Source organism: Methylobacterium hispanicum (genome assembly GCF_022179285.1).
Classification (GTDB): domain Bacteria; phylum Pseudomonadota; class Alphaproteobacteria; order Rhizobiales; family Beijerinckiaceae; genus Methylobacterium; species Methylobacterium hispanicum.
Map to the genome: position 1 here is coordinate 1 of NZ_BPQO01000001.1, position 111,739 is coordinate 111,739.

The following is a 111,739-nucleotide window of genomic DNA, read 5'->3' on the forward strand; positions in this document are numbered from 1 at the left end:
CACCGCGTCGAGGTAGCGCGCCTTGCGCACCTCCGGAAGGTCGGGCCGGCGCAGGAACTCGACCGAGGAGCGGATGATGGTCAGCAGGTTGTTGAAGTCGTGCGCCACCCCGCCCGTCAGCTGCCCCACAGCCTCCATCTTCTGCGACTGGCGCAACGCCTCCTCCGCCTGACGGAGCTGCTCCTGCTCGCGCAGGCGCTCGGTGACGTCGGTGCCGTACTGGAAGGCGCCGATCCGGCGCCCCTCCGCGTCGCGCAGGGCCGTGAAGGTCAGCTCGTAGCTCGCGCGCCGGACGTCGGGATCGCCGAAGGCCTCCACGACCGTGAAGTCCTCGCCCGCCAGCGCCCGCCCCCAAACCGCCCGGGTCGCCGCCCGGTGCGCGGGCCAGGGCTCCAGCAGGGCGAGGAGGTCGTCGCCGATGCGGGGCCGCACGCCGTACAGGCTCTCGAACTCGTCCGCGCAGGCCCGGTTGAGCGCGAGCACGCGGTACTCCGTGTCGAGCGCGGCGACGAGCGCGTCCGTGGTCTCGAACACGTCGGCCCAGAGCTTGCGCTGGGCGAGCGCCTCCGCGACGCGCCGCTCCAGCACGGCGTTCACCTCGCGCAGGCGCTCCTCGGCGCGCCGGCGGTCGTGGATGTCCTCGACGACGCCGTACCAGCGCAGGATCGCGCCGTCCGCGTCCCGGCGCGGGTAGGCGCGGGCGCGCATCCAGCGATAGGTGCCGCTGCGGGCGGCGCGGATCCGGTAGTCCACGTCCACCGGCTCGCCCGAGGCGAGGCAGGCGGCGAAGACCGCCTGGGTCGGCGCGATGTCGTCGGGATGGAGCGCCCGCGCCCAGCCGGCGCCCAGCGGCTCGCCCGGCGCCTGCCCCGTCAACTCGAGCCAGCGGTTGGAGTAGGAGGTGATGTTGCCCGCCGTATCGCAGGTCCAGGGCACCTGCGGGTTCAGCTCGACCGTGTGTCGGAAATGGTCCTCGCTCTCGCGCAAGGCGGCCTCGCCCAGCACCCGCGCCGTGGTCTCGGCGGTGACGCAGAGCAGGCCCGCGATCGCGCCCGCGTCGTCGCGCACGGGCGAGTAGGTGAAGGACCACCAGCTCCGCTCCGCGCGGCCGTCGCGCGAGAGGTCGAGCATCATGTCGGTCAGCACCTGGCTCTCGCCCGCGAGCGTGGCCGCGACCAGGGGCTCGATCGCGTCCCAGATGCTGGCCCAGACCTCCCGGAACGGGCGGCCGAGCGCGGTCGGCAGCCGGTAGCCGAGGAGCGGCCGGTAGGCGTCGTTGTAGAAGCAGAGCAGGTCCGGCCCCCAGGCGAGGAACATCGCCGTGGGGCATTCGAGCATCAGCGAGAGCGCGTTGCGCAGGGCCGGCGGCCAGGTCTCCGCCGGGCCGAGCGGGGTCCGCGCCCAGTCGCGGGCGCGGATCTCGTCCCCGGTGGTGCCGCCCCGGGGCAGGAAGGCGAAGGGATCGCTCACGCCGCCGGGCACCGCGGGCCCCGCGGCAGGGCCGTGGACCGGGCGACCGGCGCGGGAAGGGGAACGGGACGGGAGACGGGACGCGGACCGGACATGGATGGCATATCCGTTCTCCGCCGGCTCGGGACAAGCGGGCAGCCTGTCACAAGCGTGCGGCCTGCCCGGCGCGCGACCGACCGCTCAGAAGTTGGCACGCGCCTCGATGCTCGAATAATAGCCCGTGCCCTGGATCCGGTCGCGCACGTAGCCGACGGCGAGCGACATCTGCACCGGCCCGAAGCTCAGGCCGGACAGGTGGGCGCCGACGCGGTACTGCCGGAAGAAGTCGTCGCCGAGGAACAGCGCCTCGGGCCCGATATACACGCCGTCGGCGACCATGTAGCCGACCCGGAAGCGGGAATAGTAGGCGTTGAACTTGGTCGAGTAGGAGCCGTAGGCCGAGACCATGGTCCGGTCGGTCGGGTTGGCGTAGAAGTTGGCCGCCACCCGGAAGCCGACGCCGGTGCCGACCACCGGGTTGCCGGGATCGAGGATCGAGAGCTGGTTGCTGCGCACGTTGAAGCCGATGAAGCCGGCGAGCGCGGCGTCCCGCCAGACCCACTCGTAGCCGCCCATCAGCGAGCCTTCCTGCTGGTAGCCCGTCACCCGCGAGGCGACCTGCTGGCCCGGATAGGAGTAGGTGCCGGCGATGCCCTCGACGCGCACCCGCGCGCCGCTCACGGTCGGGGGCGCGCCGAGCGCCGCCGTGACCGTGACCGAGCCGAAGGCCGAGCTGTTCGAGGTGATGCTGGTCGAGCCGTCGACCGCGACCGCCCAGCTGTCGTCGACCGCCTGGGCCTGCGCGCCGGTGTACCAGTCCGCGCCGCCCGAGGAGACCGGCAGGTCGGCCGCGCGGGCCTGGGCGGCGGCGAGGACGGCGAGTCCCGCGAGACCGACCCTGAGACAAGTCCTGACGGATTGATCCCGGTGTGGAGAAACCACGGCCGCTCGCTCCCGGATACGCACACGCTAACGCACCGATTTCTCCGCGATGAGGGTTAACAAGCATTTCCCGCGGACTGAAAAATATCGCGCCGCGCGGCCCGGAATACCTGCCTCTCTGCCGGCTGATCAGTTTCGGGGTATGAAAGTTCGGAGGCGGCGTCCCGGGCGCGGGCCGCTCAGGCGGCGCGGGCCTCGGGCGCGCCGAGCAGCGCCGCGAGGTCTTCCTGCCGGAAGGGCTTGTCGAGCTGCAGGAAGCGGCGGGCCGCCGCCGGCAGGTGCCCGTGCGGGCTCGCCAGGATGACGCGGATGCCGGGATGCCGCTCCACCACGGTCGCGGCGAGCTGGAGGCCGGTCATCACCGGCATCGACTGGTCGGCGATCATCGCGTCGTAGGCGTCGCTCTCGGCGAGCAGCGCCAGCGCGTGCTCGCCCGAGGCCGCCTGCGTGACGCGGTGGCCGAGTTCGGCGAGCGCCTCGGCGACGCTCGCGCGCACGAGGCTGTCGCTCTCCACGAGCAGGACCCGCAGGGCGCTGGCCCAGGCGGGCGGCTCGGCGGGCGCGGCGCGCTCGGCCGCCCGCAGCCAGATCTCGGCCAGGAAGCCCTCCTCGCCGCCCCCGTCCGAGAGGAGGCGCCACGCGCCCCCGGCCTCGGCGACGAGCCGCGCGGCGGTCTCGATCCCCGCCAGCCCGGCCGCGCGCGGCACAGCGCCGGGCAGGCGCCGCCCGCTGGCCCGCAGGACGTGAACGTAGGGCCCCGCGCCCAGGCCGAGGCCGGCGGGGTCGTCCGTGCCCTCGTCCACCCGCTGCTCGGCCGCCCCGATCGCGAAGCCGTGCAGGCCGTGATCGCGGAGGTGGAAGGCGACGTTGAGGAGCGCGATCTCCAGGATGCGCTCGGCACAGAGCACCCGCGGCAGGTCCGCGGGGACGCGGTCGATCACCGGGGCGTCGCGCAGGACGTTGCCCTGCAGGAAGGGCAGGAAGGCCGCGACCGTCGCGGCGAGGTCGCTCTCGCCGACGCCCTCCTCCGACCCGCGCGCGAGGCTCAGCATGCGCCGGGTCAGGGCGGCCCCGCGCTGAGCCCCTGCCAGCGCCGTGTCGGCGAGCCGGGCGAGTTCCGGGTCGAGCCCGGGGCGGCGCCTGAGCACGCCGAGGTTGGTGAGCACCACGGTCAGCACGTCGTTGAAATCGTGGACGATGCCGTCGGTGACGCGGCGCAGGACATGGCTGCGGCGGCGCTCGTTCAGGCCAACCGGCGTGTCGGCAGCCGCCCCGAATTCGCGGCTGAGCGCGTGCACGCAGGCGCGCCCCGCCGCGTCGGTGCCGCGCAGGAAGCGCACCAGCACGCGCGCGCCGGCCCCGCCGGCGTCCGGCCGGGTGCGCAGCACCGCGTCGTGCGGGCCGTCGGCGGCGAGCGCCGCCCGCAGGGTCAGGTCGAGGAGGGCGTGGTCGGCGGGCTCGAACCGGGCCGCCAGATCGGTGAGGTCGGCCGCCCGGTCGGCGGGCGCCCCGGCCTCGTCCGGGTCCGACCAGATCACCTGCCGGGTCTCGGGATCGATCTCCCAGCAGGTCCAGCCCGACATCGCCTCGAAGGTGTGCAGCCGGCCGCGCACGCGGTCGAGCCCGGAATCGGCGCGGGCGAGCCGCGTGTCGGCGTTGCGGCCCCGGTCGTGCAGCGAGCCGGTCAGGGCCGCGATCTCGCGCACCGCCGAGGCGGGCGCCTCGCCCCCCGCGGACCCGTCCGCGAGGCGCTGCAGGGGGCGGGCGGCGCGGCCGCCGAGCATCCAGCCGAGGGCGGCGGCCGCGAGCACGAGGGCGAGGCCGAGGCCCAGCACGCGCCCGTCCGGCCCCGTGCCGGCCCGGCTCGCCGCCGACGCGTAGCCCGTCACCAGCCAGCCCGGGTTGGCGAGGTCCCGTCCGCCCCGTGTCGGCGCCGCGGCGTGCGGGCGCGGGTCGTCGGCGGCCGGCGGGGTGCCGGCGAGCGCGCGGCCGTCGGCGGCCGTCACCGTGAAGGCGAGGTCTGCGGGCAGCGCGAGGGCACGGCGCACGCGGGCCCCGATCTCGTCGAAGAGGGCCGGCGCCGCCCGGAGCTGGAGACGGTCGGACCGGCCGGGGGCGCCTAGCGCCAGCGCGACCGTGAACGCCGCGTCCGCCTCGGGCCCCGCCACGACGGCCTCGGCGTTGCGCGCCCGCGCGAACCACGGCTCGCGCGCCACGCTGGTGCCGAGGCGGCGCGGTTCGCCCGCGGCCCGCACCGTGCCGTCCGGGCCGATCAGGACCGCGTCGCGGTAGCGCGGGTTGAGGGCGAGCCAGTCCCGCACGAGGTCCGCGCGCGCCGCGTCGGCGAGATCGGGATCGTCGGGACGCAGCAGCAGCGCGACGTTGCGCGCGTCCGCGACCGCGCCGGTCAGCGCCTCGTCCACGGCCTCGGCGAAGCTGCGTGACGCCTCGGGAATCCCGCGCAGGCCCGGATCCGGATCGATGCGCGGCGCGGGGAGGCCGCCGCCCAGGCAGGCGAGCGCGAAGGCCGCCGCCGCGATGCCGGCGAGCTGGGCCGCGTTCAGGACCTTGAGCGGGATCCGGACGGAGTCCAGCATGCGGGGGCACCGGCACGGTTTGCTGAGGGAAGGCCCTCGGGCTTCCGTAGCTCCCACGAGGCGGCCAAGCCGCTTAAGGGCGGGTTAACACCATCGGCAGGGCGCGACAAAATACCTCTTCAGGTTGTGATTTTCTATTCTATTACTCGCAAAACGAGCATCCGACCGCGTTGCTGCACCGCACGGTCAGCGGGCGGGACAGGCCGGCATTAAAGTAGTTTTCACGACGCGCGGCTCATATCGCGAGATCAATCCTTTACGGCGGCGCCGAAAACACATCCCCCCTCCGGCCAAGCCAGCCCGACCATGCGCAGGGTGCACGGTACAGGATCGTACGCAGCTCGGCCCGCGTCTTCCGGAGGAGACAGAAAATATGTTCCCTGAGCGACAAAGCGACATAATCTGGTGATGAGGGGATTCCTGAACTTGGAGCGGCTGGCGTGATGTGGGCGGTGCGGTGGCTGGCCTGGATGGGGGTGACGGCGGCCGGCCTCGTCCTGCTGAGCCAGCCTGTCGGCACGCAGAACCAGCTCGCCATGAGCCTCGCCGCGATGGCGGCGATGATCGGGCTCTGGCTCTTCCTGGATGGGCCGCGCAGCCGCTTCGTCTTCCTGGCGATGGGGAGCCTGGTGGTGCTGCGCTACATCCTGTGGCGCGTCACCGACACCCTGCCCTCGCCGGGCGACCCGGTCAGCTTCGGCTTCGGGCTGCTGCTGCTGATCGGCGAATTGTACTGCGTCTTCATCCTCTTCGTGAGCCTGATCATCAATGCCGAGCCGCTCCGGCGCCGGCCGCCGCCGGCCGCGGCGGCCGCGGATCTGCCCGCCGTCGACGTCTTCGTGCCGAGCTACAACGAGGACGCCGCGATCCTGGCGATGACCCTCGCGGCCGCGCGGCAGATGAACTACCCGCCCGACAAGCTCACCGTCTGGCTGCTCGACGACGGCGGCACCGACCAGAAATGCGCCGACCCGACGCCCGAGAAGGCCGCCGCCGCCCGCGCCCGCCGGGCCGAATTGCAGGCGCTCTGCGCCGACCTCGGCTGCCGCTACCTGACCCGGGCGCGCAACGAGCACGCCAAGGCCGGCAACCTCAACAACGGGCTGGCCCACGCGCGGGGCGCGATCGTGGTGGTGCTCGACGCCGACCACGTGCCCTTCCGCTCGTTCCTGGCCGAGACGGTCGGCTACTTCGCCGAGGACCCGAAGCTGTTCCTCGTCCAGACCCCGCACGCCTTCCTCAACCCGGACCCGATCGAGCGGAACCTGCGCACCTTCGCGCGCATGCCCTCCGAGAACGAGATGTTCTACTCGGTGACGCAAGCCGGGCTCGACAAGTGGAACGGCTCATTCTTCTGCGGCTCGGCGGCGCTCCTGCGCCGCACGGCGCTCGACGAGGCCGGGGGCTTCTCCGGCATCACCATCACGGAGGATTGCGAGACCGCCTTCGAGCTGCATTCGCGCGGCTGGACCAGCGCCTACGTGGACACCCCGCTGATCGCGGGCCTGCAGCCCGACACGCTCGCCGACTTCATCGGCCAGCGCTCGCGCTGGTGCCAGGGCATGTTCCAGATCCTGCTCCTGAAGAACCCGGCCTTCCAGCGGGGTCTGAAGCCGATCCAGAAGATCGCCTACCTGTCGAGCATGACCTTCTGGTTCTTCCCCGTGCCGCGGCTGATCTTCATGTTCGCGCCGCTGTTGCACATCTTTTTCGACCTGAAGATCTTCGTGGCGAGCGTGGACGAATCGATCGCCTATACGGCGACCTACATCGTCATCAACCTGATGATGCAGAACTACGTCTACGGCAAGTTCCGCTGGCCCTTCGTCTCGGAGCTGTACGAGTACGTCCAGGGCCTCTACCTGTCGAAGGCGATCGTCTCGGTGATCTGGTCGCCGAGGAAGCCCACCTTCAACGTCACCAACAAGGGCGCGACGCTCGATCACGACCACCTCTCGTCGCTCGCCGGCCCCTTCTTCGCGGTCTACGCGCTGCTCGCGACCGGCTGCGCGGTGGCGGCCTACCGCTACCTGTTCGAGCCGGGGGTGACGAACCTGATGCTGGTCGTCGGCCTGTGGAACCTCTTCAACCTGCTGACCGCGGGCGCCGCCCTCGGGGTCTGCGCCGAGCGGCGGCAGCTGGAGCGCATGCCCTCGCTGCCGATCGATCGGCGCGGACACCTCACGCTCGGGGGCCGGGCCGTGGACGTGGCGGTGGAGCGCGTCTCGGCGGAGGGCTGCACCGTGCGGATGCCGGCGGCCGCGCTCGGCCCGGGGGCCGGCCACCGGCCGCTGCCCGGGACGCTGGCGGTCGTGCCGGTCGCGGGCGCGCGGGCCGCCGGCGCCCTGCCGGTGGTGCTCGGCCCGGTCGAGCGCGTTGGCGACGAGGCGGTCTGCCGCCTCGCCTTCGGCGCGCTGCGGACCCAGGACTACGTCGCGCTCTCCGGGCTGATGTACGGCGACGCCGCGGCCATGCGCCGCTTCCAGATGCGGCGGCGGCGGCACAAGGACCTCTTCACCGGCACGCTGCAATTCGTCTGGTGGGGCCTGACCGAGCCGGTCCGGGCCCTGCGCTACGCGCTCGCGGGCGAGCCGGCCTCCGCTGCCGACACGGCGCCGGCCGCGGCCCGGGTCGCGGCGCCCGCCTACGACGCGCCGGAGCCCGCCGCCCCGGGAGCGCGGCCGGTGCCCCCGAGCCCGGCCCCCGCCCCGGTCCCGGCCGCCCGCCCCGTCGAAACCGCCCGGCTGCCCGCCGAGGCCGAGAGCGACTGGGTCCGCCTGATGCTCGACTTCGAGAACGACCGCGCGCTCGCCGGGCAGGACCGGCGCCGCACCGGGACGGCGTGAGCGCGCGATGAGGTCCCGCACCCGACATTCGGCCGGTGGCTTGGTCGGCGCGCTCGCACGGGCCGCGGTGCTGATCGCGGCGCTGGCGGCGTCCGCAGGGCTCGCCGCCGGGCCCACCGCCGCCCAGAGCTTCCTCGGCGCCGGCCCGGCCGAGCGCCTGACGGTGCCGCCGACCGGCGACGCCCTGCGTCCGCCGCCGCCGCCGCCCGCCGCGCCGGCCCGGCCCGCCGCGCCCGAGGCCGAGCGCCGGATCTCCCCGCAGGCGGCGATCGCGCCGGCCCGGCGCTTCCCGGCCGGCACGCGGGGCTACCGCCTGTCGGGCGAGGAGGCCTCGCTCGCCTTCCCGGTCTACCTCACCGAGGCCCAGGCCCGGGGGAGCGCGCGGCTGCGCGTCTCCTACATCTCGTCGATCTCGGTCGCGCCCGAATCCTCGGAACTCGTGGGCAGCGTCAACGGCCAGCGGGTCGGCTGGACCCGGATCCAGGCGCCGGGCGCCGTGAAGGTGGTCGAGTTCGTCCTGCCCGAGGGCCTGCTGAAGGCGGGCTACAACGCCGTCACCCTGGCGGCGAGCCAGCGCCACCGTGTCGATTGCTCGATCGAGGCCACCTACGAGCTCTGGACTCAGATCGATCCCTCCCGCTCCGGCCTCGTGGTGCCGCCCGCGGGCGACCTCGACCTGAAGACGCTGGCAGCGCTGGAGCCCGACGAGAGCGGGGCGCTGCCCGTGGGCGTCATCCTCGCCGAGAAGCCGAGCCTGGAGCGCCTGGAGCGGATGATCGGCGCCGTACAGGCAGTGGCCCTGGTCGGGCGCCTCGCGCGGCCCGCCGTCACGTTCGGCGCCCCGCTCAATGGGCGCACCGGCGTGAACCTCCTGGTCGGCACGGCGGCCGAGATCCGCGGCTACGAGGGCATCGAGGAGGTCGGACCGATCACCGGGCCGCGCCTCGCCCTGCTGCCGCAGCGGGGGAGCCGGGCGCCGGTCCTCGTGGTCACGGGCCCCGGCGGGGCGGACGTGCGCCAGGCCATCGCCACGCTCGCGGCATCGGGCCAAGCATCGGGCCAAACATCCGGCCAAGCATCGGGCCAGGGCGAAGAGGGCCCCGCCGGGACGCCGGCCGGCACGGACCTCACCACCCTCACCCGCGGCTATCCGATCCGCGGCGGCGAGGATCTGACGCTCGAGCGGCTGGGGGTGGCGACCCGCGAGTTCAGCGGCCGCCAGCTCCGGGTCGCCTTCGAGGTGCGCTTCCCGGCCGATTTCGTGCCGGCCGACTACGGCAAGGTGATGCTGCATCTGGCCGGCGGCTACGCGGCGGGGCTGGAACCGAGCGCCCAGATCGTGGTGGACATCAACGGCCGCAACGCGGCGAGCGTGGCGCTGCCCTACAGTCGCGGCGAGGTCTTCGACGACAGCGCCATCCCGCTCCCCCTGAGCCTGTGGCGGCCGGGCCTGAACCGGGTCGAGATCAGCGCCCAGCTGCCGGCGCTGGCGGACCGGGCCTGCGACACGCTGGCGCCCGCCATGAAGCGGGCCCGCTTCCTCTTCCTCGACCGGACGCGCCTCGTCGTGCCCGCCCTCGCCCGCGCGGTGCGCCAGCCCGATCTCGCCGCCGTGAAGGCCGGCGCCGTGCCCTTCCTGGCGCCGGGCGCCCGCCCGCGCCTCGTCCTGCCGACGCCCGACCGCGACTCGGCGGACGCCGCCGCGACGCTCGTGGCCCGGCTCGCCATCGCGGCGGGCCGCGTCATCGACTTCGAGCTCGCCACCGACGAGCGGGCGGGCGGAGGGGCCGCAGGCGGCGGCGCGAGCCTCGTTGTCGCCCCGGTGCGCGCGCTCAACCCGGTGACGCTCCAGGCGGTCGGCCTCGATCCGGACCAGGTCCGGCGGATCTGGGAGGGCCGGGCCGAGACCGTGGCCACGCCCGGCCCCTTCGGGACCGAGGGCGTGCTCACCCTCGACCGGCTGCGCCGCAACCTGCCGATGCGCTGCGCCCTGCCGCCCTCCGCGACGCCCCTGCGCGTTGCCTCGGCGGCGCAACCCCCGGCGCCGCCCGCGCCCCAGCGTCCCGCCGGCCCCGCCGCCGCGCCGGCCGGGGGGGCGTCCGCCGCCCCCGCGGCGGTCCCGCCCGCCCCCGCCAGCGAGGCCGAGCTCATCGCCCGCTGGGACGAGTCCGTCCGCGGGACGAGCGTGCTGCCGGCCGTTCTGGCCGGGGCCTGGGACGGGCTCGTCCGGCACGCGGCTCAGGCGCGCGAGACGGTCTCCGGCTGGACCGACGGCGCGCCCAGCGAGGCCGTCCCGCTCAATCCCCGCGCCTCGCTGATCGTGGCGGAGGGCGGCGCCCGCTTCGACGAGACCACCGTGCTGGTCACCGCCCCGAACCCCTCGATGCTCAAGGCCTCGGTCTCCTGCCTGGTCGATCCCGTGGTCTGGACGCGCCTCGTCGGCCAGGCGGCCTTCCTGGACGCCTCCGACGGCAACCTCAGCATCGTCGAGCCCAGGAGCGTCGGGCTGATCGAGACGCAGCCGCGCAGCCTCGCCAACCTCCGGCTGGTCTCGGCCGCGTGGCTCTCGCTCAATCCCGGGATCTACGTCGGCATGACGCTGCTGATGGCCCTCTGCCTCGGCCTCGCCACGACGGCCCTGGTGCGCCAGCTCGGCCGGAGGAACACGTGAGCCTCGCCACGCGCGCGCGCGCCGCCCTCCTCGCGGCTCTCCTCCTCGCGGCGCTCCCGGCGGGCGCCCCCGCGCGGGCTCAGGACGCCCAGCAGGGCGAGGCCGTCACCGTGCCGCCCGCCACCGCCGTGCCGGGCGCCCCCCAGCCCGCGGCCCCGAGCCGCCCTGCGTCGGGTCCGGCGCTGGCCGGCAGCCTCGGCGACGATCCCGGCTGGCGCGCCTACCGGGCCCGATTCGTGACCGAGCGCGGCCGCATCGTCGACACCGCCAACGGGCTGATCAGCCACAGCGAGGGCCAGGGCTACGGCCTGCTGCTCGCCGTGGCGGCGGGCGACCGCGCCGCCTTCGAGCGGATCTGGGGCTGGACCCGCGCCAACCTGATGGTGCGCACCGACGAGCTGATCGCCTGGCGCTGGACCCCCGACCAGCGCCCCGCTGTCTCCGACATGAACAACGCCACCGACGGCGACATCCTCGTCGCCTGGGCGCTCACCGAGGCGGCGGAGGCCTGGGGCGAGCCGTCCTACCGCACGGCCGCGCGCCGCATCGCCGTCGAGTTCGGCCGCAAGACCATCCTGTTCAAGGACCCGCACGGGCCGCTGCTTCTGCCGGCCGTCTCCGGCTTCTCCGCGCGCGAGCGCGCGGACGGGCCCCTCGTCAACCTGTCCTACTGGGTCTTCCCCGCCCTGCAGCGGCTCGCGATCGTGGCGCCGGAATACGACTGGGCGGCGCTGATCCGCAGCGGCGTCGCGGTGCTGCGCGGGTCGCGCTTCGGTCCCGCGAGCCTGCCGACCGAGTGGATCTCGGCCAAGGAGGAGAGCCTGCGCCCGGCCGACGGCTTCCCACCGCTGTTCTCGTACAACGCGGTGCGCGTGCCGCTCTACCTCGCCTGGGCCGGCGTCGGGCGCCCGGAGGACTACGCGCCGTTCCAGGCGCTCTGGGGCGGCATCGACCGCGAGCGCCTGCCGATCGTCGACACCCGGGACGGCCGGCCCGTGGAGTGGCTGAGCGAACCGGGCTACACGGCGCTGCCGGCCCTCGTCGCCTGCGCGCGCGACGGCACGCCCATCCCCGAATCCCTGCGCACGGTGCAGGACAACCAGAACTACTATCCGACGACCCTCCACCTGCTCGCGCTGACCGCGGCCCGGATGCGCTACCCGTCATGCCTCAGATCGTGACCCCGCGGGCCGGCCTCGCCCTCGCGCTCCTGCTCGCCGGGGCGGCGCCCGCCGCCGCCCAGGGAGGCTCCTCCGGCAGCAGCTCCGGCAATCCCGCCGACAATCCGGCCGGCGGGGCGGCGGCCCCGCGGGTGGTCTACGGCGACGGCGCCCGCGCGCCCGCGATCCTGGTCGATCCCGAGACCTCGACGACCCCCGGCATGGTCGACGAGAGCGCGCTGCGCTACTACGCCTCGCAGAAGCAGACCGCCCGCATGAAGGCGGAGATCGCCCGGCTGCGGCGGCTCTACCCGGGCTGGAGCGAGCCCGCCGACCTCGACAGCCTCCAGCCGAGCCCGCCCGAGGAGGCCCCGCTCTGGGACCTCTTCACCGCGGGCCGCTTCCAGGATCTGCGCGCCGCGATCGACGCGCGCCGCTCGGTCGATCCGGCCTGGCAGCCCTCGGAGGAACTGGCGCGCAAGCTGCGCCGGGCCGAGTTCCGCAGCAGCGTCCGGGCGGCGGGGAAGAACCCGGAGGCGGTCGTGGCCCTCTACCGCGCCGACCCGAGCGCCCTCGACCCCGCCGACGTCGAGAGCATCTGGACGATCGCGGACGCGCTGGCCGCGACCGGCGCCGCCGAGGACGCGTTCAACCTCTACAAGTCCGTGCTCGACGGCAGCGGCGACGCCGGCGCGCGCCTCGCCACGATCCAGAAGGCCATGGCCCACATCAAGATGGACCAGGCCGAACGCCTGATCGCCATGGGTCGCCAGGACCCGGGTCGCCAGGACCCGGGGCGTCAGGATCCGGGGCGTCAGGGCGCCGAGGGCGGTTCCGAGTTCGACGCGATCCGCCTCGACATCACCCGGGCGCGCATCGCGGCCTTCCTGCACGACGAGCCGGCCCAGACCCCTTCGGTGGCCGACCTCACCGCCTTCCAAGCCTATGCCCGCAAGAGCGGCGACCCGAGCCAGACGGGGCTGCTCGGCTGGTACGCCTACAAGCGCCGCCAGTTCCGCGAGGCGCTCGAATGGTTCAAGCAGGCCATCGCCCGCGGGGGCGACGCGATGGTGGCGCACGGCCTCGCCCACACCCTGCGGGAACTCAACATGATGCGCGAGGCCGAGGAGGTCGCCTACGCGTGGCGCGACCGCTTCGTCGGCAACGAGCTGCTGTTCATCGACATCCTCGAGCGCAAGCTGACGCTCGCCAACCCGCCCTTCATCGAGCCCGCCCGGATCGAGCGCTACGCGAAGGTGGTGAACGCGACCGCCTCCGGCGAGGGCGCGCAGGGGCTGGCGTGGTACGCCTACAATTCCTGCCAGTTCGACGCGGCGCTGGAGTGGTTTCAGCGCGCCGTCGCGTGGCTGCCGGGCGAGAGCACGGTGTTCGGCTACGCGCTCACCCTGCAGCGGCTGAAGCGGCAGCGGCCCTATCTGGAGGTGGTCAACCGCTACGACGGGCTGTTCCCGAAGGTGGTCGAGATGCTGTTCCGCGAGGATACGGGCGGACCGCCCCTGCCCTGCGCGAACCAGCCGCCGCCGGCCCCGGCCGGTCGGGGCGCCGCGCGGCCGGAGCCGCCGAGGCCCGACCCGCAGGCCTCCTACGGCCGCGTGCCGCGGCCCGACGCGGGCGGACGGGGCGAGGCGGTGCCGCCGGCCGTGCAGCGCAACGAGTTCCCGCTCGCCGTGCCCCTCGACAACCCGCTGCGCTATCCGCCGGCCTCGGTGCAGCGCGCGCTCGCCGAGGCGCCCGCGCCCGGAACCTACGCCCGTGAGCCGGCCACGCAGAGCCCGCCCCTGGTGGCGCGCCGCGTGCCGGGCGCGGGCACGATGCCCTACGAGCGCTACGGCTACACCCTGCTGCGCGGCTACAACGGCCTCGACAAGCCGGAGACCCTGGGCCCGCCGCCGCAGGGCACCCTCTGGCAGGACCAGCAGGCCGAGCGCGGCCGCAACGCCGCCGAGGGCGACCGCTTCTCGGTGCCGGGCCGCGCCGCCTCCGAGCGCTCGGCCGCGAACGACAAGGGCTATCCGTGAGACCAGGCCTCCGCGCGCTCGCCCTCGCGGCCGCCCTCGCCCTCGCGGCCGCCGCGGCCTGGCCCGCCGCGGCCCAGCCCGCGCCGGTCCTGCGCCTGCCCGGCGCCGGCCCGGTCGAGGCGGTGATCGAGACGCGCCTGCGCGACGGCTTCGACCAGCGCATCCGGTACGAAGGCGGCGATGGGCGCAACCACGCCGAGATCGCGCTGCGCAACGAGACCGGCGACCTCCTGCTGGCCTTCCCGCCCCGGCTCGCCAAGCCGAGCGAGTTCGGCATCGCGGGCGAGATCGCGGTGCGCTTCCCCGGCCAGGTCCTGCGCGTGCAGGCCGCGCCGCGCCGGAACGTCTACGGCCCGGTCGGCATCGCGCTCGGGGCCGACTGCCTCTACGCGTGGCAATGGTTCGAGCGGCCGGCCGTCGGCGCCCGCGCGGCGGGCAACGGGCTGTTCGGCCCGCTCTCCGCCGCGACCGCGGGGCGGCGCGCGCTCTCGCTGCGGATCCGCCTCTGCCGCACGGCCGAGGCCAGCCTGGCCGACCTCGTCGCCGCCGTCGAGCACATGACCATCGCGCTGCCGGGCGCCACGGGCCTCGCCGGCCCGGCCCCGCTCGCCGCCCGGCCGCCGGCGGCCCGCACCCACCGGCGCAAGCCCCGCCCCGCGCAGGCGGCGCGGCCCGCACCGGCCCGGCCGGCGCCCGAGGCGCGGCCGCAGCCCGAGCCGCGCCAGGAAGCCGCCCCCGCGCCGGCCCCGCCGCCCGCCGCCCGCCAGCAATCCGCGCCGCTGGTGCCGCCGCCCCCGCAGCCGACGCCCGGCGATGCCGGCCGCCGCTACCTCGCCCCGACCGCGCCCGAGACCCAGGCCCCGGCCGCCCAGCCCGCGCCCGGCCAGCCCGCACCGGCCCCGGGCACGCAGCGCTACATCACCGAACCGCCGCGCTCGCCCGAGATGCCGAGCCCCGCCCCCGGCCGCGGCACGGGCGAGAGCCTGTCGCGCGACCTCCCCTCGGAAGCCTACCGCCCGCCCCCGGAGCGCGGGGGACGCTGAGGCCGCCGGTCACGCCGCTCCCGCGACCGGCGCCGCGATCCCGAAGGTCTCGCAGACCGTGCGCCCGGCCGCGAGGCCGGCCTCCCACTCCGCCTCCCGGGCGAGCTTGGCCTCGGCGTCGCCGATGCGGGCGCGCACCGTGGCGGGCGAGAGCGCGACCAGCCCGTCGTCGTCGCCGATGACGAGGTCGCCCGGCGCGACGAGCCGCCCCCCGACGACGACCGCCGCGTTGACCGCCCCGCGCTCGGCGGAGGAGGGCCCGCGCGGCGTGACCGCCCGGGTGAAGACGGCGAGGTCGGGCCAGCCCGCCAGGATCGCGACGTCGCGGATCGCCCCGTCGCAGACGAGGCCCGCGCCGCCCCGGCGCCGCAGGTGGCCGCCGACGATCTCGCCGATCATCGCCGTCTCGGCGCGGCCGCCGGCCGCGATCACCAGCACGTCGCCCGGGCCGATCCGCTCGACGGCGTGCAGCACCGCGCCGAAATCCGGCGGCTCGCACAGCGCCGTCACCGCGCGGCCGAACAGGCGCGGCTGGCGCCCCGGCGGATTGAGCGGCCGGATCGCCGGGTCGATCTGGTCGGCCCCGCGGGCGAGGTCGGCGGCCACCGCGGCCGGCACCGCGCGCCAGCGCGCGAGCTCGTCCTCGCTCAGGGTGTCGGCGGGTGGGGCGTGAATCGTGACGGGCATCGGATCTCCGCTTCGTCGAAGGCCAAGCTGCTGTAAGAGGGCGCACGGCCGGGCCTCGGGCGCCGGCCTCACGGCACGACGCGGGCGGACCATACCATGACAGGCTCGGCCAACTCCCTGGACGCGGCCCTCGGACGGATCGGGACGGGCCGGTTCCAGGCCCGGCTCCTCGGGATCTTCGGCCTCGTCTGGGCGGCCGACGCGATGCAGGTGCTGGCCATCGGCTTCGCGGCGCCGACGCTCGCGGCCTCCTTCGGCATCGCCGTGCCGCAGGCGATCCAGGTCGGCACTGCCTTCTTCCTCGGCATGATGCTGGGCGCCTGGGGCTTCGGGCGCCTCGCCGACCGGGTCGGGCGGCGGGCGGTCCTGATCGGCACGGTGCTGGCGGACGCCGTCTTCGGCCTCGCCTCGGCGCTGGCGCCCGACTTCACGAGCCTGCTGGTGCTGCGCTTCCTCACCGGCGCCGCCGTCGGCGGGACCCTGCCGGTGGACTACGCCGCGATGGCCGAGTTCCTGCCGGTCGCCCGCCGCGGGCGCTGGCTCGTGCTGCTCGAGGCGTTCTGGGCGCTCGGCACGCTGGCGCTGGCGCTGGCGAGCTGGGCGGCGGCCGCGTGGGGCGGACCGGACGGTTGGCGCTGGATCTTCGCGGCCACCGCCCTGCCGGCGCTCGTCGGCGTCGCCCTGCGCTTCTGGGTGCCGGAATCGCCCTATTTCCTCTGGCGCCGGGGCCGGCTCGACGAGGCCGACCGGGTGCTCGCCCGGATGGCGGCGGCGAACGGGCGCTCGCACCAGGCGGGCACGCTCCGGCGCGAATCCGAGGCCGGCCCGCGCCCCCGGCTCCTCGCCCCGCCCCTGCGGCGGCCGTTCCTGCTGATCCTGACCGTGTGGCTCCTGGTCTCGATGGCCTATTACGGGCTGTTCGTCTGGCTGCCCGCCCAGCTCGCGGCCTCGGGGCTCGGCTTCCTGCACGCCCAGGGCTTCCTCGTTCTGGTGGCGCTCGCCCAGCTGCCCGGCTACGCGCTCGCGGCCTACGGAGTCGAGCGCTGGGGGCGGCGGCGCACGCTGATCGGCTTCCTGCTGGCGGCGGCCGCCGGCTGCTCGCTCTACGTCGCGACCCGCGATCCCCTGGTGATCTCGGGCGCGACCCTGCTGATGAGCTTCGCCATGCTCGGCGCCTGGGGCGCGCTCTACGCCTTCACGCCGGAACTCTTCCCCACCGCCGCCCGCGCCACCGGCATGGGTGCCGCCGGGGCGCTGGCGCGCGTCGGCGGGCTGCTCGCGCCCTCGGCGCTCGGGCTCGTGGTGGCGGTGAGCTTCGCGGCGGCGATCGGGCTGTTCGCGGTGCTCCTCGCGCTCGCCGCCCTCGCGGTCGCGGGGATCCGCGAGGAGACGCGCGGGCGGGTGCTGGACTGAGACCTACTCGTCCGCCTTCGCCTTGGCCGGCTTGCTCGCCGCCTTGGCCTGCTGCGCGGGCTTCGGAGCGGGCTTGGCGGCGGCCTTGTGCGCCGGCTTCGCCTTGGCGGCCGGGATCACGGGCGCCTCGGCCGCCGTGGAGGTGTAGGCGGTCGCGCTCTGGGGGATGCCGGATTGCGGCTTGCGCGCGGCGGCCTTGGGCGCCGCCTTGGCGGCCAGGGAAGCGGGCTTCGCCGCCGGCTTGGCCGGCGCGTTCGCCCTGGCCTCGGCGGCCCGCTCCTTCGCCTGCGCGAGCTTGGCCGCCCGAGCCTCCTTCGCGGCCTCGCGCTTGGCCTTGGCGGCCTCGAGCTTGGCGGCGCGGGCCTCCGCCGCGGCGGTCTTGGCCGCGTTCTCCTGCTCGGCCAGCAGGGTCTGTCCCTCGGCCGGGCTGCGGCCGATCCAGACCGCGACCGGCTGCAGCGGCGCGCGCGGCGGCAGCGCGCGATTGCGGACCGCCGCGGTGCTGAAGGCCGCCAGCGCGGCGGCCGGCGAGGCGGCGGCGGTCTGGCCCATGAACTGCGCGATCGCGCCCTCGGCCCCGTTGCCCGCGATGGCGCCCGGTCCCTCGTCGATCGCGGGGGCCTTGCGGCCGCCGCAGATGAAGGGCCGCATGTCGGGCGGCGCGGCGCTCGCCGAGGCCGGCAGCGCGTCGAGGCTCTGGCTGGTCCAGCCGGGCGACTGGGTGAAGGCGTAGTCGAACAGGTCGGCCGTCTTCAGGTCGCGCTCGCGCGCGCTCGGCTGGCCCATCACCACGGCGATGATCCGGCGCCCGTTGCGGGTCGCGCTCGCCACCACGTTGAAGCCGCCCGAGCAGATGAAGCCGGTCTTCATCCCGTCGGCGCCCGCGTAGCGGCCGAGCAGGCCGTTGTGGTTGGCCATCACGGCCTTGCCGAACTGGATCGCCGGGATCGCGAACAGGTCGCGGTTCTGCGGGAAGTCGCGCATCAGCGCGCGGGCGAGCACCGCCATGTCGCGGGCCGAGGTCCATTGCCGGGCGTCGGGCAGGCCGTTCGGGTTGTACCAGCGGCTCTCGTGCATGCCGATGCGCCGCGAGGTCTCGTTCATCATGTCCGCGAACCCCTCGACGGAGCCGCCGAGGCTCTCGCCGATCGCCCAGGACACGTCGTTGGCCGACTTGACCATGATGATCTTGAGGGCGTTGTCGAGGGTGAGCTGGGTGCCCGGCCGGAAGCCCATCTTCGAGGGCGGCTCGGCGGCGGCCGCCGGCGAGATGGTCACGAGCGTGTCGAGGGAGGCGCGGCCCTGCCGCACGAGGTCGAGGGCGACGTAGGCCGTCATCAGCTTGGTGATGGAGGCCGGGTACCACGGGTCGGTCGCGGCCTGCCCGTAGATCACCTTGCCGGTCTCGGCGTCGACCAGCAGGATCGGCGCCGTGGCGGCTTCGGCCGCGCCGACGAGGACCGCGAGCGCCGCGACCGCCCCTGCGAGACGCTTCAGAATTCGATTCGACATCCGGCCTGACTTCGGTGTGGAACGCCGCGGCTGTGCCCGAGACCCGCCGCCCCTTCGCACCGCCGAACGCCTCGGCGGAGGTAGGACGTGTCGGTCGTCCGGCGAGCCCGGTCGAACGGATCTGCACCCCGGAAGCCTTCAACGCGGCTACCGTGGCGAGAGCATGGCGCCCCCGCGATGGCGGATCCAGCCCGGGTCGCCTATCTGGCTGGCTTGTGCACCGCGCAAAGGTCGCGGCGGGGCCTCACGGCGGGACGATGGCGTACGCGGTCAAGGAACTCTTCCACACCCTGCAGGGCGAGGGCGCGCAGGCCGGCCGCGCGGCCGTGTTCTGCCGGTTCGCCGGCTGCAACCTCTGGTCGGGCCGGGAGGAGGACCGCGCGAGCGCCGCCTGCCGCTTCTGCGACACGGACTTCGTCGGCATGGACGGGCCGGGCGGCGGGCGCTTCGCCGAAGCCGATTCGCTGGCCGAGGCCATCGGCCGGACCTGGGAGGGCGGCGCGCACGCGCGCTACGTGGTCTTCACCGGCGGCGAGCCGCTGCTGCAGCTCGACGCCCCGCTGATCGACGCGGTCCACGCCCGCGGCTTCGAGATCGCGGTCGAGACCAACGGCACGCTTCAGGCCCCCGAGGGCATCGACTGGATCTGCGTCAGCCCGAAGGGGGCGAACCCGCTGGTCCAGCGCGGCGGCCACGAGTTGAAGCTCGTCTTCCCCCAGGCCGGGATCGATCCGGCCGCGCTCGCCGACCTGCCCTTCCGCCACCGCTTCCTGCAGCCGATGGACGGCCCGGCCCAGGCCGAGAACACCCGCGCGGCGGTGGAATACTGCCGCCGCGACGCCCGCTGGCGCCTGTCGCTCCAGACGCACAAGATCCTCGACATTCCCTGAGGCGCGCTCAGCGCGGCCCGCCGCCCCGGCGCATGGCGATCTCCTGGCCCTCCTGGCGCACAGCGCCCGAGGGCGCCTCGGCCGCGTTGGGGATCGGATGCATGCCCTCGTTGGCCGTCCGGGAGGTGGGCCGGCCCGCGGCCGGGTCACCGGCCGCCCGCTTCATCGCGAGCGCCCGCCGGGCATTCGCCACGAGGCCGCCGCGCGTGGCCTGCACGCGCCGCCGCTCGTGCTCCTTGTTGGCGCGCTTCACCGCGGCGGCGAGCAGCGCCGCCTTCTCGCGGCTGCCCGCGTCGTCGCTCGCGGGCCGCGTTCCGGACGGGGCGGCCCGGCCCCGGATCTCGCGGCGCTGGCGCTGGGCGATGCCGCGGGCCCGGTCGCGCCGCTCGCGCAGGCGCCGCAGCAGGTCGAGGAGATCCCCGTCCCCGATGGACTGGATGCGCGGATGGTGGGTCTGGCCGACGAGCTCGGCCTCGTCGGCGGTGAGCAGGCGTGCTTCCCGGCGGCTGGAGACGGACATGGGCGATCCTCCCTGAAGGCTTCGCGTGGCTCTCCGGGCGACCACGGGCCGCCCGACGATGCTAACGCAAAGCCCCACGGGAAGCGCCGTTCCATGCCTTGTCCCTGGGCGTGCGCTCGCTCACACCGGGATCAGGACCGAAGGATGATCATCGAGGCCGCCCCGCGGGGACGGCCCGGTCAGGCGGCGCGTCGTCGCGCCACCGCGGCGTAGGTATCGACGACCGGAACCGGCGCGAGCGCGCCGGTCGCCCGCAGGATGCCCTGGGCACCGGCAAGGGCATCGGGGCGCAGCTCCAGCCCGAGGAAGCGCGGGCGCTCGAACGGGCCCGGCATGGCGAGATCAGCCGCCACCGCCCCGTCGAAGCCGAAGCGGGCGTAGTAGGGCGCGTCGCCGACGAGCAGCACCGCGCCGTGGCCGAGCGCCTCCGCCCGGCCGAGCGCCGCCTGCATCAGCACGCTGCCGAGCCCCTGGCGCTGGATCGCCGGATCGACGGCCAGCGGGCCAAGCAGCAGCGCGGGGCAGCCGCCCGCATCGACGTTCCACAGGCGCACGGTGCCGACGAGCCGGCCGGCGCGCGTCGCCGTGAAGGCGAGGCCGCGCGCGGGGAGACGTCCTTCGCGCAGGCGCTCGGAGGTCTTGGCGAAGCGGTTCGGGCCGAAGCAGGCGTCGAGCAGGCGCTCGCGCGGCGCGACGTCGGCGGCGTGCTCGGTGCGGATCTCGATCATGACCGATCATCCCCGGGGATCGATGAAGGGGGCGTGGACACGAGGCCGCCCGGACCGCGGAGCGCGGCCGGACGGGGATCTGCAAGGCTTTGCAGCGTGGGGTTCGAGACCCCCTGAGCGCGGAGCACGTTCCGCGCTCCGAGCGCCGGGTCAGATCACGATCTGGCGCAGGGGCGGGAAGCCGTTGAAGGCCACCGCCGCGTAGGTCGTGGTGTAGGCGCCCGCGCCCTCGATCAGCACCTTGTCGCCGATCGAGAGGGAGACCGGCAGCGGGTAGTGCTGCTTCTCGTAGAGAACGTCGACCGAGTCGCAGGTCGGCCCGGCGATGACGCAGGGGCTCATGCGGTCGGCGTCGTGCTCCGTGCGGATCGCGTAGCGGATCGACTCGTCCATCGTCTCGGCGAGGCCACCGAACTTGCCGATGTCGAGATAGACCCAGCGCACCTCGTCCTCGGCCTGCGACTTCTTCGAGACCAGCACCACCTCCGCCTCGATCAGGCCGGCGTTGCCGACCATGCCGCGGCCCGGCTCGATGATCGTCTCGGGGATCCGGTTGCCGAAATGCTTGGTGAGCGCGCGGAAGATCGCGTCGCCGTAGCTCTCCACGCCCGGAACCGCCTTGAGGTACTTGGTCGGGAAGCCGCCGCCGAGGTTGACCATCGACAGGCCGATGCCCCGGGTGGCGCAGTCCTGGAAGATCGCCGAGGCCGAGGCCAGCGCCCCGTCCCAGGCCTCGGTGTTGGCCTGCTGCGAGCCGACGTGGAACGACACGCCGTAGGCGTGGAGGCCCTGGCGGTGGGCGTGCTCCAGCACGTCGACCGCCATCTCGGGCACGCAGCCGAACTTGCGCGAGAGCGGCCAGTCGGCGCCCGCGCCGTCGCAGAGGATGCGGCAGAAGACCTGGATCTCGGCCGTCTCGACGGCGGCGGCCTGCGCCGCGCGCGCGATCTTGTCGGCCTCGACCTCGCAGTCGATCGCGAACAGGCGGATGCCGAGCTTCAGCGCGCGGACGACGTCGCGCTCCTTCTTGATGGTGTTGCCGAAGGAGATGCGGTCGGGCGAGGCGCCGGCGGCCAGCGCCATCTCGATCTCGGCGACGGAGGCCGTGTCGAAGCAGGAGCCCATCTCGGCGAGCAGGCGCAGCACTTCCGGGGCCGGGTTCGCCTTCACGGCGTAGAACACCCGGGTGTCGGGCAGCGCACGGGCGAACGCCGTGTAGTTGTCGCGCACCACGTCGAGGTCGAGCACCATCACCGGGCCCTCGTCCTGGCCGAGGTCGCGGCGCACGCGCAGGAAGTCGCGGATACGGTCGGTCATGAGCGTTCCCCAGCAGATATCGGCTGCGCCCGGCCTGTGCGGGCGCATGATGTCGATCGTGACGGCCGTGTGGGGCCGTCGGCGTCAGGGGGCGATGCGTCGCGGCACCCGCACGCGTTGGAGACGCGCGGATGAACGCGGGCGCGGGAAGCACCCGGAAGCTGCCGTGGATTGGTAGGGGGAAACCCCAACCGCACGCCGGGCAAGGATAAACAAGCCTCTTCGGTGCCGGCCTTTGGAGGGCCGACGAGACCAAAAAAGCCCGTTCGTCGTTGCTTTAAGCTGCGTCCCCCGTGGAGAGCGGGGTTCGCCGGTTTCGCCTCCGGCTGTCGGTTGTTGTCGGGGTCTGGTGTCGCCACCCGGATGCCGGCCGTAGGGATCCACCCTTGCGACCATCGATCCTTTAAGACCCCTGGCGGCTGTCCGGCAGTTGACCGGATGCCCACCAACCGACACGCGGCCACAGGCACGTGCGAAATTGGGCAAGCGCGATATACGGCCGACGGCACTCCGCCACAAGGCGCAAGGCTGTGTTTTCCGGGTGGAATCCACCGACGAACCCGCCTGTTGCAGAAACGCCGCGGCACCGTCGCGCGGGCTTCCCAAACAGGCGCCGTGCGGGCATGTCGTTCCGTCAGGGACGACGTCCCGGATCGGCCAAGCGGTCCGGCCGGGACGGGCACGCACCCGGAGCTTGAGCGCCACCATGGTCCGCCCGACGATGCCGCCCGCCCGCCCTACCCCGGAATCCCCCCGGTGAGCGCAGTCCGCGCACGCACGGCGTCGCACCCGCCCGCGCCCGCGGAGACCGCCGTGCCGCACATCGTCCTGCGCCCCGCGCGGCGCGCCGACCTCGACGCCCTCGTGGCGCTCGAGCACGCCGCCTTCGCGACCGACCGGGCCGAGCGCAGGGCGATCCGCCACGCGATCGACTCGGCCACCATGAGCGTCATTGCGGCGCTCGCCGTCGAGGATGGAGAGGAAATTCTGGTCGGGGCCGCGGTTCTGGAGCGGCGGCGCTCCAGCCGGATCGCGCGGCTCTCCTCGATCGCGGTCGCGCCCTCGCGCGGGGGGCTGGGCATCGGCGGTCGGCTCCTCGACGCCGCGGAGGCCGAGGCTCGCGCCCACGGCTGCGACCGCCTGCGCCTGGAGGTCCGGGCCGACAACGGCGCCGGCATCCGGCTCTACGAGCGGCGGGACTACGCGCGCTTCGCGGTACGGCCGGACTACTACGAGGACGGGATGGAGGCCTGGCGCTACGAGAAGGCGCTGGGGGAGGCGTAGGACGCGGCAGAGGCGCGGATCATTCTTTCTCCGGCACCTGTTTCGAGTGGGACCGATGCGTCCGCGCCGCTCTCCCTCCCCCTCTGCGGGGGAGGGCTTTGCGTGGAGCGGAAGGGCGCTCGGTCCAGGGACCGTGCGACGCACGAGGAGAATGGCTTCCCCTCGCGACGATCCGGCTCTGTCTCAGTCGCAGCTCTCCTTGGTCACCGTCTTACGGTCGCCGTACTCGTTCGTCTTGGTGACGGTCTTCGAGGCGCAGCCGTCGCTGGTCTCGCGGGTCTCGACGGTCTTGCGCTCGACGGCGGGCCTGTCGACCACGACCGTGTCGGGGGCGTCGCGACGGATCACCGTGGTCTCGGCGCTGGCGGCCTGCGGGAGAAGGCCCGCCAGGACGAGGGCGGCGGGGACGAGAAGGCGCATGGGTCGTGCTCCGTGAGAATCCGAATGCCCAGGAACGGTAAGCCTCGCCTTGCGGTTCCGGAGGCCGCAGCCCCGCAACCCGGGGATGCGGAGGGATGGACGACGAGCCGGTGGGGCCGCGTGATCGGTGGGATCGTGACCGGGACAGCGGGAGCCGGGACGGGAGCGGTCGGGGAAGCTTTGACGATTAGGGAATCCTTGGCGGCTCGCGCGCTAGCAGGGCATCAGTCCCGTCCCCGGGCGGTCCGGGAGCCGAGCAGGGCTGCCCGATGGCCGTGATCGTCGCCTTCGTCCTGAACGCCGGCCTGAGCTTCGGGCTCGGGCTGCTGCTGGCGATGCTGCTCGGGCCGGCCGATTTCGGGCGCTTCGCGCTGGCCACGGCCGGCGCCATCGTTCTGAACACCCTGCTGCTGGAATGGCTGCGCCTGTCGGCGACGCGGTTCTACTCGGACCGGGTGCGGCTCGACGCGCCCTGGATCCGGCACAGCCTCGACCGGGCCTACGGGCTGATCGGCCTCGCCCTGATGGCGGCGGCGGCGGTCGCGCTGGCGGTGGGCTACCGCGAGGGGCCGGACGGACGGGCCGCGATGCTCGCCGGCACGATGGTGGCCGCCGTCGGCAACGGGGTGTTCGACTACCACGCCGCGCTCGCCCGCGCCCGCTTCGACGGGCGTCTCTACCTCGGCCTGATGGCGGCCAAGAACGTGCTGGCCTTCGTCGGGATGGCGGGGGCCGCATGGCTCCTCGTCCACCCCGCCTGGGTGCTGGCGGCGGCGGGCATCGGCCCGATCCTCTCGGTGCTGATGCTCTACGGGCCCCTGCGCGATCCGGCATCGAGCCCGGTCGGGGCGCGGATCCGCACGACCTGGCGGCAGTTCCTGGCCTACGGCCTGCCCCTGATCGCCGCGACCGCGGTCTACCAGCTCCTGCCCTTCCTCAACCGCGGCGTGATCGCGGCCCATGGCGGCTTCGCGGAGGCCGGCTACTTCGCGCTCGCCGCGGACGTGGCCGGCCGCAGCATCACGACGCTCGGCACCGCGCTCGACCTCCTGCTGTTCCAGTTCGCGGTGCGGGCCGAGGAGCAGCACGGGCGGGCGGCGGCGGAGGCGCAGGTGGCGCGCAACGCCGCCGTCGTGGTCGCCCTGCTCATGCCCTGCGCGGTCGGATTCTGGGCCGTGCTGCCGGCGATCCAGGGCCTCGTCGTGCCGGAGGCCTATCGGGGGCCCTTCGGCTTCTACGCCGGCCTGCTGCTGCCGGGCCTGTTCTGCCTCGCGATCATGTTCTACGCCCTCAACCCGGTCTTCCAGATCCGCCGCCGGACGCTTCCCGTGATCGCAGCGGCCGGCGCCGGGCTCGCCGTCAACGGGGTCGGCCTCCTCGTCCTGCCGGGTCTCGCCGGGCCGGCCGGCGTGCCGCTCGCCCAGACGGCGGGCCTCTGTACCGGCTGCGCCTGGCTCGGCTGGCGGGCGCTCACCGGCCCCGACCGGCTGCGCCTGCCCTGGGGGACGCTGGCGGGCGCCGCGGCCGCGAGCCTCGCCATGGGGGCGGCGCTGGCGCCCTTGCGCCACCTCGAACCGGCCCGGGCACTGGCGCTCCAGCTGCCGATCGGCATCGCGCTCTACGGCGGCCTCGTCTGGATCTTCGACATCGCCGGCCTGCGGCGGATGGTGGAGGGGGCGCTGCGCCGCGCCCCGGCGGTGCCGGCGGAGTGAGACCGTTCGTTTCCGGTTGAATGGTTCGGCCGTGGAGCATGGATCGCGCCGCGCCCCCTCTCCCTACAGGAGAGGGGACCCGCGCCTCATCGTGAGCGGGTTCGCAGAACCGAACGGTTCAACCGAGTCCCGTATGAAACCCCTTCCTCCTCCGCGACACAGCCAGTGCTTGAATCGCCGGTATGCTCCCGCATGATCCTGTCCTAAGAACGCTTCAAGAAAGCCGGCCCGAGGCCGGCGCGTCAGGGCAGGAAACGATGGGTTCATACGAGCCTCGCGACGAGGACGAGGCGACCGGCATGGTGCGCGAGGCCGCCGCGCGCGGCGCGCGGCTGCGGCTCGTCGGCGGCGACACCAAGGCGCGCCTCGGCCGCCCGCCCCAGGACGAGGCCACGCTCTCGGCCCGGGGGTTGTCCGGCATCACGCTCTACGAGCCCGCCGAGATGGTGGTGGCGGCCCGCGCCGGCACGCCGCTCGCCGAGGTGCAGGCGCTGCTGGCCGCCCGCAACCAGATGCTGCCCTTCGAGCCGATGGACCACCGGGCGCTGCTGGGCTCGACCGGCAAGCCGAGCTTCGGGGCGGTGGCGGCGATCAACAATTCCGGGCCCCGCCGCATCAACGCGGGCGCGGCGCGCGACAGCCTGATCGGCGTGCGCTTCGTCAACGGGCGCGGCGAGGCGATCAAGTCCGGCGGGCGGGTGATGAAGAACGTCACCGGCCTCGACCTCGTGAAGCTGATGGCGGGCTCCTACGGCACGCTCGGCCTCCTCACCGAGGTCACCTTCAAGGTACTGCCGGTCCCCGAGCGCGTCGCGACGCTGGTCTTCCCCGGCCTCGACGACGCCCGCGCGGTCGAGGCGCTGGCCGCAGCCCTCGGCTCGCCCTTCGAGCTGACCGGCGCCGCCCACCTGCCGGCCGGGATCGAGGGCGGGCAGGCCCGCACGCTGATGCGCCTCGAAGGCTTCTCGGACGCGATCGATTACCGGCTCGGCGAATTGCGCCGCCTCCTGAAGCGCTTCGGCGCGCCGGAGGTGGTGGAGGCCGCCGACCTCTGGGCCCGGATCCGCGACGTCGCCCCCTTCGCGGGCACGGGCGCGGCCGTCTGGCGCCTCTCCACCGCGCCCACCCGCGGGCCGGCGCTCACCGCCCAGATCGCCCGGACGCTGCCGGCCCGCTGGTACTACGACTGGGGCGGCGGGCTCGTCTGGCTGGAGACCTCCGTCGAGGGCGATGCCGGCGCCGCCGCGATCCGCGCGGCGGTCCAGGCGCAGGGCGGTCACGCCACGCTGGTGCGGGCGCCCGACGCGGTGCGCGCCGCCGTGCCGGTGTTCGAGCCGCTCGCCGAGCCCCTGATGCGCGTGACACAGGGGATCAAGGCCGCCCACGACCCGGCCGGAATGTTCAACCCGGGCCGGATGTATCCGGGCGTCTGAAGGATTTGGCCGCCCCTGACGGGCGAGGCTGAGGAACAGGACCGTGCAAACCAGTTTCAATCCCGCCCAGCTGGCCGACCCGGCGATGGCGGCCTCGGAAAAGATCCTGCGCACCTGCGTGCATTGCGGCTTCTGCACCGCGACCTGCCCGACCTACCTGCTCCTGGGCGACGAGCTCGATTCCCCGCGCGGGCGGATCTACCTGATCAAGGACATGCTGGAGGGCGGCAAGGCGGCCTCGGCCGAGGTGGTCAAGCACGTCGACCGCTGCCTCTCCTGCCTCTCCTGCATGACGACCTGCCCATCGGGGGTGCACTACATGCACCTCGTCGATCATGCCCGCTCGCATATCGAGAAGACCTACCGGCGCCCGAGCGACGACCGCCTGATGCGGGCGCTGCTGGCCTTCGTGCTGCCGCACCGGGGACGATTCCGGCTGGCGCTGACCGCGGCCCGGCTCGGCCAGCCCTTCCGCGGCCTCGTGGCGCGCCTGCCCCGCGTCGGCAACCGGCTCGCCGCGATGCTCGACCTCGCCCCCGCCGCGCTGCCGCGCGCCAACCCGACCAACCGCGTCGGCAGCTTCCCGGCCCCGAGCACGGGCGCGCCCCGTCGCCGGGTGGCGATGCTGCGCGGCTGCGCCCAGAGCGTGCTGCGCCCGGACTTCAACGAGGCGGCGATCCGCCTGCTCAACCGCCACGGCGTCGAGGTGGTGCACGCCACCGAGGGCTGCTGCGGGGCGTTGACCCACCACATGGGCAAGGACCACGCCTCGCACGCCCAGGCGAAGCAGACGATCGACGCCTGGACCGCCGAGATCGAGCGCGGCGGCCTCGACGCGATCCTGGTCACGGCGTCCGGCTGCGGCACCACGATCAAGGATTACGGCTTCATGTTCCGGGACGACCCGGCCTACGCCGAGAAGGCGGCCCGGATCTCGGGCCTCGCCAAGGACGTCACCGAGTACGTGGCGGCCTTGGGCCTGATGGAGCCGGTGGTCGAGACCGACCTCGTGGTGGCCTACCACTCGGCCTGCTCGATGCAGCACGGCCAGGGCATCCGCACCGAGCCGAAGGCGCTCCTGAAGCGGGCGGGCTTCACCGTGAAGGACGTGCCCGAGGGCCACATCTGCTGCGGGTCGGCGGGCACCTACAACATCCTGCAGCCCGAGATCGCGGCCAAGCTGCGCGACCGCAAGGTCGCCAACATCGAGCGCACCCGCCCCGACCTCATCGCCACCGGCAACATCGGCTGCGCCACCCAGATCGGAAAGGGCACCGACATCCCGATCGTCCACACGGTCGAGCTGCTCGACTGGGCGACCGGCGGCCCGAAGCCCGCGGCGCTCGAGCGGGTGCGGCGCGAGACGCTGGTCGCGGCGGAGTAGCGGATAAGCCGTTCAGAGCAGCTGGTAGCTCACCGGGATCCAGCGGTAGCCCGTCCCTGCGCGGACCACGTAGCCGAGCGAGGGGAAGCTGGTGTGGTAGCCCGCCACCAGCAGCGCCTCGCGGGCGGCCATGTCGTAGATCCGCTCCCGCGTCCGAGCGCCCTCGGCCTTGTCCATGTCGAACAGGGCGTGCCAGCCGGGCCGGGCGAGCGAGACCACCTCGTGGTGGGCGCAATCGCCCCAGACCAGCAGGCGCTTGCCCCCGCTCTCGACATGGTAGGCGAGGTGGCCGGGCGTGTGGCCCGGCGCCGCCAGAGCGCGGATGCCCGGCACGATCTCGGCGCCGTCCGCGACGAGGCGGGCGCGCTCCACGTGCGGCAGGAGGTGGCTGCGGAAGACCTGCGCCGAGCGGTAGGCATTGTCCTCCGGTGGGCCCCCGAGCCGCTCCGGCGCCCGCCAGAAGTCGAACTCCGCCCCGCCGACGACCAGGGAGGCTCGGGGGAAGGCGGCTTGCCCCGCCTCCATCAGGCCGCCGATATGGTCGGTGTGGCAATGCGTCAGGACCACGTGGGTGATCGCATCCGGCTCGATGCCGACGGCGCGCAGCCGTGCCGCGAGCCGCCCGCCCGCGGGTCGCGGCACGAAGCCGACCGCGCCGTTGCCGGTGTCGAACAGTACGCGCTCTCGCCCCGTCTCGACGAGGACGGGCGTGAAGCCCGGCTGGAAGCGGTTCGGCGGCAGGCGGTTCTCGCGCATGAGTTCTTCGACCTCGGCGCGCGGGCGATCCTCCCCGACGATCGGCCAGGGCCCGTCGATCAGGCCGGCCGCGTCGAGGAGCATCGTCACCGTGAAGCCGCCGAGGGCGAACCGGTAGTGCGCCGCAGATTCGAGCCCGAGCGGAGGCGTCTCCGCGATGGCGCGGGTCGAAGCGCCCAGAAGCGCGAGGGGCGCGGCCGCCGCGAGGTGCCGCCGGGTCAGGTCCGTCATCGTCCGATATCCTCCCGCCGCGCGACCGGCTAGGATCGGGCCGCACCGCTCCGGGCGATGAGAGCGGAATCGGGAGGCGTGCGCTTGTACGAACCTGCTGCGCCCCCCGGGGCGGCACTCGGCCCGTTCTGGCATGTGGCGGGTGCCCACACCTTCTTCGCCGGGCCGCTGCGCTACAACGCGGCGCACCAGCACGGCGCGCCCGTCTATCTCGCCGGGCTCTACGGCCCCTTCCGCATCCGGGTGCAGGGCCAGGACTGGATCCGTTGCCGGACGGCCCTCGTTCCGGCGGGTCTCCTGCACGAACTCGACGTGGACGGCGCGCCGCTGGGCGTCCTCTACCTCGAGCCCGGCGCGACCGGCCCGGAGGCGCTCGTCCCGTTGCTCCGCGGAACGACGGAATCCGGCGGCGCCCTCCTGGGCACGGCCGGGGAGGTCGCTCCGCTGCGCGCCCTGTGGGAAGCGCGGGACGCCGCCCGCTGGGCCGGGGACGCGCTCAGCGATCTCACCGCCTTCTCCGGGCGGCGCGGCGCGAGGCCCCGCGATGCCCGCATCTTGCGCGTCGTCGCGAGCCTGACCCTGCGCCCCGATCCGGGCCGGTCGGCCGCGCAGCTCGCCCGCGCGGTCGGCCTCTCGGATTCGCGCCTGCAACACCTGTTCACGCGGGAGGTCGGCGTGCCCTTCCGGCGCTACCGGGCCTGGGCCCGGATGCGCCGGGCGATCGAGGCCGTGGTCGCGGGCGCGAACTTCACGGCGGCGGCGCACGCGGCGGGCTTTGCCGACCAAGCGCATTTCGCCCATGATTTCCGGCGGACCTTCGGAGCCCCGGCCTCCAACAGCCTGCTCGACCTAAGACGCTGAGGCGACGACGTGATGCGGCGAGCCGGCGTCCGGAGAGGATCGATGTCCACCACCGCGTTCCGTGTCGCGCACCGCCTCGCGCTCGTCCTTCCGGCGCTCTCCCTCGCGGCGGCGGTCGCCCCGTCGCCCGCGGCCGCTCAAGCGCCCGCGCCCGTGAAGATCGGCCTCTCCGCGCCGCTCACCGGGCCGGACGCCGCCTTCGGGCAGGGCCTGCGCCTGGGAGCCGAGCAGGCGGTGGCCGAGATCAACCGGGCGGGCGGGACGGGCGGGCGCCGGCTGGTCCTCGTGGTCGCCGACGACGCGGGCGACCAGCGCCAGGGCGCCGTGGTCGCCCGCAAGTTCCTGGGCGAGGGCGTGCGGCTGGTGGTCGGGCCGCTCGAATCCTCGGTCGTGGCCGCGGTGGCGCCCCTCTACGAGGCGGGCGGAGCCGTGCTGCTGACGCCCGGCGCGAGCTACCCGGCGCTGACCGCGCAGGGCCTGTGGAACCTGTTCCGCCTCGCGCCCGGCGACGCCCAGCAGGGTGCGGCGGCGGGTGCGTGGCTCGCGGAGCGCGAGGGTCCGGTGGCGATCGTGCACGACCGCTCGACCTTCGGCCGCGGTCTCGCCGACGCGGTGTCGCGCACCCTGCGCGCCCGCGGCAGGCCCGAGGCGCTGTTCGAGAGCCTGCCCCGCGGCAGCCGCGAGGCGGGCGACCTCGTCGGGCGGCTGAAGGCCGCGGGCGTGCGGGCGGTATATTTCGGCGGCTTCGGCGCCGAGGCGGCGGTGCTGGCCCGGGCGATGCGGGAGGCCGGGCTCGACGCGACCCTCGTGGGCAGCGACGGCCTCCTCGACCGCGACTTCGCCGCCGCGGGTCCGGCCGCCGAGGGCACGGTGATGACGGTCCTGGCCGACCGCCGGGCGCCGGAGCCGCGCGGCAAGGCGCCCCCGCGCGGGCCGGAGGCCACGCTCGTCGCGGGCTCGGCCTACATGGCGGTCGAGGTGCTGGCCCAGGGGCTGGCCCGCGCCCGCAGCCCGGATGGGCGCCGGGTCGCCGAGGCGCTGCGCGCCGGCCCGGTCCGCACGAGCCTCGGCGAGGTCACCTTCGACGGGCGGGGCGATCCCGGCAGAGACGCCGTCGTCCTGCGGGTCTGGCGCCGGACGCCGGACGGGCGCGTGGACTACGCGGGCAACGAGCCCTGAGGTGCCGGGCGCGATTCCTGTCGAGGAAGGCGTAGCTTGCGCCCGCATGCCTTGCCGCAGGACGCGGCTGCGATTACATCCGGGCGCGTCTGCCGACGTTGCGGGCCGGCCTGCCGAGGATCGGAACCGCAACGGCGACGTTCCAACCGATCGAGCCAGAAGACGCATGCATGCCGGAACGCCTGTTTCCAGACGGTCCGACTGGAGAAGGTGAATGGCAAAAGAAGAGTTGATGCAGTTCGACGGTCTCGTCCTCGAGATCCTGCCCGATGCGCGGTACCGGGTCCAGCTCGACCAGGGCCACGAGATCGTGGCCTACACCGCCGGCAAGATGAAGAAGAACCGCATCAAGACGCTGGCGGGCGACCGCGTGACCGTCGAGATGTCGCCCTACGACCTCGAGAAGGGCCGCCTCGTGTTCCGCCACAAGGACGAGCGCTCCTCCGGCCCCCGCCCGCCCATGCGCGGCGGCCAGTTCCGCCGTCGCTGAGCCGGCGCTGAGCACGCCAGCCGCGGCCGGCTCCCGGGCGGGCCGCGCCTATCTGCTTCTCCTGTTCACGATGCTGGTCTGGGCCGGCAACGTGGTGGCGGCCCGCTGGGCCCCGGGGCAGGTCTCCCCCCAGGCCCTCACCACCCTACGCTGGTTCTTCCCCGCCGTGATCCTCGCGGTGCTCGCGCGGCGCCACGTCCTGGCCGACCGCGAGAGCCTGTGCCGATACTGGCCGCGCATCCTCGTGATGGGCGCGGTCGGCTACACGTTCTATTCCAGCCTGTTCTACGCTGCGGGCGCCCATACGGGCGCGGTCAACATCGCCCTGCTGCAGGGGGCGATACCGATCCTGGTGCTCGTGCTGAACTTCCTCGCCTACCGGCAGCCCGTCTCCTGGGGCCAGGGTCTCGGCGTGGGGGTGACGCTGGTGGGCGTGGCGGTGGCCGCCTCGCACGGCGACCTCGACACCTTGCGCAACCTCGCCTTCAACCGCGGCGACCTGCTGATGCTGGCGGCCTGCCTGCTCTACGCGGGCTATACCGTCTCGCTGGCGAGGCGCCCCGGGATGTCGGGGCTCGCCTTCTTCGCGGCGCTGGCCGCGGCGGCCTTCGTGACGTCCCTGCCGCCCCTCGCCGCCGAGTGGGCCGCGGGCCGCCTCGTCCAGCCGACGCCGACGGGCTGGCTGATCGTCGCCTACGTGGCGCTCGGGCCCTCGCTCACCTCGCAGCTCAGCTTCCTGACGGCGGTCGAGCTGATCGGTCCGAACCGGGCCGGCCTCTTCATCAACCTCGTGCCGATCTTCGGTGCCGGGCTCGCGGTGCTGATCCTCGCCGAGCCCTTCGACGGCGCCGACGCGCTGGCCCTCGCGCTGGTGCTCGGCGGCATCGCCTGCGCGGAGCGGCTGCGCCCGCGGACCGCGCCGCCGGTGCTGCCGCCCGCGGAGATCGTCACGCCCCGGCCGCGCGGCGGCCGGGGCTGACCGACCGCGTCGGCCTACTCGCAGACGCGCACGCGGCGGAAGTAGACGTCGCCGTAGGCGTCGATGTAGCGCCGCCGCTCGAAGTGGCAGACCGGGCCGATCACCTCCTCCTCGACGTAGACCGGCCGCGGGGCGCGGTAGACCGGCTTGCCGGGGTAGTAGGGGTCGGCCGTCGCGGCGCCGAGCGCACCGCCGACCGCGAGACCACCGAGCACGCCCAGAGCCGCGGCCCCGCCGGGACCGATGCCGTCGCGGGCCTGGGCGGCCGGCGCGGCGACGAGACCCCCGACGACGAGGGCGATTGCGAGACTGCGAACCATCTTGGCTTGTCCTCTGGACCGGCCGCACTGATTCTTCGACGGGCGTCCGGCTTCTCCGCGAGAACAGCCCTGCTTTTGGGGCAATTCTTCGGCGGCGGTCGGCGCGGTCCGGCTCAGAGCCGCGCCAGACGCAGGGCGAGAGGCCAGCGCACGCGCCTGCGCACCGCCGGATCGCCCCAGGCAGCGGCCAGATCCCGCGCGAAGGCCGGGAGCGGACTCGCGCCGAGGGCCGCCTCCGCCCCGCGCAGCGCCGACCACGTGCCCGCGTAGCCGACGAGGTCGGCGAGGCTCCACTCGGCCTCGATCGCCAAGTCGGCCACGGTCGCCCGGTCGGGCAGTTCGGCGAAGGGGAACGGCAGGGTGCGGTAGCCCGCCTCGACATGGGCGCGCTCCGCCGGCCAGTAGGGGCCGACCACCCGCGTGTAGAAATGTCGCAGCACCTCCTCCGCCGCCCCATCGAGGTGGAGCACGCCGTAGGCGATCAGCGCCAGCACGGCGCCGGGCCGGGCGACGCGCCGGGCCTCGGCGTAGAAAGCCGGCAGATCGAACCAGTGGGCGGCCTGGGCGGCCGTGATCAGGTCGGCGCAGGCCGCCGGAAGCCCGCTCGCCTCGGCAGGCGCCACCCGGAACTCGATCCGCGGGTGCGGCCGGGCCTCGGCGATCTGCGCGGCGCTCGCGTCCGTCGCCACGACCCGGTCGAAGGAGCCGGCCAGCAGCCGGGCGAGCTGCCCGTTGCCGCAGCCGCAATCGAGGGCGAGGCCGCGCCCCGGGGCCAGCGCCGCGAGCGCTTCCGCCAGGGCCGCCGGGTAGGTCGGGCGATGGGTCGCGTAGCCGGTGGCGGCCGCCGAGAAGTGGTCCTTGAAGGATGCGCCTGCCATCGTCGCCTCGTCCCGTGGATCCCGATCGTACCGCGCTTGACGCGGCAAGCCGATCCGGCCTGAAACGGGCGGATCATCGGCAACCCGGAAGACCCATGACCCGACGCCTCGCCCTCGCCGCGCTCGCGCTCCTGCCGCTGACGGCAGCGCCCCTCGCGGCGGCGGAACCCGACCCGACGGTGCTCGCCGCCGTGAAGGCGCAGGACAAGCCGCTGCGCGAGACGCTGGCGGGGCTCGTCAACGTCGATACCGGCACAGGCCAGGTGCCGGGCCTCAACACGGTCGAGGCGACCCTGCGCGCGCGCCTGGAGGCTCTCGGCGCGACCGTCGAGGCGCGGCCCGCGCCCGCCTTCGGCGGCAACACCCTGATCGGCCGGATCAAGGGATCGGGGCAGGCCAAGCTGATGCTGCTCGTGCACTACGACACGGTCTACGGCGAGGGCGAGGCCGGAAAGCGCCCCTACACGGAGCGGGACGGGCGCGCCTACGGCCCGGGCGTGGCCGACGCCAAGGCCGGCATCGCCATGATCCTGCACACGCTGGCCACCCTGCAGCAGATGAAGTTCACCGGGTTCGGCGAGATCACCGTGGTGTTCAACCCGGACGAGGAGCGCGGCTCGCGCGGCTCGCGGGACGTGATCCGCGAGGTCGCCGCCGGACAGGACGCGGTGCTCTCCTTCGAGCCGACCTTCGCGGACGAGGCGGTCGATGCCGCCACGATCGCCACGAAGGGCATCAACTACGCGAGCCTCACCGTGAAGGGCCGCTCGGCCCATGCGGGCGGCGCGCCGGAATCCGGCCGCAACGCCGTCACCGAACTCGCCCATCAGATCCTGCAGCTGCAGGATCTCGGCGACAAGCCGAAGGGCACAAGCCTGAACTGGACCGTGGTCTCGGGCGGCACCAAGCCGAACATCATCCCCGACCAGGCCAAGGCCGAGGGCGACATGCGCTACTTCGAGGCCTCCGAGTACGATCGCGTCCTGACCCAGGCCCGCAAGATCACCGAGACGCATCGCGTCCCCGACACGCAGGTGACGTTCGAGCTGGCCAAGGGCCGCCCGCCGCTGCCCGTGAATCCGGCGACGCGCAAGCTGGGCGAGGCGGCGCAGGCGATCTACCGCGAGGTCGGCGGCGACCTGAAGCTCGTCGAGATCGGCGGCGGCACGGACGCGGCCTACGCCTTCCAGCCCGGCAGCCCGGAGAAGCCCGTGGTGCTCGAATCCCTCGGCGTGGTCGGTGGGCGCTACCACAGCCCCGACGAGTTCGCCGTGCTCGACAGCCTGACGCCGCGCCTCTACCTCGCCACGCGCCTCGTCATGCAGCTCTCCGGCAAGGACGCCCGCTGAGGCGGCGGGCTGGCGGAGCGCCGGGGCCGTCCCACATCCCGGGGCCCGGACGCGGAGCCCCGCCATGACCCAAGACCTTCTCGCCCACACGGACGCGGTGCTGTTCGACGCCTACGGCACCCTGTTCGACGTGCACGCGGCGGTGCAGCGCCACGCCGCGGCGGTCGGGCCCGACGCCGGCCATCTCTCCGAGGTGTGGCGGAACAAGCAGCTCGAGTACAGCTGGGTACTCGGGCTGGCCGGGCGCTACCGCAGCTTCTGGGACCTCACCGAGGCGGCCCTCGACCACGCGCTCGCCCTGCACCCGGCGGTGGACCGGGCCTTGCGTGAGAAGCTCCTCGACGCCTACCGCGACCTCGACGCCTATCCTGAGGTGGCGAGCGTGCTGGAGCGACTGCGCGCTCGGGGCCTGCGGACGGCGATCTTCTCGAACGGCGACGCCCCGATGCTGGCGCGCGCCGTCGCCTCGGCCGGCTTGGGCGACCATCTCGACGCCGTGCTCTCGGTCGATGCCGCGGGGGTCTTCAAGACGGCGCCGGCCGCCTACGCCCGGGCGCTGGAACAGGCCGGGGCGGAGAAGAGGCGCGTCCTGTTCTGCTCCTCGAACCGCTGGGACATCGCGGGCGCGACCGCCTTCGGGCTGCGCTGCGCCTGGATCAACCGGAAGGGTCTGCCCGACGAGTACGCGGATCTGCAGCCGGCGGCGGTGCTGGCGGACCTCCGTGGGCTCCTGTCGGAGCGTTGATCCGATCCCGGGCAATCCGCGTCACGGCAGGCGGAAGACGCGCCTGCCGACGCGCGCCCAACACGATTGTGCACGTTCCGTTGGCGGATTTTTAAACATCCGGGCGCTGAACTCGTCCCGCACCAGCGGGAGAGTTTTGAGCGTGCGCACCACCCTGTCCTTCGGGCCGATCCGTCACGGGGCGCGCGCCGCGCTCGTCGGGGCCCTCCTCATCGCCGCGGCAGTGCCGGGCGAGGCCCGCGACGGCCGCAACGGCGGCCTCGCGGCCGGCGTCGCCGGCGGCGTCGTCGCCGGGGCGCTGCTCGGCGGCGCCGCCAACCAGCCCCCGCCGCCCCCGCCGGTCGAGGAGTACCGCCCGCGCCGCGTCGTCGTCGAGGAGCCCGAGGAGGTCGTCGTCCGCCGCCCACGCGGCCCCGTCTGCCACTACGAGCGCCGCAAGGTGTGGCTCAACGAGGAAGACTTCACGTACAAGCGCGTCGAGGTCTGCGAGTAGCGCGACGCCGTCCCCTCCCCCTCCGCGGGGGAGGGAGACCACGCGCGTCACTTCACCACGATCCAGTCCTCCACCACGAGGGCGTCGAGACCCGTGGTGTAGAACATCAGGATGGCGTCCTCCGCCGTGTGGAGGATCGGCTTGCCCATCACGTTGAAGCTGGTGTTGAGCAGGATCGGCACGCCGGTGATCTCGGCGAAGGCCGCGATCAGCCCGGCATAGGCGGGGTTGCGCTCCGCCGTCACGCTCTGGAGCCGGCCCGTCCCGTCGGCGTGGACCACCGCCGGCACCCGGTCGCGCACATCTTCGCGCCAGACCAGCGTGCGCTCCATGTAGGGGCTGTCGGCGTAGTCCTCGAACCAGTCCGGCCCGGCCTCGGCCAGGATCGAGGGCGCGAAGGGCCGGAAGGCCTCGCGGTACTTCACCTTCGCGTTCAGCGCGTCCTTGGCGCCGGCCGGCCGCGGGTCGGCCAGGATCGAGCGGTTGCCGAGCGCGCGGGGGCCGAACTCCGCCCGGCCCTGCACCCAGCCGACGAGCCCGCCCGCGGCCAGGACGCGGGCCGCCTCCCGGGTGACGCCGGGCAGGCCGAGGCGGCGGGCACGGGGCTCCTGCTCGGCCAAGCGCTCCATCGGCTCGGTCGAGACGCCGGAACCCAGATAGGGCGTGAGCGGGCGCGCCTGCGCCTCCGGGCCGGTCCAGTCCGGATGGTCGGCCGCGAAGGCGAGCCAGGCCGCGCCCACCGCGTTGCCGTCGTCGCCCGGCGCGGACGGGACGTGGAGGTTGCGGAAGGCCGAGCGCCCGAGCACGCGCCCGTTGTAGGAGGAGTTCAACCCGCAGCCGCCCGCGATGACGAGGTTGTCGTGCGGCGCGAGCGCGGAGGCCTCCGCCACCAGCACGTCCATCAGTTCGCAGAAGATCTCCTGGCCGGAGCGGGCGAGGTCGGCCCAGCCCCCCTCCCCCACATCGGCCGGACGGCGGGCCCGGATCTCCGCCGCGACCGCCTGCACGGTGGCGTCGTCGGCGAATTTCAGGCGCCCGTTCTCGACCGCGTAGAGGCGGCGCAATTCGTCCATCAGGTCCGGGTCGGGGCGGCCGTAGGGGGCGAGCCCCATGATCTTCCACTCCTCGCCCTTCACTTGGTCGAAGCCGGCCAGATCCGTGACGAGGCCATACAGGAAGCCGACCGAGCCGCGCCCGCGCTGGCGCCGCACCTCGGCGATCCGGCCGTCCCTCAGGCTGTAGATCGCCGCCGCCCCGGTCTCGCCCATGCCGTCGACGACGACGGCCGTGGCGTCGCGGAACGGGCTGCCCCAGAGGGCGTAGGCGGCATGCGCCAGGTGATGGGGATAGCGCGCCTGCGCGACGATCTCGGCCCGCGCCGCGGCGCCCGTGCCGCGGCTCTCCTGGTTGAGGGCGAGCAGGGTGCCGTAGCCCGCCCGGGCCTGTGCCAGCGCGAGGTCCGCGATGAAGATGCGCTCGGCCCGCTCGGGCACGAAGGAGCGGTTGAGCGTCGTCGGATGGGCGGCGAGCGCCATCAGGTCGAAGGCACCGCTCGCCTGCTGCCCGCGCAGGAAGTCGGAGAACTGCTCGCCCCAGCTCGACGCCACCACGATCTCGGAGCCGCGGGGCACGTATCGTTCGAGCAGGCCGATCATCCGGCCGGCGGGATCCGGCTCGCAGTTCGGCGCGCGCTTGTACTGCAGGACGCGCTCGGTCCCCTCGGCGAACAGCACGCTCCCGTCCGGCCCGACGAGGGCCACGGCGGGATCGTGGAAGGTGGTGGCGAGGCCGAGATAGTAGCGCATGGCCCTCCGGTTATTCCGCCCCGGCCCGCGCCGCAACGCGCGCCCGCGCCGGCGCCAGCCCGAGCAGGACCGCGCCGACGAGGCCGGAGAGGAGCGAGCCGGCGAGCACGCCGAGCTTGGTCTCGGTGGCGTGGGCGGCGTCCGCGAAGGCGAGGCCGCCGATGAACAGGCTCATGGTGAAGCCGATGCCGCAGAGGATCGCGACGCCGTAGACCTGCGCCCAGCTCGCGCCGGCCGGCCGCTGGGCGAGGCCCGCCGCGACGGCGAGCCGGACGCTCGCGAAGACGCCGATCTGCTTGCCCAGGAACAGGCCGAGCGCCACGCCGAGGGTCACCGGGTGCAGGAGGGCGTCCGGGGCGAGCCCGCCGAGGTTCACGCCCGCGTTGGCGAAGCCGAAGATCGGCACGATCGCGTAGGTGACCCAGGGCATCAGCGCGTGCTCCAGGCGGTGGAGCGGCGAGGTCGGGTCCTCGGGGCGCCCCGGGCTCGGGCGGATCGGGACGGTCAGCGCCAGGAGAACGCCCGCAACCGTGGCATGCACCCCCGAGCGCAGCACGAGGAACCAGAGCACGGCGCCGAGGACGAGATAGGGGGCGAGCCGCGTCACGCCGAGGCGGTTCAGGGCGATGAGGGCCGCGAGGGTCAGGCCCGCCCCCGCCAGCATCGGCAGGTCGAGGCCCCCCGTGTAGAACAGCGCGATGATGATGACGGCGCCGAGGTCGTCCACGATGGCGACCGCGCTCAGGAAGACCTTGAGCGAGACCGGCGCGCGCGATCCCAACAGCGCCAGCACGCCGAGCGCGAAGGCGATGTCGGTGGCGGCCGGGATCGCCCAGCCGCGGGCGGTGGGCTGACCGGCGTTGAAGGCGAGGTAGACCAGCGCCGGCACAACCATGCCGCCGAGCGCGGCGAGCCCCGGCAGGATCCGGTCGGGCCAGGTGCGCAGGCGCCCGTCGAGGGCCTCGCGCTTGATCTCCAGCCCGACGAGCAGGAAGAAGATCACCATCAGGCCGTCGTTGATCCAGTGCAGCAGGCTCAACGGTCCGAGATGGACGTGGAGGGCGTGCTCGTAGGCCGGCCCGAGGGCCGAGTTCGCCACCACCAGGGCGAGGGCTGCCGCGGCCATCAGGACGAGGCCGCCGCCCGCCTCGCTGGTGAGCGCCGTGCGGATCGCGGAGAGGGGTCGGGCCTGTCTCATGGCCCCCGGTTGCCCCGAATGGCGGCGCAGTTCAATCCCGCGTGATCGCCTCGGGCCGCCGAAACCCGGCCCGCGCCGCGAGCGAAGACCTGCGGCGGCCGCGCCCGGCCGCACCCGGAGCCCCCATGCTCACGACCCTCGGCCTCGCGACCCTCGCCGGCCTGCTCTCGACGCTCTCGCCCTGCGTGCTGCCGCTGGTGCCGATCGTGCTGGCGGCCGCCGCCTCCGAGCACCGGATGGGGCCGCTGGCGCTCGCGGCCGGGCTGGCGCTCGCCTTCACGGGGATCGGGCTGTTCGTGGCCACGGTGGGCTTCGCGATCGGGCTCGACGGCGACGTGTTCCGCAGCCTCGGGGCGGTCCTGCTCGTCGGCCTCGGCCTCGTGCTGATGCTGCCGCCGCTGCAGGCCCGGCTCAGCGCGGCGCTGGGGCCCGCGGGCGCCTGGGCCGGCCGGCGGCTCGGCGCGGTCGCGGGTCGGGGCTTGGGCGGCCAGTTCGGCGTCGGCCTGCTGCTGGGCGCGGCCTGGAGCCCCTGCGTCGGGCCGACCCTCGGAGCGGCCTCGCTGCTGGCGGCGCGGGGCGAGAATCTCGGCGCGGTGGCGCTCACCATGCTGGGCTTCGGGCTCGGCGCGGCCGCGCCCCTCCTGCTGCTCGGCCTCCTCTCACGGGAGGCGCTGGCGCGCCGCCGCGGCGGGCTCGCGGCCTTCGGACAGGGCGCGAAGGCCGCGCTCGGCGCCCTGCTGGCGGTGCTGGGGCTCCTCGTGCTGAGCGGGCTCGACAAGCGGGCGGAGGCGTGGGCGGTCGCGGCCTCGCCCGACTGGCTCACCGCGCTGACGGTCCGGTACTGAGCCCAGGCTTCGGCGCGCTCCCGCGAACGTGAACGGCCACGGCGTGGCCGCCCGCGAAGGCCCGTGACAGATGCGCTCCGGTCACCGCAACCGGAATCCTTAACCCATCATGGCACCGCGCGAACCGATCCTCACCCTCGTGCCGATCGCAGACCTGCGCCCGACGCAGATGACCGTGGGCTACCGCGAGGTCGAGGAGAAGCGCCGCCGCTGGCGCCAGCACGATTCCGAGAAGAAGGAGAAGTTCCTCGGCTCGCACATGATCCCGACGCTGCTCGGCCCGAAGAAGCGCCACTACCTCATCGACCACCACCACCTCGCCCGCGCGCTCCAGCTGGAGGGCGTCGAGGCGGTGCTGGTCACGGTCGTGGCCGAACTGCACAAGCTCGACAAGGACGCCTTCTGGACCGTGTGCGACCACAAGTCCTGGGCTCACCCCTACGACGCCGAGGGCGTCCGGCAGGATTTCAAGGCGATCCCGAAGGCGGTCGCGGACCTCGCCGACGACCCGTTCCGCAGTCTCGCGGGCGAGCTGCGCCGGGCCGGCGGCTTCGCCAAGGACACCACGCCCTTCAGCGAGTTCCTCTGGGCCGATTTCCTGCGCCGGACCATGAAGGCCAAGCAGGTCGAGGGCGACTTCCCCTCGGCGCTGGAGCGGGCGCTGCAGCTCGCCAAGTCGGAGGATGCCGGCTACCTACCGGGCTGGTGCGGGCCGGTCACGGCCTGACGGCCCCGGCCGGCGGGCGGGGCGCCCGAAAAATGCCCCGCCGCGGCACCACGCTACGGCAAGCTTGCGCCGGCAAGGTGTCCGCCGCGCGCACGCTCTCGACGCCTGCCCGCTCGACCCGCTAGACGGAGCCTCGATGCCGATCACGCCGCGCCTCGTTCTCGCCGCCGCCCTCAGCTTCCTGGCCGGCGGCCCGCTCCAGGCGCAGGACCGGGGGACGCTGACCCCGAAACCGCTGCCGCCGCTCGCCAACCCGGACGATCCCGCGACCCCCGCCAAGGCCCTGTTCGGCCGCGCCACCGGGCCCACCGGGGGGCCGGCGCACGCCTACGGCTCCTACGCCAAGGGCTGCTTCTCGGGCGGCGAGGCGCTCTCGGTGGACGGGGCGACCTGGCAGGTGATGCGACTCTCGCGCAACCGGATGTGGGGCACCCCGCCGCTCGTCGATTTCCTGGAGCGGCTGGCGGGCCAGGCCCCGCGGGTCGGCTGGCCGGGGCTCCTCGTCGGCGACATGTCGCAGCCGCGCGGCGGGCCGATGCTGACGGGCCACGCCTCGCACCAGCTCGGCCTCGACGCCGACATCTGGCTCACCCCGATGCCCGACCGCCGCCTCACACGGGCCGAGCGCGAGGAGATGTCGGCGACGAACGTGGTGCGCGCCGACCGGCTCGACATCGACCCGCAGGTCTGGACCCAGCAGCACCACCGCATCATCCGGCTCGCCGCCGAGCAGCCCGAGGTGGCGCGCATCTTCGTGAATCCGGCGATCAAGCGGGCGCTCTGCCGCGAGGCCGGTGGTAGCCGCTGGCTCTCGAAGGTGCGCCCGATGTACGGGCACAACTACCATTTCCACATCCGCCTCGCCTGCCCGGCCGGCCAGGGGGCCTGCGACGACCAGGCGCCGCCCCCGCCCGGCGACGGCTGCGGCGAGGAGCTGGCCTACTGGTTCAGCGACGCGGTGCTGAACCCCAAGCCCCCGAAGGTGAAGCCGAAGCCGCGGCCCCCGATGACGCTGGCCGCGCTCCCCGCCGCCTGCCGGGCGGTGCTGAAGGCGCCCTGAGCCGGACCGATCGCGCAGCCACCGGAGACCGACCTTGACCGAATCGACCACCGGGCCGACGCCCCGCCGGCCCGACCACGACATCGATCCGCTCTTCCTGGCGCGCCGCTCGCCGCGCCACTTCACCGGCGAGGCGGTGCCGGAAGCCGAGCTGATGCGGATGATCGAGGCGGCGCGCTGGGCGCCCTCCTCCTACAATTCGCAGCCCTGGCGCTTCCTCTACGCGCTGCGCGACGACGCCAACTGGGCGACTTTCCTGGGCCTCCTCGTGCCGGCCAACCAGAAATGGGCCCAGGATACCGGCGCGCTCCTGTTCCTGGTCTCGAACAGCCGCATGAAGGTCGGGGACGAGCTCAAGCCCTCGTGGAGCCACTCGCTCGACGCGGGCGCGGCCTCGCTCGCCTTCCAGCTCCAGGCGGTCCGCCAGGGCTGGCACGCCCACGGCATGGGGGGCTTCGACCATGCGCGGGCACCCGAGGCGCTGAACTTGCCCGAGCACCACCGGATCGAGGCGGCCTACGCGGTGGGCCGCATGGTCGCCTGGGACGACCTTACGGAGGAGCAGCGGACCCGCGAGACCCCGAACGGCCGCCGCCCGATCGGCGACTTCACCCATGCGGGGCCCTTCCCGAAGGCGGGGTGAACCGCGCTGCGACGCGGCAAGTCTTTGGTCCGTGAACGGAAAGTCGTGTCGGGCGCTTGCAAGCGCTCGGCGAGTCGGGGCAGGATTCAAGGCCAGACGGGCGCTCCGGAGCCGGAATCCATGACCAACGAAGGACCCGACCACGCCGCCGGGCTGCAGGCGGTGGCCGACCGCTACGGCGTCGGCCTCGACGCCGTGCGCCACCTGATGCACGCGCTGGAGCGCGGGCAGGGCAACATGGCACAGTTCGACCATCCGGACCTCGGCGGCATGGGCCAGTGGTCGGCGGGCGGCATGATCATGGTCGGCGACATGTTCAACACCGACCTCAAGGCGCGGGTCTCCGGCCTCTGCACCGAGCTCGCCGCGGCGCTGCCGCCGGGCGGCTGGTCGGCGGGCGGCGCGCCCGAGAGCCAGCGCGGCGGCGGCACGTGGTGGCCGGCCGACCTCGGTCACCCCGCGAGCACCGGCTCGCAGAACGGGCTGCGCTACGCCTACTTTCCGGAGAGCCGGCGCCTCGCGATCGAGTCGGGCGCGGGCGTCGCGCTCTACGACACGGGCGACCACCACATCTCCGGCGTCTCGCAGGCGAACGGCGCCCTCAGCTTCTCCGGCCCGCAGGGCGCAGTCGCTGTCGAGCACCTGCGCCGGATCGGCGCCGAGGCCGCGCGCCAGCCCGCGGCCGAGATGGCGTCCGCCCCGTCCGCGGCGCCGCAGGCTCATGCTCCGAGCCCCGCGGGCCCGCTGTCCGGCGACGTGCTCGGCACGATCGAGCGGCTGGCCGAGCTGCACGGCCGCGGCGTTCTGACCGATCAGGAATTCGCGGATAAGAAGGCGGAGCTGCTCGCCCGCCTCTGATCGGGGCGCCATATCGGATCCGCGGCCGGCCCGGCCGCCGGCCCCGGCACCTCACTTGGCCCTGACCCGCGACCTGCTCGACATCCGCCGGATCTACCACGAGGCCGCCGTGCCGGATCACCGGCGCGGCGCCGAGATCCTGGCGCGCTTTCCGGACGCCGAGCGCATCCTCGTCCCCTCCCACTGGAACATCCCGGAGCTGCACGGCAACGCCGGCTCAGTGGAGGACTGGGTGCGCCTCAAGCGCTCGACGCTGGTGCTCGGGGTGAAGAAGGGGCTCACCATGCGCCCGAACGGGCGCAGCGCCCACTTCATAGCGCCCTCGACCTCGAACGGCTGCGCCATGGCCTGTGCCTACTGCTACGTGCCGCGCCGCAAGGGCTTCTCCAACCCGATCTCGCTCTTCGTGAACACGGAGGCCGCCTGCGCGGCGATCGCGCGGCACGCTCGGAAGCAGGGCCGGCTCCCGGAGCCCGACCAGATCGATCCGGCCCACTGGGTCTACGATATCGGTGAGAACGGCGACCTCTCGGTCGATGCGGCCCTGACCGAGGGCGTGCGCGACTTCGTGGCGCTGTTCCGAGATTTACCCAACGCCAAGGCCTCCTTCGCCACAAAGGCGGTGAACCGCGACCTGCTGGGCTACGATCCGCAGGGCAAGACCCGCATCCGCTTCTCGCTGATGCCGGACAAGATCGCCCGGGTGGTGGACGTGCGCACCGCGCCGATCCCGGAGCGGATCGCGGCGATCGACGACTTCGTGGCCGCCGGCTACGAGGTCCACGCCAACTTCTCGCCGGTGATCCTCTACGAGGGCTGGGAGGCCGACTGGCGGACGCTGTTCGAGCAGATCGCGGACGGCCTCTCGGCCCGCGCCCGCGCGCAGCTCCGGTGCGAGATCATCATGCTGACGCACAATGCGGGGCTGCATCAGGTCAATCTCGGCTGGCACCCGAAGGCGGAAGCGCTGCTCTGGCGGCCCGACATCCAGGAGACGAAGGTCTCGGAAGGGGGCGGCGAAAACGTGCGCTACCGGGCCGGCTGGAAGGGCCGTTGGCTCGCCCGCTTCAAGGCGCTCCTGGCCGAGACCCTGCCGGACTGCACCGTGCGCTACGCGTTCTGAACCGCGGCTCGGGCGGCCGCGTTGGCGCGGGGATCGGACGGGAGAGCACCAGTGACGGACCACGCAGCCCATATCGCCGAGGCGGTCGCGATCGCGCGCCGGAACGTGGATGAGGGCGGCTCGCCCTACGGCGCGGTGATCGTGCGGGAGGGCGCCGTGCTCGCCCGCGCGGCCAACACGGTCCACCGCACGAACGACCCGAGCGACCACGCCGAGATGGTGGCCCTGCGCGAGGCGAGCCGCCTGCTCGGCAGCCGCGACCTCTCGGATTGCGTGATGTACGCGAGCGGCCAGCCCTGCCCGATGTGCCACGCGGCGATGCGGCTCGCGGGCTTTCGCGCGGGCTACTTCGCCTACGCGGCCGAGGAGGCCGAGACCTACGGGGCGGGCTCGGCGACGATCTACGCGGAGCTGTGCCGCCCGCTCGCCGAACAGCCGATGCGGCTGGAGCATCGGAGGCCGGAGGGGGAGAGCCCCTACCCGGCCTGGGCGGCGAAGAAGCGGGGGTGAACCGCGCCGCGCCCCCTCTCCCATAGGGAGAGGTCTGCTTTCGCAGAAAGCCGGGGTGAGGGGTATGACGTCTCAGGACGGCGCTCGGCATCGACGCGCGTTCAGGGCGCCGCCTACTCTGGGAGTGTCATACCCCTCACCCTATCCCTCTCCCTATGGGAGAGGGGACCCGCGCCCTACCGTCGCCCGCCCGCGGCCCGCAGGCCGCGCGCCGGTGACGCCGCGCCGTCCTCCTCGAACAGCTCGGCGAGCTTCTCGGTCATCGCGCCGCCGAGCTCTTCCGCGTCGATGATCGTCACGGCGCGGCGGTAGTAGCGCGTCACGTCGTGGCCGATGCCGATGGCGAGCAGCTCGACGGGCGAGCGCGTCTCGATGTCCTCGATCATCCAGCGCAGGTGCCGCTCGAGGTAGTTGCCGGCATTGACCGACAGGGTCGAATCGTCGACCGGCGCGCCGTCCGAGATCACCATCAGGATCTTGCGCTGTTCGGGGCGGCCGAGCAGGCGCTTGTGCGCCCAGTCCAGCGCCTCGCCGTCGATGTTCTCCTTCAGAAGCCCCTCGCGCATCATCAGCCCGAGGTTCTTGCGCGCGCGGCGCCAGGGGGCGTCCGCCGATTTGTAGACGATGTGGCGCAGGTCGTTGAGGCGGCCCGGGTTCGGCGGCTTGCCGGCGGCGAGCCACGCCTCGCGGCTCTGGCCGCCCTTCCAGGCGCGGGTGGTGAACCCCAAGATCTCGACCTTGACGCCGCAGCGCTCCAGCGTGCGGGCCAGGATGTCGGCGCAGGTCGCCGCCACCGTGATCGGCCGGCCGCGCATCGAGCCCGAATTGTCGAGGAGCAGCGTGACGACGGTGTCGCGGAAATTCGTGTCCTTCTCCTGCTTGAAGGAGAGAGGCTGGAACGGGTCGATCACCACGCGGACGAGGCGAGCCGGATCGAGCTGGCCCTCCTCCAGGTCGAAGTCCCAGGCGCGGTTCTGCTGGGCGAGCAGCCGCCGCTGCAGACGGTTGGCGAGGCGCCCGACCACGCCCTGCAGGTGCGAGAGCTGCTTGTCGAGATAGGTGCGCAGCCGCGCCAGCTCGTCCGGATCGCAGAGATCCTCGGCGTGGATGACCTCGTCGAAGCGGGCGTTGAAGACCTTGTACTCGGGCCCCCGCGGGGTGTTGTCGGCCCGCTGCGGCGGGCGCCAGGACTCGCCGGCCTCCTCGGAATCGGCCTCCTCGGCCTCGTCGGGCAATTCGCCCGAGGGCGCGTCGGCGGCCTCCTGCGAGCCCTCCTCGATCTCATCGGAGGCCTCCTCGGAGGTCTCGATCTCGGCGCGGTCGCCCTGGGACTGCTCCTCGGCCTCGCCCTCCTGCGGGCTCTGGTCGCTGTCCTGGGCCTCGCCCTCCTCGTCGGTCTCGTCGTCCTCCGGGTCGAAGGGCGTCTCGTCCGCCATGTCGAGGGAGGAGAGGAGGTCGCGCACCGAGCGCGCGAAGGCGCGCTGGTCCTCGATGGAACCCAGCAGCCCGTCGAGGTTGCGCCCGGCCTTGGCCTCGACGTGGTCCCTCCACAGATCGACGATGCGCTGCGCGGCGGCCGGCGGCGCCTGCCCCGTCAGGCGCTCGCGCACCATCAGCGCGACGGCGTCCTCCATCGGCGCGTCGGCCCGATCCGTAATGGTCTCGTACTTGCCGCCGCGATGGTAGCGGTCCTCCAGCATCGCCGAGATGTTCGAGGCGACGCCCGCCATCCGGCGCGCGCCGATCGCCTCGACGCGGGCCTGCTCGACCGCGTCGTAGACCGCGCGGGCCGGCGCGTTCTCGGGCGCGAGGCGGCGGTGGACGGCGACGTCGTGGCAGCCGAGGCGCAGCGCCATCGAGTCGGCGTTGCCGCGCAGCACCGCGACGTCGTGGGCGGAGAGCTTGCGGGGCGGCTCGGGCAGCCGCGCCTTGTCCCCCGTCAGCGCCGGCCGGTCGGTGGCGTAGGTCACCTCGATCTCGGAGCGGCGCGCGATGGCGCGCAGGCACCCCGCCACCGAGCGCTTCAGGGGCTCGGCCACGGGCTCGCGGCGCTCACCGGGCTTGCGGTTGGAGATGGACATGCGGGGCTACCGGTCGGCCTCGTACTCGAAGGGACGGTTCAGGATGTCGTCCCAGCTGTAGGGACACTCCGCGGGCAGGGTCTTGGGGGAACGCCGCATCTCGCGGGCGGCTCGCAACCGGGCAAGCCGGAAGCCGTCCTCGATCGCCTCGCCGACACGCGACTTGAGACCCGGGTTCCGGCGCAATTGCCGGTCGATCCGCACGCGCTGCTCGGCGATGGTCAGGGACCAGCTCCGGGTCCGACGCTCGGGCTGGTGGTCCCATCTGAGGGCGTGGGCCAGAAGCACGTCGATGGCGCTCTCGAGCTTGTCGTACTGCTCCGAACCCACGTCGCTCAGCTCCTCGGCGATGTTGTCGAGGTCGAGCGCTTCCACCCGGCCGGCGCGAAGCAGCGCCACCTGCTCCTGGACCCAGGTGTAGAGGTCGTCCGCGCAGCGCGTCCGGCCCTCGGCGCGCGGGGCCGGCGGGGCGTCCTCGCGGGTCGGGGCCGGCGGCGCCATCGCGTCCTCCATCGGGTCAGCTCAGCGCGACGTTCACCGCGCTTTCGGGCAAGTCCTTGCCGAAGGCGCGCTGGTAGAACTCCGCGACCAGCGTCCGTTCCAGCTCGTCGCACTTGTTCAGGAAGGTCACCCGGAAGGCGAAGCCGATGTCGCGGAAGATGTCGGCGTTCTCCGCCCAGGTGATCACCGTGCGGGGGCTCATCACGGTCGAGAGGTCGCCGTTCATGAAGGCGTTGCGGGTGAGGTCCGCCACGCGCACCATGCGGTTGACGATGTCGCGGCCCTGGTCGCCCTGATAGTGGGTCGCCTTCGAGAGCACGATGTCGACCTCGCGGTCGTGCGGCAGGTAGTTCAGCGTGGTGACGATCGACCAGCGGTCCATCTGGCCCTGGTTGATCTGCTGGGTGCCGTGATAGAGGCCCGACGTGTCGCCGAGGCCGACCGTGTTGGCGGTCGCGAAGAGCCGGAAGGCGGGGTGGGGGCGGATCACCCGCTTCTGGTCGAGGAGCGTCAGGCGGCCGGACACCTCCAGCACGCGCTGGATCACGAACATCACGTCGGGCCGGCCGGCATCGTACTCGTCGAAGACGAGCGCGACATTGTTCTGCAGCGCCCAGGGCAGGATGCCGTCTTGGAAGGCGGTGACCTGCTGGCCGTCCTGCAGCACGATCGCGTCCTTGCCGACGAGGTCGATGCGCGAGACGTGGCTGTCGAGGTTGATCCGGATGCAGGGCCAGTTCAGGCGAGCGGCGACCTGCTCGATATGGGTCGACTTGCCGGTGCCGTGATAGCCCGTGACCATCACGCGGCGGTTCTTGGCGAAGCCCGCCAGGATGGCGAGCGTGGTCTCGCGGTCGAAGATGTAGTCCGGGTCGAGATCCGGCACGTGCTCGTCGGCTTCCGAGAAGGCGGGCACCTTGAGGTCGAGGTCGATGCCGAACACCTCGCGGACCGAGACGTGGCGGTCGGGCATCGCGGCGGGCTTGTCGTCAGAGAGCATACGGGACCTCGTGGGGGCGGGCTCCGACGGCGGGTGCCGGATGACCTCGCGGATTCTCGGACCGGGCGGGCCGCGGACAAGCCGCGGTGCCGGCCTTCCTTAGCCGTCGTCGCGGCGGAGCGCCAAGGGGGCGGCGGCACGCGGGACGCGACGTCCGGGATCACCTCCATATAGGGAGCCCGCCGCCGTTGTCCGCCCGCACCGCGCGATAGCGACGCGCGGCGGGTGCATCCTTCGTGCCGATCCCGTCCCCGCCTGCTCCGGCCGAGGGCGCCCTAGCAGAGCCCGGCACCGCGCAGCACGTCGTGGGCGCGGATGATGTCGCGCAGGCGGTCCTCGAAGGAGCGGTCGCCGCCGTTGGCGTCCGGGTGGAAGCGCTTCACCAGCACCTTGTACTGCGCCTTGATGGCGGTGGCGTCGGCGGTCTCGTCGAGGCCCATCACGTCGAGGGCCTTGGCGACGGTGGCCGAGTGGCGCGGGCGCTGAGGCTCGGCCTTGCGGCGGGCCTCCCCGAGCCCTTCCGCCCGCAGGATGCCCAGCGGATCGACATAGGCCCAGTCGCGCTGCGGCTCCGATTTCGGCTTGGTCGCGCCGGTCTTGTTCACCCCCATCGCCCAGGTCGGCCGGTGCCCGATGATGGCGTCCTTCTGGTAGGCCTGCACCGCGGCGTCGTTCATGCCGTCGAAGTAGTTGTAGGTCGCGTTGTAGGCGCGCACGTGGTCCATGCAGAAGCGCCAGTACTGGCCCTCCGCCTTGCGGCCCTTGGGCGCGCGGTAGAGCCCCGGCCGGCCGCAGCCCGGGGTCTCGCAGACGGGCCCGGTCTCCTTCGCGTCGTCGCAGGAGGGCTTAATCCGGATGCTGTCGAACAGGCGCGAGTTGAGATCCATGACGGGGCGATTATGAGGGGGCGGACCGGAGACACAAGGCCGGCGGGCCTGATGCCGCATGCGGTGGATCGGGGTTGACGGACCGGCCGCCGGCGCCTCCGCCGGGAATCGAGGGTTTTCAGCCGATGGCGACGTTGCGGGACTGGATCGAGGAGACGCTTCGGACGCAGCTGGCGCCGACGCGGCTCGATGTGGTGGACGAGTCCCACCTGCACGCGGGCCATTCCGGATGGCGCGAGGGCGGCGAGACGCATTTCCGCCTCGACGTCGTCTCGGCGGCCTTCGAGGGCAAGAGTCGGGTGGAGCGTCACCGTCTGGTGAACGGGCTGATGGACGAGGCGTTCAAACGTGGGCTCCACGCCCTGGCACTGAAGGCGCGCACGCCCGGCGAGGCGGCCTGACCGGGCACCCGAGCCCCAACGGAGATATGGCGATCGTGGCCCTGGTCTGCACCCCTCAGATCGCCATCGCGGACGATGAGTTGGAGGAGAGCTTCGTGCGCGCCTCCGGCCCCGGCGGACAGAACGTCAACAAGGTCTCCACGGCGGTCCAGCTGCGCTTCGACGCGCGCCGCTCGCGCGCGCTGCCCGACGCGGTGGCGGTGCGGCTGATGCGGCTCGCCGGCCACCGGCTCACCCAGGACGGGGTGATCGTCATCAACGCACAGCGCTTCCGCAGCCAGGAGCGCAACCGCGAGGACGCCCGCGAGCGGCTCGCCGCGCTCGTCGCGGAGGCCGCGGTGCCGCCGACGCCGCGGCGGGCGACCCGGCCGACGCTCGCCTCGAAGAAGCGCCGCCTGGACGCCAAGAACCGCCGCGGCGCGGTCAAGCGCATGCGCGGCGGCCCCGGGGAGGATTGAGGCCGCCGCGCCTCAGGCGAGCGCCTTGGCCTTCGCGACGGGCTTGGAGCTCGGCGCGGCGTCGGGGGCCGGCGAGAAGCCCGAGACCAGCTCGCTGCCGGGCTTGGCGATCGTGAGGACGAGGGCGATGAGGGCGAGCAGCGCGGCCAGGGCCGCCGGGACCAGGAAGGCGGTCTCGCCGTAGCGCAGCTGCAGCACGCCGCCCATGATCGCCCCGAAGCTCAGGCCGCCCCAGAGCGGCGCTTGGATCCAGAACGACGAGGCGACCGATCCCATCAGCAGGTTGGCGAGGCCGGTGCCGAAGCGGACCACCGCGCCGGTGACGTAGGTGAGCGCGAGGCTGCGCCCGCCGTCATCCTGCAGGATCGCGTTCTGCAGGCCGAGCGCCAGGATGATCGGGTAGGCGTGCAGCGGGTAGGCGTAGGTGCCCCAGGGCATGAAGAGGCCGAGCCCGAGCAGGACCGCCTCGATCGTCAGGAGCGCGGCGAGCCGCCAGCGCCCGAACAGGGCGGCGAGCAGCGTGCCGAGGAACGCACCGAAGCAGAACACGATGATGGTGCTGGCGACGCGCGTGACGTTCTCCCAGTCGCTGTTGGCCACCGCGACGCCGAAGCGCGTGGTGTTGCCCGACATGAAGGACATGAAGAGCTGCGAGAATTCGAGGAAGCCGATCGAGTCGGCGCAGCCCGCGAGCACTGCCAGCGCGACCGCGAAGGGGATGCGCGTGGTGGGGCTTGCCGGGAACGACTTGTCCGCCGGCGCCTCTTTGCGCGTCTCCGTCATGCGCTCTTTCCTTTGTCACACGTCTTGGGAACCGCGTGATAAGCGCGAAAGACGGCAATGGTTCAGTGTTCGTGGAAACACGATGTGTTTTTCCTCAGCACGATGACCCGGCCCGGAACATCCCGGCCCCGTTCGCGCCGGATCGCCGCAGGGATGCGCAGCGCGGTCGCGAGCCCGGCGCCGCGCGCCGCCGTCTCTAGATGGGCGTCGGGGTGCGCGAAGCGCCCGTCCGCGCCCAGGCGCGCGGCGTCCACCGGGTCTCCCGCCGCCGCCTCGTCCGGAGACTGCACCGTGAAGGCGGCCAGCCCGCCCGGGCGCAGCACGCGGCCGATGCCCGCCAGCACGGGACCGAGATCGGCGAGGTAGATGAACACGTCGGCCGCGAGGCAGAGATCGGCGCAAGCCCCAGGCTCGCCCGCCAGGAACGGGACGAGGTCGCCTTCCGCGAGGCGGTCGTAGCAGCCCTTGGCGCGGGCGAGCCGGAGCATCGCGGGCGAGAGATCGACGCCGCCGAGATGGCCCGCCCGGTCGCGGATCGCCGCTCCCATCAGTCCGGTGCCGCAGCCGAGATCGAGCACGACCGCGAAGCGCGCGGGCGTGTCCGGCACCGCGTCGAGGGCCTGCCGCAGGAGGGCCGGGCCGCGATAGCCGAGCCCCTCGATGAGGTGCCGCTCGAAGCGGCCCGCGTAGCCGTCGAACAGGGCGCGCACGTAGGCGCTCGACAGGGCGGCGTCACCCCCGCCGAGCCGGGCCCGGTGCAGGCCGGCGCCGATCCGGTCCTCGGGGTCCAGGCCGTGGGCGGTCTCGAAGGCGTCGAGCGCGGCGCGCAACTGCTCCTCGGCCCCGGTCGCGGCGTGCAGGCTCTCGCGGGCGCGGCCCAGCAGCAGCCAGGCCGGGGCGTAGCGCGGCGCCCGCTCGATCGCCTGCTCGGCCATCTCGGCGGCGCCCAGGGCGTCGCCCTCCGCCAGGCAGGCCTCGGCGTAGACGTAGCGGCGGTCGGCGAGCAGGTCGCCGGAGGAGTGCTGGGACGCGTGCTGGGACATCGGGGCGTGCTGAACGGGGCGGGACGGGCGCCCTATATACCGGCGCCCAGACACGGACCATCATGCCGCTCCGCGCCAGCGACCTCCTCACCCTCACCCGCGAAGGGCTCTACTGCCCGCTCGGCGACTTCCACGTCGACCCGACCTGGCCGGTGCCCCGCGCGCTGATCACGCACGGCCACGCCGACCACGCGCGGGCCGGCCACGGCCGGGTGCTGGCGACGCCCGAGACCCTGCGGATCATGGCGGTGCGCTACGGCGCCGAGTTCTGCGGCACCCGCCAGGAGGCGGCGCTCGGCGATCCGATCCGGATCGGCGAGGTCACGGTGCGGTTCGCGCCGGCCGGCCACGTGCTGGGCTCGGCCCAGATCGCGATCGAGCGGGAGGGCGTGCGGGTGGTTGTCTCGGGCGACTACAAGCGCGCGCCGGACCCGACCTGCCTGCCCTTCGAGGTGGTGCCCTGCGACGTCTTCATCACCGAGGCGACCTTCGGCCTGCCGGTCTTCCGCCACCCCGACACGCGCGGCGAGGTGCGGCGCCTGCTCGAGTCCGTGCGGCTCTTCCCCGAGCGCGCCCACATCGTCGGCGCCTACGCGCTCGGCAAGGCGCAGCGGGTGATGGCGCTGCTGCGGGAGGAGGGCTGGGACCGGCCGATCCACCTGCACGGGGCGATGGAGAAGCTGACCGAACTCTACAAGCAGGAGGGCGTGCCGCTCGGCGACACCCCGAAGGTCGTGGCGGCCGAGCGCAAGGACCTGCACGGCGCCATCGTGCTCTGCCCGCCCTCCGCGATCCAGGACCTGTGGTCGCGCAAGTTTCCCGATCCGGTGACCTGCTTCGCCTCGGGCTGGATGCGTGTGCGCGCCCGGGCGCGCCAGAAGGGCGTCGAGCTGCCGCTGGTGATCTCCGACCATTCCGACTGGCCCGACCTCTGCCGCACCATCCGGGAGACCGGGGCCGGCGAGGTCTGGGTCACGCACGGGCAGGAGGATGCGCTGGTGCACTGGTGCGGCACGCAAGGCATCCGGGCCAAGCCCCTGCACCTGCTGGGCTACGGTGACGACGGCGAGGCCGAGCCCGCGCCCGAAGCCGGTCCTGGACCCGACAATGGGGCCGGCCCGGAGGAGGCCGCCGCGTGAACGCCTTCGCCGAACTCCTCGACCGCCTCGCCTACGAGCCGCGCCGCAACGCGAAGCTGCGCCTGCTGCAGGACTACTTCGCCCGGACCCCGGACCCGGAGCGCGGCTACGCGCTGGGTGCCATGACCGACACCTTGAGCTTCCGCGAGGCCAAGCCCGCCCTGATCCGGGCGCTGGTGGAGGAGCGGGTCGATCCGGTGCTGTTCCGGCTCTCGCACAACTATGTGGGCGACCTCGCCGAGACGACCGCGCTGATCTGGCCGGGGCCGGATGCGGGGGAGGCAGGGCTCGGCCACAACAACCCGCCCCCGCCGACGCTGGCCGAGGTGGTGGAGACGCTCGGCACCACGGCCAAGAAGGACCTGCCCGCCCACCTCGCCCACTGGCTCGACGCGCTCGACGAGACCGGGCGCTGGGCGCTGCTGAAGCTCGTCACCGGCAACCTCCGGGTCGGCGTCTCGGCGCGTCTGGCCAAGACGGCGGTGGGCGCGCTCGGCGGCCACGAGGCCGACGCGGTGGAGGAGGTCTGGCACGGGCTCACCCCGCCGTTTGCCGGGCTCTTCGCCTGGGTCGAGGGCAAGGGGGAGCGCCCCGAGACCCTGAACCCGGCCCCGTTCCGGCCGCCCATGCTCTCGCACCCGATCGAGGAGGAGGCCGACCTCGACCGGCTCGACGCGGAGGATTTCTCCGGCGAGTGGAAGTGGGACGGCATCCGGGTCCAGCTCGTCGGCGGCCGCGACCGGGACGGCGCCCAGGTCGCCCGGGTCTATTCCCGCACCGGCGAGGACATCACCGGAGCGTTCCCGGATCTCGCCGAGGCGATCACCTTCACGGGCAGCCTCGACGGCGAGCTGCTGATCCTGCGCGAGGGCCGGGTGCAGAGCTTCAACGTCCTGCAGCAGCGGCTCAACCGGAAGGCCGTCACCCCGAAGCTGCTCGACGAGTTCCCGGCGCATGTGCGCGCCTACGACATCCTGGCGGCGGACGGCGCGGACCTGCGGGTCGAGCCGTTCGAGACCCGCCGCGCCCACCTCGAAGCCTTCGTGGGCCGCCTCGATCACGCCCGCATCGACCTCTCGCCGGTGGTGCCCTTCGCGAACTGGGCGGAGCTGGCGGCGGCCCGCGCCGACCCGGCCTCGGTCGGCGCCGGGGAGGACGCCGACGCGATCGAGGGCGTGATGCTGAAGCGGCGCTCCAGCCCCTACCTGCCGGGCCGCCCCAAGGGGCCCTGGTGGAAGTGGAAGCGCGAGCCCCACATCGTGGACGCGGTGATGATGTACGCCCAGCGCGGCCACGGAAAGCGCTCGTCCTTCTACTCGGACTACACGTTCGGGGTCTGGCGGGAGGGGCCGGAGGGCGACGAGCTGGTGCCGGTCGGCAAGTGCTATCACGGCTTCACGGACGCGGAACTGCAAAAACTCGACCGCTACGTCCGCAACCACACCACCAAGCGCTTCGGGCCGGTGCGCGAGGTCGCCTACGGCCGCGACGCCGGGCTCGTGCTCGAGATCGCCTTCGAGGGCGTGCAGCGCTCGACGCGACATAAGTCGGGCGTGGCGATGCGCTTTCCCCGGGTCAGCCGGATCCGCTGGGACAAGCCTCCGGCCGAGGCCGACCGGATCGACGTGCTGGAGCGCATCCTCGCCCGCGGCGAGCGCGAGATCGCGCCGGGCCAGACGCTGGAGGAGACGCGATGAGACAGGGCCGGATCGGCGGGATCGAAGACTTCTCGGCGGGCGCGGTCGAGCGGCGGGCGGGCGCGCGCCTGACCATCGCCACGCCGGGCCAGGGCTTCACCGACTTCACCGAGGCGGTCGCCGCCTTCGTCCGCCAGAGCGGCATCCGGGACGGGCTCGTCCACGTGTTCTGCCGCCACACCTCGGCCTCGCTGACCATCCAGGAGAACGCCGACCCGGACGTGCAGACCGACCTGATGAGCGCGCTGGACAACCTCGCCCCGCGCGGGGCCGGCTACGTCCACGGCGCCGAGGGTCCTGACGACATGCCGGCCCATATCCGCACCCTGCTCTCCGATTCCGGGCTGACGGTCCCGGTCGCGGGCGGCCGGCTGGCGCTCGGGACGTGGCAGGGGATCTACCTGATCGAGCATCGCGACCACCCGCACCGGCGGCAAGTCGTGCTGAGCGCCGTGGGGAGCTGAGGGATTCCAGGGCTCCGCCCTGGACCCGCCAAAGCTCTCGACCTTTGGGATCCGGGACGTGTCAGAGCGTCCGGTACATCACCAGGGCGTCCACGTCGCCCTGGCTCGGATGTGCGAAGGCCTTGGGCAGGCGGCCGACGATGTCGAAACCGAGCGATTGCCAGAGGCGCACCGCCCGCACGTTCGTGCTCACCACGAAGTTGAACTGCACCGCGCGGTAGCCGCGCGAGCGGGCGAGCTCCAGCGCGTGCTCGCACATCCGCCGCGCCACGCCGCGGCCTGTCGCCGACGCGCCCGTCACGAAGCCGAAATTGCAGACGTGCCGCCCGCCGCCGGCCTGGTTCGGGCGGATGTAGGCGGTGCCGAGGACGACCCCGTCGACCTCGGCCACGAAGGTCTCCTTTTCGGGGGCGAACCAGTAGGCCAGCGCCGCCGCCCGGTCCATGTCGCGGTCGAGCGTGTAGGTCTCGCCCGCACGGATCACGGGCTCCAGGATCGACCAGAGCGCGTCGGCATCCTCGGGGCGGGCGCGGCGGATCAGCATGGCGTCACGGCCCGGCTCGCTCACAAGAACTTCGCCGGGTCCGTCTCCGGCGGGGGCACCGCCACGTCCACACGGTTCCACCAGCCGCCACCGAGCGCCTGGAACAGGGCCGCGGTGTCGGCGTACTGGGTCGCACGCGCGGAGGCCGATGTGACGAGCGCCGAGAGATAGCTCTGCTGGGCGATCAGCACCTGCGTGGCGTTGATGGCGCCCGCCTCGAACTGCTTGCGGATCAGCCCGAGGCTCTCGCCCGTGGCTTTCTCGGCCGCCGACGCCGCCGCGACCGCCCGCGCATCCGCCTGGAGCGCCCGCAGCGCGTCGGCGACGTTCTGGAAGGCCCCGACCACGGTGGCGCGGTACTGTGCCTGGGCCTGGGTCAGCGCCTCCTCCGAGGCGCGCTGGCGCCGGTAGAGCGTGCCGGCATCGAAGATCGGCGCCGTCGCCTGTCCGATGATCGTGAAGAAGCCCGCGCCCGGGTTCAGGAGCTGAGCGATGCGCACCGCGCTGGCGCCGCCGGTCGCCGAGATGGTGAATTGCGGCAGGCGGTTGGCCACCGCGACGCCGACGCCGGCGGAGGCCTGCTGCACCAGGGCCTCGGCCGCCTTCACGTCCGGGCGCTGCTGCACGAGGCGCGAGGGCAGGCTGACCGGCAGCCGGGTGGGCAGGCGGAGCGCTGCCAGCGTGAAGGTCTGCGAGACCTCCTCGCTCGGCAGCCGGCCGGTCAGCGCCGTGAGCAGGTTACGCTGCTGGGCGAGCTGCTTCTCCAGCGGCGGCAGGAGTTGCTGGGAGACCGAGAGCGCGGCCTGCTGCTGCACCACGTCGGCGCCCGCGATCTGCCCGAGCCTGAGCTGCTTGTTGTAGAGGTCCAGAACCTCGGTCTGGGCCTGGATCACCCGCTTCGTCGCGTCGATCTGCGCGCGCAGGGACGCCTCCTGGATCGCCGCCGTCACCACGTTGGCGGTGAGGCTGAGATAGGCGGCTTCCAGCTGGAAGCGCTGGTTCTCGGCCTGGGCCTCCAGCGCCTCGATCTGGCGGCGGTTGCCCCCGAACACGTCCGGGTTGAACGACACCGTCACCTGCGGGGTGTAGAGGCTGTAGAGGTACTGGGTCTGGTTCTGCAGCGGCGACTGCAGGTCGAGCCCCGGCGCGCGCGACCCTTGCGCCTGCGGCGTGGCCGAGAGCGTCGGGAACAGCGTGCCCTTCTGCGCGAGCACGTTCTGCTGCGCGATGCGCAAGCTGGCCTGGGCCGCCTCCAGGTTCGGGTTGTTGGCGAGCGCCTCCTCGACGAGGCGGTTCAGCGCCTTCGAGCGGAACAGCTTCCACCATTCCCCCGGGATGTCGGCGCCCGAGACGAAGCTCTGGTCGGCCGAGCCGCCCTGGCGCGTGGTGATGGCGTCGGCCGCGCTCGGGTTCTTCAGGGGCTCGCGCGTGTAGCGGGTGACCGGCGGGTCCTCCGGGGCCACGAAGTTCGGCCCGACCGCGCAGGCGGAGATGCCGGCGCAGAGCGCGGCGCAGAGCGCGCCGGCGAGCAGGCGGGACGCGGCCCGCGCCCTCCGTCCATGTCCTGCCACCATGGCGCCGCCGGTCCCCACCTTGGCATCGTGCCACCCGTAGAGGGACGCCGGGACGGTCCCTGTCAACGCTGGCCCGCGGCGCAGCATCGCGGCCGCGCGCGCCTGTTGCGCCCGCATCACGCCGCTGCCGTGTGGTGGTGCTGGGCCGGCACGGCGTCGCGGTTGGTCTTCCGCCGGGAGAACAGCGAGATCAGGACGGGGAGCACCACCAGGATCAGGTTCGGGGCGAGCAGGATGCCGCCGACCACCACCAGCGCCAGCGGCTTCTGCACCTGCGAGCCGATGCCGGTGGAGACGGCCGCGGGCAAGAGGCCGACGCAGGCGGCAACGCACGTCATCATCACCGGCCGCATGCGCACGATCGAGGCGTGCCAGACGGCCTCGGCCCGCTCCATCCCCTCGTCGAGGAGCTGGTTGTAGTAGGCCAGCAGGATCACGCCCTCCATGGTCGAGATGCCGAAGAGCGCGATGAAGCCGATCGCCGCCGAGATCGAGAAGGGCGTCGCCGTGAGGAACAGCGCGAGGATGCCGCCGATCATCGCCATCGGGATCACCGAGAGCGTGAGCAGCATGTCGGTGACCGAGTTGAAGTTGATGAATAAGAGGAGCGCGATCAGCACCAGCGTCAGCGGCACGACGAGGCTGAGGCGGGCCACCGCGTCCTGCAGGTTCGTGAACTGGCCGACCCACTCCATGTGGTAGCCGGCCGGCATCTCCACCTCCTGGGCGACGCGGGCCTGCGCTTCCAGCACCGCGCTGCCGAGGTCGCGCCCGCGCACCGAGAACTTCACCGGGATGTAGCGCTCCTGGTCCTCGCGGTAGATGAAGGCCGCGCCGGAGACGAGTTCGACGGTGGCGATCTCCGAGAGCGGCACCTGCACCACGCCGCCGTTGGGGTTGGGCGCCCCGATGGTGATGTTGCGGATCGTCTCCAGCGAGGAGCGATACTCCTTCGCCAGCCGCACCCGCATCGGGAAGTGCCGGTCCGAGCCGTACTCGTAGAGGTCGCCCGCGGTCTGGCCGCCGATCGCGGCCGCCACCGTGGTGTTCACGTCGCCGATGGACAGGCCGAAGCGGGCGGCCTTCTGCCGGTCGACGTCGATGCGCACCGTCGGCTGTCCGAGGGATGCGAAGACGGCCAGATCCGTGATGCCGGGCACCGTCGCGAGCACGCCCTTGACCGCCTCGGCGGTCTTGGTGATCTGCGCGAGGTCGGAACCGTAGATCTTGACCGAGTTCTCGCCCTTCACGCCCGAGGCCGCCTCCTGGACGTTGTCCTCGATATACTGCGAGAAGTTGAACTCGATGCCGGGAAACTCCTGCTCCAGGCGCTTGGAGAGGTTGCGGATCAGGGTCTCCTTGTCGAGGCCCTTCCGCCACTGGTCGATGGGTTTGAGCGGCGCCAGGATCTCGCAGTTGAAGAAGCCGGTGGCGTCGGTTCCGTCGGCGGGCCGGCCCTGGTGCGAGATCACGGTGACGACCTCGGGCACCTCCTGGAAGATCTTGCGCAGGCGCTGCACGGAGGCGTTGCCCGCCTCCAGCGAGATCGAGGCCGGCATGGTGCCGCGCACGTAGAGGTTGCCCTCCTCGAGCTTGGGCAGGAATTCCAGGCCGAGATTGCGCGCGGCGAGGCCCGAGACGAGCAGGATCGCCAGCGTCACGGCCAGCGACAGCACCCGGTTGCGCAGGCCGAACTTCAGGATGATCTCGTGGCCGAAGCGGAGCAGCTTCACGATCAGCGTGTCGCGCTCCTCGACGTGCTTGGGCAGGATGAGCGCCGAGAGGGCCGGCGAGACCGTGAAGGTCGCGATCAAGCCGCCGACCAGCGCGTAGGCGTAGGTCTTGGCCATCGGCCCGAAGATGTGGCCCTCGACGCCCGTCATCGTGAAGAGCGGCAGGAAGCCCACGATGATGATGGTGGCCGAGAAGAAGATCGCCCGGTTCACCTCGGCGCCCGCGATGGCGATGGTGCCGAGCCGGCCCGTGAGCCCGCCCGGCGCCCGCTGGCCCTTCGAGAGATGCGGCTCGGCGAGGTGCCGGAACACGTTCTCGACCATGATCACGGTGGCGTCCACGATGAGGCCGAAGTCGATCGCGCCGAGCGAGAGGAGGTTCGCGGAATCGCCCCGCACCACCAGGATCAGGATGGCGAAGCCCAGCGCGAAGGGGATCGTCGCCGCCACGATGATAGCGCTGCGGAGCGATCCTAAGAACAGCCACTGCACCACGAAGACCAGCACCACGCCGAAGACGAGATTGTGCATCACCGTGTGGGTGGTGGTGTGGATCAGCCCCGAGCGGTCGTAGATGCGCTGGATCTTCACGTCGGGCGGCAGGATCGTGGAGTTGTTGATCCGGTCGATCTCGGCCTCGACGCGTTTCAGGGTCGGCAGGCTCTGGCCGCCGCGGCTCATCAGCACGATGCCCTCGACCACGTCCGGCTGGTCGTCGTGGCCGACGATGCCGAGCCGCGGCGCGTTCGAGACGCGCACCTCGGCAACGTCCTTAACCAGCACCGGCACGCCGTTCACCTGCGTCAGCATCGTGTCGCGGATGTCGTCCATGTCGCGGATCAGGCCGATGCCGCGCACCACCGCCGCCTGCTCGCCGACGTTCAGCGTCTGCCCGCCGACGTTGATCGAGGAGTTGTTGAGCGCCGTCACCAGCTGGACGAGCGTCAGCCCTTGGGCCTGGAGCCGGTTGAGATCGACCGCGATCTCGTATTCCTTGGCCTTGCCACCGAAGGCCGTCACGTCGACCACGCCGGGGATCGCCTTGAAGCGGCGCTGCAGCACCCAGTCCTGCAGGGTCTTCATGTCGGCCGACGAGTAGCCCGCCGGGCCCACGAGCTTGTAGCGCATGATCTCGCCCACCGGGCTCGTCGGCGAGATCTGCGGCTGGGCCCCGTTCGGCAGGGGCGGCAATTGCGAGAGGCGGTTGAGCACGCGCTGCAGCGCCTGCTCGTACGTGTAGGCGTAGTTGAACTGCACCTTCACGTCGGAGAGGCCGAACAGCGAGATCGTGCGCACGACCGTGGCGTTCGGGATGCCGGCGAGCGCGACCTCCAGCGGGATCGTGATGTAGCGCTCGATCTCCTCCGCCGACTGGCCGGGATTCTGGGTGATCACGTCCACGAGCGGCGGGACGGGGTCTGGATAGGCCTCGATGTTGAGCTGGGTGTAGCTCGCGTAGCCGAGGCCCATCATCACCAGGAAGCCCAGGAAGACCAGGACCCGCTGGCGGAGCGAGAAGACGATCAGGCTGTTCATGGCGGCGCCCCCCGGCTCCCTCAGGAGGCCTTGTCGCCGGAGGCGGCCCGGTCGATGAACAGGGCGCCGCGGGTGACGACCTCCTCGCCCGGGCTCAGGCCCTCGACCACCTGCGCGTTCTCGCCGTTGATCAGCCCGAGCTTCACCGCGCGGGCCACGATGCTGCCGTCGGGCCTCGCCACCCAGACATGGGCGGCAGCGCCCTCGTAGACGATCGCGGCCATCGGCACCGCGGGCGAGGGCTGCGGCTTGCCGGTGACGATGGTGAAGGTCGCGAACATCTCGGGCTTCAGCAGCCGCTCGGGGTTGTCGACCTCGCTGCGCACGGCGAGCCGGCGCGTCGCCGGGTCGAGGCTCGCCGCCATGTAGTTGACCCGCGCCTTGAAGATGCGGGCGCCGAAGCCGGCGACCCGCGCCTCGACCTCCTGGCCGATGCGGATCTTCGGGATCTCGCTCTCGCGCACGTTGGCGATCAGCCAGACGGTCGAGAGGTCGCCGATCACGAAGACCGGGTCGCTGGAGGGGGTGAGGTACTGGCCGACGCCCACTTTGCGCTGCACGATGGTGCCGGCGATCGGCGCCCGGATCTCGACCTCGGGGTTCAGCCGGCCGTTCTTCTCGAAGCCCGCGATCTCGGCATCGGTCTTGCCGAGGAGGCGCAGGCGGTTCTTCACCGCGTCGAGCGTCGCCTCGGCGGTCTTCAGGTCGCTCTGGGCCGCGATCACGTCGTTCTGGGCCGACTGGTAGTCCTTCAGCGCCACGGCGCGGGCGGCGAACAGCTCCTGCTGGCGGGACGCGATGGTCTGGTCGAGCTTCAGGAGGGCCTGCTGCTTCTGCAGGTTGTTGAGGGCCGTCTGGTAGTCGTTCTGCGCCTGGACCATGTCGGTGGCCTCCAGCGTCAGCAGCACGGCGCCGGCCTTCACCTCGTCGCCCGCCCGGGCCAGAACCTTCGTGACCCGGCCCGAATACGGCGCGGCCACCGGCACGTTGTCGTCCTCGTTGAGCGCGATGCGCCCCTCCGCCATGCCCTCGGGCCGGAAGGTCATGGTGGCGACCGGGTGAATCTCGAAGGCGGCGCGCTGCTCCCGCGTCGGACGGAAGACGCGCTCGCCCGAAGAGGCCGTCTCGGCCCGCTCGGCCGCCTCTTCCGCCGCCTCGCCGCCCCCTGTGAGGTCCCGGACGTAGGCGATCGCCCGCTCGGCCGCGTCGCGCACCGGCTGCGGGAACACGGCCACCGCGGCCACCAGCGCCACGCACAGGAGCAGCGCAGCGGCGACGGGCAGCAGGCCGACCCGGCGCGCGGCGCGCGCCTCGCCGCTGCGGGCTTCGGGCTCCAGAGGATTGCGGGCGTCCATCGTGGTCTCGGGGTCGGTCCGCAGCAGGTTCGGCACCGCGGGCCGGCGCGCGATTCGCGCCCGCCTTCGCCTGCTCGCATCGAGACGACCCTTATCGCTTTTCTGTGGCAGAAGAACCGGGCGGCCGACGAGTTTTGACCGCGGTTGCAATTTAGCACTGACGACAATTTGATGAACGCGGCTCGCATCTTGGGCGATGGGCGCACGGCCGCCGTGCCGCCGCCGCGGGCGCCCCCGCCTCCCTGTCCTGACCCGACCTGGATCCTGCCCCGGATCCGGGAGGGCGCTCCCGGGTTGGCCTGAGAGGGTGGGCGGCAAGGGCAGGTGGGAAGAGAGCCGATGGTCCAGCAGATCCCGGTCGATCCGAACGCGCGCGCGGACGACCCGCGCGCCGACGCCGAGCGCGACGACGCCACCCACGAGGTCCGGCCCGACCTCGCCTACCAGCGCCACGTCATCGCCAACGTCGCCTATGTCGGGCGCCCCGGCGAGGCCGGCTGGGTGCTGGTCGATGCGGGCTTTCCCGGCACCCGCGGGCGGATCGAGGAAGCGGCCGAGGCGCGCTTCGGCGGCGCGCGGCCGGCCGCGATCCTGCTCACCCACGGGCATTTCGACCATGTGGGCGTGCTGGAGGACCTGGCGGCGGCCTGGGACGTGCCGGTCTACGCCCACCGCCTGGAGCGGCCCTATCTCGACGGCAGCGCCGCCTACCCGCCGGGCGACGCGAGCGTCGGCGGCGGCGCGATGGCGCTGGCCTCGCCGCTCTTCCCGACCAAGCCCGTGAACGTCGCCGCGCAGCTGCGCGACCTGCCCGAGGACGGCAGCATCCCGGACTTGGCCGGCTGGCGCTGGATCCACACGCCCGGCCACTCCCCGGGCCACGTCTCGTTCTGGCGGGAGAGCGACCGAGCGCTGATCGCGGGCGATGCCTTCATCACCACGGCGAGCGAATCGGCCTACGAGTCGATCGTGCAGACCCCCGAGATCCACGGGCCGCCCAAATACCTGACCATCGACTGGCCAGCGGCGCGCGACTCGGTCCGGGCGCTCGCCGCCCTGAAGCCGGACCTCGCCGTCACCGGGCACGGCCGCGCGCTGGCCGGCACCGAGTTGCGGCGCGGCCTCGAGGCGCTCGCGGCGGATTTCGACCGCATCGCCGTTCCGGACCAGGGCCGCTACGTCGAGCGGCCCAACCGCGCCGAGGACGGCTCGGCCTACCGGTCACCCTGAGGCGGGCCGACCCCGGCCCCGGCCCCGACGGGCCGGCCGCTTCCCTCAATGGGCCGGCAGCGGACCGGCCGTCGGGCGGCCCCGCATCGCGAGGGCCGTCGCGGCCGCCCCGACGACCTCCACCAGCGCGAAGGCGAGGAGCGGCATCGGGGCGAGGTCGGCCATCACCAAGAGGACGAAGGCGGCGGCGAGGCAGGTCCGGACGACGACGCTCGCGCCGATCAGCGGCCGGTCCTCGTGCCGCGCGAACAGCGCGTCGTAGGCGGCGAAGCAGAGCATCAGGAGCCCGACGACCCGGAAGAGGTAGGGCTCGCCCGCCACGCCGAGCAGCCGCGCCACGCCCTCGGGGGCGAGCAGGAACGCGAGGCCGGCGGCGGTGAGGTAGGCGGCGTGGGCGATGACGGTCCTGGCCGGCGCGCTCATGCCGGCCTTCATGGCGGCTCCCATGGCGAACCTCCGCAGAAGATCTTGCAAGTAACCGTTTGCGCAAGATTATTACACACCCAGCCCGAAGAGCGCCGAAATCACGCATGTTAATGCCACCCCGGACGATCCCGTCGGTCCGGCTCGATACGGATCACGCGGTCTGAAACATCCACCCGCGGCGGGATGTTGCGCCGCACCGCCGAGACGTGCTTTGATCATCGCGTCCGCTAAAGGCGATACGGGAGAGCCCAGTCCGGCCGGAGACGGTCGGGCATGGCGCCGACGGAGCAACCACCCCCGGAAACTCTCAGGCACAATCACCGTATCGTTGGACAATCTGGAGAGAGGCGCCCTCGGGCGTCCACCGAAGGAGAAACCTCGCGGCGCGAGCCCGGGGGAAGCTCTCAGGTAACCGCGACAGATGGGGGCAGGCCGGAAACGCGCGTGAGGCGCCTTCCGGACGCACGCTGTCGTGGAGAATCCGGATGTCGGCACAATCCGTCGAGACCGCCCCCCTTCTCAAGACCCCGCTGGACGACCTGCATCGGCGCCTGGGCGCCCGGATGGTGCCGTTCGCCGGCTACGCCATGCCGGTGCAGTACCCGGCGGGGCTGCTCAAGGAGCATCTGCACACCCGCGCCGCCGCGGGCCTGTTCGACGTCTCGCATATGGGTCAGGTCGCCCTCCGGGCCGGCGATGTGGCGGAGGCCGCCCGGGCCCTGGAGGCGCTGGTCCCGGCCGACATCCTCGGGCTGAAGCCGGGGCGCCAGCGCTACGGCCTGCTCACCGACGGGCAGGGCGGCATCCTGGACGACCTGATGGCTGCCCATCTCGGCGACCGGCTCGTCCTCGTGGTCAACGCGGCGAACAAGACGGCCGACCTCGCGCATCTGCGGGCCAGCCTGCCCGCCTCGGTCACGGTCGAGGAACTGCCCCGCGCGCTCCTCGCCCTGCAGGGGCCGGGCGCGGAGGCGGCGCTCGCCCGGCTCGCGCCGGAGGTCGCCGCGATGCGCTTCATGGATGCGCGGGCGGTGGACATCCTGGGCGCCGCCTGCGTCGTCACCCGCTCCGGCTACACGGGGGAGGACGGGTTCGAGATCTCGACGCCGGAGGCGTCGGCCGAGCCGATCGCCGAGGCGCTGCTCGCCGACCCGGCCGTGCTGCCGATCGGACTCGGCGCCCGCGATTCCCTGCGTCTCGAGGCGGGCCTCTGCCTGCACGGCGCCGACATCGACGCGACGACGAGCCCGGTCGAGGCCGCCCTCGGCTGGGCGATCTCGCCGGCCCGGCGCCGCGGCGGGGCCCGTCCGGGCGGCTTCCCGGGCGCCGAGCGGATCCTCGCCGAGCTGGCGGCGGGCACCGGGCGCCGCCGCGTCGGCCTGCTCGCCGAGGGTCGCGCCCCCGTGCGGGCCGGCGCGCCGCTCTTCGCCGACGACGAGGGGAAACCCGTCGGCCACGTCACCTCCGGCGGCTTCGGGCCGAGCCTCGGGGCGCCCGTCGCCATGGGCTACCTGCCCTGCGGCCTGACCGAGCCCGGCACCCGGGTCCGGGCCGAGGTGCGCGGCCAGCGCCTGCCCCTCACCGTCGCCCCCCTCCCCTTCCTCCCCGCCGGCTTCAAGCGCGGCTGAACCCTCCCGGAGCCAGACCCATGCTGAGATACACCCAGGAGCACGAGTGGCTGCGGCGCAAGGGCGACGTCGTCACGGTCGGCATCACCGCGCACGCCGCCGAGCAGCTCGGCGACCTCGTCTTCATCGAGCTCCCGAGGGTCGGGGCGAAGCTCACCCAGGGCGCCTCCGCCGCGGTGGTCGAGTCGGTCAAGGCCGCCTCCGACGTCTACGCGCCGCTCGACGGCGAGGTGACGGAGATCAACGAGGCGGTGGTGACGAACCCCGAGAGCGTCGGCTCCGACCCCGAGGGCGAGGGCTGGCTCTACCGGATGCGGCTCGAGGATCCCGCCGCCTTCGAGGCCCTGATGGACGCGGCGGCCTACGCCGCCCTGCCGAAATGAGGGAGGGGCCCATGACCCACTACGACCCCTACGACTTCGCCAACCGCCGCCATATCGGCCCGACGACGGCCGAGATCGGCGAGATGCTCGCGGTCTGCCGGGCTGCCAGCCTCGACGCCCTCGTGGACGAGACCCTGCCGCCGGACATCCGCCAGGCGGCGCCGCTCGCCTTCGGCAAGCCGCTGACCGAGCGCCGCGCCATCGAGACGATGCGGGCGACCGCCGACAAGAACCGGCTCCTCGTCTCGCTGATCGGCCAGGGCTACCACGGCACCACGATGCCGCCGGCGATCCAGCGCAACATCTTCGAGAACCCGGCCTGGTACACGGCCTACTCGCCCTACCAGCCCGAGATCAGCCAGGGGCGGCTCGAGGCGCTCCTGAACTTCCAGACGCTCGTCTGCGACCTCACCGGGCTCGACGTGGCCAACGCCTCGCTGCTCGACGAGGCCACCGCCGCGGCCGAGGCGATGGGCATGGCCAACCGCGTCGCCGCCTCGAAGCAGGACGCCTTCTTCGTGGACCGGGACTGCCTGCCCCAGACCATCGCGGTGCTCAGGACGCGGGCCGCGCCGCTCGGCTGGCGCATCGTGGTGGGCGATCCCTTCGCCGACCTCGATCCCGCGGCGGTCTTCGGCGCGCTGTTCCAGTACCCGGGCGTGAACGGCGCGATCCACGATTTCTCGGGACCGATCGCGGCGCTTCACGCGGCGGGCGCCGTCGCGGCGGTCGCGGCCGACCCGCTGGCGCTCACGCTGCTCAAGCCGCCCGGCGAGATGGGCGCCGACATCGCGGTCGGCTCGATGCAGCGCTACGGCGTGCCGATGGGCTTCGGCGGCCCGCACGCCGCCTACATGGCCACCCGTGACGCCCACAAGCGGGCGCTGCCGGGGCGCATCGTCGGCGTCTCGGTCGATGCCCACGGCAAACGCGCCTACCGCCTCGCGCTCCAGACCCGCGAGCAGCACATCCGCCGCGAGAAGGCCACCTCGAACATCTGCACCAGCCAAGTGCTGCTCGCGGTCATCGCCGCGATGTACGCGGTCTACCATGGCCCGGCAGGCCTCAAGGCCATCGCCCAGCGGGTGCACCGCGACGCGGTGCGGCTCGCCGACGGCCTCACCGGTCTCGGCTTCCGGGTCGAGCCCGAGCACTTCTTCGACACGATCACCGTCGCGGTGGGGCCCTTCCAGGGCGTGATCCTGAAGAGCGCCGTGGAGAACGGGGTGAACCTGCGCAAGGTCGGCGACGACCGGATCGGCATCACGGTGGACGAGCGCACCCGTCCCGACATCCTCCAGGCGGTCTGGCGCGCCTTCGGCGGCCACGAGGTACCCTACGACGAGGCGTGGCCGGAGCAGCGCCTGCCGGAGGGCCAGCTGCGTACCTCGCCCTACCTGACGCACCCGATCTTCCACATGAACCGGGCCGAGAGCGAGATGACGCGCTACATGCGCCGCCTCGCCGACCGCGACCTCGCCCTCGACCGGGCGATGATTCCCCTCGGCTCCTGCACGATGAAGCTCAACGCCACGGCGGAGATGCTGCCGATCTCCTGGCCGGAATTCTCGGAGATCCACCCGCACGTGCCCGACGACCAGGCTGCGGGCTACCACCAGCTTATCGGCGACCTCTCCGAGAAACTCTGCGCGATCACGGGCTACGACGCGATCTCGATGCAGCCGAACTCCGGCGCGCAGGGCGAGTATGCGGGGCTGCTCGCCATCCGCCGCTATCACCGCGCGCGCGGCGACACGCACCGCACCGTCTGCCTGATCCCCTCCTCGGCCCACGGCACCAACCCGGCCTCGGCGCAGATGTGCGGGATGAGCGTGGTGGTGGTGGGCGCCGACGCCAACGGCAACGTGGACGTGGAGGATTTCCGCAGGAAGGCCGAGCAGCACGCCGACAGGCTCGCGGCCTGCATGATCACCTACCCCTCAACCCACGGCGTCTTCGAGGCGCGGGTGCGGGAGATCTGCGCGATCACGCATTTCCACGGCGGCCAGGTCTACCTCGACGGGGCGAACCTCAACGCGCTGGTGGGGCTCGCCCGGCCCGGCGATATCGGGGCCGACGTCAGCCACCTCAACCTGCACAAGACCTTCTGCATCCCGCACGGCGGCGGCGGGCCCGGCATGGGGCCGATCGGCGTCAAGGCGCACCTGATCCCGTTCCTGCCCTCCGATCCGCGCAGCGGCGAGGAAGGCGCGGTCTCGGGCTCCGCCTACGGCTCGGCCTCGATCCTGCCGATCTCGTGGAGCTACTGCCTGATGATGGGGGGCCGCGGCCTCGCCCAGGCGACGCGGGTGGCGATCCTCGGCGCCAACTACATCGCGGCGCGCCTCGGGGGCGCCTACCCGATCCTCTACGCGGGCGAGCGGGGCCGCGTGGCGCACGAGTGCATCGTGGACCTGCGCCCCTTCCAGAAGAGCGCCGGGATCACGGTGGACGACGTCGCCAAGCGCCTGATCGACAGCGGCTTCCATCCGCCGACCATGAGCTGGCCGGTCGCCGGCACGCTGATGATCGAGCCGACCGAGTCCGAGACCAAGGGCGAGATCGACCGTTTCTGCGACGCCATGCTGGCGATCCGCGAGGAGATCCGGGCGATCGAAGAGGGGCGGGCCGACCGGGCGGACAACCCGCTCAGGAACGCCCCCCACACGGTCCAGGACCTCGTCGGCGCCTGGGAGCGGCCCTACTCGCGGGAGGCCGGCTGCTTCCCGGCGGGCAGCTTCCGGACCGACAAGTACTGGCCCCCGGTCAACCGCGTCGACAACGCCTACGGCGACCGCAACCTCGTCTGCTCCTGCCCCCCGCCGGAGAGCTACGAGGCGGCCGCCGAGTGAGGCGGACCCGGCCCTCCCCCGTTCGCGGGGGAGGGTTGGCGCAGGGCTCCCGCGCGGCGTAGATCCGGCCGGCGCCGCTGTCCGGGCGCACAAGGGAGTCCTACCCATGCCTCTCGACGCGTCCGCACGCGGCGTCTACCCGATCGCCCCGACGCCGTTCCACCCGGACGGCCGGATCGACTTCGACTCGATCGACCGGCTGACCGAATTCTACCTCGGCTGCGGCGCCACGGGCCTGACGGTGCTCGGCGTGATGGGCGAGGCACCGAAGCTCGACCACGCGGAGGGCCTCGCGGTCGCCACCCGCTTCATCCGGCGCGCCGGCAACCTGCCGGTGATCGTCGGCGTCTCGGCGCCGGGTTTCGCCGCGATGGCCGGGCTTGCCCGCGCCGGCATGGAGGCGGGTGCGGCCGGCGTGATGATCGCGCCGCCCAACACCCTGCGCACCGACGACCAGATCGCGACGTATTATCGGCAGGCGGCCGAGGCGATCGGCCCCGACGTACCCTTCGTGATCCAGGACTATCCGCTGAATTTCTCCGTGGTGATGACGCCTGGCGTGATCCGCCGCATCGTCCAGGAGAACGCCAACTGCGTCATGCTGAAACACGAGGACTGGCCGGGCCTGGAGAAGATCTCGCAGCTCCGCGCCTTCGAAGCCGACGGGGCGATGCGCCGCATCTCGATCCTCTGCGGCAACGGCGGCCTGTTCCTCGATTTCGAGTGCGAGCGCGGGGCCGACGGCGCCATGACCGGCTACGCCTTCCCCGACATGCTGATGGATGTGGTGCGCCTCGCACAGGCCGGCGAGCGCGACCGCGCCCACGACCTGTTCGACGCGCATCTGCCCCTGTTGCGCTACGAGCAGCAGCCGGGCGTCGGCCTCGCGATCCGCAAATACGTGATGGCCCGGCGCGGCCTCATCGCCTCGGACGCACAGCGCAAGCCCGCTGGCGGCATGAGCGCCACCGCCCGCGCGGAGGTCGAATACCTGCTCGCCCGCCTCGCCCGGCACGATCCCCGCGCGGCGGTCTGACGCGTCGCGCGGCGTGCGGCCTCAGCCCTTCGTAGCGGTGACCGCCAGCTCGGGCCGGTGGTTCAGGGTCTGGAACACCACGCAGTAACGCTCGGTCAGCTTGAGGAGCTGGTCGAGCTTCTCCTGCGGCGCGTCCGTGTCGAGGGTGAAGCTGAGGCGGATGGCGCGGAAGCCCACCGGCGCCTCCTTGTCGACGCCGAGCGTGCCGCGGAAATCGAGGTCGCCCTCGGCGCTCACCTGCCCCGAGCGCAGCGGGATCTCCAGGGCGGTCGCGACCGCCTTCAGGGTCACGCCCGCGCAGGCGACGAGCGCCTCGAGCAGCATGTCGCCGGAGCAGAGCTCTGCGCCGGAGCCTCCCGTCGCCGGGTGCAGGCCCGCCACCGCCAGGGCTCGCCCGGTCTCGACCTTGCAGGCGACGCCCGTGTCGTCGAGCGAGCCCTTGGCCCGCAGGGTGACGACGGCGGAATCGGGGCTCTGGCGGTACTGGTCCTTCAGCGGCGCCTGAAGCGCGCGCAGGCTGGTGGCGTCCATCGGGGCGTTCCTTCGTTGTTGGCCCCAAGCGGTTAGCCGCTGGCGCGTCGGGGCTCAACCGGGAGGGGACGCCTCGGCGACGTACGGGCGCGGCGGCGCGCACCGCCAGGACGACGCCGGAGAGGGATACAGGAAGGCGGACGGGTCGGGGCGGTCGCCGCTCAGCTCTTCTTGCGGAACGCGTCGAGGCTGACCACCTCTGCGCCGCTCTCCTCGCCCTCGCCCTCCTTGCGGGCGGGGCGGGCGGGCTTGTCCTCGCCCTTGTTCCCCTGCGCGGCCGGGGCGGGCAGCACCTTGGGAACGCTGCTGCCGACGGTCGCGAGCCCGGCGCCCTTCGGCTTCAGCTCGCTCGGCTCCGAGGCGGCCCCGCGCGGGCCCGCGCCCTTGGCGGCGGCCGGGTGCTCGTCCTCGCCCTCGGGCGCCTCGGCGTTCTCGTTCAGGTCGAACTTCAGGCCGAACTGGACGGAGGGGTCGAAGAAGCCCGTCAGCGCGTCGAAGGGCACCAGCAGGCGCTCGGGCACGCCCGAGAAGGACAGGCCGACCTCGAAGGCGTGCTCGGTGACGCCAAGGTCCCAGAACTGGTGCTGGAGCACGATCGTCATGTCCTGCGGGTACTTCTCGCGAAGCGCCTGCGACATGCGCACGCCCGGGGCCTCCGTCCGGAAGGAGACGTAGAAGTGGTGCTCGCCCATCAGCCCGTCCCGGGCCGCGTCGGTCAGCACCTTGCGCACGACGCCCCGGAGGGCTTCCTGGACGAGGAGGTCGTAGCGGATCAGATCGTCTGCCATCTGCGGTCGTGCTGCCCGGCGTCCTCGGCCCGACGACCTTGACCGCGTGTGCGGACGATGCCGTTCGGAAAAACTGAAAGTGGAGGCTTCTGTTGCCAGGTGCCTCCGAACCCCGCCTATGCGGTGCTACCCGCTAGGACTTCAGGTCGGTATTGGGGACCGCTTACGCAGCCACCGCCACCGGAGCAAAGTTGTCGTTGGCAACTATTGCAAAGGCCCGATAACGGCGGAACCATGCCGAGCGAAAGCTCTACCTTTACGCCCTCGTCGATCCTATTTCGCCCCCGCCGAAGCACAGGCCGGTCCACGCGCGCCTTGCGGCAGCATGTCCTGGGCTCGGGTGGAGGCGCCGGGTACCGCCCCCGGGTCCGATAGGTTTATTCCGAAGAACGTTTATCGCCATAGCCGGCCTCGCGACCGGCAAGGGGAATATAGAGGGGATCGCCCCGGTTTTGAAGCCCGATCCTGTCATGTCGATGCCGGATCCCGCGCCTGTTGCCGGAAGCGCCCAGTCGCCCCTGCCCGCGCCGGCCCCGCGGCCGTCCGGATGGCGCGCCGGGCTGCACCTCCTCGGGACGCTGGCCCTCGTCCCGCTCTATCTCGGGGCCGCCAGCCTGATGGCGCTCGCCTGCGTGCGGGTGGGTGCCGACCTCATCGCCGGGATCGACCCCTTCCTGCCCCCCAACCGCCGGCCGTTCATCGGCGCGATGGCGCTCGCCCGGCGGGAACTCGCGGTGGACATCCTGCGCCAGGTCTTCCTGGCCGGGCTCGTGCTCGGCACGGCCCTGTGGTGGGACGGCGCGGGCTGGCGCGCGCGGCTCGCTCTCGACCGCGAGCGGCCGAACGGCATGCGGGCGCGCAACCTCCTCCTCGTCCTGCTGCTCTGGCCGCTCGCACACATCCTCTGGGTAAGCACCACCGCGACCCTGTTCGGCACGAGCTTCGGCCAGGGCACGCGGCTGTCGCCTCTGCTCACCCCCGCCGCGGTCGCGGCCTGGCTCGCCTACGTGGTGGTGCTGGCCCCGCTCGCCGAGGAGCTGCTGATGCGCGGCGAGATCTTTCGCCGCGCCCGCGCCGTCCTGGGCCCCGCCGCCGCGATCCTGCTCACGGCCGCAATCTTCGCCATCGCCCACATCTCGGTCTCGGGTCCGTCGGGCTTGAGCCTCGCCCGACCGGTCTCGCTGCTGCCGCTGGCGCTCGCCCTCGGAATCCTGCGCTGGCGCACCGGCCGCCTCTGGCCCTGCATCGCGCTGCACGGCTGGAGCAACCTCGCGCTGATCGCCTACGTGCTCTGGCCGGGATGAGTACCGTGCCGCTCCGGCACAGGCCTCCGTCCACACCCGCGGGAATGCGTTGAGGCCCCGCCCTGATATGATCCCGCGCGAGAGAGGGATCATGCAAGCCTACCACGACCTGCTGCGCCGCATCCTCGACCATGGCGTCTCGAAGGAGGACCGCACCGGCACCGGCACCCTGTCGGTGTTCGGCCACCAGATGCGCTTCGACCTCAGCGAGGGCTTCCCGCTCGTTACCACGAAGCGGCTGCACCTGCGCTCGATCATCCACGAGCTGCTCTGGTTCCTCACCGGCGACACCAACGTGCGGGCGCTGCAACAGAACGGCGTCACCATCTGGGACGAGTGGGCGGACGAGCACGGCGATCTCGGCCCCGTCTACGGCAAGCAGTGGCGCTCCTGGGAGAAGCCGTCAGGCGGCACCGTCGACCAGATCGCCTGGGTGGTGGACGAGATCCGCCGCAACCCGGATTCGCGCCGCCTCGTCGTCTCGGCCTGGAACCCGGCCGACCTCGACCGGATGGCGCTGGCGCCCTGCCACTGCCTGTTCCAGTTCTACGTCGCGCAAGGCCGGCTCTCCTGCCAGCTCTACCAGCGCTCGGCCGACGCCTTCCTCGGCGTGCCCTTCAACATCGCGAGCTACGCGCTGCTCACCCACATGATAGCGCAGGCCACAGACCTCGCGCCCGGCGACTTCGTGCACAGCTTCGGCGACGCCCACCTCTACCGGAACCACCTGGAGCAGACGCAAGTACAGCTCACCCGCGAGCCCCGCCCCCTGCCCCGCCTGCGGCTGAACCCGGCGGTGCGCGACCTCTTCGCCTTCCGCTTCGAGGACATCGCGATCGAGGGCTATGAGCCGCACCCCGCGATCGCCGCGCCGGTCGCCGTCTGAGGAGATCCGATGTCCGCGCCCCGCATCACCCTCGTCGTCGCGGTCGCGCGCAACGGCGTCATCGGCCGCGACAACGGCCTCGCCTGGCACCTGCGCAGCGACCTCCAGCGCTTCAAGGCCCTCACCATGGGCAAGCCGATGCTGATGGGCCGCAAGACCTACGCGTCGATCGGCCGGCCCCTGCCCGGCCGCCGCACCCTGGTCCTCACCCGCGATCCGGCCTTCGCGGCCGAGGGCGTCGCGGTGGCGCACGACTGGGCCGGCGCGCTCGCGGCCGCGGCGGACTCCGAGGAGCTGATGGTGGTCGGCGGGGCCGAGATCTACCGCCTCGCCTTGCCGCACGCCGACCGCATCCACCTCACCGAGGTCGCGGGCGACTACGCAGGCGACACCTATTTCCCCGCCCTCGAACCGGGGGCGTTCCGCGAGACCGCGCGCGAGGCGCACGAGGCGGGCCCGCACGACGAGAGCGCCTTCGCGTTCGTGACCCTCGACCGGGTCCGCTGACGGCGCCGCCGCGGCAGGGCCGCGTTAGCCAAGGTCACCGGGTCGCGGGCGGCGGGCGGTTGCCAAGGGACCCCGCGATGCCCACCTGCGAGCCTTGACAGCAGCGACGCTGGCCCCGCAGGTGCTTGGGACAACTCCGGAACGGTGTCTCGGGGCCCTCCGGGCAGGCGGGGCCCTGCGGGCAGGGATGAGTACGGGCGCGGCGACCGTCTGTGCATGAGGCGCGGACGGCGTTCCGCCGCGGGCAGGAGATATCGGCTGGCATGCCTTGGAGTAACCAGAGCGGCGGCGGCGGGGGCGGCAACGGGGGCCCGTGGGGCAACCGCGGCGGCAACGGCGGCGGAGGACCCTGGGGCAATGGCGGAGGCGGCAAGCAGCCGCCGAACCTGGAAGAACTTCTGCGGCGCGGCCAGGACCGCCTGCGCGGGGTGATACCGGGCGGCGGCGGGGGTGGCGGAGGCGGCGGCGGCCTCCTCGGCAGCGGCAAGGGCATCGCGGCCGTCGGCGCGCTCGCCGTCGCGGTCTGGCTGCTGACCGGCTTCTACACGGTGGCGCCGAACCAGGTCGGCATCGAGACCATCTTCGGCCGCTACGTCGGCTCGAAGGGCGAGGGCCTGCGCTACAACTTCCCCTACCCGGTCGGCGCGGTGACCAAGCCGAATGTCGGCCAGGTCAACTCGATCCAGGTCGGCTTCCGCTCCTCGGGCAGCGGGCGCACCTCCATGCGCGACGTGCCCGACGAGAGCCTGATGCTCACGGGCGACGAGAACATCGTCGATCTCGACTTCGAGGTGCAGTGGCGCGTCAACCCGCTCAAGGCCTCGGATTTCGTGTTCAACCTCCAGAACCCGGAGGGCACCATCAAGGCCATCGCCGAGAGCGCGATGCGCGAGGTGGTGGGCCGGCGCAACATCCAGGCGATCCTCACGAACGAGCAGTCGAGCGTGGCCCAGGAGGTGCGTGAGATCCTCCAGGCGGCGCTCGACGAGTACGGCGCGGGCGTGCGCATCGAGGTGGTGCAGCTCGTCTCGGTCAACCCGCCGCCGGAGGTCCGGCCGGCCTTCATCGACGTGAACGCGGCCCAGCAGGACGCCGACACCGTCCAGAACGAGGCCAAGACCTACGCGAGCCGCGAGGTGCCGCAGGCCCGCGGCCGCGCCGCCCAGATCGTGCAGGCGGCCGAGGCCTACAAGACGAAGGCCACCGCCGACGCCACCGGCCAGGCGGCCCGCTTCGACGAGGTCTACGCATCCTACAAGGTCGCGCCGGCGGTGAGCCGCGAGCGGCTGTTCCTGGAGACGATGGAGAAGGTGCTGGGGTCCGTGAACAAGGTGATCATCGACCAGAACGGGCAGGGCCCGTCCGGCGCGGCCAGCGCCGGCGTGCTCCCCGTTCTGCCGCTCGCCGAGTTCGGGGGCCGCGTCCAGGGCAACACCCAGACCGGAGCCGCCCGATGAACGGCCAGACGCTCCGCACCGGGCTCGCGGTGATCGCGGCCGCGATCGCCCTCGCCCTCTACGCCTCGGTCTTCACCGTCGGTCAGATGCAGCAGGCCCTCGTCCTGCAGTTCGGCCGCGTGCGCGCCGTGCTCAACCAGACCGGCGAGGACCGGCCGGGCCTCTACTTCAAGATCCCGTTCATGGAGAACGTGGTGGTCTTCGACAAGCGGGTGCTCGACCTCGACCTGCCGGTCCAGACGCTGCTCACCGCCGACCGCCAGAACCTGGAGGTCGATGCCTTCGCCCGCTACCGGATCATCGATCCGCTGCGCTTCTACCAGTCGGTGAACAACATCGCGTTGGCCAACCAGCGTCTGGCGAGCTTCACCAACTCGGCGCTGCGCAACGTGCTGGCCCGCTCGACCCGCGACGCCATCGTCAAGACCGAGCGCACGCGGCTGATGAACGAGATCCAGGAGGACGTGAACCGGCAGGCCAAGGCGCTCGGCATCCAGATCGTGGACCTGCGCATGACCCGCGTCGATCTGCCGGCGGCGAACTCCTCGGCCGTGTACAAGCGGATGAAGACCGAGCGCGAGCGCGAGGCCGCCGACATCCGGGCGAACGGCGACCAGATTGCCGCCACCATCCGGGCCAAGGCCGACCGCGACGTCACGGTGCTGCTCGCCGAGGCGCAACAGACCGCCGAGAAGCTGCGCGGCCAGGGCGACGCCGACAAGAACCGGATCCTCGCCGAGGCCTTCGGCAAGGACGCCGACTTCTTCGCCTTCTACCGCTCGATGCAGGCCTACGAGACCGGGCTGAAGGGCCCCGAGACCCGGCTGGTGATCAGCCCGACCTCGGACTTCTTCCGCTACTTCAGCGACCCGCAGGGCCGCGCGCCGCAGGGGAGCGCGACCCGCTCCGAGCCCGGAGCGACCGGCTCCACCCAGCCGGCGCGCTGAACCCGGACCTCTCCCGAAGGGCCCCTGCGACCATCGCGGGGGCCCTTCGCACTTGAAGACGGCCCCGCGCCACCGAATCTATGCCTTCGCTCCGTCCCCGCTCCGGCGGGTTCGGACAGGCCGGGCCACCGGCCCCAGCACTGCAGGAAACGCGCCCTTGAAGAGGTCGACCATGAATCCCGCCCCGGCCTCCGGCCGACCCGTCCTCGCCCGCGCGCGCGGCCTGCTCGCGGCCACCCTGATCGGTGTCTCCGTCGCGGGTACCGCCCTGCCGGTGACCGCTCTCGCCCGCGGCCCGGAATCACTCGCCGACCTCGCCGAGCAGGTCACCGACGCGGTGGTCAACATCGCGGCCTCCACCACGGTCGAGCAGCGCTCCAGCCGCAGCGGCCCCCAGCTTCCGCCCGGCACGCCCTTCGAAGACCTGTTCGAGGAGTTCTTCAACAAGCGCGGCGGGCGCGGCGGCGGTGGCGAGAGCGAGCAGCCGCGCACCCAGCGCAAGTCGAACTCGCTCGGCTCCGGCTTCATCATCGACGCCTCCGGCATCGTGGTGACGAACAACCACGTCATCGGCGACGCCAACGACATCCAGGTCATCCTGCACGACGGCACAAAGCTGAAGGCCGAGATCATCGGCAAGGACTCGAAGATCGACCTCGCGGTGCTGCGGGTGAAGCCCACGGCCGAGCGTCCGCTCAAGGCGGTGCCCTTCGGGGATTCGGAGCGGCTGCGCCCCGGCGACTGGGTGATGGCGATCGGCAACCCGTTCGGGCTCGGCGGCTCGGTCTCGGCCGGCATCGTCTCGGCGCGCGGGCGCAACATCGAGTCGGGCCCCTACGACAACTACATCCAGACCGACGCGGCCATCAACAAGGGCAATTCCGGCGGCCCGCTGTTCAACATGAACGGCGAGGTCATCGGCATCAACACGGCGATCCTCTCGCCGACCGGCGGCTCGGTCGGCATCGGCTTCGCGGTGCCCTCGGCCTCGGCCAAGCCCGTGATCGACCAGCTGCGCGAGTTCGGCGAGGTGCGGCGCGGCTGGCTCGGCGTGCGCATCCAGAACGTGGACGACGCCACCGCCGAGGCGCTGGGCCTCAAGGGCGGCGCACGCGGCGCGCTGGTGGCGGGCGTGGACGAGAAGGGTCCGGCCAAGGGCGCGGGCCTCGAGGTCGGCGACGTGATCACCCGCTTCAACGGCAACCCGGTGAAGGCCTCGAGCGACCTGCCCCGCATCGTCGCCTCGACGCCGGTCGGCCAGAAGGTCGACGTCATGATCGTGCGCAAGGGCGAGGAGCAGACCAAGGCCGTCACCCTCGGCCGCCTCGAGGACAACGAGCGGCCCCAGCTCGCCAACGCCCGCCAGCCCGAGCCCGAGAACGCCGTGCGGCAGGCGCTCGGCCTCAACCTCTCGGGCATGACGGACGAACTGCGCCGCCGCTTCTCCATCAAGGAGACCGTGAAGGGTGTCGTGGTCACCCGCGTCGATCCGAACTCCACCGCCGCCGACAAGCGCATCCAGCCGGGCGAGGTCATCGTCGAGGTCGGCCAGGAGAGCGTGAGCAGCCCCGCGGAGGTGACGAAGCGCGTCGACGCCCTGAAGAAGGAGGGCCGCAAGTCGATCCTGCTCCAGGTCGCCGACGCGAAGGGCGACGTGCGCTTCGTGGCGCTCGGCCTCGAGTAGGACGTCTTCGGGCTCACGCCCGATCGGACAGGCTGGCGGCGGGGGCGGATGACATCCTCCCCCGCCGCTTTCGTATTTTTAATCCTGGCCCGCGCGGCGGTTCAGCGAACCTTCATTGCCGATAGGGTTCCATGCGGCTCAGTCACCGGGGCTCCCGAGGCGCCCCGGTCCAGCATTCTCCCGAACTGCTGCAACCTCAAACCACGGTTCGCCGCGTGAAGATCGCTGTCATCGCCCATCTCAAGTATCCGATCGGCCAGCCCTACGCGGGCGGCCTGGAGATGCACACCCACCTGATGACGCGGGAACTCCGGCGCCGCGGGCACGACGTCACGCTGTTCGCCTCGGAAGGGTCCGACCCGGACCTCGCCACCGTCGTCTGCCCGCCGACCGGCGAGGATCTGGGCGATGCCGAGCGCTGGGCCGCAATCGAGGCCGCCGAGCACGCGGCCTACCGCGGGATCCTCGACGCGGTGGCGGCGGGCGGCTTCGACCTCGTGCACAACAATTCCCTGCACGCCCTGCCCCTGCGGGAGAGCGGCCTCTTCGACATTCCTTGGGTTACGGTGCTGCACACGCCGCCCTTCGACTCCCTCGTCGGCGGGATCGAGGCGGCACGGCCGGACATGCGCTACCTCGCGGTCTCGCAGACGCTGGCGCGCGAGTGGACCGACCTCATTCCCGGGCTCGACGTGGTGCCGAACGGCATCGATCTCACCACCTTCCCCTACAGCGCCGATCCCGACCCGCAGGCCTACGCCTTCTGGTTCGGCCGCATCGTCCCCGAGAAGGGCCTGCATCTGGCCATCGACGCCGCCCGCGAGGCCGGCTTCCGCCTCGTCTTCGCCGGGCCGAAGCTCAACCCGGCCTACTGGGAGAGCGAGATCGCGCCGCGGCTCGGACCCGACCTGCAGCATCTCGGCCATCTCTCGCACCACGACCTCGCGGCCCATCTCGGCCGCGCCCGGGTGGCGGTGGTGACGCCGCGCTGGGAGGAACCCTTCGGCCTCGTGGTGGCAGAGGCCATCGCCTGCGGCACGCCGGTCGCGGCCTTCCGCCGGGGCGCCATGCCGGAGATCCTCGACGCGTCCTGCGGACGCCTCGCCGACGCGGACGACGCGAGCGACCTCGCCCGCGCGATCCGGGGCGCGGCGACGTTGAGCCGCCGCGCCTGCCGCGACCGGGTGGAGGCGCATTTCGACGCCGCCGTGATGACCGCGCGCTACGAGGCGGTCTATGCCGAGATGCTGGCCGAGCAGGCCGCGCCGCGGCTCATCCTCAGCGCGGCGGAGTGATCCCGTGAGCGCCGTCGTCTGCATCCCCGCCCGCAACGAGGCCGAGCGGCTGCCGCGCCTGCTGCGCTCGCTCGCCGCGCAGTCGGGGCTCACCGAGACCGCGCCGCTGCGCGTCGTGGTGCTGGCCAACAACTGCGACGACGGCACACCGGGGATCGTGCGCGAACTCGCCGTTGCGCTACCGACGCTCGCCGTGCGCACGGTCGAGGCGACGATCCCGGCGCCCGACGCCCATGTCGGCACAGCCCGCCGGATGGCGCTGGAGGCCGGCGCCGACTGGCTCGCGGCCGAGGGCCACCCCGACGGGGTGCTGCTCACCACCGACGCGGATGCCTGGCTGCCGCCGGACTGGCTCGCCGCCAACCGCGCCGCCCTTAGGACGTCGGACGTGGTCGGCGGCCGCCTCGTCATCGATGCCGAGAGCGCGGTGCCGCCGGCGCTGGCCGAGTTGCACGCCCGGATAGAGCGCTACTGGTCGGGCGTGCGCGCGCTCGAAGACCTGATCGACCCGCCGCCCCACGATCCGGCCCCGCGCCACGGCGACCACACGGCGGCGAGCCTCGCACTGCGGGCCGACCTCTACCGCGCGGTCGGCGGCCTGCCCGCCCTGCCCTGCGGCGAGGACAACGCGCTGGTGGCCCGCCTCACCCGGCAGGGCGCGCGCCTGCGCCACTGCCCCGCCGTCGCGGTCCACGTCTCTGGCCGCCGCGAGGGCCGGGTCAGCGGCGGCATGGCGACCGAGATGGCGCGCCGCGAGGACGCGGCGGCGAGCGGCGGCCCCTACGAGCTGCCCGAGGCCGCGCACTGGCTCACGCTGATCGAGCGCCGCGCCGCGCTGCGCCGGGCTTGGCGCCGCGGCGAGGCCGCCCGCCGCACCGTCTGCATCGGCTTCGGCCTTCCGGCGGAGACGGTGGCTGCCATCGAGACCGAGATCGCGGACGGGAGCTGCCCGAACGACATCGCCTACGTGGAGCGCGTCCACGCCCAACTCGAGGCCGCGGCGCCGCCCGCGCGCTTCGTCGCCCTCGACGCGGCCCTGGCCGATCTGGAGCGGATCGCCCGCACGCTCCGGGCGGCCGCGTAGCGCTGTCGCTCGGGGACTTCGGAGTCCAGGCGTCGCAATCGGCGGTGCGTTCGGCATGATCCGTACACCGGACGCCGGACCGATCCCGAGTCAGTGAGCCCGAACCGCGCCGCGCTCCCTCTGCCGCCAAGGGTGTGGGAACCCGCGCATCACGCGGTAAACCGTCCAGCCCGCCCGGATCACGCCCTTCGGATCCCCCAATGACGCGCCCCATCGGCTACTATGTCCACCATCAGGGCGCCGGGCACTTGCACCGGGCCTGCGCGGTCGCCGCCAGGCTCGATCGCCCCTGCGCACTCCTCGGCACCTTCGCGGGCCTCGACACCGCCGGTGCGCCGGGTCCCGTGATCGACCTGCCCGACGACCGGCTCGCGGACGGCTTCGACGGGCGGGACGGCGAGGTCGAGCGACCCACGAGCTTCCACTACGCACCGCTCGCCCATTCGGGCCTGCGCGCCCGGATGGCCCGCATCGCCACCTGGGCGGCGGAGGCCGACCCGGCACTCCTCGTGGTGGACGTCTCCTGCGAGGTGGCCCTGTTCGCCCGGCTGTTGTCGCTGCCGACCCTGGTGGTGCGACTCGCGGGCACGCGCACCGACCTGCCGCATCTGGAGGCCTTCCGCAGCGCCGACCGGTTGATCGCCCCCTTTCCGGAGATCCTGGAGAGCGCGGCGACCCCCGATTGGGTGAGGGCCAAGACCCATTATGCCGGCCTCCTCGGACCGGCACTCGCCGCTCCCAGCGGGGACGACGGCTCAATCGCCGTGGTGTTCGGCCGCGGCGGAGCGGGCGGCACCCTCGCCGATCTGGCCGCAGCCGCGCGGGCATTACCGGAGCGGGACTGGCACGTGCTCGGGCCCGTGACGGGCGCGGCGGCGGTTCCGGCGAACCTGCATCTTCACGGCTGGGTGGCCGATGTGGAGCCCTGGATCGCGCGCGCGACCCTGGTGGTGGGAGGCGCTGGCGACGGGGTCGTGGCGGCAGTGGCCGCCCGCGGAAAACGCTTTGTCTGCCTGCCCGAAGAGCGGGCCTACGGCGAGCAGGTCGAGAAGGCGCACGGGCTCGGCCGAATCGGCGCGGCCGTCGTGCATGAGGGCTGGCCGGAAGCCTCTCGTTGGCCTGGGCTCGTCGCGGCCGGCCTCGCGCTCGATCCGCGACGGATCGGCGCCCTGTCCGAACCTGGGGCCATGGCCCGCACGGCCGTGCTCATCGCGGAGCGGGCGGCTTGGTGGGAGCGCCGCGGGGACGCGGCGCCAGCCTAGGACCTGTCGAGACGGTCCGCCGCACGGTTGGGCGCGGCGGCATCGTGCACGTCCTTAAGAAATGAGGTCGAGCTTCGCCGCCTCGATGCCGGCTGCGCGCAGCGTGTCCGGCAGGGCTGAGAAATCGCGGTACCCCGCCTCACGCGCCATGGCGTCGAGGGCGGTCTGCTCGTCGGCGGCCGAACCCGTCCAAAGAACGGCGCCGTTCGACTTCTGCTTGATCTGGAAGATGCTCATTGCACGCCTTCGGAAAGACTGCTCTCGCTGTGCGGTCTCAACGTCCGTGCGAGCGATGGGTTGCAGATCCACGGGCGGCAAGTCCTCGAGCCGCAAGTCCGCATGACTGCATCGACGCGAGCCGGTCCTTGCCGCGTTAACCGGGCCTCAACGGTCCTCGGCCTGGAGTTGCGGGCTCGCCCGCGCGATCCTGTCGAGAGCCCGATGCCCCCTGCCCTCCCGCTGACCGAGATCGAGCGGCTGCCGGCCGATCCGGAGTTGCGCGCCGCGATCCGCGGCTGGCGCGTCGCGCTCGCGCAGGAGCGCCGCATGGCGGACAACACCGTCGAGGCCTACAGCCGCGACCTGCGCCAGTTCCTGATCCATCTGGAGCGGCGCGGCGGCACCCCGAGCATCGCTGGCCTCGTCGCGCTCAAGCCTCGCGACATCCGCGGCTTCATGGCGGCGCGCCGGGCGGACGAGGTCGGCGGGCGCTCGCTGATGCGCATGCTCGCGGGCCTGCGCTCCTTCGCCCGCCACTTGGAGCGCGAGGGGCACGGCGTCGTCGCCGCGCTCGGTGCCGTGCGCTCGCCGAAGGTGGAGCGGCGCCTGCCGCGCCCGCTGCCGGTCGCCGCCGCGAAGGCGCTGACCGATCCGGAGCTTCGCGCGGGCGAGGACCGCGAGCCCTGGATCCTGGCGCGCGACGCCGCCGTGCTGGCGCTGCTCTACGGGGCGGGCCTGCGCATCTCGGAGGCCCTGGGCATCCGGCGCGAGGACGCGCCGCTGCCGGGCATCGACGCCGTGACCGTGCTCGGCAAGGGCGGCAAGCAGCGCATGGTGCCGGTGCTGCCGGTGGTGGCCGAAGCGGTGGCGGGCTACGTCGCCGCCTGCCCGCACCCTCTACCCGCGGAGGGGCCGCTCTTCGTGGGCGCCCGCGGCGGGCCGCTCTCGGCCCGGGTCATCCAGTACGTGGTGGCCCGCGCCCGCGGCGCGCTCGGGCTCCCGCAGAGCGCCACGCCCCACGCGCTGCGCCACTCCTTCGCCACGCACCTCCTGGCCCGCCAGGGCGAGTTGCGCGCGATCCAGGAACTGCTCGGTCACGCCTCGCTCTCGACGACGCAGCTCTACACCAGGGTCGATGCCGCCCGGCTGATGAGCGCCTTCGAGGCGGCTCATCCCCGGGCAGGCCGAATGCCGGTGCCGCGCCCGCGGGCGGAGGCCTAAGCGAAACCGAGCCCGGGGACACCGCCGAAGGACCTCCGGCCCTTCGGAATCACGGCTTACTCGGCCGCGTCGCGGGCACCCTGGCCGAAGCGGCGCTCGATGTAGTCGGTCACCAGGGTCTCGAAGTCCTTGGCGAGGTTGGCGCCGCGCAGGGTCGTCGCCTTCTTGCCGTCGATGAAGACCGGGGCGCTCGGGCTCTCGCCGGTGCCGGGCAACGAGATGCCGATATCGGCGTGCTTCGACTCGCCCGGGCCGTTCACGATGCAGCCCATCACCGCGACGTTGAGGCCCTCGACGCCCGGATAGGTCTTCTTCCATTCCGGCATCGAGCGCGCGATCCAGTTCTGGATGTCGCGGGCGAGCTCCTGGAAGGTGGTCGAGGTGGTGCGGCCGCAGCCCGGGCAGGCGGCCACCAGCGGCACGAAGGTGCGGAAGCCCATGGTCTGCAGCAGTTCCTGCGCGACCTTGACCTCGACCGTGCGGTCGCCGCCGGGCTCCGGCGTCAGCGAGTAGCGGATCGTGTCGCCGATGCCCTCCTGCAGGAGCACGCCGATCGCGGCCGACGCCGCCACGACGCCCTTCGTGCCCATGCCCGCCTCGGTGAGGCCGAGATGGATGGCGTAGTCCGAGCGGCGGGCCACCTCGCGGTAGACCGCGATCAGGTCCTGGACCGCCGAGACCTTGGCCGAGAGGATGATACGGTCCTTCGGCAGGCCCAGATCCTCGGCGCGCTGCGCGGAGGAGAGCGCCGACTGCACCATCGCCTCGCGCATCACGGCGCGCGCGTCGATCGGGCGAGGCGACTTCGCGTTCTCGTCCATCAGGTGGGTGAGGAGTTCGCCGTCGAGCGAGCCCCAGTTGGCGCCGATGCGCACGGTCTTCCCGTAGCGGATCGCCTGCTCGATGATGGTGGAGAACTGGGTGTCCTTCTTCTCCTTGAAGCCGACGTTGCCGGGGTTGATCCGGTACTTGGCCAGAGCCTCCGCGCAGGCCGGGTGGTCGGAGAGGAGCTTGTGGCCGATGTAGTGGAAGTCACCTACCAGCGGCACGTGGACGCCGATGCGGTCCAGGCGCTCGCGGATCTTCGGCACGGCCGCCGCCGCCTCGTCGCGGTCGACGGTGATGCGCACCAGTTCCGAGCCCGCGCGGGCGAGCTGGGCCACCTGCGCCACCGTGGCGTCGATGTCGGCCGTGTCGGTGTTGGTCATCGACTGGACGACGATCGGCGCGCCGCCGCCGACCGTGACCGCGCCCTCGCCCTGGCCGACCTGCACGCCGGCGGTGCGGTGGCGGGGGCTTGGTCCGGCGATCTCCGGCCCTGCGCCGGCCAGCGGGTTCGCGGGGCGGGTCTCGGCTTCCATGGCTTCCATCGGGGGACCTTCGCTTCAAGGCCTCGGGCGCGTCGGGGCGGGTCCTCACGGACCCGGGCCGCCCGCTGCCGTCGCGTCTGTCTTCAGGTACGATTCGGGTCGCGCGCGGACCGCGCACGGAGAGGTTTAGCTGCGGTCGATCCGCCGCAACGTCAAGCCACACCACCGTACGGAGTGCAGAACGTGCCCTTTTCGCGGGTCTCATGTCGCATCCGCGCACGGATGTCGAGGTCGCGCCGCGCCGCGGTGCCATGCGATCGCGCACGGCGCGCGGAATTTCGGTCGGATCCTCGGGCCCGTTCCGCCGTTCGACCGTACCGGTCATGACCGGACATGCGCGGCCTTGCCGTCGCCCGCTGCGGCGCAACATTTGTAACTGCAGCGCAACATCCCATGTTCGAGGACATGATGAGCGAGCATCCTCACGGGTCCGAACCCGCCAATCCCGCAACCGCCGTCCCGAGCGCGGACGTCGCCGTCCCGGTCGGAGACGCGGTCGAGACCAGCCACCCGCCTCGGCAGATCCTGGCCGGCCCCAGGGCGGAGAAGAACGTCGCCCTGGCGCTCCAGGGGGGCGGCGCGCACGGCGCCTTCACCTGGGGTGTCCTCGACCACCTGATCGAGGACGGGCGTCTCGGCTTCGAGGCGGTGACGGGCGCGAGCGCGGGCGCGATGAACGGCGTCGTGCTGGTGGACGGCTGGCTGAAGGGCGGCCCGGAGGGCGCCCGCGAGGGGCTGGAGCGATTCTGGCGCGAGGTCAGCCTCGACGGCGATCTCGGCCCCGCCACCCGCAGCTTCGTCAGCAACCTCCTCGGCCTCTGGAAGGGCAACCCGGTCGCCGAGTTCTGGACCAAGGCGCTGACGCCGAGTCCCTACGTGTCCAACCCGCTCAACATCAACCCGCTGCGCAAGGCGCTGGCCGCCCAGGTGGATTTCGAGCGTCTGCGCGAGGCCGAGACCGCCGGCATCTACGTCTCGGCCACCAACGTCTGGACCGGCAAGCTCGCGGTGTTCGAGCGCGAGCGGCTGACCGTCGATCACCTGATGGCCTCGGCCTGCCTGCCGACCGTGTTCCAGGCGGTGGAGATCGACGGCGTGCCCTACTGGGACGGCGGTTACCTCGGCAACCCGCCGCTCTACCCGCTGCACCGCGGCGCCCAGACCCGCGACATCCTGCTCGTGCAGATCAACCCGGTGGAGCGGCGCGAGACGCCCCGCACCGAGCGCGAGATCCAGGACCGGCTCAACGAGATCACGTTCAACGCCAACCTGATGCGGGAACTGCGCGCGATCGACTTCGTGGACGGGCTGATCGAGGAGGGCGTGCTCGGCCAGGGCCAGTACCAGCGCGTGCTGGTCCACCGCATCGACGGCACCGACGCGTTGGAGGATTACAACGCCGCCTCGAAGCTCGACGCCCGCTGGCGGGTGTTCCTGCGCCTGCGCGACAAGGGCCGCCGGGCGGCCGAGGCGTGGCTCGGCGAGCACTACGACAAGATCGGGCGCTCCTGCAGCCTCGACCTCGAATCCGCCTACCAGTAACCCGGCCCGGCAGGCGGTGGCGCCCACGCCGGGACGCGCCTCAGGCTCGTCGCGTGCGCCAGGACACCGCCGGGGCATTCCGGCCGGCGCGGGCGGGATTACGCGCGCGGGGTCCGACGTTCAAACCGTATGAGCCTCGACAAGATGAAGCGTCCCGACATCGTCGATCTGCTGGTGCCCCTGCGGCGCTACGCCCGGTCGCTCACCCGCGACACCCTCCGGGCCGACGATCTCGTGCACGACACCCTGGTGCGCGCCCTCGAATCGCAGAACAGCCTGCGGCCGAACACGAACCTGCGCACCTGGATGATGACGGTGCTGCACAACGTCTTCATCGACGACCAGCGCCGCAAGCAGGTGGAGCTGCGCCACGCCGACGCCCTGGTGCAGATGAGCGACGAGATGGCGCCTCCGGCCCAGGAGGGGCAGGTGCGCCTCGCCCAGATCCGCGAGGCCTTCCTCACCCTGCCGGAGGAGCAGCGCGCCGCGCTCCACCTCGTCACGATCGAGGGCATGGCATACGCGGATGCCGCGGCCGTGCTCGGCATCCCGATCGGCACGCTGATGTCGCGGCTCGGTCGCGGCCGGGCGGCGCTGCGGGCCTTCGAGGAGGGCGCCCGCAAGGGCCAGGAGGGCGGCTCCAGCACGCGCCCGCGCCCGGTGGAGCGCACGCCGCTGCGCCTCGTCGCGCGCGACGGCCGGCCCGAGCCGGAGAACGCCCCGGCACCGGAGCCGTTCTCCCGCCGCGCCCTACGTGGTTGGTAGGACCGCGCGCCATCCTGACACCGCCCGCGACCTGACGGAGGCCGCGACGACAGAAGTCCGAGACGACAGGACGACCCCGATGATCGACCCGATCACAGACGGCGATCTCACCGCCTACATCGACGGCCAGCTCGACATGATGCGCCGCCTCGACGTGGAGGCGCACCTCGCCGAGAACCCGGAGACTGCGGCGCGGGTGATGGCCGAGTTGCACGACCGCGACGCCCTGCGGGCCGCCTTCGCGCTCCAGCCGGGCCCCGGCCCCGAGCGCAACCGGCAGGTCGCGCGCCGCCTCGATCGCTCCATGCGCTGGCGCCGGGTCGGCGCCCGGCTGAAGCGGGCGGCCGCGATCGCCGTGATGGTCGGCGCCGGCTGGCTCGCCCACGACGAGGTCGGCCGCTTCGGCGTCCCCGGCACCATCGCCGCCCCGGTCGACCCGACCCTGATCGAGGACGCCCAGCAGGCCCGGCAGGTGACGCAGATGCGCGCCCGCATCGCCTCGCAGCACGGCAATGGAGCCTACGACCGTGCCGCGATCGAGGCCGCGACCGGCATCCAGTTGCCCAGCCTGCCGGAGAGCTGGACGGTGCGCGACGTGCAGATCTTCCCGGCCCGCCACGGCACCGGCGTGGAGATCGTCGCGGATGCGGGCGGCCTCGGCGAGATCTCGCTCTTCGCGACGCATCGGCGCGGCAACGGCCCGCTGAACGAGATCGCCCAGGCCGGCGACGGCACGACGGTCTACTGGAACTCCGGCCGGTCGGCCTACGCCCTCAGCGGCAACAGCGACGAGGACACCCTGCGGGCGACCGCCGCCCGCATCGCCGCCGCCTCGCCGTGAGGTAACTGGATTTTGGAGGGCCTGAGACCCTTTCGGCGCCCGAGGGCGCCGGCAGGCGGGGCCCGATTGCAGGGCTCTGCCCTGCACCCGCCAAAGGTCTCGACCTTTGGAATCCGGGACATACCCCCATGCGGCCCTCGACAGCCCGGAGGACGGGTGCGAAACAGCCTCCATGCGGGCTGATGACCGAGAACCTGAACCGCCGGGCGAGGCGCCCCTCGACGCGCTGTTCGCGGCGGCGCGGGCCGCGCGCGAACGAGCCCACGCGCCCTATTCCCGCTTCAAGGTCGGCGCGGCCTTGAGCGACGAGCAGGGCCGGGTCCATGCCGGCTGCAACGTGGAGAACGCGGCCTACCCGGTCGGCACCTGCGCCGAGGCCGGGGCGATCGCCGCGATGGTGGCGGCTGGCGGCACACGGATCCGCGCGATTCTGGTGCTCGGCGAGGGCGACGGCCCGGTGACGCCCTGCGGGGCCTGCCGCCAGCGGATCCGCGAGTTCGCCGAGAGCGCCACGCCCGTCCACGCGGCCGGGCTCGATGGAATCCTGGCGAGCTTCACCCTGGAGGCGTTGCTGCCCGCCTCGTTCGGCCCGGAGACCCTCGGTGGCTGAGATCGCCGCGCGGGCGGCGGAGATCCTGCGCGCCGCGGGGTTCGGGGGGCCGCACGCCTGCGCCGTCGTCACCGGCACCGGGCTCGGTCGCGTCGCCGGGATCCTGGAGGAGCCGGGCGCTCTCTCGTACGGCGAGATCCCGGGTTTCCCGCAGCCCGGCGTGACGGGCCACGGCGGTCGGCTGCACCGCGGCCGGATCGCGGGACGTTCCGTCCTCGTCATGGAGGGGCGCGCCCACCCCTATGAGCGGGGCGAGGCCGCCGCGATGCGCCTGCCGCTCACGGTGCTGCGGATGCTGGGTGTTGAGCGGCTGCTCCTCACCAACGCCTCCGGCTCGCTGATGCCCGAGGCCGGCCCCGGCAGCCTCGTGATGCTCGCCGACCACATCAACCTGTCGGGGATGAATCCGCTGATCGGCGAGCGCGACGACGCCCGCTTCGTGCCGATGAACGCGGCCTACGACCCGGACCTGCGCGCGCGCCTCGCCAGGGCCGCCGCTGCCCGGGGCCTGCCCCTGCGCGAGGGCGTGTATGCGTGGTTCTCCGGCCCGAGCTTCGAGACCCCGGCGGAGGTCCGCATGGCGGGCCGGCTCGGGGCTGACCTCGTGGGCATGTCGACGGTGCCGGAGGTGATCCTCGCCCGCTTCCTCGGCCTGCCCGTGGCGGCGGTCTCGGTGGTCACGAACTGGGCCGCGGGCATCGCGGGCGGCGCGCCGCACCATGTCGAGACCCAGTCGGCGGCCCGCGCCGCCGCGGACGACCTCGCCGGCCTGATCCGGGCCTTCGTCGCCGATTTTCCGGAGACCGCCCCGTGACCGCTCCCATCGACGCCGCCGTCGCGGCCCGCGCGCTGCCGCTCCTCGACCTCACCGATCTCGGCGACGCCTCCACGGAGGCGTCGGTCGCGACGCTCTGCCGGGACGCGCGCGCGGGCGCCGTCGCGGCGGTCTGCGTCTGGCCGCGCTTCGTCCCGGTCTGTCGGCGCGCGCTGGAGGGAAGCCCGGTGCGGATCGCCACGGTGGTCAACTTTCCCGAGGGCGGCGAAGACGTCGAGGCCACCGTCGCCGAGACCCGCGCGACGCTGCGCGACGGCGCACAGGAGATCGACCTCGTCCTGCCCTACCGCGCCCTGCTGCGCGGCGATGCGGACACGGCGCAGGCGATGGTCGCGGCGGTGCGGGCGGCCTGCGGCCCGGCCTGCCTCAAGGTGATCCTGGAGACCGGCACGCTCGCCGAGCCGGGGACGGTCGCCGCCGCGAGCCGGCTGGCGCTGGCGGCGGGCGCGGACTTCATCAAGACCTCGACCGGCAAGAGCCCGGTCTCGGCGACCCCCGAGGCGGCCGAGACCATGCTGGCGGCGATCCGCACATCCGGCCGGCCCGCCGGCCTCAAGGTCTCGGGCGGCCTGCGCAGCGTCGCCGACGCCGCGACCTATCTGGCGCTGGCCGACCGCTTGATGGGGCCGGGCTGGGCCTCGCCGACGACGATGCGCCTCGGGGCCAGCAGCCTCTACGGCGCCCTGAAGGCGGCGCGGGAGGCGGCGTGAGGCTCCCGCAGGAGACGATCCGGCGGAAGCGCGACGGTGAGGGACTCGACGCGGCCGAGATCGCGGACTTCGTCGCGGGCCTGACTGACGGCCGCGTGACCGAGGGGCAAGCCGCCGCCTTCTGCATGGCGGTGTTCTTCCGCGGGCTGACACTCCCTGAGCGCGTGGCGTTGACCCGGGCGATGACGCATTCGGGCACGGTGCTCGCCTGGGACCTGCCCGGCCCGGTGCTCGACAAGCACTCGACCGGCGGCATCGGCGACACGGTGAGCCTGCCGCTCGCCGCGATGGTGGCGGCCTGCGGCGGCTACGTGCCGATGATCTCCGGGCGCGGGCTCGGCCACACCGGCGGCACGCTGGACAAGCTCGCCAGCATTCCGGGCTACGACGCGGTGCCGGGGCTCGGCCGCTTCCAGGCGGTGGTGCGGGAGGTCGGCTGCGCCATCATCGGGCAGACCGCTGAGCTGGCGCCCGCCGACCGGCGCCTCTACGCGATCCGGGACGTGACCGGCACGGTCGAATCCCTCGACCTGATCACCGCCTCGATCCTCTCGAAGAAGCTCGCGGCCGGCCTCGACGGGCTCGTCATGGACGTGAAGGTCGGTTCGGGCGCCTTCATGGCGGGGCTGCCGGAGGCGCGCGCGCTGGCCGAAAGCATCGTCGCGGTGGCGACGGGGGCGGGCCTGCGCACGGTGGCGCTCGTCACCGATATGGACGCGCCGCTCGCCTCCGCGGCGGGCAACGCGGTCGAGGTCGCGTACGCCCTCGATTATATGTCCGGGCGGCGGCGGGACGAGCGCTTCCACGCGGTGACCCTGGCGCTCGGCGCCGAGATGCTGGTGGCCGGCGGCCTCGCCGCCGACACGGCTGAGGCCTCGGGGCGGCTCGAGGACGCGCTCGCCTCGGGGCGGGCCGCGGAGCGGTTCGGCCGGATGGTCGCCGCTCTCGGCGGGCCGGCGGACCTCATGGAGCGACCGGAACGACACCTTCCGGCGGCGCCCGTGGTGCGACCGGTGCGCCGGGACGGGCCGGTCGCCGGGATCGCGACGCGGGAGATCGGGCTCGCGGTGATCGGACTCGGCGGCGGCCGGACCCGGCCGGAGGACGGGATCGACCCGCGGGTCGGCTTCACGGACCTCGCCCGACCCGGCGAGGCCGGCGACCTCATCGGAATCGTCCACGCGGCGGATGCCGCGGCGGCGGACCGGGCGGAGGCGGCCCTCAGGGCGGCCTATCGCGCGGGCGAGGCGGCGCCTGAGGGCGCCGCCGTGTTGGAGCGGATCGGCTAGAACATGATGGGGGGACAGTGGAAGCCGATTTCGCGAGAATAGCATGCGAAGACGGTAACCTAGAGCCTGCTGCCGCTTCCGTGGAAATGCAGAAGGCTCTAAAGCATCGTCCCGAAAGGTGGCGTCCGCCTTTCGGAAAAGATGATGCGAAAACAAGAGGCTGGCTGGATCCCGTATCCAGGCCGATGCTCTAGATCCCGCGGCGCCTACCAGCCGCCGTGATGGTGGCGATGGCCCCAGCCGTGATGGCGATGGCCCCAGTGCCGGTGATGATGGTGGTGCCCCCAGCCATGGTGGCGATGGCCCCAGCCGCGGTGGTGGTGATGCCCCCAGTGGCGGGGACGATGGTCGTGGTGGTGACCCCAGCCGTACTGTACCGGCGTGATGCCGTCCGCGGCCGCGATCGGCGCGGCGGCGAGCGGCGCGGCCTGGGTGGCGGGCGCCGCGGCGAGGAGCCCGCCGGCGAGCGCGAGTGCCACCAGCGCGCGGCGGCCGAAGGAACGGGATGCGGGCTGCGTGGTCTGCACGGGCGCTCTCCTGATCGTGTCGGAGCCGGCGTCGTTGCCGGCCGATGCGGAAGAGACTGGCGCGGCCGGCCTGAACACCGGCTGAGGCGGTCGTACAGGATTCCGTCGCCGCCTCAGCCGCCGGGCGGCGCGCCGAGCAGGGCGAAGGCGAGCGGCGCGCCGGCCAGGAACGCCAGGATCCCGCGTCGCGCCCGGCCCTCCGGCAGGCCGGCGACAAGACAGGCGCAGCCCACCGCCGTGATCCCCGCGAGCGGCAGGTAGTAGCGGGGATAGGCGTCGAGCCGCCAGCCGGTCGCGAGGTGGTTCAGGTAGCCGAACCGCACATGGGCGGCGAGCACGAGGCCGATCGCCGCCCAGCCCGCCACCGCCAGCGGGTCGAGCGGCCCCGCGCGCCCCGCGCCGAGGCGGGCGAGGGCCGCGCCGGCTCCCGCGAGGCTCAAGCCCATCAGAGCGAGCGGCAGGGCGAGCGCAGCGGTTCCCACGGGGCCCGGCTCCGTCAGGACCGGCATGAACTGCACGGCGAACAGGGCGGCGAAGTTCGCGAGGTAGGCGGGGAGCCCGAGGCGCGCGCCGTCCCAGCCGGCCTCGCGGGCGCCGTCCCGCATCATCGCGAGGTGCCCCGGCACCTCGGGCACCGGGCTGCCGTATTGCGCGAGGAGAACCGCGTAAGGCGCGGCGGCGAGCGCCAGGGCGAGCGCGGCGGCGATCAGCGCGGTGCCCGGGAGCCGCCCCCGCACGACGAGCCGGAGGAGGACCGGCCCGGCGCAGCCACCGATGAGGAGAAGCGCGGTGAACTTCGCGAGCCCGGCCGCGACGACGCCTGCCAGCACCGCGGCGAGCCAGGCGCGGCGCCCCCCGCAGAGCAGGCGCTGGAGGCCGAGGACGGCGAGCGCGCCGCCGAGGATCGCGAGGTTGTCGTTGTTGACCGCGCCGTTCAGGGCGAGCGCGGTCGGGATGGTGACGAGCGGGATCGCGTAGGCCCAAAATTCGGGCCGGGTCCGGGCGAGCCCGGCGGCGAGCAGCAGCAGCGCGCCCATCGCGGCGGTGGCGAGCCCGACATTGATCAACCGGAGAACCGGAAGTGCCGCCGGGTCCGCGCCGATCGCGGGGCCGAGCCGGGCGAGCGCCGCGTAGTAGGCCGGCGGGTGGTTGAGGTAGTTCGGCAGGTCCGTCGGCGCGAGGCTCGCGGGATCGAGCATGCGCAGGGCCCGGAGATCCGGCCAAGGCGCGCGGTCGCGCTGGATCTGCGCGACGTAGGAGACGTGAGCGACCTCGTCGAAGCCCTTGGCGATGTCCTTGCGCAGGGCGTTCGCTACCCCGCCGAGGCCGAGCAGCAGCACGAGCAGCAGAAGGATGCCGCGGCCCGCCACGGGCCCCGGGGCGGCTCTGTCGGGCGGCGCCATGCGGATTGTCCGAACTCCCCTCCCCTGCCGCGGCCCCGGGGGACCGCGGCAGGCCGGCCCCTATCGCCCGGCCGCGGCGCGAAGCGGTGCCAGGGCCGAGGCCGGGGCCAGGACCGGCGGTACCGGGGGACGCGCCTGCATCGCGGCGGGGGCCGCGAGAGGCGCGGCGAGCGGCGCCGCGGCCGCGCGCTGGCCGGCCGCGGCGTGGCCGTAGACACCGCGATGCTCCGGGTTCGGCTGAAGCCGGTCGGTCAGGCCGATCACGGTCTCGGCGGCGCCGAGCACCAGGGCGCCCTCGGGTGCGAGGCAGGCGGCGATCCGGTTGAGGATGTCGGCCTTGGTCGGTGCGTCGAAGTATATCAGCACGTTGCGGCAGTAGACCACGTCGAACTGGCCCAACCCGTCGAAGGCATTTAACAAGTTGAGCTGCCGGTAATCGACCATCGCCCGCAGGCTCTGGGAGATCTGCCAGCTCTCGCCGACCTGGGTGAAGTGCTTGATCAGCCACTGCACGGGCAGCCCGCGCTGCACCTCGAAATGGCTGTAGATCCCGGCTCTCGCCCGCTCGATCACCTCGGTCGAGAGGTCGGTCGCCACGATCTCCACCTGCCAGCCGGCGAGCCGGGGGGCGGCCTCTTGGAGGAGCATCGCCAGGGAATAGGGCTCCTGGCCCGTCGAGGCCGCCGCGCACCAGATCCGCAGCCGGCGCCGGCCCGCGTTGCGCTGGAGCGCCTGCGGCAGCAGCACGTCGCGGAACAGGTCGAAGGGAACCCGGTCGCGGAAGAAGAAGGTCTCGTTGGTGGTCATCGCCTCGACCACGGCGCGCTCGGCGGCGGCGTCGCGGCCGAGCTTCAGCACGGCCACGAGGTCGTGCAGGTCGCCGAGGTTGAACCGGCGGCAGACCGGACCGAGGCGGCTCTCGACGAGGTAGCGCTTCTCCGCCGTCATCGCGAGGCCGGAGCGCTGCTTGAGGAAGCCGCGCAGGAATTCGAAATCGCTCTCGGTCATGCCGGCTGCCCCGTGATCAGGCCGCGGAGGGCCGGGCCGATCTCGGCCAGCGGCAGGACGGCCTGGGCGAGCCCGGCCTTGGCGACGCTGCCGGGCATGCCCCAGACCGTGCTGGTCGCCTCGTCCTGGGCAAGCACGGGTCCGCCCGCATCCACCAGCGCGCGCGCGCCGTGGGTGCCGTCCGAGCCCATGCCGGTGAGGATCACCGAGACGGTGGCGGCCCCGAAGATCTGGGCGGCGTCCTTGAACAGCACGTCGACCGCCGGGCGGCAGAAGTTCACCGGCGGGCCGTCGTCGAGGCGGATCACGGGGTCGCGGCCCGCTCCGCCCACGAGGCCCATGTGGCGCCCGCCGGGCGCCACGTAGATGCGGCCGGGCTGGAGCGGCTCGTCGGCCTTGCCCTCGGCGGCCGGCAGGCCGACCCGGGCGGCGATGTGCTCGGCGAAGACCGCGGTGAAGATCGGCGGCATGTGCTGCACGATCAGCGTCGGCAGGCGCCTGAGCGTCGCGGCCCCGATCTTCTCCAGCACCTCGTTGACCGCGCGCGGACCGCCCGTCGAGGAGCCGATCAGCAGCACGCGGGGCGTGTTCGGCCGCGCCTTCGGCCGCAGGGTGAAGGGGGCGGACAGGCGCGAGACCGGGGCGGCGGGTGCCGCCGGGGCCGGCATCGGCGCGGCGGGCTCGTGGGCGGGCGGAGCGGTGACGGGTGCGGGCCGGCGGCCGCGGGCGCGGACCCCGCCGAACAGGCGCACGCGCTCGACGAGTTCCGCCCGGAAGGCGTCGGAGGTGGTGACGCCGCGGTTGCTCTCGGGCTTGGCGAGGTAGTCCACCGCGCCGAGTGCCAGACATTTGAGCGAGATGTCGGCGTTGCGGGTGGTCAGCGTCGACATCATCACGACCTGCAGGGTCGGGCTCGCGGCGAGCATCCGGGGCAGCGCCTCGGTGCCGTCGAGTTCCGGCATGTCGATGTCGAGCAGCACCACGTCGGGGTCGTGCCGGCCCATCATCTCCAGCGCGATGCGGCCGTTCGAGGCGGTGCCGACGACGTTGAAGCCGGCCTCGCCGATCCAGCGGGCGACGAGCCCGCGCACCACGGCGGAATCGTCGGCGATCAGCACGCGGATCTGGCCCGGCGCGGGCTGGGACCCCGCCGGGAGGGGAGCGCCGGCCGGCCCCCTGAGCGGCGCGCGCGGCGCAAGGTTGAGTGGGGCAGCCAGCATCGGTTCACGCCTCGGTCACGGGTCGCGGTGGACGGGCCGGGCGCCTCCTCCCGTCGGGGCGCGTGTCCGGGCGTCGTTCGGTCTTCGCGCCGCCCGCGCACGGGCGTCGTTGGGGTCTTGGCGCCGCCCGCGCACGGGCGGCCCGGTCTCGGGTCGTCGTGCCGCGGATCCGGCCCCGCGGCTCTCAGGCGGCCGTCGCCTGGAGCACGCCCACCTGCTCGAGCTTGGCCGTCAGGATGTCGCGGTCGAACGGCTTCATGATGTACTCGTCCGCCCCCGCCCGCAGCGCGCGCGCGATCGCCCCGACGTCGTTCTCGGTGGTGCAGAACAGGATCTTGGGCCGGTCGCCGTCCGGCATGCGGCGGATCTCCTGCAGGAACGCGTAGCCGTCCACGTTCGGCATGTTCCAGTCGAGCAGGATCGCCTCCGGCATCGCCTGCCGGCAGACCTGGAGGCCCTCGGCCCCGTCCTCGGCCTCCGCGGCCGTGAAGCCGAGCGTCTCCACGATGCGGCGCGCGACCTTCCGGATGACGGCGGAATCATCGACGATGAGGCAGGTCGGCACGGACATCCCCGAGGCTGTTCCCGAAGCGGTTCCCGACGCGGTTGCGAAAGCGGTGGCCATGGCGCTCCCCCGGCTCAGGCGGCGGTGGGCTCGGCGCGCTCGGCGCCGAAGCTGAGGAGCCCGTCAACGTCGAGGATGACGAGGAGCTTGCCGTCCAGGCGATGCACGCCGAGCGCGAGGTTGCGCCAGCGCGCGTCGAGGTTGATCGGCACCGCCTCGTGCGTGTCGGGCCCGAGCTTGAGCACCTCGCCGACGCCGTCGACCACGAGGCCGAAGGTCTCGCCGGCCTGCTCCAGGCCGATCGCCATGCCGGCCCCTTGCGTCTCGGCCCTGGGCATGCCGAGCCGGCGGCGCAGGCAGATCGCCGTGACGACGCGCCCGCGCAGGTTCAGCAGGCCGACGATCTCCGGGGGTGCCAGCGGCACCGGCGTGATGCCAGTGGGGATGAACACGTCGTGCACCCGGTTGATGGCGAGGCCGAACATGGTCTCGCCGACGAAGACGGTGACGAATTCCTGGGTGGCGCCGTCCTTGGCCGCGGCGGCGGCCGCGGCGTTGCTGTTGGCGGGCTTCATCATGGCGGTGGTCCGGTTTGAACGGGCGTGGCGGGGTCGGGCGCGGGCCGCGCCTCGGGGTCAGGCAGCCTCGGCGAGGCTCGGCGCGTCGATCTCGGTGAGCGCCGCGATCAGGCCGCTGCGGTCGAACTTGGCCACGAGGTCGCTGATCGCGAGGCGGCGCGCCCGGTCCACGGTCTCGGCCCCGACCGCGGCCGAGAGCCCGATCACCGGCAGGCCGGCGATCGGGTGGCCGGCGGCGCGGATCGCCGCGACGAGGTCGAAGCCGCTGCGGCCCGGCATCTCCAGGTCCGTCACCACCACGTCGATCCGGGTCTCGCCCGAGAGGATGGCCATCGCCCGCTCGGCGCCCTCGGCCGCGATCACGCCGTAGCCCGCGGCCTTGAGCACCGGGGTCAGCATGTCGCGGAAGAAGGCCGAGTCGTCGACCAGCAGCAGGGTCCTGGCCACCTTCGTCGGCCGGCGGGGCCCGCGCGCCCAGTCGTCGTAGGCGAGCGGCAGGAAGTGGGCGATGTTGATGATGTCGGTGGCCCGGCCCCGCAGCACCGCCGAGCCGATCAGGTCCGAGCGTTCGGCCGCGATCTCGATGTCGAGGCGCTCCTCGACGATGTCGACGATCTGATCGACCACGAGGCCCATCGCCCGCTCGCCGTCCGAGAACACCACGAGCGCCTGGGTGCCCTCGGTGCGGATCTGGATGGTCTCGTCGGCCACCACCAGCGGCATCAGGCGGCCGCGGTACTGGATCAGCGGGCGGCCGCCGAGCCACTCGACCTTGGTGGCGTCGATCTCCTCGAGGCGCGTGACGAGGGAGAGCGGCACAGCCTTGAAGGCGCCGTTGCCGCCCTTGAAGACGAGGAGCGTCGTCTTGGCCTCGCCGGCCTCGCCGGCCTCGACCTCCTCGGCCTCCATCTCGGCCGGGATCGAGCCGGCCTGGGCGCTCTGGCTGACCTGCCGGGCGACGCCGTTCGGATCGACGATGAGCACGACCGCCCCGTCGCCCAGGATGGTGTTGCCGGCAAACAGCGAGAGGTGCCGGAGCTTGGAGGACATCGGCTTCACGACGATCTCCTCCGTGTGGAAGACCTCGTCCACCAGGATGCCGAAGCGCTGGCGCCCGACCTGGGCCACCACTACGAAGCCCGTCTGGGTCTCGGCCTCGGTCGCCTCCTGCCCGAGCAGGCTCGTCAGCGTCACGATCGGCAGGAGGCGCTCGCGCAGGCGCAGCACCGGCGCGCCGTTGATGCGCTCGATCTTCTGGGCGGCGGCGGGATCGACCCGCACCAGTTCCAGCACCGCCACCTGCGGCACCGCGAAGCGGCTCTCGCCGGCCCGCACGATGAGGGCGGCGACGATGGCCAGCGTCAGCGGGATCTTGATGGTGAAGGTGGTGCCGCGGCCCGCCTGGGTGTTGATGTCGATGACGCCGCCGATGGTCTCGATGTTGGTCTTGACCACGTCCATGCCCACGCCCCGGCCCGAGACCGAGGTGACGGCGGCGGCCGTCGAGAAGCCGGCGTGGAAGATGAACTTGGCGACCTGGGCGTCGGTCATCTTCTCGACGTCGGCCTGGGAGGCGAGACCGCGCTCCACCGCCTTGCGGCGGATGGCGGCCAGATCCAGGCCCTTGCCGTCGTCGGCGATCTCGATCGTGATCGTGCCGCCCTCGTGGTAGGCGGCGAGCCGGATGGTGCCGCGGGCGGGCTTGCCGGCGGCCACGCGCGCGGCGGTCGATTCCAGGCCGTGGTCGGCGGAGTTGCGCACCATGTGGGTGAGCGGGTCCTTGATCACGTCGAGGACCTGCCGGTCGAGCTCGGTCTCGGCGCCGAGCATCACCAGCTCGATCTGCTTGCCGAGTTCGGCCGAGAGGTCGCGCACCACGCGCGGCAGCTTCTGCCACGCGTTGCCGATCGGCTGCATGCGCGTCTTCATCACGCCTTCCTGCAGCTCGGCGGTGACGTGGCTGAGCCGCTGCAGCGGCACCTTGTAGCTCGAATCCTCGTGGCGCCGGGCGATCTCGAGGAGCTGGTTGCGGGTGAGCACCAGTTCCGAGACCATCGTCATCAGGTGCTCGAGGGTATCGACGTTCACCCGGATGGTCTGGACCTTGCCCGGGACCTCGCCGCCCTCGGCGGCGGGCGCGGGGGCCTCCGCCTTCTGGGCGGCGGGCGCCGGGACGGGCGCAGGTGCGGGCGCCGGCGTGGCGGCGACCGGCGCGAGCGCGGCGGCGACCGGGGCCGCCACGGGAGCCGGCATGGAAGCGGGGATGGAAGCGGGGGCCGGGAGCGGAGCAGGCTCGTCGTCGGGACCGGGCGCGGCCAGGAAGGCGGCCTCCAGCTCGTCCAGGCTGACCTCGCCGGGCTTCAGCTCGCGCTCGACGGGTGGCGGCAGGACCGGCTCGGGCGGCGGGGGCGGCGCGGCGACCGCGACCGCCGGCACCTCGCCGGCCGACATGCGGTCGAGCGCCTCGATCAGGTCGTCGTCGGAGCCGGCGGGCTCGGTGCCGGCGATCTCGAGATCGGCCAGGATCGCCTTGAGCCGGTCGAGGGTCGCGAGGATGAGGGTGACGGAGGCGCCGCTGACCGGCATGCCGTCGCGGAAGCGGCCCATCAGGGTCTCGGCGGCGTGCGCCAGCGCCTCCAGGCGGGGCAGGCCGAGGAAGCCGCAGGTGCCCTTGATGGTGTGCACCAGACGAAAGATGTTGCGCAGGATGGTCTCGTTGTTCGGATCCTGCTCGAACCGGACCAGCTCGGTATCGACCGTATCGAGATGCTCACTGCTCTCGGTCAGGAATTCACGCAGCAGATCGTCCATCGGCGATACTCAGATTGTGCCCGCACAAGTGCCGGTGCTGGGGCAACTCTGAGCGCGTCCGGTTAGAAAAGGGTTTCCCGGGAGGGCCGCCGCGAGCGATCAGGAAAGATTGATGACGGTTAAATCGGGTTCCGGAGAGGATCGGACTGCTTTCGCGGCCGGGATACGGCCAAACGTGGTTAACGATCTCGAAATGCAACGCTCGCCCGGTCGCCGAAATGCGGCTTCAACTGGGATCTGCGGGACGCCCGGCGCTCGAATACGGGGCCGGCCCGAGCGAGCGGAAGATTTCCCGCACCCCGATGATCCACACGGCAGACCTGTTCGGTCATCAGGCCTTCGGAACGCCCGTTCGAAGGACGTGCCGGGCGTCAGGGCGACGTCTCCCGGATCATGCCGGAGCCGCGACCGGCCCCCTCTCCCATAGGGAGAGGGTTGGGGTGAGGGGTATGACCTTTCAGAACATTGCTCGGCATCGACGCGCGTTCAGGCCCTCGCCTCTTTCGGGAACGTCATACCCCTCACCCTGTCCCTCTCCCTATGGGAGAGGGGACCCGCGCCGCACGCTGCGGCGCGGTGCAAACCGCCCTGCGACGGCCCGGCTCATAGAGGGAGACAGGGGAGCGCGGCGGGAGCCGCGCGCGGGGAGAGAGGCCCGCCGCAAGGCTCAGGCGAGGGCGGTGTCCGAGGAACTGTCCGGGGCGCTGTCGGAGGGGCGGTCCTCTTCCGGCGTCGGCTCGGTCTCGGCCGGCGCCTCGGCGGCGGCGGGCTCGGCGCGGATCGTCACCGTGTCGCCCTCGATCGCGAAGGTCACGCCCATGCCGGCGGCGCGCGCCACGAGGCCTGCGTAGAAGGCCAGGATGCCGTGCGCATCGACCGTGCCGGTCTCGGAGGTGCCGGCCATCAGGCCCTCGACATGGGGCGGGATGCGGGCGTGCGGTCCCTTTGCCTTGAGCACGATCAGCGGCGCGTCGCCCTCGCCCGTCACCGCGACGTCGATATGGCCGCCGCGCGGGATCGCGCCGGTCGCGATCATCACGAGGTTGAGCAGGAGCTTGACCTTGTTCTTCGGGAAGAGCGCCTGCGGCGCGCTCCAGCTGAGCTGGGTCTTGTCGTCGGCGAACATGCCGCGCGAGACCTTCTCGGCATCCGCGAGGTCGATCGAGGCGCCGGCCGAGCCCGCCGCCCCGAAGGCGATGCGGGCGAATTGCAGGCGGGCCGAGGCCTGCCGGGCGCTCTTGCGGATGAGGTCGAGGGCGAACTCGCGCATCGACTCGTCCTGGTCGTCCTCCAGAACCTCCAGGCCGTTCACGATGGCGCCGACCGGGCTGATCACGTCGTGGCAGACGCGGGAGCAGAGCAGCGCGGACAGGTCGAGCGCTTCGAGGTTCACGGTGGTCATGGCACGCTCCGGGCGTTCTTAACAGTTCCGGCGGGTTCGGCTCGCGGGCCGTGAACCGCCCGGGATAGATGCCGACGAGGGCTTTGGAAAGCGTTACGGATCGGCCTCGCGCGGTCCGGATCGGCCCGCGACCGCCCGGTCGACAGGCGTCGACAGGCGCGCGGGGCTCGGGCATGACGGCGCGATGACGCGGACGGGCGGGCACGGGATGGACGAGACGGAGCGCGAGGGCATCGCCCGGCGGCTGGCCGAGATCGCCTGCGCGGCGGGCGAGGTTCTGCGCCACCACCACGCGAAGGGCTGCAGCCACAGCCTGAAGCCGGACGGCTCGCCCGCGAGCGTGGCCGACATCGAGGCCGAGGCGCTGATCCTGGCAGCCCTGGCCGAGCGTTTTCCGGATATCCCGGCGGTGGCCGAGGAGACCTGCCACGACCGGAAGCCGGCCGCGCGCTTCTTCCTGGTCGATCCCCTCGACGGGACGCGGGAGTTCCTGGCCGGCACGCCCGAATACGCCGTCTGCATCGCGCTGGTGGCGGGGGAGCGGCCGGTCGCGGCGGCGCTGGCGGCGCCCGGGCTCGGGCGGATCTGGTGGGCGGGCGCCCGGGCCCTGGAGGCGGAGATCGCGCAGGGGCGCCCCGGCGAGCCCCGCGCGGTGCGGGCGCGGCCGGCACCCGCGGACGGGCTCGTCGCGCTGGGCAGCCGGCGCCACGGCGACCCGGAGACCGAGGCCTGCCTCGCCGCCCTGCCGGTGGCCGCGCAGCACCCGGTCGGCTCGGCGGTGAAGTTCGGGCTCGTCGCGTCGGGCGAGGCCGACCTCTACGTGCGCTGCGGTCCGACCATGGAGTGGGACACGGCCGCGGGCGACCACATCGTGACGGCGGCGGGCGGGTGCGTGGTGACGCCCGGGGGCGGCCCGCTTGCCTACGGGCGCCACGCGGCGGGCTACCGCAACGGCGCCTTCGCGGCGCTCGGCGACCCGCGCCTCGCCGGGCGCCTCGCCCTGCCCGTCAGTTCGGGGAGCGCGGCAGCGGCTCGATGAGCCGCGCGAGCGCGGGCCAGCGCGCCTCGGCCCGGTCGGCGAGGCCCGGATCGGCCACGAGCCGCGCCCGGCGCTCCGCGTCGCGGAACAGGTAGAGCCGGCCCCCGAGCACCGCGAAGACCAGCGGGTCCGCATCGACGATCCGCCCGTCGAGCACGCCGACCGGGTCGTTGCCGTCCAGGCGCGGCGCGTAGAATCCGGGCCCGGCCGCGAAGGCGGCGCGGTTGCCCGCGCTCGCGAAGCGCCACGCGCGCCCGCCCCAGGCCAGCTCGAACCGCTCGGCGCCGGGACGCGGGCCGCCGGGCAGGAAGTAGCTCACCGCGTCGAAACCGCGCAGCGCCAGGGTCGCGGGGAGCTCCGCGGGGAGCTGCGCGGGGGGCGTCGGGGCCTGCGCCCCGGCCGGCACCGGCCCGCAGGTGAGGAGGGCGAGGAGCCCGAGCTTACGGCGCGTTAACCACATCCTCGCTCTTATGCCGCACGGTGCCGCGCGGCGACAGGCGCCCGCGCACCCCCGGTTTGCCGCATTCGCGGCGCCGAATCGCGCCACGCGGAGCCGCAACGATCGGCGGAGGAGGAAGCATGACGGGCCCCAAACTCCACAGCCCCGCCCGGCGCCGGGCACTGTCCGGCGTCGCGGGCCTCGCCGCCGGCCTCCTGCTCGCGGGCGCCGGCGCGGCCAACGCGCAAGGGCGCGGCGAGGACGGCATGCCCGAATCCTTCCGCCCCGGCGAGATCATCGACAACGGCCACCGCTTCTTCGGCTCGGTCTCGCGCGGGCTCGCGCTGACCGTCGAGGAGGCGACCCGGCGCTGGGGCCAGCCGAACGGCTACATCCTGGGCCAGGAGGCCTCCGGCGCGATCGTCGGCGGCGTGCGCTACGGCGAGGGCACCCTCTACACCCGCAACGCCGGCCAGCGGCGCGTCTACTGGCAGGGTCCCTCCCTCGGCTTCGACGTCGGCGGCGACGGGGCGCGCACCATGATGCTCGTCTACAACCTGCCCTCCGTGCGCAGCCTCTACCGGCGCTACGGGGGCGTGAACGGCTCGGCCTACTTCATCGGCGGCTTCGGCATGACGGCGGTCGTCAACGACAACACCGTGGTGGTGCCGATCCGCAGCGGCGTCGGCGCGCGGCTCGGCATCAACGTCGGCTATCTCAAGTTCACCGACCAGCCGACCTGGAACCCGTTCTGAGCCCGGGCCGGGCCGCGACGGCCAGGGGAAGGGCCACGGCAAGGGCCACGGCAAGGGCCACGGGAGGGCCGCGTCCGGCGGGCTGGCCCGGGGCCGCGCCCTTCACTAGTATGAGGGCACGTATGTGGCGGGTCCGGCGGGACCCGGTCGGCGAGCGGTTCCGCGCGTGATCGAAACCCTGATGATCTTCGCTCTCGGCTTCCTGGCCGCGAGCCTCGGCGGCCTCCTGCTCCTGCCGGTGCTGAACGCCCGCGCGGCACGCCTCGCCCGGCGCCGGGCCGAGGCCCTGGTGCCGCTCGCCCCCGCCGAGATCGCGGCCGAGCGCGACTTCCTGCGCGCCCGCTTCGCGGTCCAGCAGCGGCGGCTGGAGCGCACGGTCGAGGCGGTGCGGGCCCGGCGCCAGGCCGACATGGCGGCCATCGGCGCGCGCACCATGGAGGCCGCGCGGCTCGCCCGCGACCTCACCCGGCGCGAGGGCGAGGTCGCCGACGGGCTGGCGCACAAGGCCCGGCTGGAGGGCGAGCTGGAGAGCGCCCTCGGCGAGGGCGCGGCGAGCCTCGCCACCCTGCGGGCCCTGGAGGAGGCGCATGCCGACCTCCTCGACAGCCTGCTCGCCGCCCGGCGCGCCGGCCCCGCCGGGGACGGGCGCGCCGCGGGGATGCCCGAGACCCGGGAGGACCTGGAGGAGCGGGAGGTCCTGCTCGCCCGCCTCTCCGCCGCGGAGGACGCCCTGGCGCAGGCGCTGTCGGCGCGCGAGAGCGCGGTCGAGCGCGAGAACGCCGAGCTGCGCACCCGCATCGCGGAGCTCGCCGACAGCCTCGCGCCGCCGCGCGAGCGCCTGCCCGTGGCCGGCGCCTTCTCGACGGCGCGCGGCTGAGACGGCGCCGGACGCCGATAGAGGCCGGAACGCGGCGCCCCCACGCGGGCCTTCCGCGTGCGAAATCGTGCACGAGACGCCTTGTTTCGACCACGCAAAAGCATCATCGGAGCGTCATCCTCCGGCAATCGAGATGGAACGAGCCACCATGGCCCTGAAGCTGACGACCCTCGCCCTCGCGCTCGGCGTCACCGCCGTCAGCCTGCCCGCCGCGGCGGAGCAGGCGCAGCAGACGCGGCGCGGCAACGAGACGCTGAAGAAGTACTGCACCGGGGACTACCTGAACTATTGCGGCAACCTCGCCCCCGAGGATCCGGCGCTCGACGTCTGCTTCGAGAAGAACTGGAAGTCGCTGTCGGAGAACTGCCGCCGGGCGATCGACGCCTACCAGGCGACCCAGAACCCGAAGGGCGGCAAGCGCGGCTGAGGCCGCCGCCGCCCGATCCGGGCCTCAATCCTTCACGACGAGGGCCGGGGCGGCGGCGACCGCCTCGCCCGGCACGAGCCCGCAGCGCAGCGCCGCGTCCGGCGGCAGCAGCGGCTCGAGGAGCGCGCGCCGCTCCGCCAGCGACGCGATGGCGCGCTCCGCCCCGACCCCGTCGGGGCTCGGCAGGGCCGCGAAGAGATGCTCCAGGGCGTAGCGGTAGCGCCCGACGCGCGCGCCCGCCTCCAGGCGCACCCAGGCGATCAGGCAGCGGTTCTCGGCGACCCGCATGGCGGCCTGCCGCACGTCCCAGTCGTCGAGGGTGCGGGCGAAGGGCAGGCCGGCCAGCCGACGCCCGTCCGCCGCGACCACGACGGCGGCGGTCGCCGCAAAGGCCGGGATCAGCCGCGCGTCGGCGCCCGCATCCTCGGCGAGCCGCCGGTAGAGCGACACCTGCGAGCGCGCCGGCACGGCCGCCAGCCCGTCGAAATAGGCGGCCACGTCCCGCACCAGGAGCCCGGGCGGCAGCACCCGCGTCCGGCTCAGGTTGCCCAGCACGTCGTGGAAGGCCTGCCCGGGCGCCGCCGGCATCAGGAAGCGCCAGGCGCGGTCGCGCAGCAGGCGCTCGTCGTCGGTCAGCGGCAGCAGCGCGGCGCTCTCGCCGCGCTCGCGGGCGGAGAGCGTTCCGGTCGTCTCCACGAGGCTGTTCCAGGCGCCGGCCCTGGGGCGACCGAAATCGCCCTCCTGCGCGCAGGCCGCCAGCAGCGGCAGCCAGGCGGCGAGAAGCGGCAGCACGGAGACGCCTGCGACGCTGCGGCGCAGGCGGCCCGGGATCGGGTGCGCCCTGTCCATGGAAGCGGTTCCGTTCGCCGGCGTTCAGGAGGCGCGGCTGTAGCGCACGCCGAGGAAGAGCAGGATCTGGCCGCGGCGCTCGTGCGTCTCGGCCGGGCGGCGGCGGCGCGCGAGCGGCCGGAACGGCAGCACCGCGGCCGCCGTCCGGGGACGGCGCGCGAGCTCGGGCGCGGCCTCGTTGGCGGCGCGCAGGGGGGTCGGCGGTGGGGCGAGATAGGTCGAGAGCTGCATCGGGGCACCTGTCGGCTGCGAAGGCTGTCCGCCCGGGTCCTCCGGAAAGGGCGTCGGCAAGGGGTCAGGCCTGAACGGTCGTCGGAGGCCAGATCAGCACGCGATGGTTAACGGAGCCTTGACGCGGCCGCCCCGGACTTGGCGCGGGTCTTGCTTGTGGCTGCTGGCCCATGGCGGGCGTTTCCTCCCTTGACTTGGCCCTGCCCCGACCGGCAGGGCCATTTTCTTGTCCGCCCCCGGCTCCGCGCCGCGGCCTTCTTCTCGCCGGAATTCTTGACGGAAGTCGGGACGCGCCGTGCGGACGGGTCGGCGGCGGCGGGACGGAACCGTCGCGGGTTCCGGCGCTTGCATAGCGGCGGCGCGGCCCGATATGCCGGGCGACGCGCGAACGACGTTCGGGATCGACAGACAAGGACACGGCTGGATGCGACTGGACACGGCACCCCTCATGCGCGCGGCACGGCGCCGGCCCCCTTCGCTCGCGATCCTGTCCCTCGGTCTCGCCCTCGCCGCCGTGACGGCGGGTCCGGCCGCGGCCCAGCGCGAGGACCAGGGCCTGCAGCTCGGCTGCGCCAACGACTATTTCCGCCTCTGCGTCGGCGTCGATCCGAACAGCCCGGACGCCGAGCGCTGCATGACGCGCAACCGCAAGCGCCTCTCGCCGGAATGCCGCGCCGCGATCGGCGACTACGACCGGCGCACCGGCGGCAAGTCGATGCCCGAGGATTAGGGCCGGGCGTCTCCCAAGGCCCTTCCTCTCGCCCAAGGCCCCTCCCCTCGCCACGGGGGAGGGCTTATGCAGGCGGCCTGCGAGCCCCCGCCACCTCCGGCGGACGAACCGACGAGGCCCCGACATGGCGCTCACCGTGGCGGTCCAGATGGACCCGATCCAGGCGATCCGGATCGCCGGGGACACCACCTTCGCCCTGCTGCTCGAAGCGCAGGCGCGGGGCCACCGGCTCCTCTACTACACCCCCGACCGGCTCTCCCTGCAGGGCCGGCGCGTCACCGCCCGGGTCGAGCCGCTCACCGTGCGGGACGTCGAGGGCGCGCACGCGACGCTGGGCGAGATCCAGCGCATCGACCTCGCGGAGGCCGACGTGGTGCTGATGCGCCAGGACCCGCCCTTCGACATGGCCTACGTCACGGCCACCCACATGCTGGAGCGGATCCACCCGCGGACGCTGGTGGTGAACAACCCCGCCGAGGTGCGCAACGCCCCGGAGAAGCTCTTCGTCCTCGATTTTCCCGAGCTGATGCCGCCGACGCTCATCACCCGCGACAGGGCGGAGATCGAGGCCTTCCGGCGCGAGCACGGCACGATCGCCATGAAGCCGCTGCACGGGCACGGGGGCGCTGCGGTGTTCCGCGTCTCGGAGACCGACCCGAATTTCGGCTCGATGTACGACCTGTTCGCCACGACGTTCCGGGAGGCCTGGGTGGTGCAGCGCTTCCTGGAGAAGATCACCGAGGGCGACAAGCGCATCATCCTGGTCGATGGCGAGCCGATGGGCGCGATCAACCGGGTGCCGGCGGCGAACGACATCCGCTCCAACATGGTGCGGGGCGGCGCGGCGGCGGCCTCCGACCTGAGCGCGCGCGAGCGCGAGATCTGCGCGACGATCGGGCCGGAGCTGAGGCGGCGCGGCCTGATCCTCGTCGGCATCGACGTGATCGACGGGCACCTCACCGAGATCAACGTGACCTCGCCGACCGGCATCCGGGCGATCCGGCGGCTCGGCGGGCCGGATCTCGCGGTCGCGGTCTGGGACGCGATCGAGGCGCGGCTCGCGGCCCGGACCTGAGCCCGAGCCGGCGCGTCCTACGGCCTCCGATCGAGTGGTTCACCTCCTACGGGATCCGGTTGAAGCGTTCGGTCTTGCGGATCCTCTCAGGGTGAAGCGCGGGTCCTCTCTCCTGTAGGGAGAGGTCTGCTTTCGCAGAAAGCCGGGTGAGGGGTATGGGGCTTCCCAGAAAGGCGCTGAGCTGAACGCGCGTCGATGGCGTGTTCAGTCCTGTCAGGTCATACCCCTCACCCCAACCCTCTCCCTATGGGAGAGGGGGCGCGGCGCGGTTCACCGCACACGGGATCCGGTCGAAGCGTTCGGTGTTGCGGATCCTCTCAGGATGAAGCGCGGGTCCCCTCTCCCATAGGGAGAGGGACAGGGTGAGGGGTATGACGTAGCCGGGTAGGGCACAGCCTGAACGCGCGCCGATGGTGTGCTCAGTTCTGAAACGTCATACCCCTCACCTCAAAACCCTCTCCCTATGGGAGAGGGGGCGCGGCGCGGTTCACCCGACACGGCCGAACCCTTCAACCGCAAACCGCATCACCCCAGCGCGCAGGTCGATCCCCCGGCCGCCCGTCGGAGATAGGCGGCGTCGAACTCGGCGACCGAGCGCAGCCGCTCCGCGTCGAGGATGACGAGGCGCCGGCCCTTCAGCTCGATCAGCCCGTCGTGCCGCATCTCCCGCAGGGTTCGGTTCACGTGCACGCTGGTGAGCGCCAGGGTGTCGGAGAGCGCCACCTGCGTCAGCGGCAGCTCGTAGCCGTCGGGGCCCGCGAGGCCGACCGCGCCGAGTCGCACCGACAGCTCGCAGAACAGGTGGGCGAGCCGCTCGCGGGCGGAGCGCCGCCCCACGCTCACCAGCCACTCCCGCGCGACCGCCTCATCGACGCTGCGCGCGATGCGCAGCGCCCGCGCGATCGCGGGATGCCGGTCGAGGAGTGCCGCGAAGACCTCGCGCGGGATGCGCGCTACGAGGCAGGCCGAGAGCGTCGCGATCACGTGGTCCATCGGCCGCGGGTCGGTGACGTCGCAATCGGAGACGTCGCCCGGCAGGAGGTAGGCGAGGATCTGACAGGACCCGTTCGGCCGGTGGCGGGCGCGGCAGACGAAGCCGCGCAGCACCGCGATCACCGTGTCCGGAACCTCGCCCTGCTGCAGGAGATCGGTCTGCCCGACGAAGCGGCGCGCCCGCCCGCAGACCCGTTCGAGGGCGGCGAGGTCGGCCGCGTCGAGATCGACGAAGCCGCCGAGCTTGCGCGCCAGCATGTCGGCGCCGTCCGCCTCGGCCGTACGCGGCGGCGGCTCGAACGGGAACGCGTCCATCACGACATTCCGCCCGCCGCACCGGCCCGCGAGGCGGCCGCCGCGCACGGCTCGGCGAAGGATCGGGATGCGCCGACGGGGCGGCTCATGCGCGCCCGCGCCCCATGCGTCGGCGGCCGGGCGATCCGGGATCCGCGTGCCTATGCCTGCTCAGCTTCATCCAGCGGTTGTAGGGAGGCCCGCCAGCGGGTGCCAGGGTTCGGGGCCGATCGGTTCGATACCGAACAGAAGCTCGCCTCCCAACACTGCGAACCGACACTCAAGTCTTAACATGGATTAGTTCATGAAGATCTTGCTCTGCTAGTGGTTTCCCGGCCCGGCGCGCGATCCGCGGCGCGTTCGAGCCCAGCAGATCAAGAATACCGAAACCCGATGCCTGTAATCCGGTCCGCGCGTGGTGAAGACGAGGTCTCGGAGCCGCATCGATCAGAGATCCGAAACCGATTGCTGCGCGCGCTCGACCCCTCCGATCTCGCGCGCCTCGCACCGCATCTCCGGCCCGTGGACCTGCCGCTCGGGCTGTCCCTGATCGCCCCCGGCGAGGCGATCGCGGCCTGCGTCTTCCCCGAGAGCGGCTTCGTCTCCGTGGCGACCGCGCACGGGCAGCAGCGCGTCGAGATCGGGCTGGTGGGCAGCGAGGGGCTGGCGGGGGCCGCGCCCGCCCTCCTCGCCGACGCCGTGACGCCGCACGCCCACGTCGTGCAGATGGCCGGATCCGGGCTGGCGATCGCGCCCGCGGCGCTCGGCGCGGCGGCGGCGGAGAGCGCGAGCCTGCGGGCGACGCTCCTCGCCTATATCCAGACGCAGCTGCTCCAGCTCGGCGAGACCGCCCACGCGCACGCCGCGCTGAACCTCGAGAGCCGGCTCGCGCGCTGGCTCCTGATGTGCCACGACCGGGTCGAGGGGGACGAGCTCGCCCTCACGCACGAGTTCCTGTCGCTGATGCTCGGCGTGCAGCGGGCCGGCGTCACCCTGGCGCTGCAGGGCCTGGAAGGCGCGGGCCTGATCCGCAACCGGCGCAAGCGCGTGCTGATCCTCGACCGCGGCGGCCTGAAAGCCCTGACCCACGGCAGCTACGGCGTGCCGGAGGCGGCCTACGCCCGCCTGATCACGCCGCCCCCTACGCCTCGGCCCGCGGGGTCGCGTTGAGCTCGGCCCAGTCGAACTCCTCCTCCAGGCGATAGTAGGCGTCGTCGCCGATGCGGCCCTCCCGGCGCAGGCGCAGCACCGTGTCGCGCGCCGCCGCGATGGCGCGCCGGCGCGCCGCGTCGGCGGGCAGGGATTCGGGCGCGACTCCCTTCTCGTGGCGCTCGGCCTCCGCGAGGGCGGCCGCGAACTCGGCCCGCAGCGCGGCCGCCGCGCCGGCCTCCTCCGCCTCACCCAGGCTGTCGAGGGCCGCCGCGTAGGCCTCGGCCCGCGCCTGTCCCGCCTCCAGGCCCACCGGGTCGTCGTCCTCCAGGCCGAGCCGGCGCAGCAGGGGGTTGAGGGTCAGCCCCTGGACCGTCAGCGTGCCGAGCACGGTGAAGAAGGCCGTGAACACGATGAGGTCGCGCTCGGGGAAGTCCGGCGGCAGGGCGAGCGCGGTCGCGATGGTGACGATGCCACGCATGCCCGCCCAGGAGATCGCCAGCGCCGGCCGGAAGCCCGTCGAGCTGTCCCGCCCCCGGATCCGCCCGCGCAGGCCGTTGGCCGGCAGCACCCAGAGCAGGCGCACCAGGACCACGGTGGCGAAGACCGCCGCCGCGAGCCCGATCGCCCGGGCCTGCTCGCCCCCGCTCAGCCGGTCGAGGATCGGGCCGATCTGCAGGCCGACCAGCACGAAGGCCAGCACGTTGAGCACGAACACCGCCGTCTCCCAGACCGCGTAGGAGACGATGCGGGTGCGCGGCGCGGTGATGCCGGGGCTGTAACGCGCCACCGTGATGGCGAAGCTGACCACCGTGAGCACCCCCGACAGTTCCAGCCGCTCGGCGACGAGCCAGATGCCGAAGGCGGCCACGAACTGCATCACGATGGCGCTCGCCGCATCGGGGAAGCGGGGAGCGACCGCCACGAAGCCGCGGGCGAGCACCGGGCCGGCGATCAGGCTGCCCACCACGCCGAGCAGGAAGGTCGGCGCCACCTTGGCGGGGTCGAAGCTGCCGGCGGCCGCCGCCGCCACCCCGAGCCGGTAGATCAGCAGCGAGCCGGCATCGTTCAGCAGGCTCTCGCCCCGCAGGATGGTGGTGAGCCGGTGCGGCAGCGAGACGTGGCGCAGCACCGAGAGCGCCGCCACCGCGTCGGGCGGGGCCACGACGGCGCCGAGCACGATGCAGGCGGCGATGGGCATGCCGGGGATCATCAGGTGCGTCACCAGGGCGACCGCCGCGGTGGTGGCCGCCACGGCCCCGAGCGCGAGCCCGCCGATCGGCCGCCAGTTCGCCTTCAGGTCGCGCAGCGAGGTGTCGTAGCCGGCGTCCAGCAGCACGGGCGCCAGGAACAGCGCCAGCGCGAGTTCCGGATCGAGGGTGAGGTCGGGCACGCCCGGCACGAAGGCGAGCGCCGCGCCGCCGAGCGCCAGGAAGGCCGGATAGGGTGCGCCGAGGCGCCGGGCCAGCGCCGCGAGCAGGACCGCGCCGAAGAGGACGGCGACGACCCATTCGAAGATCAACATGCGCGGGTAAGAGGCAGACGACGCCAAGCGTTCCGCCTGCGGCACGGCGTATCACAATTGCAGGTTGTTAAAGCCGTCCCCCAGACCGCGCGGCTTTACCGGCGGCTATCCAGGCGGCTTACCCGCGTCTAACCCGTTCGGTACCAGCGGTCAGGACCCGAGATGCCCGAGACACCCGTCTTCGCCCACGGCGCCGTTGCCGCGCCGCACGATCTCGCGGCGCGGGCCGGGCTGTCCGTGCTGGCGCAGGGCGGCAACGCGGTCGAGGCGATGGTCGCGATGGCGGCCTCGATCGCGGTGGTCTACCCGCACAGGAACGGCCTCGGCGGCGACGGCGTCTGGCTGTTGCGCGAGCGCGGGGGCCGCGTGCGCGGCTTCGAGGCCTGCGGCCCGGCGGGCCGCCTCGCCACGATCGAGCGCTACCGCCGGGCGGGCCACGAGGCGATTCCCGCCCGCGGCCCCGACGCGATGGTGACGCTGGCGGGCGCGGTCGGCGGCTGGCGCCTCGCCCTCGACTTCGCCCGGGCGCTCGGCGGGCGCCTGCCGCTCGGGACGCTGCTCGCCGACGCGATCGCCCAGGCGCGCGACGGCCTGCCGGTCTCGCCCTCCGAGGCGCGCTGCCTGCCCCGGGACCTGGACACGCTCCACGACGCCCCGAACTTTTCCGCGACCTTCCTGAAGGACGGCAAGCCCTACGGCGCCGGCGAGGTCCGGGCGCTGCCGAGGCTGGCGGCTACCCTGGAGCAGCTCGCCCATGCGGGGCTGCAGGACTTCTACCGCGGCGATG

Annotated in this window: 102 protein-coding genes, 1 other RNA gene and 1 riboswitch (1 of these 104 cut by a window edge); of the genes, 60 read left to right on the forward strand and 43 right to left on the reverse strand. The window is 73.1% G+C overall.

Annotated features, from left to right (window positions below; translation table 11 throughout):
* The 3 genes from MFF56_RS00005 to MFF56_RS00015 all read right to left on the reverse strand — a co-directional run.
* Positions 1–1,470: PAS domain-containing protein (locus tag MFF56_RS00005; RefSeq protein ID WP_238229281.1), on the reverse strand; the 1,470-nt coding region annotated here is incomplete at its 3' end.
* Between the two features lie 180 nt (positions 1,471–1,650).
* Positions 1,651–2,352, reverse strand: a complete 702-nt coding sequence (bcsS, locus tag MFF56_RS00010) for a cellulose biosynthesis protein BcsS (protein ID WP_238229354.1) — start codon at positions 2,350–2,352, stop codon at positions 1,651–1,653.
* A 278-nt stretch (positions 2,353–2,630) separates the two neighbouring features.
* Complete coding sequence (locus MFF56_RS00015) at positions 2,631–5,048, reverse strand: response regulator (protein ID WP_238229282.1); 2,418 nt, start codon at positions 5,046–5,048, stop codon at positions 2,631–2,633.
* Positions 5,049–5,491: 443 nt separating this feature from the next.
* Here MFF56_RS00015 and bcsA point away from each other — a divergent pair, with 443 nt between their 5' ends.
* From bcsA to bcsN, 5 genes are read left to right on the forward strand one after another with little or no spacing between them, the layout of a single operon-like run.
* Positions 5,492–7,894: a UDP-forming cellulose synthase catalytic subunit gene (bcsA, locus tag MFF56_RS00020; RefSeq protein ID WP_238229283.1), complete on the forward strand. Its 2,403-nt coding sequence runs from the start codon at positions 5,492–5,494 to the stop codon at positions 7,892–7,894.
* Between the two features lie 7 nt (positions 7,895–7,901).
* Positions 7,902–10,565 carry a cellulose biosynthesis cyclic di-GMP-binding regulatory protein BcsB gene (locus MFF56_RS00025; protein ID WP_238229284.1) on the forward strand — a complete coding sequence of 888 codons (2,664 nt, stop codon included), beginning with the start codon at positions 7,902–7,904 and terminating at the stop codon, positions 10,563–10,565.
* Positions 10,562–11,746 carry a family 8 glycosyl hydrolase gene (locus MFF56_RS00030; RefSeq protein WP_066925584.1) on the forward strand — a complete coding sequence of 395 codons (1,185 nt, stop codon included), beginning with the start codon at positions 10,562–10,564 and terminating at the stop codon, positions 11,744–11,746. The genes MFF56_RS00025 and MFF56_RS00030 overlap by 4 nt, the downstream gene beginning before the upstream one ends.
* Positions 11,731–13,764 carry a hypothetical protein gene (locus MFF56_RS00035; protein ID WP_066925587.1) on the forward strand — a complete coding sequence of 678 codons (2,034 nt, stop codon included), beginning with the start codon at positions 11,731–11,733 and terminating at the stop codon, positions 13,762–13,764. The genes MFF56_RS00030 and MFF56_RS00035 overlap by 16 nt, the downstream gene beginning before the upstream one ends.
* The gene (gene bcsN / locus MFF56_RS00040; RefSeq protein ID WP_238229285.1) at positions 13,761–14,807 is read left to right on the forward strand and encodes a cellulose biosynthesis protein BcsN; all 1,047 of its coding nucleotides are present in this window, start codon (positions 13,761–13,763) and stop codon (positions 14,805–14,807) included. The genes MFF56_RS00035 and bcsN overlap by 4 nt, the downstream gene beginning before the upstream one ends.
* 9 nt (positions 14,808–14,816) lie before the next feature.
* Here bcsN and MFF56_RS00045 read toward each other — a convergent pair whose 3' ends face one another.
* Positions 14,817–15,494 (reverse strand): RraA family protein, encoded by a 678-nt coding sequence (locus MFF56_RS00045; RefSeq protein WP_066922715.1) that lies wholly within the window; start codon positions 15,492–15,494, stop codon positions 14,817–14,819.
* Between the two features lie 96 nt (positions 15,495–15,590).
* Here MFF56_RS00045 and MFF56_RS00050 point away from each other — a divergent pair, with 96 nt between their 5' ends.
* Complete coding sequence (locus MFF56_RS00050) at positions 15,591–16,907, forward strand: MFS transporter (protein WP_066922713.1); 1,317 nt, start codon at positions 15,591–15,593, stop codon at positions 16,905–16,907.
* Positions 16,908–16,910: 3 nt separating this feature from the next.
* Here the strand turns inward: MFF56_RS00050 and MFF56_RS00055 are convergent, their stop codons facing one another.
* Positions 16,911–18,419, reverse strand: a complete 1,509-nt coding sequence (locus tag MFF56_RS00055; RefSeq protein ID WP_066922711.1) for a D-alanyl-D-alanine carboxypeptidase family protein — start codon at positions 18,417–18,419, stop codon at positions 16,911–16,913.
* 257 nt (positions 18,420–18,676) lie between these two features.
* On the opposite strand from MFF56_RS00055, the gene queE reads away from it, so the two are divergent.
* On the forward strand, positions 18,677–19,309 hold the full coding sequence (gene queE, locus MFF56_RS00060) for a 7-carboxy-7-deazaguanine synthase (protein WP_238229286.1): 633 nt from the start codon (positions 18,677–18,679) through the stop codon (positions 19,307–19,309).
* Positions 19,310–19,316: 7 nt separating this feature from the next.
* Here queE and MFF56_RS00065 read toward each other — a convergent pair whose 3' ends face one another.
* The 3 genes from MFF56_RS00065 to MFF56_RS00075 form a co-directional block, all read right to left on the reverse strand.
* Complete coding sequence (locus MFF56_RS00065; protein WP_066922768.1) at positions 19,317–19,829, reverse strand: hypothetical protein; 513 nt, start codon at positions 19,827–19,829, stop codon at positions 19,317–19,319.
* A gap of 179 nt (positions 19,830–20,008) precedes the next feature.
* Complete coding sequence (locus tag MFF56_RS00070; protein WP_238229287.1) at positions 20,009–20,557, reverse strand: GNAT family N-acetyltransferase; 549 nt, start codon at positions 20,555–20,557, stop codon at positions 20,009–20,011.
* Between the two features lie 150 nt (positions 20,558–20,707).
* A complete protein-coding gene (locus MFF56_RS00075) occupies positions 20,708–21,874 on the reverse strand; it encodes a type III PLP-dependent enzyme (protein WP_066924557.1) in 1,167 nt (388 codons plus the stop codon).
* A gap of 813 nt (positions 21,875–22,687) precedes the next feature.
* Between MFF56_RS00075 and MFF56_RS00080 the strand changes: the two genes are divergently transcribed.
* Positions 22,688–23,158: a GNAT family N-acetyltransferase gene (locus MFF56_RS00080; RefSeq protein ID WP_238229288.1), complete on the forward strand. Its 471-nt coding sequence runs from the start codon at positions 22,688–22,690 to the stop codon at positions 23,156–23,158.
* A gap of 183 nt (positions 23,159–23,341) precedes the next feature.
* Here MFF56_RS00080 and MFF56_RS00085 read toward each other — a convergent pair whose 3' ends face one another.
* Positions 23,342–23,578, reverse strand: coding sequence for a hypothetical protein (locus tag MFF56_RS00085; protein ID WP_066927232.1), 237 nt, complete (start codon positions 23,576–23,578; stop codon positions 23,342–23,344).
* Between the two features lie 269 nt (positions 23,579–23,847).
* Here MFF56_RS00085 and MFF56_RS00090 point away from each other — a divergent pair, with 269 nt between their 5' ends.
* The 3 genes from MFF56_RS00090 (at position 23,848) to glcF (ending at position 28,107) form a co-directional block, all read left to right on the forward strand.
* Positions 23,848–25,290 (forward strand): lipopolysaccharide biosynthesis protein, encoded by a 1,443-nt coding sequence (locus MFF56_RS00090; protein ID WP_238229289.1) that lies wholly within the window; start codon positions 23,848–23,850, stop codon positions 25,288–25,290.
* A gap of 257 nt (positions 25,291–25,547) precedes the next feature.
* On the forward strand, positions 25,548–26,723 hold the full coding sequence (gene glcE / locus MFF56_RS00095) for a glycolate oxidase subunit GlcE (protein ID WP_238229290.1): 1,176 nt from the start codon (positions 25,548–25,550) through the stop codon (positions 26,721–26,723).
* 43 nt (positions 26,724–26,766) lie between these two features.
* On the forward strand, positions 26,767–28,107 hold the full coding sequence (glcF, locus tag MFF56_RS00100; protein WP_066921988.1) for a glycolate oxidase subunit GlcF: 1,341 nt from the start codon (positions 26,767–26,769) through the stop codon (positions 28,105–28,107).
* Positions 28,108–28,119: 12 nt separating this feature from the next.
* On the opposite strand, the gene MFF56_RS00105 is transcribed toward glcF, so the two are convergent.
* A complete protein-coding gene (locus MFF56_RS00105) occupies positions 28,120–29,094 on the reverse strand; it encodes an MBL fold metallo-hydrolase (protein ID WP_066921989.1) in 975 nt (324 codons plus the stop codon).
* Positions 29,095–29,178: 84 nt separating this feature from the next.
* On the opposite strand from MFF56_RS00105, the gene MFF56_RS00110 reads away from it, so the two are divergent.
* From MFF56_RS00110 to MFF56_RS00125, 4 genes are all read left to right on the forward strand, one after another.
* Positions 29,179–29,955 (forward strand): AraC family transcriptional regulator, encoded by a 777-nt coding sequence (locus tag MFF56_RS00110; protein WP_373324007.1) that lies wholly within the window; start codon positions 29,179–29,181, stop codon positions 29,953–29,955.
* A gap of 42 nt (positions 29,956–29,997) precedes the next feature.
* Positions 29,998–31,134 carry a branched-chain amino acid ABC transporter substrate-binding protein gene (locus MFF56_RS00115; protein WP_238229291.1) on the forward strand — a complete coding sequence of 379 codons (1,137 nt, stop codon included), beginning with the start codon at positions 29,998–30,000 and terminating at the stop codon, positions 31,132–31,134.
* Between the two features lie 214 nt (positions 31,135–31,348).
* On the forward strand, positions 31,349–31,624 hold the full coding sequence (infA, locus tag MFF56_RS00120; protein ID WP_066922146.1) for a translation initiation factor IF-1: 276 nt from the start codon (positions 31,349–31,351) through the stop codon (positions 31,622–31,624).
* A gap of 7 nt (positions 31,625–31,631) precedes the next feature.
* A complete protein-coding gene (locus tag MFF56_RS00125; RefSeq protein ID WP_066922148.1) occupies positions 31,632–32,603 on the forward strand; it encodes a DMT family transporter in 972 nt (323 codons plus the stop codon).
* A 14-nt stretch (positions 32,604–32,617) separates the two neighbouring features.
* Here the strand turns inward: MFF56_RS00125 and MFF56_RS00130 are convergent, their stop codons facing one another.
* Positions 32,618–32,923 (reverse strand): hypothetical protein, encoded by a 306-nt coding sequence (locus MFF56_RS00130; protein WP_066922150.1) that lies wholly within the window; start codon positions 32,921–32,923, stop codon positions 32,618–32,620.
* Positions 32,924–33,036: 113 nt separating this feature from the next.
* Positions 33,037–33,801, reverse strand: coding sequence for a class I SAM-dependent methyltransferase (locus MFF56_RS00135; RefSeq protein ID WP_066922153.1), 765 nt, complete (start codon positions 33,799–33,801; stop codon positions 33,037–33,039).
* A gap of 95 nt (positions 33,802–33,896) precedes the next feature.
* Between MFF56_RS00135 and MFF56_RS00140 the strand changes: the two genes are divergently transcribed.
* The 3 genes from MFF56_RS00140 (at position 33,897) to MFF56_RS00150 (ending at position 36,388) form a co-directional block, all read left to right on the forward strand.
* Positions 33,897–35,150, forward strand: coding sequence for a glutamate carboxypeptidase (locus MFF56_RS00140; RefSeq protein ID WP_066922155.1), 1,254 nt, complete (start codon positions 33,897–33,899; stop codon positions 35,148–35,150).
* Positions 35,151–35,214: 64 nt separating this feature from the next.
* The gene (locus MFF56_RS00145; protein ID WP_066922157.1) at positions 35,215–35,895 is read left to right on the forward strand and encodes a haloacid dehalogenase type II; all 681 of its coding nucleotides are present in this window, start codon (positions 35,215–35,217) and stop codon (positions 35,893–35,895) included.
* A gap of 142 nt (positions 35,896–36,037) precedes the next feature.
* The gene (locus MFF56_RS00150) at positions 36,038–36,388 is read left to right on the forward strand and encodes a hypothetical protein (RefSeq protein WP_238229292.1); all 351 of its coding nucleotides are present in this window, start codon (positions 36,038–36,040) and stop codon (positions 36,386–36,388) included.
* 47 nt (positions 36,389–36,435) lie between these two features.
* Here MFF56_RS00150 and MFF56_RS00155 read toward each other — a convergent pair whose 3' ends face one another.
* Both MFF56_RS00155 and nhaA read right to left on the reverse strand, forming a co-directional pair.
* Positions 36,436–38,193, reverse strand: coding sequence for a carbamoyltransferase family protein (locus MFF56_RS00155; protein WP_066918830.1), 1,758 nt, complete (start codon positions 38,191–38,193; stop codon positions 36,436–36,438).
* Between the two features lie 10 nt (positions 38,194–38,203).
* Positions 38,204–39,391 (reverse strand): Na+/H+ antiporter NhaA, encoded by a 1,188-nt coding sequence (nhaA, locus tag MFF56_RS00160; protein ID WP_066918832.1) that lies wholly within the window; start codon positions 39,389–39,391, stop codon positions 38,204–38,206.
* 125 nt (positions 39,392–39,516) lie between these two features.
* Between nhaA and MFF56_RS00165 the strand changes: the two genes are divergently transcribed.
* The 7 genes from MFF56_RS00165 (at position 39,517) to MFF56_RS00195 (ending at position 45,157) form a co-directional block, all read left to right on the forward strand.
* Positions 39,517–40,236, forward strand: coding sequence for a cytochrome c biogenesis CcdA family protein (locus MFF56_RS00165; RefSeq protein WP_066918834.1), 720 nt, complete (start codon positions 39,517–39,519; stop codon positions 40,234–40,236).
* A gap of 109 nt (positions 40,237–40,345) precedes the next feature.
* On the forward strand, positions 40,346–40,963 hold the full coding sequence (locus MFF56_RS00170; protein WP_066918836.1) for a ParB-like protein: 618 nt from the start codon (positions 40,346–40,348) through the stop codon (positions 40,961–40,963).
* Between the two features lie 136 nt (positions 40,964–41,099).
* On the forward strand, positions 41,100–42,023 hold the full coding sequence (gene mepA / locus MFF56_RS00175) for a penicillin-insensitive murein endopeptidase (RefSeq protein WP_066918838.1): 924 nt from the start codon (positions 41,100–41,102) through the stop codon (positions 42,021–42,023).
* A 34-nt stretch (positions 42,024–42,057) separates the two neighbouring features.
* A complete protein-coding gene (locus MFF56_RS00180) occupies positions 42,058–42,666 on the forward strand; it encodes a nitroreductase family protein (RefSeq protein WP_066918840.1) in 609 nt (202 codons plus the stop codon).
* A gap of 120 nt (positions 42,667–42,786) precedes the next feature.
* Positions 42,787–43,524: an SHOCT domain-containing protein gene (locus tag MFF56_RS00185; protein ID WP_066918842.1), complete on the forward strand. Its 738-nt coding sequence runs from the start codon at positions 42,787–42,789 to the stop codon at positions 43,522–43,524.
* Between the two features lie 55 nt (positions 43,525–43,579).
* Complete coding sequence (locus MFF56_RS00190; RefSeq protein WP_066918844.1) at positions 43,580–44,647, forward strand: spore photoproduct lyase family protein; 1,068 nt, start codon at positions 43,580–43,582, stop codon at positions 44,645–44,647.
* Positions 44,648–44,698: 51 nt separating this feature from the next.
* Positions 44,699–45,157, forward strand: a complete 459-nt coding sequence (locus MFF56_RS00195) for a nucleoside deaminase (RefSeq protein ID WP_066918846.1) — start codon at positions 44,699–44,701, stop codon at positions 45,155–45,157.
* Positions 45,158–45,333: 176 nt separating this feature from the next.
* Here MFF56_RS00195 and cobT read toward each other — a convergent pair whose 3' ends face one another.
* The 4 genes from cobT to MFF56_RS00215 all read right to left on the reverse strand — a co-directional run bounded on the left by cobT (position 45,334) and on the right by MFF56_RS00215 (position 49,626).
* The gene (gene cobT / locus MFF56_RS00200) at positions 45,334–47,238 is read right to left on the reverse strand and encodes a cobaltochelatase subunit CobT (protein WP_066926650.1); all 1,905 of its coding nucleotides are present in this window, start codon (positions 47,236–47,238) and stop codon (positions 45,334–45,336) included.
* Between the two features lie 6 nt (positions 47,239–47,244).
* On the reverse strand, positions 47,245–47,739 hold the full coding sequence (locus tag MFF56_RS00205) for a DUF29 domain-containing protein (protein ID WP_066926652.1): 495 nt from the start codon (positions 47,737–47,739) through the stop codon (positions 47,245–47,247).
* Positions 47,740–47,755: 16 nt separating this feature from the next.
* Positions 47,756–48,739: a cobaltochelatase subunit CobS gene (gene cobS / locus MFF56_RS00210; RefSeq protein ID WP_066926649.1), complete on the reverse strand. Its 984-nt coding sequence runs from the start codon at positions 48,737–48,739 to the stop codon at positions 47,756–47,758.
* A gap of 275 nt (positions 48,740–49,014) precedes the next feature.
* Positions 49,015–49,626 carry a J domain-containing protein gene (locus tag MFF56_RS00215; RefSeq protein ID WP_066919700.1) on the reverse strand — a complete coding sequence of 204 codons (612 nt, stop codon included), beginning with the start codon at positions 49,624–49,626 and terminating at the stop codon, positions 49,015–49,017.
* Positions 49,627–49,751: 125 nt separating this feature from the next.
* Here MFF56_RS00215 and MFF56_RS00220 point away from each other — a divergent pair, with 125 nt between their 5' ends.
* Positions 49,752–50,027, forward strand: a complete 276-nt coding sequence (locus MFF56_RS00220; RefSeq protein ID WP_066919702.1) for a BolA family protein — start codon at positions 49,752–49,754, stop codon at positions 50,025–50,027.
* A gap of 26 nt (positions 50,028–50,053) precedes the next feature.
* Entirely contained in the window at positions 50,054–50,485 is a 432-nt protein-coding gene (arfB, locus tag MFF56_RS00225) for an alternative ribosome rescue aminoacyl-tRNA hydrolase ArfB (RefSeq protein ID WP_066919704.1), read from the forward strand.
* A gap of 12 nt (positions 50,486–50,497) precedes the next feature.
* On the opposite strand, the gene MFF56_RS00230 is transcribed toward arfB, so the two are convergent.
* Both MFF56_RS00230 and MFF56_RS00235 read right to left on the reverse strand, forming a co-directional pair.
* Positions 50,498–51,268, reverse strand: coding sequence for a YoaK family protein (locus tag MFF56_RS00230; protein ID WP_238229293.1), 771 nt, complete (start codon positions 51,266–51,268; stop codon positions 50,498–50,500).
* 62 nt (positions 51,269–51,330) lie between these two features.
* Complete coding sequence (locus MFF56_RS00235; protein ID WP_066919008.1) at positions 51,331–52,311, reverse strand: class I SAM-dependent DNA methyltransferase; 981 nt, start codon at positions 52,309–52,311, stop codon at positions 51,331–51,333.
* A gap of 62 nt (positions 52,312–52,373) precedes the next feature.
* On the opposite strand from MFF56_RS00235, the gene MFF56_RS00240 reads away from it, so the two are divergent.
* The 3 genes from MFF56_RS00240 to MFF56_RS00250 are packed head-to-tail and all read left to right on the forward strand — an operon-like array spanning position 52,374 to position 55,611.
* Entirely contained in the window at positions 52,374–53,450 is a 1,077-nt protein-coding gene (locus tag MFF56_RS00240; RefSeq protein ID WP_238229294.1) for a ligase-associated DNA damage response exonuclease, read from the forward strand.
* Positions 53,447–55,147 carry a cisplatin damage response ATP-dependent DNA ligase gene (locus MFF56_RS00245; RefSeq protein WP_066924666.1) on the forward strand — a complete coding sequence of 567 codons (1,701 nt, stop codon included), beginning with the start codon at positions 53,447–53,449 and terminating at the stop codon, positions 55,145–55,147. The genes MFF56_RS00240 and MFF56_RS00245 overlap by 4 nt, the downstream gene beginning before the upstream one ends.
* Entirely contained in the window at positions 55,144–55,611 is a 468-nt protein-coding gene (locus MFF56_RS00250) for a secondary thiamine-phosphate synthase enzyme YjbQ (RefSeq protein WP_066924667.1), read from the forward strand. The genes MFF56_RS00245 and MFF56_RS00250 overlap by 4 nt, the downstream gene beginning before the upstream one ends.
* 61 nt (positions 55,612–55,672) lie before the next feature.
* Here MFF56_RS00250 and MFF56_RS00255 read toward each other — a convergent pair whose 3' ends face one another.
* The 4 genes from MFF56_RS00255 to MFF56_RS00270 are packed head-to-tail and all read right to left on the reverse strand — an operon-like array spanning position 55,673 to position 62,353.
* A complete protein-coding gene (locus tag MFF56_RS00255) occupies positions 55,673–56,155 on the reverse strand; it encodes a GNAT family N-acetyltransferase (RefSeq protein WP_066920225.1) in 483 nt (160 codons plus the stop codon).
* Between the two features lie 20 nt (positions 56,156–56,175).
* Positions 56,176–57,795, reverse strand: a complete 1,620-nt coding sequence (locus MFF56_RS00260) for an efflux transporter outer membrane subunit (protein WP_238229295.1) — start codon at positions 57,793–57,795, stop codon at positions 56,176–56,178.
* A 50-nt stretch (positions 57,796–57,845) separates the two neighbouring features.
* Positions 57,846–60,998 (reverse strand): efflux RND transporter permease subunit, encoded by a 3,153-nt coding sequence (locus tag MFF56_RS00265; protein ID WP_066920218.1) that lies wholly within the window; start codon positions 60,996–60,998, stop codon positions 57,846–57,848.
* A gap of 20 nt (positions 60,999–61,018) precedes the next feature.
* Positions 61,019–62,353, reverse strand: coding sequence for an efflux RND transporter periplasmic adaptor subunit (locus tag MFF56_RS00270; RefSeq protein WP_066920224.1), 1,335 nt, complete (start codon positions 62,351–62,353; stop codon positions 61,019–61,021).
* Positions 62,354–62,692: 339 nt separating this feature from the next.
* Between MFF56_RS00270 and MFF56_RS00275 the strand changes: the two genes are divergently transcribed.
* Positions 62,693–63,583 carry an MBL fold metallo-hydrolase gene (locus MFF56_RS00275; RefSeq protein ID WP_066920212.1) on the forward strand — a complete coding sequence of 297 codons (891 nt, stop codon included), beginning with the start codon at positions 62,693–62,695 and terminating at the stop codon, positions 63,581–63,583.
* Positions 63,584–63,628: 45 nt separating this feature from the next.
* Here MFF56_RS00275 and MFF56_RS00280 read toward each other — a convergent pair whose 3' ends face one another.
* A complete protein-coding gene (locus MFF56_RS00280; protein ID WP_066920211.1) occupies positions 63,629–64,030 on the reverse strand; it encodes a hypothetical protein in 402 nt (133 codons plus the stop codon).
* Positions 64,031–64,238: 208 nt separating this feature from the next.
* Positions 64,239–64,342: riboswitch (glycine riboswitch) on the forward strand.
* Between the two features lie 152 nt (positions 64,343–64,494).
* Here MFF56_RS00280 and gcvT point away from each other — a divergent pair.
* The 4 genes from gcvT to MFF56_RS00300 all read left to right on the forward strand — a co-directional run bounded on the left by gcvT (position 64,495) and on the right by MFF56_RS00300 (position 69,908).
* Positions 64,495–65,637 (forward strand): glycine cleavage system aminomethyltransferase GcvT, encoded by a 1,143-nt coding sequence (gene gcvT / locus MFF56_RS00285; RefSeq protein WP_066920210.1) that lies wholly within the window; start codon positions 64,495–64,497, stop codon positions 65,635–65,637.
* 20 nt (positions 65,638–65,657) lie between these two features.
* Complete coding sequence (gene gcvH, locus MFF56_RS00290) at positions 65,658–66,020, forward strand: glycine cleavage system protein GcvH (protein ID WP_066920206.1); 363 nt, start codon at positions 65,658–65,660, stop codon at positions 66,018–66,020.
* 11 nt (positions 66,021–66,031) lie between these two features.
* Positions 66,032–68,872 carry an aminomethyl-transferring glycine dehydrogenase gene (gcvP, locus tag MFF56_RS00295; RefSeq protein ID WP_066920205.1) on the forward strand — a complete coding sequence of 947 codons (2,841 nt, stop codon included), beginning with the start codon at positions 66,032–66,034 and terminating at the stop codon, positions 68,870–68,872.
* Between the two features lie 106 nt (positions 68,873–68,978).
* Positions 68,979–69,908, forward strand: a complete 930-nt coding sequence (locus tag MFF56_RS00300) for a dihydrodipicolinate synthase family protein (RefSeq protein WP_066920204.1) — start codon at positions 68,979–68,981, stop codon at positions 69,906–69,908.
* A 21-nt stretch (positions 69,909–69,929) separates the two neighbouring features.
* Here MFF56_RS00300 and MFF56_RS00305 read toward each other — a convergent pair whose 3' ends face one another.
* The 3 genes from MFF56_RS00305 to ssrA form a co-directional block, all read right to left on the reverse strand.
* The gene (locus tag MFF56_RS00305) at positions 69,930–70,439 is read right to left on the reverse strand and encodes an OsmC family protein (protein ID WP_066920200.1); all 510 of its coding nucleotides are present in this window, start codon (positions 70,437–70,439) and stop codon (positions 69,930–69,932) included.
* Between the two features lie 161 nt (positions 70,440–70,600).
* Positions 70,601–71,227, reverse strand: a complete 627-nt coding sequence (locus tag MFF56_RS00310) for an SspB family protein (protein WP_066920198.1) — start codon at positions 71,225–71,227, stop codon at positions 70,601–70,603.
* 78 nt (positions 71,228–71,305) lie between these two features.
* Positions 71,306–71,688, reverse strand: a transfer-messenger RNA (tmRNA) gene (ssrA, locus tag MFF56_RS00315).
* Positions 71,689–71,697: 9 nt separating this feature from the next.
* Between ssrA and MFF56_RS00320 the strand changes: the two genes are divergently transcribed.
* From MFF56_RS00320 to MFF56_RS00360, 9 genes are all read left to right on the forward strand, one after another.
* Positions 71,698–72,531 (forward strand): CPBP family intramembrane glutamic endopeptidase, encoded by an 834-nt coding sequence (locus MFF56_RS00320; protein ID WP_156453572.1) that lies wholly within the window; start codon positions 71,698–71,700, stop codon positions 72,529–72,531.
* Positions 72,532–72,622: 91 nt separating this feature from the next.
* Positions 72,623–73,417, forward strand: a complete 795-nt coding sequence (locus MFF56_RS00325; protein WP_066920196.1) for a thymidylate synthase — start codon at positions 72,623–72,625, stop codon at positions 73,415–73,417.
* Positions 73,418–73,426: 9 nt separating this feature from the next.
* Positions 73,427–73,924, forward strand: a complete 498-nt coding sequence (locus MFF56_RS00330) for a dihydrofolate reductase (RefSeq protein ID WP_066920185.1) — start codon at positions 73,427–73,429, stop codon at positions 73,922–73,924.
* Between the two features lie 263 nt (positions 73,925–74,187).
* On the forward strand, positions 74,188–75,381 hold the full coding sequence (gene hflK / locus MFF56_RS00335; protein WP_238229296.1) for an FtsH protease activity modulator HflK: 1,194 nt from the start codon (positions 74,188–74,190) through the stop codon (positions 75,379–75,381).
* On the forward strand, positions 75,378–76,328 hold the full coding sequence (gene hflC, locus MFF56_RS00340) for a protease modulator HflC (protein ID WP_066921629.1): 951 nt from the start codon (positions 75,378–75,380) through the stop codon (positions 76,326–76,328). Before hflK ends, hflC begins: the two co-directional genes overlap by 4 nt.
* 172 nt (positions 76,329–76,500) lie before the next feature.
* Positions 76,501–78,012, forward strand: a complete 1,512-nt coding sequence (locus MFF56_RS00345; RefSeq protein ID WP_066921627.1) for a DegQ family serine endoprotease — start codon at positions 76,501–76,503, stop codon at positions 78,010–78,012.
* A gap of 215 nt (positions 78,013–78,227) precedes the next feature.
* Positions 78,228–79,307, forward strand: coding sequence for a glycosyltransferase family 4 protein (locus MFF56_RS00350; protein WP_066924989.1), 1,080 nt, complete (start codon positions 78,228–78,230; stop codon positions 79,305–79,307).
* Complete coding sequence (locus MFF56_RS00355; RefSeq protein WP_066924987.1) at positions 79,249–80,391, forward strand: glycosyltransferase; 1,143 nt, start codon at positions 79,249–79,251, stop codon at positions 80,389–80,391. Before MFF56_RS00350 ends, MFF56_RS00355 begins: the two co-directional genes overlap by 59 nt.
* Positions 80,392–80,591: 200 nt before the next feature.
* The gene (locus MFF56_RS00360; RefSeq protein WP_066924985.1) at positions 80,592–81,653 is read left to right on the forward strand and encodes a glycosyltransferase; all 1,062 of its coding nucleotides are present in this window, start codon (positions 80,592–80,594) and stop codon (positions 81,651–81,653) included.
* 54 nt (positions 81,654–81,707) lie between these two features.
* Here MFF56_RS00360 and MFF56_RS00365 read toward each other — a convergent pair whose 3' ends face one another.
* A complete protein-coding gene (locus MFF56_RS00365; protein WP_066924983.1) occupies positions 81,708–81,890 on the reverse strand; it encodes a hypothetical protein in 183 nt (60 codons plus the stop codon).
* A 204-nt stretch (positions 81,891–82,094) separates the two neighbouring features.
* Here MFF56_RS00365 and MFF56_RS00370 point away from each other — a divergent pair, with 204 nt between their 5' ends.
* On the forward strand, positions 82,095–83,093 hold the full coding sequence (locus MFF56_RS00370) for a tyrosine recombinase XerC (protein WP_066924981.1): 999 nt from the start codon (positions 82,095–82,097) through the stop codon (positions 83,091–83,093).
* A gap of 56 nt (positions 83,094–83,149) precedes the next feature.
* Here the strand turns inward: MFF56_RS00370 and ispG are convergent, their stop codons facing one another.
* Complete coding sequence (gene ispG, locus MFF56_RS00375) at positions 83,150–84,463, reverse strand: flavodoxin-dependent (E)-4-hydroxy-3-methylbut-2-enyl-diphosphate synthase (protein ID WP_066924979.1); 1,314 nt, start codon at positions 84,461–84,463, stop codon at positions 83,150–83,152.
* A 408-nt stretch (positions 84,464–84,871) separates the two neighbouring features.
* On the opposite strand from ispG, the gene MFF56_RS00380 reads away from it, so the two are divergent.
* From MFF56_RS00380 to deoA, 7 genes are all read left to right on the forward strand, one after another.
* Positions 84,872–86,005: a patatin-like phospholipase family protein gene (locus tag MFF56_RS00380; RefSeq protein ID WP_066924990.1), complete on the forward strand. Its 1,134-nt coding sequence runs from the start codon at positions 84,872–84,874 to the stop codon at positions 86,003–86,005.
* 129 nt (positions 86,006–86,134) lie between these two features.
* Complete coding sequence (locus tag MFF56_RS00385) at positions 86,135–86,770, forward strand: sigma-70 family RNA polymerase sigma factor (protein ID WP_066924977.1); 636 nt, start codon at positions 86,135–86,137, stop codon at positions 86,768–86,770.
* A gap of 79 nt (positions 86,771–86,849) precedes the next feature.
* Complete coding sequence (locus tag MFF56_RS00390) at positions 86,850–87,611, forward strand: anti-sigma factor family protein (protein WP_066924975.1); 762 nt, start codon at positions 86,850–86,852, stop codon at positions 87,609–87,611.
* A 172-nt stretch (positions 87,612–87,783) separates the two neighbouring features.
* Positions 87,784–88,221 carry a cytidine deaminase gene (gene cdd, locus MFF56_RS00395; RefSeq protein ID WP_066927626.1) on the forward strand — a complete coding sequence of 146 codons (438 nt, stop codon included), beginning with the start codon at positions 87,784–87,786 and terminating at the stop codon, positions 88,219–88,221.
* The gene (locus MFF56_RS00400) at positions 88,214–89,035 is read left to right on the forward strand and encodes a purine-nucleoside phosphorylase (RefSeq protein ID WP_066927624.1); all 822 of its coding nucleotides are present in this window, start codon (positions 88,214–88,216) and stop codon (positions 89,033–89,035) included. The genes cdd and MFF56_RS00400 overlap by 8 nt, the downstream gene beginning before the upstream one ends.
* The gene (gene deoC / locus MFF56_RS00405) at positions 89,032–89,766 is read left to right on the forward strand and encodes a deoxyribose-phosphate aldolase (protein ID WP_066927622.1); all 735 of its coding nucleotides are present in this window, start codon (positions 89,032–89,034) and stop codon (positions 89,764–89,766) included. The genes MFF56_RS00400 and deoC overlap by 4 nt, the downstream gene beginning before the upstream one ends.
* Entirely contained in the window at positions 89,763–91,055 is a 1,293-nt protein-coding gene (gene deoA / locus MFF56_RS00410; RefSeq protein ID WP_066927620.1) for a thymidine phosphorylase, read from the forward strand. The genes deoC and deoA overlap by 4 nt, the downstream gene beginning before the upstream one ends.
* A 206-nt stretch (positions 91,056–91,261) precedes the next feature.
* Here deoA and MFF56_RS00415 read toward each other — a convergent pair whose 3' ends face one another.
* The 8 genes from MFF56_RS00415 to chpT all read right to left on the reverse strand — a co-directional run bounded on the left by MFF56_RS00415 (position 91,262) and on the right by chpT (position 100,569).
* A complete protein-coding gene (locus MFF56_RS00415) occupies positions 91,262–91,582 on the reverse strand; it encodes a hypothetical protein (protein WP_082773376.1) in 321 nt (106 codons plus the stop codon).
* Between the two features lie 113 nt (positions 91,583–91,695).
* Positions 91,696–92,985, reverse strand: coding sequence for a hypothetical protein (locus MFF56_RS00420; RefSeq protein WP_066927616.1), 1,290 nt, complete (start codon positions 92,983–92,985; stop codon positions 91,696–91,698).
* 60 nt (positions 92,986–93,045) lie between these two features.
* Positions 93,046–93,993 carry a CheR family methyltransferase gene (locus MFF56_RS00425; RefSeq protein ID WP_066927614.1) on the reverse strand — a complete coding sequence of 316 codons (948 nt, stop codon included), beginning with the start codon at positions 93,991–93,993 and terminating at the stop codon, positions 93,046–93,048.
* Entirely contained in the window at positions 93,990–95,213 is a 1,224-nt protein-coding gene (locus tag MFF56_RS00430) for a protein-glutamate methylesterase/protein-glutamine glutaminase (RefSeq protein WP_238229297.1), read from the reverse strand. Before MFF56_RS00430 ends, MFF56_RS00425 begins: the two co-directional genes overlap by 4 nt.
* A gap of 184 nt (positions 95,214–95,397) precedes the next feature.
* On the reverse strand, positions 95,398–95,778 hold the full coding sequence (locus tag MFF56_RS00435; RefSeq protein WP_066920961.1) for a response regulator: 381 nt from the start codon (positions 95,776–95,778) through the stop codon (positions 95,398–95,400).
* Positions 95,779–95,852: 74 nt separating this feature from the next.
* Positions 95,853–96,353: a chemotaxis protein CheW gene (locus tag MFF56_RS00440; protein WP_066920963.1), complete on the reverse strand. Its 501-nt coding sequence runs from the start codon at positions 96,351–96,353 to the stop codon at positions 95,853–95,855.
* 60 nt (positions 96,354–96,413) lie between these two features.
* Complete coding sequence (locus MFF56_RS00445; RefSeq protein ID WP_238229298.1) at positions 96,414–99,167, reverse strand: hybrid sensor histidine kinase/response regulator; 2,754 nt, start codon at positions 99,165–99,167, stop codon at positions 96,414–96,416.
* Positions 99,168–99,834: 667 nt separating this feature from the next.
* On the reverse strand, positions 99,835–100,569 hold the full coding sequence (chpT, locus tag MFF56_RS00450; protein ID WP_066922228.1) for a histidine phosphotransferase ChpT: 735 nt from the start codon (positions 100,567–100,569) through the stop codon (positions 99,835–99,837).
* A 184-nt stretch (positions 100,570–100,753) separates the two neighbouring features.
* On the opposite strand from chpT, the gene MFF56_RS00455 reads away from it, so the two are divergent.
* The gene (locus MFF56_RS00455) at positions 100,754–101,608 is read left to right on the forward strand and encodes a 3'(2'),5'-bisphosphate nucleotidase CysQ family protein (RefSeq protein ID WP_238229299.1); all 855 of its coding nucleotides are present in this window, start codon (positions 100,754–100,756) and stop codon (positions 101,606–101,608) included.
* Here the strand turns inward: MFF56_RS00455 and MFF56_RS00460 are convergent.
* Positions 101,577–102,068, reverse strand: coding sequence for a YHS domain-containing (seleno)protein (locus tag MFF56_RS00460; protein WP_066923850.1), 492 nt, complete (start codon positions 102,066–102,068; stop codon positions 101,577–101,579). The two genes, MFF56_RS00455 and MFF56_RS00460, sit on opposite strands and share 32 nt — an antisense overlap.
* Positions 102,069–102,187: 119 nt before the next feature.
* Here MFF56_RS00460 and MFF56_RS00465 point away from each other — a divergent pair, with 119 nt between their 5' ends.
* The 3 genes from MFF56_RS00465 to MFF56_RS00475 all read left to right on the forward strand — a co-directional run bounded on the left by MFF56_RS00465 (position 102,188) and on the right by MFF56_RS00475 (position 104,106).
* Positions 102,188–102,802, forward strand: a complete 615-nt coding sequence (locus MFF56_RS00465) for a DUF1134 domain-containing protein (RefSeq protein ID WP_066923852.1) — start codon at positions 102,188–102,190, stop codon at positions 102,800–102,802.
* Positions 102,803–102,983: 181 nt separating this feature from the next.
* Positions 102,984–103,679, forward strand: coding sequence for a hypothetical protein (locus MFF56_RS00470; protein WP_197430623.1), 696 nt, complete (start codon positions 102,984–102,986; stop codon positions 103,677–103,679).
* A gap of 148 nt (positions 103,680–103,827) precedes the next feature.
* Positions 103,828–104,106, forward strand: coding sequence for a 3',5'-cyclic-nucleotide phosphodiesterase (locus MFF56_RS00475; protein WP_066923856.1), 279 nt, complete (start codon positions 103,828–103,830; stop codon positions 104,104–104,106).
* Positions 104,107–104,130: 24 nt separating this feature from the next.
* Here MFF56_RS00475 and MFF56_RS00480 read toward each other — a convergent pair whose 3' ends face one another.
* The gene (locus tag MFF56_RS00480; RefSeq protein WP_238229300.1) at positions 104,131–104,955 is read right to left on the reverse strand and encodes a hypothetical protein; all 825 of its coding nucleotides are present in this window, start codon (positions 104,953–104,955) and stop codon (positions 104,131–104,133) included.
* 24 nt (positions 104,956–104,979) lie between these two features.
* The gene (locus MFF56_RS00485; RefSeq protein ID WP_066923858.1) at positions 104,980–105,186 is read right to left on the reverse strand and encodes a hypothetical protein; all 207 of its coding nucleotides are present in this window, start codon (positions 105,184–105,186) and stop codon (positions 104,980–104,982) included.
* 448 nt (positions 105,187–105,634) lie between these two features.
* Here MFF56_RS00485 and MFF56_RS00490 point away from each other — a divergent pair, with 448 nt between their 5' ends.
* Both MFF56_RS00490 and gshB read left to right on the forward strand, forming a co-directional pair.
* Complete coding sequence (locus MFF56_RS00490) at positions 105,635–105,916, forward strand: hypothetical protein (protein WP_373324010.1); 282 nt, start codon at positions 105,635–105,637, stop codon at positions 105,914–105,916.
* Positions 105,917–106,040: 124 nt separating this feature from the next.
* Positions 106,041–106,991 (forward strand): glutathione synthase, encoded by a 951-nt coding sequence (gene gshB, locus MFF56_RS00495; protein ID WP_066923862.1) that lies wholly within the window; start codon positions 106,041–106,043, stop codon positions 106,989–106,991.
* Between the two features lie 525 nt (positions 106,992–107,516).
* On the opposite strand, the gene MFF56_RS00500 is transcribed toward gshB, so the two are convergent.
* Positions 107,517–108,299, reverse strand: coding sequence for a Crp/Fnr family transcriptional regulator (locus MFF56_RS00500; RefSeq protein WP_066920464.1), 783 nt, complete (start codon positions 108,297–108,299; stop codon positions 107,517–107,519).
* 444 nt (positions 108,300–108,743) lie between these two features.
* On the opposite strand from MFF56_RS00500, the gene MFF56_RS00505 reads away from it, so the two are divergent.
* Entirely contained in the window at positions 108,744–109,448 is a 705-nt protein-coding gene (locus MFF56_RS00505) for a Crp/Fnr family transcriptional regulator (protein ID WP_308445254.1), read from the forward strand.
* Here the strand turns inward: MFF56_RS00505 and MFF56_RS00510 are convergent.
* Positions 109,420–110,952, reverse strand: a complete 1,533-nt coding sequence (locus MFF56_RS00510; protein ID WP_066920460.1) for a cation:proton antiporter — start codon at positions 110,950–110,952, stop codon at positions 109,420–109,422. The genes MFF56_RS00505 and MFF56_RS00510 overlap by 29 nt on opposite strands.
* A gap of 162 nt (positions 110,953–111,114) precedes the next feature.
* Between MFF56_RS00510 and MFF56_RS00515 the strand changes: the two genes are divergently transcribed.
* Positions 111,115–111,739, forward strand: partial view of a gamma-glutamyltransferase family protein gene (locus tag MFF56_RS00515; protein WP_238229301.1) — the start only. Its footprint extends 974 nt past the window's final position; only the first 625 of its 1,599 coding nucleotides appear in the window; the start codon lies at positions 111,115–111,117; the stop codon falls past the right edge of the window.

Bases quoted from the DNA above. Each gene is read 5' to 3' on its own strand.
- MFF56_RS00440 (WP_066920963.1), bottom strand. From the start codon at position 96,353: ATGAAGCCCGCCAACAGCAACGCCGCGGCCGCCGCCGCGGCCAAGGAC.
- MFF56_RS00090 (WP_238229289.1), top strand. From the start codon at position 23,848: ATGGCCGTGATCGTCGCCTTCGTCCTGAACGCCGGCCTGAGCTTCGGG.
- MFF56_RS00105 (WP_066921989.1), bottom strand. From the start codon at position 29,094: ATGACGGACCTGACCCGGCGGCACCTCGCGGCGGCCGCGCCCCTCGCG.
- MFF56_RS00165 (WP_066918834.1), top strand. From the start codon at position 39,517: ATGCTCACGACCCTCGGCCTCGCGACCCTCGCCGGCCTGCTCTCGACG.
- MFF56_RS00345 (WP_066921627.1), top strand. From the start codon at position 76,501: ATGAATCCCGCCCCGGCCTCCGGCCGACCCGTCCTCGCCCGCGCGCGC.
- MFF56_RS00490 (WP_373324010.1), top strand. From the start codon at position 105,635: ATGCGCGCGGCACGGCGCCGGCCCCCTTCGCTCGCGATCCTGTCCCTC.
- MFF56_RS00330 (WP_066920185.1), top strand. From the start codon at position 73,427: ATGTCCGCGCCCCGCATCACCCTCGTCGTCGCGGTCGCGCGCAACGGC.
- gcvH (WP_066920206.1), top strand. From the start codon at position 65,658: ATGCTGAGATACACCCAGGAGCACGAGTGGCTGCGGCGCAAGGGCGAC.
- MFF56_RS00220 (WP_066919702.1), top strand. From the start codon at position 49,752: ATGGCGACGTTGCGGGACTGGATCGAGGAGACGCTTCGGACGCAGCTG.
- MFF56_RS00170 (WP_066918836.1), top strand. From the start codon at position 40,346: ATGGCACCGCGCGAACCGATCCTCACCCTCGTGCCGATCGCAGACCTG.
- MFF56_RS00455 (WP_238229299.1), top strand. From the start codon at position 100,754: ATGACGCGGACGGGCGGGCACGGGATGGACGAGACGGAGCGCGAGGGC.
- chpT (WP_066922228.1), bottom strand. From the start codon at position 100,569: ATGACCACCGTGAACCTCGAAGCGCTCGACCTGTCCGCGCTGCTCTGC.
- ispG (WP_066924979.1), bottom strand. From the start codon at position 84,463: ATGGAAGCCATGGAAGCCGAGACCCGCCCCGCGAACCCGCTGGCCGGC.
- MFF56_RS00485 (WP_066923858.1), bottom strand. From the start codon at position 105,186: ATGCAGCTCTCGACCTATCTCGCCCCACCGCCGACCCCCCTGCGCGCC.
- MFF56_RS00480 (WP_238229300.1), bottom strand. From the start codon at position 104,955: ATGGACAGGGCGCACCCGATCCCGGGCCGCCTGCGCCGCAGCGTCGCA.
- bcsA (WP_238229283.1), top strand. From the start codon at position 5,492: ATGTGGGCGGTGCGGTGGCTGGCCTGGATGGGGGTGACGGCGGCCGGC.
- MFF56_RS00155 (WP_066918830.1), bottom strand. From the start codon at position 38,193: ATGCGCTACTATCTCGGCCTCGCCACCACCTTCCACGATCCCGCCGTG.
- queE (WP_238229286.1), top strand. From the start codon at position 18,677: ATGGCGTACGCGGTCAAGGAACTCTTCCACACCCTGCAGGGCGAGGGC.
- MFF56_RS00135 (WP_066922153.1), bottom strand. From the start codon at position 33,801: ATGGCAGGCGCATCCTTCAAGGACCACTTCTCGGCGGCCGCCACCGGC.
- MFF56_RS00255 (WP_066920225.1), bottom strand. From the start codon at position 56,155: ATGCTGATCCGCCGCGCCCGCCCCGAGGATGCCGACGCGCTCTGGTCG.
- MFF56_RS00045 (WP_066922715.1), bottom strand. From the start codon at position 15,494: ATGCCCGTCACGATTCACGCCCCACCCGCCGACACCCTGAGCGAGGAC.
- MFF56_RS00460 (WP_066923850.1), bottom strand. From the start codon at position 102,068: ATGTGGTTAACGCGCCGTAAGCTCGGGCTCCTCGCCCTCCTCACCTGC.
- cobS (WP_066926649.1), bottom strand. From the start codon at position 48,739: ATGCTCTCTGACGACAAGCCCGCCGCGATGCCCGACCGCCACGTCTCG.
- gcvT (WP_066920210.1), top strand. From the start codon at position 64,495: ATGTCGGCACAATCCGTCGAGACCGCCCCCCTTCTCAAGACCCCGCTG.
- MFF56_RS00360 (WP_066924985.1), top strand. From the start codon at position 80,592: ATGACGCGCCCCATCGGCTACTATGTCCACCATCAGGGCGCCGGGCAC.
- MFF56_RS00250 (WP_066924667.1), top strand. From the start codon at position 55,144: ATGAGACAGGGCCGGATCGGCGGGATCGAAGACTTCTCGGCGGGCGCG.
- MFF56_RS00420 (WP_066927616.1), bottom strand. From the start codon at position 92,985: ATGGCGCCGCCCGACAGAGCCGCCCCGGGGCCCGTGGCGGGCCGCGGC.
- MFF56_RS00025 (WP_238229284.1), top strand. From the start codon at position 7,902: ATGAGGTCCCGCACCCGACATTCGGCCGGTGGCTTGGTCGGCGCGCTC.
- MFF56_RS00385 (WP_066924977.1), top strand. From the start codon at position 86,135: ATGAGCCTCGACAAGATGAAGCGTCCCGACATCGTCGATCTGCTGGTG.
- gcvP (WP_066920205.1), top strand. From the start codon at position 66,032: ATGACCCACTACGACCCCTACGACTTCGCCAACCGCCGCCATATCGGC.
- MFF56_RS00130 (WP_066922150.1), bottom strand. From the start codon at position 32,923: ATGGTTCGCAGTCTCGCAATCGCCCTCGTCGTCGGGGGTCTCGTCGCC.
- MFF56_RS00270 (WP_066920224.1), bottom strand. From the start codon at position 62,353: ATGGACGCCCGCAATCCTCTGGAGCCCGAAGCCCGCAGCGGCGAGGCG.
- MFF56_RS00075 (WP_066924557.1), bottom strand. From the start codon at position 21,874: ATGACCGACCGTATCCGCGACTTCCTGCGCGTGCGCCGCGACCTCGGC.
- MFF56_RS00085 (WP_066927232.1), bottom strand. From the start codon at position 23,578: ATGCGCCTTCTCGTCCCCGCCGCCCTCGTCCTGGCGGGCCTTCTCCCG.
- MFF56_RS00355 (WP_066924987.1), top strand. From the start codon at position 79,249: ATGCCGAGATGCTGGCCGAGCAGGCCGCGCCGCGGCTCATCCTCAGCG.
- MFF56_RS00370 (WP_066924981.1), top strand. From the start codon at position 82,095: ATGCCCCCTGCCCTCCCGCTGACCGAGATCGAGCGGCTGCCGGCCGAT.
- MFF56_RS00065 (WP_066922768.1), bottom strand. From the start codon at position 19,829: ATGTCCGTCTCCAGCCGCCGGGAAGCACGCCTGCTCACCGCCGACGAG.
- MFF56_RS00305 (WP_066920200.1), bottom strand. From the start codon at position 70,439: ATGGACGCCACCAGCCTGCGCGCGCTTCAGGCGCCGCTGAAGGACCAG.
- MFF56_RS00215 (WP_066919700.1), bottom strand. From the start codon at position 49,626: ATGGATCTCAACTCGCGCCTGTTCGACAGCATCCGGATTAAGCCCTCC.
- cdd (WP_066927626.1), top strand. From the start codon at position 87,784: ATGCGGGCTGATGACCGAGAACCTGAACCGCCGGGCGAGGCGCCCCTC.
- nhaA (WP_066918832.1), bottom strand. From the start codon at position 39,391: ATGAGACAGGCCCGACCCCTCTCCGCGATCCGCACGGCGCTCACCAGC.
- MFF56_RS00230 (WP_238229293.1), bottom strand. From the start codon at position 51,268: ATGACGGAGACGCGCAAAGAGGCGCCGGCGGACAAGTCGTTCCCGGCA.
- hflC (WP_066921629.1), top strand. From the start codon at position 75,378: ATGAACGGCCAGACGCTCCGCACCGGGCTCGCGGTGATCGCGGCCGCG.
- MFF56_RS00470 (WP_197430623.1), top strand. From the start codon at position 102,984: ATGATCTTCGCTCTCGGCTTCCTGGCCGCGAGCCTCGGCGGCCTCCTG.
- MFF56_RS00325 (WP_066920196.1), top strand. From the start codon at position 72,623: ATGCAAGCCTACCACGACCTGCTGCGCCGCATCCTCGACCATGGCGTC.
- MFF56_RS00240 (WP_238229294.1), top strand. From the start codon at position 52,374: ATGCCGCTCCGCGCCAGCGACCTCCTCACCCTCACCCGCGAAGGGCTC.
- MFF56_RS00425 (WP_066927614.1), bottom strand. From the start codon at position 93,993: ATGACCGAGAGCGATTTCGAATTCCTGCGCGGCTTCCTCAAGCAGCGC.
- arfB (WP_066919704.1), top strand. From the start codon at position 50,054: ATGGCGATCGTGGCCCTGGTCTGCACCCCTCAGATCGCCATCGCGGAC.
- MFF56_RS00145 (WP_066922157.1), top strand. From the start codon at position 35,215: ATGACCCAAGACCTTCTCGCCCACACGGACGCGGTGCTGTTCGACGCC.
- MFF56_RS00430 (WP_238229297.1), bottom strand. From the start codon at position 95,213: ATGCTGGCTGCCCCACTCAACCTTGCGCCGCGCGCGCCGCTCAGGGGG.
- MFF56_RS00365 (WP_066924983.1), bottom strand. From the start codon at position 81,890: ATGAGCATCTTCCAGATCAAGCAGAAGTCGAACGGCGCCGTTCTTTGG.
- MFF56_RS00205 (WP_066926652.1), bottom strand. From the start codon at position 47,739: ATGGCGCCGCCGGCCCCGACCCGCGAGGACGCCCCGCCGGCCCCGCGC.
- MFF56_RS00500 (WP_066920464.1), bottom strand. From the start codon at position 108,299: ATGGACGCGTTCCCGTTCGAGCCGCCGCCGCGTACGGCCGAGGCGGAC.
- MFF56_RS00055 (WP_066922711.1), bottom strand. From the start codon at position 18,419: ATGTCGAATCGAATTCTGAAGCGTCTCGCAGGGGCGGTCGCGGCGCTC.
- MFF56_RS00390 (WP_066924975.1), top strand. From the start codon at position 86,850: ATGATCGACCCGATCACAGACGGCGATCTCACCGCCTACATCGACGGC.
- MFF56_RS00235 (WP_066919008.1), bottom strand. From the start codon at position 52,311: ATGTCCCAGCACGCGTCCCAGCACTCCTCCGGCGACCTGCTCGCCGAC.
- MFF56_RS00445 (WP_238229298.1), bottom strand. From the start codon at position 99,167: ATGGACGATCTGCTGCGTGAATTCCTGACCGAGAGCAGTGAGCATCTC.
- MFF56_RS00115 (WP_238229291.1), top strand. From the start codon at position 29,998: ATGTCCACCACCGCGTTCCGTGTCGCGCACCGCCTCGCGCTCGTCCTT.
- MFF56_RS00300 (WP_066920204.1), top strand. From the start codon at position 68,979: ATGCCTCTCGACGCGTCCGCACGCGGCGTCTACCCGATCGCCCCGACG.
- MFF56_RS00510 (WP_066920460.1), bottom strand. From the start codon at position 110,952: ATGTTGATCTTCGAATGGGTCGTCGCCGTCCTCTTCGGCGCGGTCCTG.
- MFF56_RS00185 (WP_066918842.1), top strand. From the start codon at position 42,787: ATGACCAACGAAGGACCCGACCACGCCGCCGGGCTGCAGGCGGTGGCC.
- hflK (WP_238229296.1), top strand. From the start codon at position 74,188: ATGCCTTGGAGTAACCAGAGCGGCGGCGGCGGGGGCGGCAACGGGGGC.
- MFF56_RS00140 (WP_066922155.1), top strand. From the start codon at position 33,897: ATGACCCGACGCCTCGCCCTCGCCGCGCTCGCGCTCCTGCCGCTGACG.
- MFF56_RS00070 (WP_238229287.1), bottom strand. From the start codon at position 20,557: ATGATCGAGATCCGCACCGAGCACGCCGCCGACGTCGCGCCGCGCGAG.
- MFF56_RS00035 (WP_066925587.1), top strand. From the start codon at position 11,731: ATGCCTCAGATCGTGACCCCGCGGGCCGGCCTCGCCCTCGCGCTCCTG.
- infA (WP_066922146.1), top strand. From the start codon at position 31,349: ATGGCAAAAGAAGAGTTGATGCAGTTCGACGGTCTCGTCCTCGAGATC.
- MFF56_RS00280 (WP_066920211.1), bottom strand. From the start codon at position 64,030: ATGGGAGCCGCCATGAAGGCCGGCATGAGCGCGCCGGCCAGGACCGTC.
- MFF56_RS00465 (WP_066923852.1), top strand. From the start codon at position 102,188: ATGACGGGCCCCAAACTCCACAGCCCCGCCCGGCGCCGGGCACTGTCC.
- mepA (WP_066918838.1), top strand. From the start codon at position 41,100: ATGCCGATCACGCCGCGCCTCGTTCTCGCCGCCGCCCTCAGCTTCCTG.
- cobT (WP_066926650.1), bottom strand. From the start codon at position 47,238: ATGTCCATCTCCAACCGCAAGCCCGGTGAGCGCCGCGAGCCCGTGGCC.
- MFF56_RS00265 (WP_066920218.1), bottom strand. From the start codon at position 60,998: ATGAACAGCCTGATCGTCTTCTCGCTCCGCCAGCGGGTCCTGGTCTTC.
- MFF56_RS00015 (WP_238229282.1), bottom strand. From the start codon at position 5,048: ATGCTGGACTCCGTCCGGATCCCGCTCAAGGTCCTGAACGCGGCCCAG.
- glcE (WP_238229290.1), top strand. From the start codon at position 25,548: ATGGGTTCATACGAGCCTCGCGACGAGGACGAGGCGACCGGCATGGTG.
- MFF56_RS00050 (WP_066922713.1), top strand. From the start codon at position 15,591: ATGACAGGCTCGGCCAACTCCCTGGACGCGGCCCTCGGACGGATCGGG.
- MFF56_RS00475 (WP_066923856.1), top strand. From the start codon at position 103,828: ATGGCCCTGAAGCTGACGACCCTCGCCCTCGCGCTCGGCGTCACCGCC.
- MFF56_RS00320 (WP_156453572.1), top strand. From the start codon at position 71,698: ATGTCGATGCCGGATCCCGCGCCTGTTGCCGGAAGCGCCCAGTCGCCC.
- MFF56_RS00275 (WP_066920212.1), top strand. From the start codon at position 62,693: ATGGTCCAGCAGATCCCGGTCGATCCGAACGCGCGCGCGGACGACCCG.
- MFF56_RS00310 (WP_066920198.1), bottom strand. From the start codon at position 71,227: ATGGCAGACGATCTGATCCGCTACGACCTCCTCGTCCAGGAAGCCCTC.
- MFF56_RS00380 (WP_066924990.1), top strand. From the start codon at position 84,872: ATGAGCGAGCATCCTCACGGGTCCGAACCCGCCAATCCCGCAACCGCC.
- gshB (WP_066923862.1), top strand. From the start codon at position 106,041: ATGGCGCTCACCGTGGCGGTCCAGATGGACCCGATCCAGGCGATCCGG.